General features: G+C 66.8%; 118 protein-coding genes, 1 tRNA gene, 1 pseudogene and 1 other annotated feature (2 of these 121 running past the window's edge). Of the genes and pseudogenes, 57 read left to right on the top strand and 63 right to left on the bottom strand.

Translation table 11 applies throughout. From position 1 onward, the window contains the following. The 4 genes from ACW173_RS05155 to ACW173_RS05140 all read right to left on the bottom strand — a co-directional run. Positions 1-483, bottom strand: partial view of a F0F1 ATP synthase subunit B family protein gene (locus ACW173_RS05155; protein ID WP_492083804.1) — the 5' portion only. Its footprint begins 51 nt before the window's first position; 483 of the gene's 534 nt are visible here — the first part of the coding sequence; its start codon is at positions 481-483; its stop codon lies beyond the left edge, outside the window. Between the two features lie 126 nt (positions 484-609). After that, positions 610-834: a F0F1 ATP synthase subunit C gene (locus tag ACW173_RS05150; protein ID WP_004615714.1), complete on the bottom strand. Its 225-nt coding sequence runs from the start codon at positions 832-834 to the stop codon at positions 610-612. A 47-nt stretch (positions 835-881) separates the two neighbouring features. Continuing rightward, positions 882-1,643 (bottom strand): F0F1 ATP synthase subunit A, encoded by a 762-nt coding sequence (locus ACW173_RS05145; RefSeq protein ID WP_492083803.1) that lies wholly within the window; start codon positions 1,641-1,643, stop codon positions 882-884. 5 nt (positions 1,644-1,648) lie between these two features. Continuing rightward, positions 1,649-2,014 (bottom strand): AtpZ/AtpI family protein, encoded by a 366-nt coding sequence (locus ACW173_RS05140; protein ID WP_492083802.1) that lies wholly within the window; start codon positions 2,012-2,014, stop codon positions 1,649-1,651. Between the two features lie 348 nt (positions 2,015-2,362). Between ACW173_RS05140 and ACW173_RS05135 the strand changes: the two genes are divergently transcribed. Together ACW173_RS05135 and ACW173_RS05130 are read left to right on the top strand one after the other, a co-directional pair. Beyond that, positions 2,363-2,752: a DUF6481 family protein gene (locus ACW173_RS05135; RefSeq protein ID WP_492083801.1), complete on the top strand. Its 390-nt coding sequence runs from the start codon at positions 2,363-2,365 to the stop codon at positions 2,750-2,752. Positions 2,753-2,819: 67 nt separating this feature from the next. Further along, positions 2,820-3,599, top strand: a complete 780-nt coding sequence (locus tag ACW173_RS05130) for a TSUP family transporter (RefSeq protein ID WP_492083800.1) — start codon at positions 2,820-2,822, stop codon at positions 3,597-3,599. Here the strand turns inward: ACW173_RS05130 and smc are convergent. The 4 genes from smc to ACW173_RS05110 all read right to left on the bottom strand — a co-directional run bounded on the left by smc (position 3,596) and on the right by ACW173_RS05110 (position 8,947). Further along, positions 3,596-7,039 (bottom strand): chromosome segregation protein SMC, encoded by a 3,444-nt coding sequence (gene smc, locus ACW173_RS05125; RefSeq protein WP_492083799.1) that lies wholly within the window; start codon positions 7,037-7,039, stop codon positions 3,596-3,598. The two genes, ACW173_RS05130 and smc, sit on opposite strands and share 4 nt — an antisense overlap. Before the next feature lie 19 nt (positions 7,040-7,058). Continuing rightward, on the bottom strand, positions 7,059-7,679 hold the full coding sequence (locus ACW173_RS05120; RefSeq protein ID WP_492083798.1) for a thioredoxin domain-containing protein: 621 nt from the start codon (positions 7,677-7,679) through the stop codon (positions 7,059-7,061). Beyond that, a complete protein-coding gene (locus tag ACW173_RS05115; RefSeq protein WP_492083797.1) occupies positions 7,679-8,293 on the bottom strand; it encodes a DsbA family protein in 615 nt (204 codons plus the stop codon). The genes ACW173_RS05120 and ACW173_RS05115 overlap by 1 nt, the downstream gene beginning before the upstream one ends. 114 nt (positions 8,294-8,407) lie before the next feature. Next, on the bottom strand, positions 8,408-8,947 hold the full coding sequence (locus ACW173_RS05110; protein ID WP_492083796.1) for a DUF721 domain-containing protein: 540 nt from the start codon (positions 8,945-8,947) through the stop codon (positions 8,408-8,410). A gap of 47 nt (positions 8,948-8,994) precedes the next feature. Here ACW173_RS05110 and mutY point away from each other — a divergent pair, with 47 nt between their 5' ends. Then, a complete protein-coding gene (gene mutY / locus ACW173_RS05105; protein WP_492083795.1) occupies positions 8,995-10,059 on the top strand; it encodes an A/G-specific adenine glycosylase in 1,065 nt (354 codons plus the stop codon). Here the strand turns inward: mutY and ACW173_RS05100 are convergent. Continuing rightward, positions 10,056-11,132: a site-specific DNA-methyltransferase gene (locus tag ACW173_RS05100; protein ID WP_492083794.1), complete on the bottom strand. Its 1,077-nt coding sequence runs from the start codon at positions 11,130-11,132 to the stop codon at positions 10,056-10,058. The genes mutY and ACW173_RS05100 overlap by 4 nt on opposite strands. A gap of 138 nt (positions 11,133-11,270) precedes the next feature. Next, entirely contained in the window at positions 11,271-11,909 is a 639-nt protein-coding gene (gene rnhB, locus ACW173_RS05095) for a ribonuclease HII (RefSeq protein WP_492083793.1), read from the bottom strand. 119 nt (positions 11,910-12,028) lie between these two features. Here rnhB and ACW173_RS05090 point away from each other — a divergent pair, with 119 nt between their 5' ends. From ACW173_RS05090 to ACW173_RS05075, 4 genes are all read left to right on the top strand, one after another. Further along, positions 12,029-14,020 carry an acyltransferase family protein gene (locus tag ACW173_RS05090; RefSeq protein WP_492083792.1) on the top strand — a complete coding sequence of 664 codons (1,992 nt, stop codon included), beginning with the start codon at positions 12,029-12,031 and terminating at the stop codon, positions 14,018-14,020. After that, complete coding sequence (locus tag ACW173_RS05085) at positions 14,017-14,913, top strand: glycoside hydrolase family 16 protein (RefSeq protein WP_492083791.1); 897 nt, start codon at positions 14,017-14,019, stop codon at positions 14,911-14,913. Before ACW173_RS05090 ends, ACW173_RS05085 begins: the two co-directional genes overlap by 4 nt. 44 nt (positions 14,914-14,957) lie before the next feature. Beyond that, entirely contained in the window at positions 14,958-15,500 is a 543-nt protein-coding gene (locus ACW173_RS05080; protein WP_492083790.1) for a hypothetical protein, read from the top strand. 71 nt (positions 15,501-15,571) lie between these two features. Further along, positions 15,572-16,180, top strand: a complete 609-nt coding sequence (locus ACW173_RS05075; protein ID WP_492083789.1) for a DsbA family protein — start codon at positions 15,572-15,574, stop codon at positions 16,178-16,180. Positions 16,181-16,250: 70 nt separating this feature from the next. Here ACW173_RS05075 and ACW173_RS05070 read toward each other — a convergent pair whose 3' ends face one another. From ACW173_RS05070 to ACW173_RS05055, 4 genes are all read right to left on the bottom strand, one after another. After that, a complete protein-coding gene (locus ACW173_RS05070) occupies positions 16,251-16,937 on the bottom strand; it encodes an alpha/beta fold hydrolase (protein WP_492083788.1) in 687 nt (228 codons plus the stop codon). Next, entirely contained in the window at positions 16,934-17,263 is a 330-nt protein-coding gene (locus tag ACW173_RS05065) for an alpha/beta fold hydrolase (RefSeq protein ID WP_492083787.1), read from the bottom strand. Before ACW173_RS05065 ends, ACW173_RS05070 begins: the two co-directional genes overlap by 4 nt. Before the next feature lie 28 nt (positions 17,264-17,291). Then, positions 17,292-18,320 (bottom strand): winged helix-turn-helix domain-containing protein, encoded by a 1,029-nt coding sequence (locus ACW173_RS05060; protein ID WP_492083786.1) that lies wholly within the window; start codon positions 18,318-18,320, stop codon positions 17,292-17,294. An 86-nt stretch (positions 18,321-18,406) separates the two neighbouring features. Continuing rightward, the gene (locus ACW173_RS05055; protein ID WP_492083785.1) at positions 18,407-18,634 is read right to left on the bottom strand and encodes a hypothetical protein; all 228 of its coding nucleotides are present in this window, start codon (positions 18,632-18,634) and stop codon (positions 18,407-18,409) included. A 97-nt stretch (positions 18,635-18,731) separates the two neighbouring features. Further along, positions 18,732-18,785, top strand: a sequence feature (sul1 is cis-regulatory element that is thought to sense ions involved in sulfur or methionine metabolism; They are found in Alphaproteobacteria). A gap of 49 nt (positions 18,786-18,834) precedes the next feature. On the opposite strand from ACW173_RS05055, the gene ACW173_RS05050 reads away from it, so the two are divergent. The 10 genes from ACW173_RS05050 (at position 18,835) to ACW173_RS05005 (ending at position 29,891) form a co-directional block, all read left to right on the top strand. Further along, entirely contained in the window at positions 18,835-20,316 is a 1,482-nt protein-coding gene (locus ACW173_RS05050) for a SulP family inorganic anion transporter (RefSeq protein WP_492083784.1), read from the top strand. Between the two features lie 298 nt (positions 20,317-20,614). Beyond that, positions 20,615-20,935: an STAS domain-containing protein gene (locus ACW173_RS05045; RefSeq protein WP_492083783.1), complete on the top strand. Its 321-nt coding sequence runs from the start codon at positions 20,615-20,617 to the stop codon at positions 20,933-20,935. Then, complete coding sequence (locus ACW173_RS05040) at positions 20,932-21,297, top strand: response regulator (RefSeq protein ID WP_492083782.1); 366 nt, start codon at positions 20,932-20,934, stop codon at positions 21,295-21,297. Before ACW173_RS05045 ends, ACW173_RS05040 begins: the two co-directional genes overlap by 4 nt. Continuing rightward, positions 21,294-23,285, top strand: a complete 1,992-nt coding sequence (locus ACW173_RS05035; protein WP_492083781.1) for a chemotaxis protein CheA — start codon at positions 21,294-21,296, stop codon at positions 23,283-23,285. The genes ACW173_RS05040 and ACW173_RS05035 overlap by 4 nt, the downstream gene beginning before the upstream one ends. A 14-nt stretch (positions 23,286-23,299) precedes the next feature. Further along, a complete protein-coding gene (locus ACW173_RS05030) occupies positions 23,300-23,800 on the top strand; it encodes a chemotaxis protein CheW (RefSeq protein ID WP_492083780.1) in 501 nt (166 codons plus the stop codon). A 14-nt stretch (positions 23,801-23,814) separates the two neighbouring features. Next, positions 23,815-25,632: a methyl-accepting chemotaxis protein gene (locus ACW173_RS05025; RefSeq protein ID WP_492083779.1), complete on the top strand. Its 1,818-nt coding sequence runs from the start codon at positions 23,815-23,817 to the stop codon at positions 25,630-25,632. Positions 25,633-25,665: 33 nt separating this feature from the next. Continuing rightward, on the top strand, positions 25,666-27,363 hold the full coding sequence (locus ACW173_RS05020) for a methyl-accepting chemotaxis protein (RefSeq protein ID WP_492083778.1): 1,698 nt from the start codon (positions 25,666-25,668) through the stop codon (positions 27,361-27,363). Continuing rightward, positions 27,363-27,851, top strand: a complete 489-nt coding sequence (locus ACW173_RS05015) for a chemotaxis protein CheW (protein WP_492083777.1) — start codon at positions 27,363-27,365, stop codon at positions 27,849-27,851. The genes ACW173_RS05020 and ACW173_RS05015 overlap by 1 nt, the downstream gene beginning before the upstream one ends. A 70-nt stretch (positions 27,852-27,921) precedes the next feature. Continuing rightward, positions 27,922-28,782 carry a CheR family methyltransferase gene (locus ACW173_RS05010; protein ID WP_492083776.1) on the top strand — a complete coding sequence of 287 codons (861 nt, stop codon included), beginning with the start codon at positions 27,922-27,924 and terminating at the stop codon, positions 28,780-28,782. 8 nt (positions 28,783-28,790) lie between these two features. After that, entirely contained in the window at positions 28,791-29,891 is a 1,101-nt protein-coding gene (locus ACW173_RS05005) for a protein-glutamate methylesterase/protein-glutamine glutaminase (RefSeq protein WP_492083775.1), read from the top strand. Between the two features lie 87 nt (positions 29,892-29,978). Here ACW173_RS05005 and ACW173_RS05000 read toward each other — a convergent pair whose 3' ends face one another. Further along, entirely contained in the window at positions 29,979-31,748 is a 1,770-nt protein-coding gene (locus ACW173_RS05000; RefSeq protein ID WP_492083774.1) for a hypothetical protein, read from the bottom strand. An 82-nt stretch (positions 31,749-31,830) separates the two neighbouring features. Beyond that, positions 31,831-33,768: a hybrid sensor histidine kinase/response regulator gene (locus ACW173_RS04995; protein WP_492083773.1), complete on the bottom strand. Its 1,938-nt coding sequence runs from the start codon at positions 33,766-33,768 to the stop codon at positions 31,831-31,833. 144 nt (positions 33,769-33,912) lie between these two features. Between ACW173_RS04995 and ACW173_RS04990 the strand changes: the two genes are divergently transcribed. After that, positions 33,913-34,218 carry a DUF1244 domain-containing protein gene (locus ACW173_RS04990; RefSeq protein WP_492083772.1) on the top strand — a complete coding sequence of 102 codons (306 nt, stop codon included), beginning with the start codon at positions 33,913-33,915 and terminating at the stop codon, positions 34,216-34,218. A gap of 112 nt (positions 34,219-34,330) precedes the next feature. On the opposite strand, the gene ACW173_RS04985 is transcribed toward ACW173_RS04990, so the two are convergent. Further along, positions 34,331-34,930 carry a DUF2306 domain-containing protein gene (locus ACW173_RS04985; RefSeq protein ID WP_492083771.1) on the bottom strand — a complete coding sequence of 200 codons (600 nt, stop codon included), beginning with the start codon at positions 34,928-34,930 and terminating at the stop codon, positions 34,331-34,333. Positions 34,931-35,034: 104 nt separating this feature from the next. Between ACW173_RS04985 and ACW173_RS04980 the strand changes: the two genes are divergently transcribed. Then, a complete protein-coding gene (locus tag ACW173_RS04980; protein ID WP_492083770.1) occupies positions 35,035-35,772 on the top strand; it encodes a LytTR family DNA-binding domain-containing protein in 738 nt (245 codons plus the stop codon). 16 nt (positions 35,773-35,788) lie between these two features. Here ACW173_RS04980 and ACW173_RS04975 read toward each other — a convergent pair whose 3' ends face one another. Further along, on the bottom strand, positions 35,789-36,802 hold the full coding sequence (locus tag ACW173_RS04975; RefSeq protein ID WP_492083769.1) for a substrate-binding domain-containing protein: 1,014 nt from the start codon (positions 36,800-36,802) through the stop codon (positions 35,789-35,791). Positions 36,803-36,939: 137 nt separating this feature from the next. Here ACW173_RS04975 and ACW173_RS04970 point away from each other — a divergent pair, with 137 nt between their 5' ends. The 11 genes from ACW173_RS04970 (at position 36,940) to ACW173_RS04920 (ending at position 54,476) form a co-directional block, all read left to right on the top strand. After that, positions 36,940-38,388, top strand: coding sequence for an MFS transporter (locus tag ACW173_RS04970; protein ID WP_492085907.1), 1,449 nt, complete (start codon positions 36,940-36,942; stop codon positions 38,386-38,388). Positions 38,389-38,859: 471 nt separating this feature from the next. After that, the gene (locus ACW173_RS04965) at positions 38,860-42,222 is read left to right on the top strand and encodes a TonB-dependent receptor (protein ID WP_492083768.1); all 3,363 of its coding nucleotides are present in this window, start codon (positions 38,860-38,862) and stop codon (positions 42,220-42,222) included. Positions 42,223-42,280: 58 nt separating this feature from the next. After that, a complete protein-coding gene (locus ACW173_RS04960) occupies positions 42,281-43,834 on the top strand; it encodes a tryptophan halogenase family protein (RefSeq protein ID WP_492083767.1) in 1,554 nt (517 codons plus the stop codon). After that, positions 43,831-45,312 (top strand): tryptophan 7-halogenase, encoded by a 1,482-nt coding sequence (locus ACW173_RS04955; RefSeq protein WP_492083766.1) that lies wholly within the window; start codon positions 43,831-43,833, stop codon positions 45,310-45,312. The genes ACW173_RS04960 and ACW173_RS04955 overlap by 4 nt, the downstream gene beginning before the upstream one ends. Next, positions 45,305-46,345, top strand: a complete 1,041-nt coding sequence (locus ACW173_RS04950; protein ID WP_492083765.1) for a cupin-like domain-containing protein — start codon at positions 45,305-45,307, stop codon at positions 46,343-46,345. Before ACW173_RS04955 ends, ACW173_RS04950 begins: the two co-directional genes overlap by 8 nt. Next, complete coding sequence (locus ACW173_RS04945) at positions 46,342-47,058, top strand: DUF6445 family protein (protein WP_492083764.1); 717 nt, start codon at positions 46,342-46,344, stop codon at positions 47,056-47,058. Before ACW173_RS04950 ends, ACW173_RS04945 begins: the two co-directional genes overlap by 4 nt. Positions 47,059-47,236: 178 nt before the next feature. Then, positions 47,237-49,255 (top strand): glycoside hydrolase family 97 protein, encoded by a 2,019-nt coding sequence (locus ACW173_RS04940; protein WP_492083763.1) that lies wholly within the window; start codon positions 47,237-47,239, stop codon positions 49,253-49,255. A 147-nt stretch (positions 49,256-49,402) separates the two neighbouring features. Then, complete coding sequence (locus tag ACW173_RS04935) at positions 49,403-50,194, top strand: ABC transporter permease (protein WP_492083762.1); 792 nt, start codon at positions 49,403-49,405, stop codon at positions 50,192-50,194. 9 nt (positions 50,195-50,203) lie between these two features. Continuing rightward, positions 50,204-50,956, top strand: a complete 753-nt coding sequence (locus tag ACW173_RS04930) for an ABC transporter ATP-binding protein (protein WP_492083761.1) — start codon at positions 50,204-50,206, stop codon at positions 50,954-50,956. Next, on the top strand, positions 50,953-53,400 hold the full coding sequence (locus ACW173_RS04925; RefSeq protein WP_492083760.1) for a glycoside hydrolase family 99-like domain-containing protein: 2,448 nt from the start codon (positions 50,953-50,955) through the stop codon (positions 53,398-53,400). The genes ACW173_RS04930 and ACW173_RS04925 overlap by 4 nt, the downstream gene beginning before the upstream one ends. Beyond that, the gene (locus tag ACW173_RS04920; protein ID WP_492083759.1) at positions 53,397-54,476 is read left to right on the top strand and encodes an esterase-like activity of phytase family protein; all 1,080 of its coding nucleotides are present in this window, start codon (positions 53,397-53,399) and stop codon (positions 54,474-54,476) included. The genes ACW173_RS04925 and ACW173_RS04920 overlap by 4 nt, the downstream gene beginning before the upstream one ends. Here the strand turns inward: ACW173_RS04920 and ACW173_RS04915 are convergent. Next, on the bottom strand, positions 54,473-55,318 hold the full coding sequence (locus ACW173_RS04915) for an oxidoreductase (protein ID WP_492083758.1): 846 nt from the start codon (positions 55,316-55,318) through the stop codon (positions 54,473-54,475). The two genes, ACW173_RS04920 and ACW173_RS04915, sit on opposite strands and share 4 nt — an antisense overlap. Before the next feature lie 122 nt (positions 55,319-55,440). Here ACW173_RS04915 and ACW173_RS04910 point away from each other — a divergent pair, with 122 nt between their 5' ends. Further along, complete coding sequence (locus tag ACW173_RS04910) at positions 55,441-56,331, top strand: LysR family transcriptional regulator (RefSeq protein WP_492083757.1); 891 nt, start codon at positions 55,441-55,443, stop codon at positions 56,329-56,331. 6 nt (positions 56,332-56,337) lie between these two features. Here the strand turns inward: ACW173_RS04910 and ACW173_RS04905 are convergent, their stop codons facing one another. The 3 genes from ACW173_RS04905 to ACW173_RS04895 all read right to left on the bottom strand — a co-directional run bounded on the left by ACW173_RS04905 (position 56,338) and on the right by ACW173_RS04895 (position 59,324). Beyond that, positions 56,338-56,694: a response regulator gene (locus tag ACW173_RS04905; RefSeq protein ID WP_492083756.1), complete on the bottom strand. Its 357-nt coding sequence runs from the start codon at positions 56,692-56,694 to the stop codon at positions 56,338-56,340. After that, on the bottom strand, positions 56,691-57,806 hold the full coding sequence (locus ACW173_RS04900) for a sensor histidine kinase (RefSeq protein ID WP_492083755.1): 1,116 nt from the start codon (positions 57,804-57,806) through the stop codon (positions 56,691-56,693). The genes ACW173_RS04905 and ACW173_RS04900 overlap by 4 nt, the downstream gene beginning before the upstream one ends. A gap of 249 nt (positions 57,807-58,055) precedes the next feature. Further along, the gene (locus ACW173_RS04895; RefSeq protein ID WP_492085905.1) at positions 58,056-59,324 is read right to left on the bottom strand and encodes a dicarboxylate/amino acid:cation symporter; all 1,269 of its coding nucleotides are present in this window, start codon (positions 59,322-59,324) and stop codon (positions 58,056-58,058) included. A 99-nt stretch (positions 59,325-59,423) separates the two neighbouring features. On the opposite strand from ACW173_RS04895, the gene ACW173_RS04890 reads away from it, so the two are divergent. The 4 genes from ACW173_RS04890 to ACW173_RS04875 all read left to right on the top strand — a co-directional run bounded on the left by ACW173_RS04890 (position 59,424) and on the right by ACW173_RS04875 (position 61,203). After that, positions 59,424-59,500 (top strand) — tRNA-Arg (locus ACW173_RS04890). 286 nt (positions 59,501-59,786) lie between these two features. After that, positions 59,787-59,996: a hypothetical protein gene (locus ACW173_RS04885; RefSeq protein ID WP_492083754.1), complete on the top strand. Its 210-nt coding sequence runs from the start codon at positions 59,787-59,789 to the stop codon at positions 59,994-59,996. A gap of 45 nt (positions 59,997-60,041) precedes the next feature. Further along, positions 60,042-60,437, top strand: a complete 396-nt coding sequence (locus ACW173_RS04880; protein ID WP_492083753.1) for a hypothetical protein — start codon at positions 60,042-60,044, stop codon at positions 60,435-60,437. Between the two features lie 4 nt (positions 60,438-60,441). Beyond that, entirely contained in the window at positions 60,442-61,203 is a 762-nt protein-coding gene (locus ACW173_RS04875) for an SOS response-associated peptidase family protein (protein ID WP_492083752.1), read from the top strand. Here the strand turns inward: ACW173_RS04875 and ACW173_RS04870 are convergent. Continuing rightward, entirely contained in the window at positions 61,200-61,478 is a 279-nt protein-coding gene (locus ACW173_RS04870) for a hypothetical protein (protein ID WP_492083751.1), read from the bottom strand. The genes ACW173_RS04875 and ACW173_RS04870 overlap by 4 nt on opposite strands. Positions 61,479-61,653: 175 nt before the next feature. Here ACW173_RS04870 and ACW173_RS04865 point away from each other — a divergent pair, with 175 nt between their 5' ends. After that, on the top strand, positions 61,654-62,445 hold the full coding sequence (locus tag ACW173_RS04865) for a hypothetical protein (RefSeq protein WP_492083750.1): 792 nt from the start codon (positions 61,654-61,656) through the stop codon (positions 62,443-62,445). After that, positions 62,442-62,915, top strand: a complete 474-nt coding sequence (locus tag ACW173_RS04860; RefSeq protein ID WP_492083749.1) for a type II toxin-antitoxin system VapC family toxin — start codon at positions 62,442-62,444, stop codon at positions 62,913-62,915. Before ACW173_RS04865 ends, ACW173_RS04860 begins: the two co-directional genes overlap by 4 nt. A 142-nt stretch (positions 62,916-63,057) precedes the next feature. Here ACW173_RS04860 and ACW173_RS04855 read toward each other — a convergent pair whose 3' ends face one another. From ACW173_RS04855 to ACW173_RS04830, 6 genes are all read right to left on the bottom strand, one after another. Further along, positions 63,058-63,261 carry a hypothetical protein gene (locus ACW173_RS04855; RefSeq protein ID WP_492083748.1) on the bottom strand — a complete coding sequence of 68 codons (204 nt, stop codon included), beginning with the start codon at positions 63,259-63,261 and terminating at the stop codon, positions 63,058-63,060. 395 nt (positions 63,262-63,656) lie between these two features. After that, positions 63,657-63,908 carry a hypothetical protein gene (locus ACW173_RS04850; protein WP_492083747.1) on the bottom strand — a complete coding sequence of 84 codons (252 nt, stop codon included), beginning with the start codon at positions 63,906-63,908 and terminating at the stop codon, positions 63,657-63,659. A gap of 43 nt (positions 63,909-63,951) precedes the next feature. Then, positions 63,952-64,335 (bottom strand): tlde1 domain-containing protein, encoded by a 384-nt coding sequence (locus ACW173_RS04845; protein ID WP_492083746.1) that lies wholly within the window; start codon positions 64,333-64,335, stop codon positions 63,952-63,954. Further along, complete coding sequence (locus tag ACW173_RS04840) at positions 64,332-64,652, bottom strand: hypothetical protein (protein ID WP_492083745.1); 321 nt, start codon at positions 64,650-64,652, stop codon at positions 64,332-64,334. Before ACW173_RS04840 ends, ACW173_RS04845 begins: the two co-directional genes overlap by 4 nt. Next, the gene (locus tag ACW173_RS04835) at positions 64,649-64,999 is read right to left on the bottom strand and encodes a hypothetical protein (protein ID WP_492083744.1); all 351 of its coding nucleotides are present in this window, start codon (positions 64,997-64,999) and stop codon (positions 64,649-64,651) included. The genes ACW173_RS04840 and ACW173_RS04835 overlap by 4 nt, the downstream gene beginning before the upstream one ends. A gap of 66 nt (positions 65,000-65,065) precedes the next feature. Further along, positions 65,066-65,881: a tyrosine-type recombinase/integrase gene (locus ACW173_RS04830; protein ID WP_492083743.1), complete on the bottom strand. Its 816-nt coding sequence runs from the start codon at positions 65,879-65,881 to the stop codon at positions 65,066-65,068. 136 nt (positions 65,882-66,017) lie between these two features. Here ACW173_RS04830 and ACW173_RS04825 point away from each other — a divergent pair, with 136 nt between their 5' ends. Further along, the gene (locus ACW173_RS04825) at positions 66,018-66,203 is read left to right on the top strand and encodes a hypothetical protein (protein ID WP_492083742.1); all 186 of its coding nucleotides are present in this window, start codon (positions 66,018-66,020) and stop codon (positions 66,201-66,203) included. Positions 66,204-66,236: 33 nt separating this feature from the next. Here the strand turns inward: ACW173_RS04825 and ACW173_RS04820 are convergent, their stop codons facing one another. From ACW173_RS04820 to ACW173_RS04810, 3 genes are all read right to left on the bottom strand, one after another. Continuing rightward, positions 66,237-67,763, bottom strand: a complete 1,527-nt coding sequence (locus ACW173_RS04820) for a right-handed parallel beta-helix repeat-containing protein (RefSeq protein WP_492083741.1) — start codon at positions 67,761-67,763, stop codon at positions 66,237-66,239. Continuing rightward, positions 67,763-68,044 carry a hypothetical protein gene (locus ACW173_RS04815; protein ID WP_492083740.1) on the bottom strand — a complete coding sequence of 94 codons (282 nt, stop codon included), beginning with the start codon at positions 68,042-68,044 and terminating at the stop codon, positions 67,763-67,765. Before ACW173_RS04815 ends, ACW173_RS04820 begins: the two co-directional genes overlap by 1 nt. A 139-nt stretch (positions 68,045-68,183) precedes the next feature. After that, on the bottom strand, positions 68,184-68,423 hold the full coding sequence (locus tag ACW173_RS04810; protein ID WP_492083739.1) for a spike base protein, RCAP_Rcc01079 family: 240 nt from the start codon (positions 68,421-68,423) through the stop codon (positions 68,184-68,186). A 43-nt stretch (positions 68,424-68,466) separates the two neighbouring features. Between ACW173_RS04810 and ACW173_RS04805 the strand changes: the two genes are divergently transcribed. Continuing rightward, positions 68,467-68,670, top strand: coding sequence for a hypothetical protein (locus tag ACW173_RS04805; RefSeq protein ID WP_492083738.1), 204 nt, complete (start codon positions 68,467-68,469; stop codon positions 68,668-68,670). On the opposite strand, the gene ACW173_RS04800 is transcribed toward ACW173_RS04805, so the two are convergent. From ACW173_RS04800 to ACW173_RS04730, 15 genes are all read right to left on the bottom strand, one after another. Beyond that, positions 68,667-70,748 (bottom strand): hypothetical protein, encoded by a 2,082-nt coding sequence (locus tag ACW173_RS04800; protein ID WP_492083737.1) that lies wholly within the window; start codon positions 70,746-70,748, stop codon positions 68,667-68,669. The two genes, ACW173_RS04805 and ACW173_RS04800, sit on opposite strands and share 4 nt — an antisense overlap. 2 nt (positions 70,749-70,750) lie before the next feature. Beyond that, the gene (locus ACW173_RS04795; RefSeq protein WP_492083736.1) at positions 70,751-71,479 is read right to left on the bottom strand and encodes a hypothetical protein; all 729 of its coding nucleotides are present in this window, start codon (positions 71,477-71,479) and stop codon (positions 70,751-70,753) included. Then, positions 71,476-72,273 carry a hypothetical protein gene (locus tag ACW173_RS04790; protein ID WP_492083735.1) on the bottom strand — a complete coding sequence of 266 codons (798 nt, stop codon included), beginning with the start codon at positions 72,271-72,273 and terminating at the stop codon, positions 71,476-71,478. The genes ACW173_RS04795 and ACW173_RS04790 overlap by 4 nt, the downstream gene beginning before the upstream one ends. After that, positions 72,273-73,535, bottom strand: a complete 1,263-nt coding sequence (locus ACW173_RS04785; protein ID WP_492083734.1) for a tail fiber domain-containing protein — start codon at positions 73,533-73,535, stop codon at positions 72,273-72,275. Before ACW173_RS04785 ends, ACW173_RS04790 begins: the two co-directional genes overlap by 1 nt. Beyond that, on the bottom strand, positions 73,535-73,906 hold the full coding sequence (locus ACW173_RS04780) for a hypothetical protein (protein ID WP_492083733.1): 372 nt from the start codon (positions 73,904-73,906) through the stop codon (positions 73,535-73,537). The genes ACW173_RS04785 and ACW173_RS04780 overlap by 1 nt, the downstream gene beginning before the upstream one ends. Further along, positions 73,903-75,534 carry a hypothetical protein gene (locus tag ACW173_RS04775; protein WP_492083732.1) on the bottom strand — a complete coding sequence of 544 codons (1,632 nt, stop codon included), beginning with the start codon at positions 75,532-75,534 and terminating at the stop codon, positions 73,903-73,905. Before ACW173_RS04775 ends, ACW173_RS04780 begins: the two co-directional genes overlap by 4 nt. A gap of 212 nt (positions 75,535-75,746) precedes the next feature. After that, on the bottom strand, positions 75,747-77,258 hold the full coding sequence (locus ACW173_RS04770) for a hypothetical protein (protein ID WP_492083731.1): 1,512 nt from the start codon (positions 77,256-77,258) through the stop codon (positions 75,747-75,749). Beyond that, on the bottom strand, positions 77,258-77,509 hold the full coding sequence (locus ACW173_RS04765; protein WP_492083730.1) for a hypothetical protein: 252 nt from the start codon (positions 77,507-77,509) through the stop codon (positions 77,258-77,260). The genes ACW173_RS04770 and ACW173_RS04765 overlap by 1 nt, the downstream gene beginning before the upstream one ends. Then, the gene (locus ACW173_RS04760) at positions 77,506-78,132 is read right to left on the bottom strand and encodes a phage adaptor protein (RefSeq protein ID WP_492083729.1); all 627 of its coding nucleotides are present in this window, start codon (positions 78,130-78,132) and stop codon (positions 77,506-77,508) included. Before ACW173_RS04760 ends, ACW173_RS04765 begins: the two co-directional genes overlap by 4 nt. Next, a complete protein-coding gene (locus ACW173_RS04755; RefSeq protein WP_492083728.1) occupies positions 78,132-78,455 on the bottom strand; it encodes a hypothetical protein in 324 nt (107 codons plus the stop codon). The genes ACW173_RS04760 and ACW173_RS04755 overlap by 1 nt, the downstream gene beginning before the upstream one ends. Next, positions 78,452-78,820, bottom strand: a complete 369-nt coding sequence (locus tag ACW173_RS04750; protein WP_492083727.1) for a hypothetical protein — start codon at positions 78,818-78,820, stop codon at positions 78,452-78,454. The genes ACW173_RS04755 and ACW173_RS04750 overlap by 4 nt, the downstream gene beginning before the upstream one ends. Positions 78,821-78,874: 54 nt before the next feature. Further along, a complete protein-coding gene (locus ACW173_RS04745) occupies positions 78,875-79,852 on the bottom strand; it encodes a DUF5309 domain-containing protein (RefSeq protein ID WP_492083726.1) in 978 nt (325 codons plus the stop codon). Positions 79,853-79,856: 4 nt separating this feature from the next. Next, positions 79,857-80,828, bottom strand: coding sequence for a hypothetical protein (locus ACW173_RS04740; RefSeq protein WP_492083725.1), 972 nt, complete (start codon positions 80,826-80,828; stop codon positions 79,857-79,859). Between the two features lie 90 nt (positions 80,829-80,918). Continuing rightward, complete coding sequence (locus ACW173_RS04735) at positions 80,919-81,185, bottom strand: hypothetical protein (RefSeq protein WP_492083724.1); 267 nt, start codon at positions 81,183-81,185, stop codon at positions 80,919-80,921. After that, positions 81,182-83,221 (bottom strand): portal protein, encoded by a 2,040-nt coding sequence (locus tag ACW173_RS04730; RefSeq protein WP_492083723.1) that lies wholly within the window; start codon positions 83,219-83,221, stop codon positions 81,182-81,184. Before ACW173_RS04730 ends, ACW173_RS04735 begins: the two co-directional genes overlap by 4 nt. A gap of 144 nt (positions 83,222-83,365) precedes the next feature. On the opposite strand from ACW173_RS04730, the gene ACW173_RS04725 reads away from it, so the two are divergent. After that, positions 83,366-83,794, top strand: a complete 429-nt coding sequence (locus tag ACW173_RS04725) for a hypothetical protein (protein WP_492083722.1) — start codon at positions 83,366-83,368, stop codon at positions 83,792-83,794. A gap of 27 nt (positions 83,795-83,821) precedes the next feature. Continuing rightward, on the top strand, positions 83,822-84,586 hold the full coding sequence (locus ACW173_RS04720) for a hypothetical protein (protein ID WP_492083721.1): 765 nt from the start codon (positions 83,822-83,824) through the stop codon (positions 84,584-84,586). A gap of 100 nt (positions 84,587-84,686) precedes the next feature. Here the strand turns inward: ACW173_RS04720 and ACW173_RS04715 are convergent, their stop codons facing one another. Genes ACW173_RS04715 through ACW173_RS04670 form a run of 10 tightly spaced genes read right to left on the bottom strand, consistent with a single transcriptional unit; the run spans position 84,687 to position 91,686 of the window. Next, a complete protein-coding gene (locus tag ACW173_RS04715) occupies positions 84,687-86,231 on the bottom strand; it encodes a hypothetical protein (RefSeq protein WP_492083720.1) in 1,545 nt (514 codons plus the stop codon). Further along, complete coding sequence (locus ACW173_RS04710; protein ID WP_492083719.1) at positions 86,231-86,734, bottom strand: terminase small subunit-like protein; 504 nt, start codon at positions 86,732-86,734, stop codon at positions 86,231-86,233. The genes ACW173_RS04715 and ACW173_RS04710 overlap by 1 nt, the downstream gene beginning before the upstream one ends. Next, the gene (locus ACW173_RS04705; RefSeq protein ID WP_492083718.1) at positions 86,731-87,165 is read right to left on the bottom strand and encodes an Ntn hydrolase family protein; all 435 of its coding nucleotides are present in this window, start codon (positions 87,163-87,165) and stop codon (positions 86,731-86,733) included. Before ACW173_RS04705 ends, ACW173_RS04710 begins: the two co-directional genes overlap by 4 nt. 4 nt (positions 87,166-87,169) lie before the next feature. Further along, a complete protein-coding gene (locus ACW173_RS04700) occupies positions 87,170-87,565 on the bottom strand; it encodes a hypothetical protein (RefSeq protein ID WP_492083717.1) in 396 nt (131 codons plus the stop codon). Positions 87,566-87,616: 51 nt separating this feature from the next. Beyond that, positions 87,617-88,312, bottom strand: coding sequence for a helix-turn-helix domain-containing protein (locus tag ACW173_RS04695; RefSeq protein WP_492083716.1), 696 nt, complete (start codon positions 88,310-88,312; stop codon positions 87,617-87,619). Between the two features lie 22 nt (positions 88,313-88,334). Next, entirely contained in the window at positions 88,335-88,646 is a 312-nt protein-coding gene (locus ACW173_RS04690; RefSeq protein ID WP_492083715.1) for a hypothetical protein, read from the bottom strand. Continuing rightward, positions 88,643-89,506 (bottom strand): hypothetical protein, encoded by an 864-nt coding sequence (locus tag ACW173_RS04685; RefSeq protein WP_492083714.1) that lies wholly within the window; start codon positions 89,504-89,506, stop codon positions 88,643-88,645. Before ACW173_RS04685 ends, ACW173_RS04690 begins: the two co-directional genes overlap by 4 nt. Next, the gene (locus ACW173_RS04680) at positions 89,503-90,969 is read right to left on the bottom strand and encodes a replicative DNA helicase (RefSeq protein WP_492083713.1); all 1,467 of its coding nucleotides are present in this window, start codon (positions 90,967-90,969) and stop codon (positions 89,503-89,505) included. Before ACW173_RS04680 ends, ACW173_RS04685 begins: the two co-directional genes overlap by 4 nt. A gap of 5 nt (positions 90,970-90,974) precedes the next feature. Then, positions 90,975-91,208: a hypothetical protein gene (locus tag ACW173_RS04675; RefSeq protein WP_492083712.1), complete on the bottom strand. Its 234-nt coding sequence runs from the start codon at positions 91,206-91,208 to the stop codon at positions 90,975-90,977. Then, positions 91,195-91,686, bottom strand: a complete 492-nt coding sequence (locus tag ACW173_RS04670; protein WP_492083711.1) for a hypothetical protein — start codon at positions 91,684-91,686, stop codon at positions 91,195-91,197. The genes ACW173_RS04675 and ACW173_RS04670 overlap by 14 nt, the downstream gene beginning before the upstream one ends. Positions 91,687-91,763: 77 nt before the next feature. Here ACW173_RS04670 and ACW173_RS04665 point away from each other — a divergent pair, with 77 nt between their 5' ends. The 8 genes from ACW173_RS04665 to ACW173_RS04630 all read left to right on the top strand — a co-directional run bounded on the left by ACW173_RS04665 (position 91,764) and on the right by ACW173_RS04630 (position 96,401). Next, positions 91,764-92,042, top strand: coding sequence for a hypothetical protein (locus ACW173_RS04665; RefSeq protein WP_492083710.1), 279 nt, complete (start codon positions 91,764-91,766; stop codon positions 92,040-92,042). Then, a complete protein-coding gene (locus ACW173_RS04660; protein WP_492083709.1) occupies positions 92,032-92,346 on the top strand; it encodes a hypothetical protein in 315 nt (104 codons plus the stop codon). Before ACW173_RS04665 ends, ACW173_RS04660 begins: the two co-directional genes overlap by 11 nt. Before the next feature lie 301 nt (positions 92,347-92,647). Continuing rightward, positions 92,648-93,619, top strand: coding sequence for a helix-turn-helix domain-containing protein (locus ACW173_RS04655; protein WP_492083708.1), 972 nt, complete (start codon positions 92,648-92,650; stop codon positions 93,617-93,619). Between the two features lie 80 nt (positions 93,620-93,699). Continuing rightward, positions 93,700-94,032 (top strand): hypothetical protein, encoded by a 333-nt coding sequence (locus tag ACW173_RS04650; protein ID WP_492083707.1) that lies wholly within the window; start codon positions 93,700-93,702, stop codon positions 94,030-94,032. Next, positions 94,029-94,520, top strand: a complete 492-nt coding sequence (locus tag ACW173_RS04645; protein ID WP_492083706.1) for a hypothetical protein — start codon at positions 94,029-94,031, stop codon at positions 94,518-94,520. Before ACW173_RS04650 ends, ACW173_RS04645 begins: the two co-directional genes overlap by 4 nt. Positions 94,521-94,614: 94 nt before the next feature. Beyond that, positions 94,615-95,556 carry a hypothetical protein gene (locus ACW173_RS04640; RefSeq protein ID WP_492083705.1) on the top strand — a complete coding sequence of 314 codons (942 nt, stop codon included), beginning with the start codon at positions 94,615-94,617 and terminating at the stop codon, positions 95,554-95,556. A 106-nt stretch (positions 95,557-95,662) separates the two neighbouring features. Beyond that, a complete protein-coding gene (locus ACW173_RS04635; RefSeq protein ID WP_492083704.1) occupies positions 95,663-95,890 on the top strand; it encodes a hypothetical protein in 228 nt (75 codons plus the stop codon). Between the two features lie 271 nt (positions 95,891-96,161). After that, positions 96,162-96,401, top strand: coding sequence for a hypothetical protein (locus tag ACW173_RS04630; protein WP_492083703.1), 240 nt, complete (start codon positions 96,162-96,164; stop codon positions 96,399-96,401). Here the strand turns inward: ACW173_RS04630 and ACW173_RS04625 are convergent. After that, entirely contained in the window at positions 96,383-97,090 is a 708-nt protein-coding gene (locus tag ACW173_RS04625) for a hypothetical protein (RefSeq protein ID WP_492083702.1), read from the bottom strand. The two genes, ACW173_RS04630 and ACW173_RS04625, sit on opposite strands and share 19 nt — an antisense overlap. A 59-nt stretch (positions 97,091-97,149) precedes the next feature. On the opposite strand from ACW173_RS04625, the gene ACW173_RS04620 reads away from it, so the two are divergent. Further along, positions 97,150-97,467 (top strand): hypothetical protein, encoded by a 318-nt coding sequence (locus ACW173_RS04620; RefSeq protein ID WP_492083701.1) that lies wholly within the window; start codon positions 97,150-97,152, stop codon positions 97,465-97,467. Between the two features lie 15 nt (positions 97,468-97,482). Here ACW173_RS04620 and ACW173_RS04615 read toward each other — a convergent pair whose 3' ends face one another. Continuing rightward, the gene (locus tag ACW173_RS04615; RefSeq protein WP_492083700.1) at positions 97,483-98,166 is read right to left on the bottom strand and encodes a hypothetical protein; all 684 of its coding nucleotides are present in this window, start codon (positions 98,164-98,166) and stop codon (positions 97,483-97,485) included. 26 nt (positions 98,167-98,192) lie between these two features. Here ACW173_RS04615 and ACW173_RS04610 point away from each other — a divergent pair, with 26 nt between their 5' ends. Both ACW173_RS04610 and ACW173_RS04605 read left to right on the top strand, forming a co-directional pair. Next, entirely contained in the window at positions 98,193-98,507 is a 315-nt protein-coding gene (locus ACW173_RS04610; protein WP_492083699.1) for a hypothetical protein, read from the top strand. Positions 98,508-98,516: 9 nt separating this feature from the next. After that, a complete protein-coding gene (locus ACW173_RS04605) occupies positions 98,517-99,677 on the top strand; it encodes a tyrosine-type recombinase/integrase (protein WP_492083698.1) in 1,161 nt (386 codons plus the stop codon). A 359-nt stretch (positions 99,678-100,036) separates the two neighbouring features. On the opposite strand, the gene ACW173_RS04600 is transcribed toward ACW173_RS04605, so the two are convergent. Together ACW173_RS04600 and ACW173_RS04595 are read right to left on the bottom strand one after the other, a co-directional pair. Continuing rightward, the gene (locus ACW173_RS04600; RefSeq protein ID WP_492083697.1) at positions 100,037-100,300 is read right to left on the bottom strand and encodes a toxin-antitoxin system HicB family antitoxin; all 264 of its coding nucleotides are present in this window, start codon (positions 100,298-100,300) and stop codon (positions 100,037-100,039) included. A gap of 306 nt (positions 100,301-100,606) precedes the next feature. Then, positions 100,607-100,981: a hypothetical protein gene (locus ACW173_RS04595; RefSeq protein ID WP_492083696.1), complete on the bottom strand. Its 375-nt coding sequence runs from the start codon at positions 100,979-100,981 to the stop codon at positions 100,607-100,609. 78 nt (positions 100,982-101,059) lie between these two features. Between ACW173_RS04595 and ACW173_RS04590 the strand changes: the two genes are divergently transcribed. Beyond that, positions 101,060-101,365, top strand: coding sequence for a hypothetical protein (locus tag ACW173_RS04590; RefSeq protein WP_492083695.1), 306 nt, complete (start codon positions 101,060-101,062; stop codon positions 101,363-101,365). A gap of 313 nt (positions 101,366-101,678) precedes the next feature. Here the strand turns inward: ACW173_RS04590 and ACW173_RS04585 are convergent, their stop codons facing one another. Further along, on the bottom strand, positions 101,679-103,499 hold the full coding sequence (locus ACW173_RS04585; RefSeq protein WP_492083694.1) for an alpha/beta fold hydrolase: 1,821 nt from the start codon (positions 103,497-103,499) through the stop codon (positions 101,679-101,681). Between the two features lie 201 nt (positions 103,500-103,700). Between ACW173_RS04585 and ACW173_RS04580 the strand changes: the two genes are divergently transcribed. Continuing rightward, on the top strand, positions 103,701-105,947 hold the full coding sequence (locus ACW173_RS04580; protein WP_492083693.1) for an FG-GAP-like repeat-containing protein: 2,247 nt from the start codon (positions 103,701-103,703) through the stop codon (positions 105,945-105,947). A 117-nt stretch (positions 105,948-106,064) separates the two neighbouring features. Then, a complete protein-coding gene (locus tag ACW173_RS04575; RefSeq protein WP_492083692.1) occupies positions 106,065-108,242 on the top strand; it encodes an FG-GAP-like repeat-containing protein in 2,178 nt (725 codons plus the stop codon). A 233-nt stretch (positions 108,243-108,475) separates the two neighbouring features. Here ACW173_RS04575 and ACW173_RS04570 read toward each other — a convergent pair whose 3' ends face one another. Continuing rightward, on the bottom strand, positions 108,476-109,081 hold the full coding sequence (locus tag ACW173_RS04570; RefSeq protein ID WP_492085903.1) for a GIY-YIG nuclease family protein: 606 nt from the start codon (positions 109,079-109,081) through the stop codon (positions 108,476-108,478). Positions 109,082-109,114: 33 nt separating this feature from the next. On the opposite strand from ACW173_RS04570, the pseudogene ACW173_RS04565 reads away from it, so the two are divergent. Together ACW173_RS04565 and ACW173_RS04560 are read left to right on the top strand one after the other, a co-directional pair. Then, positions 109,115-109,267: pseudogene (locus ACW173_RS04565) on the top strand (transposase); the annotation flags it as partial. After that, on the top strand, positions 109,195-109,635 hold the 5' end (the start) of the coding sequence (locus tag ACW173_RS04560; RefSeq protein ID WP_492083691.1) for an IS3 family transposase. 672 nt of this gene lie beyond the right edge of the window; 441 of the gene's 1,113 nt are visible here — the first part of the coding sequence; the start codon lies at positions 109,195-109,197; its stop codon lies off the right edge, out of view. The pseudogene ACW173_RS04565 and the gene ACW173_RS04560, both read left to right, overlap by 73 nt.

The following is a 109,635-nucleotide window of genomic DNA, read 5'->3' as shown; positions in this document are numbered from 1 at the left end:
CTTCTGGACGATCGCGCCGGCCGTCTCTTCGGCGACCACGCGGACCTGGCTCATGGCCTGGTCGCGGGCGGCCTGGATCGAAGCCTCGGCCTCGGCCAGCTTCGCGGCCAGGACGGCCTCTTCCTTGGCCTGACGCTCGGCGGCTTCGGCCGTGGCCTTGGCCTTGGCGTCGGCGGCGGTCTTCTGAGCCTTGGCGCGAGCCTCGGCCACTTCCGCGGCGGCGGCGCGAGCCTGCACTTCGGCCTCGTCCTTCAGGCGACGGGCGTCGGCGATGTCGCCGGCGATCTTGCCGCCGCGCTCGTCGATCGCGCCGCTGACGCGGGGCAGAAGCACCTTCGACAGCACCACGTAGAGGACGGCGAAGATGAGCAGCAGCCAAACGATCTGGCCGCCCCAGTGCTCGAACTGCAGCTGCGGAAGGCCGCCGCTTTCGTGCTTGGGGGTTTCAGTCGTTTCGACCGTGCCGTGATGTTCCGTCGCCATGGGCGAGGGCGCCTCTCAGCTAGAGCGTCCGCGAGCGGACCGGAAACCGGCCCGCGTCAAGAGGACGCGAGAAAACAGAACTGGAGCGCGTCGCTTCCGTTGAAGCGCCGCGCTCCAGGGATCGGATTACGAGAACAGGATCAGGAAGGCGATGACCAGGGCGAAGATGCCCAGGGCTTCCGTCAGAGCCATGCCCAGGAACAGCATCGGGCGCTCTTGAGCGGCGGCGGTCGGGTTACGCAGAGCGCCTTGGAAGTAGTTGCCGAACATCACGCCCAGGCCAACGCCCGCGCCGATCATGCCGAGCATGGCCAGGCCAGCGCCGATGTACTTAGCTGCAGCAGCGTCCATGATAGAGACTCCTTGGAAGGGTATTTGTTGGAAAGACTAAAGGTTGATCAGTGGCTGTCGAGGTGCACGACGTCGTTGATGTAGACGCATGCGAGCACCGCGAACACGAAGGCCTGCAGGAAGGCCACCATGAACTCGAGGGCCGTCAGGGCGACGACCGAGGTCAGGGCCAGGGCCGAACCGGCCCAGCCCAGGGCGCCGAGACCGCCCAGGGCGATCACGAAGCCGGCGAAGATCTTCAGCACCACGTGGCCGCCCAGCATGTTGCCGAACAAACGAAGACCCAGGGTGATCGGACGGATCAGGAATGACAGGATCTCGATCGGCACCAGCAGGATGTACAGCACCGGGGGAACGCCCGACGGCGCGAACAGCTTGAAGAACTTGAGGCCGTTCTTGGCGAAGCCGACGGCGACCACGGTCAGGATGACCATCAGGCCCAGCGTCAGGGTCACGGCCAGCTGCGAGGTCGCGGTGAACACCAGGAACATGCCTTGGATGTTCATGAACAGCACGAAGGCGAACAGCGTGAAGACGAAGGGCATGAACTTCTTGCCCTCGTGGCCAATGATCGACTCCGCGAGCCCATCGACCAGCCCGTAGAGCATCTCGCCCACCGCCTGCAGGCGGCCCGGGATAACGGCCTTGCGCGCGGCCGCGGTGTAGAAGGCCATGACCAGCAGGGCGGCCAGCATCATCGCGGCGACCGAGTTCGTGATCGACAGGTCGATCGCGCCGAGGCCGGGAACGGTCACGGTGGGCAGTTCCACGATCTTCGTGATCTGGAACTGGTGCATCGGATCGGCCATCGGCCCTAGTCTCTCTTCTGCTTGGGGACGGTTGATCCGTCTCCCGTGTCTTCGCCAGTCTGCACTGACGCCTGCGCGCTTAGTTTCATCGCCTTGCGGACGATGGAGAATATCGCGAGTCCCAGACCGATCAGCAGACCGCCGACCATGCCCCAGGGGCTCGTGTGGACGTAGTGATCGAGCAGCCAGCCGAAGCCGAGACCCACCAATACGCCCCCGATCAAATCCGCCAGCAGACGGTAACCGTCCTGGTTGGCCTTCTCGGTCGCCGCTTTCGCGGGCTTTTCCGCCGCCTTCCGCGCCTCAAATGCATCGAGCCGAGCGTCGAGGCTCTCCAGAGCCTTGTCGTTCGGTTCGTCGGCCTTGGGCATGGGAAGCGGCAGGTCCGAAAACGCCGCGGGCGCGCCAAAACAAGGCGCTTTTCCGGCCGGCTTGATCGGCGCGGAACCTATAGACCTCGCTGCGGTGCGTCAAGGTGACCGCATCGCGGGGCAAGTTACGGGAATACTTAAGGATTTAGCCGCCGGCTTCAAGGGCGGCCAAAACTGTCCCCATTCTGGAAGGGTTAAGAGGACTACCAAAGCGCGGAACCGTCCCTATGTAGGGCGTGCTCTTTAGGCGTCACCCCCACTAGGCAAGGGGCGACGGGCCCGATGACGCATTGATTTTTGCGTAAATCTGGGCTTTAGAGCCGCCGCCTCCTAACAACACGAAGATTCATGTCGCACCTGAAGAACACCGGATTCGCCGATCGTATTTCCTCGCAGCAGGAAGCCAAGAAGGCCATGCTGGCCAAGTTCAAGGCCAAGCCGACCGTCCAGGATCCCGATTTCGACAAGCGTGAAGAGCTTCGCGCCGCCGAACTCGAAGCTGTCCGCGCCGCCCGCGCCGAAGCCAAGGAACAGGCCCGCCTCGAAGCCCTGGCTCGCCAGGAAGCCGTGATGGCCGTCAAGCGCGCCGAGCGCAAGGAACGCAAGGCCGCCGAGGCCGCCGAAATGCGCGTCCGCAAGGAAGAGAAGGCCAAGGAACGCGACGAGCTTCGCGCCCTGGGCAAGACGACCAACAGCAAGCAGTCGCGGGCCCAGCAATGGGGCCACCTGCTCGGCTAAGGCTCAAGGGGTCCTTCGGGGCCCCTTTTTCTTTGCCTGATGCGTCGAACCGGATCATGAGCCGCTCATGGTCCATCTCGACGTTCTCGCCACCCTGTTCGTGGTCGCCGCCCTCGCGGGCGCGGTCGACGCCATCGCTGGCGGCGGCGGACTGGTGACTCTGCCGGCGCTGCTGCTGGCGGGTCTTTCGCCCGTCCAGGCCCTGGGCACCAACAAGCTGCAGGGCGCGATCAGCGCGCTCTCCTCGACGACGGCCTTCGCCCGCCGCGGCCTGATCGACTGGAAGACCGCCCTGCCGGTCGCCGGCGCGGCCGCGATCGCGGGCCTGTGCGGCGCCCTCTGCGCCAGCCTGCTGTCGCCGCAGCTCTTGCGGGCCATCGTGCCCGTGCTGCTGATCGCCATCGCCCTCTATTTCGGCTTCTCGCGCGCCCTCAAGACCGAGGACGTCGCGCCGCGCCTGGCGCTGATCCCGTTCGCCTGTTTCGTCACGCCGCTGGTCGGCTTCTACGACGGGATCTTCGGGCCGGGCGCGGGGGCGTTCTATATGGTCGCGATCGTCACCCTGCTGGGCTACGGCGTCCTGAAGGCCACCGCCCACACCAAGCTGGCCAACGCCGCCAGCAACCTGGGCAGCCTTACCCTGTTCATCATCAAGGGCGCGGTCGTCTGGCCGATCGGCCTGGCCATGGCCGCCGGGGCGTTCATCGGCGCCCAGGTAGGGTCGCGCTTGGCGATGCGTTTCGGGCCCAAGCTGATCCGGCCATTGCTGGTGGTGATCTCGTGCGCCATGGCCATCAAGCTGCTGGCCGATCCCGCCAATCCCATCCGGCAAGCGATAGGCTTCTAGGCCGCGACCAGCTTCTCGGCGGTCGACAGGTCGACGCTGACCAGCTGGCTGACGCCGCGCTCGGCCATGGTCACGCCGAACAGGCGGTCCATCCGGCTCATGGTCACCGGATTGTGGGTGATGGCGATGAAGCGGGTCTGGGTGCGCCGGCGCATCTCGTCCAGCATGTTGCAGTAACGGTCTACATTGGCGTCATCGAGCGGCGCGTCGACTTCGTCCAGCACGCAGATCGGGGCCGGATTGGCCAGGAACACGCCGAAGATCAGGGCGCTGGCGGTCAGGGCCTGCTCGCCGCCGCTCATCAGGCTCATGCTGGCCATGCGCTTGCCGGGCGGGCAGGCGAAGATCTCGAGACCAGCTTCCAGCGGGTCATCGCTTTCGATCAGCTTCAGCTCGGCTTGGCCGCCGCCGAACAGCGCCTGGAAGAGCGTCTGGAAGTTGGCGTTGATCACGTCGAAAGCGGCCAGCAGGCGCTCGCGGCCCTCGGCGTTCAGCTCCTCGATGCCGGCCCGCAGCTTGGTCACCGCGCCCGAGAGATCCGCCCGTTCGATACGCATGGTCTCCAGGCGGCCGGCATATTCCTGGGTCTCTTCCTCGGCGCGCAGGTTCACCGGGCCGATGGCGTCGCGCTCGCGTTCTAGAGCGAACAGGTGGGCTTCCACGCCGGCGGCGTCCTTGGGCACGGCCACGGCCTCGCCGGCGACGTGACGGCCCAGTTCCTCGGGTTCCATGCGGGCCTGCTCGCGGATGGCCGAGGCGACCTCCGCGAAGCGCTGGCGGGCGCCGTCCAGGTGGGCGACCAGGGCGGCGCGCTTCTCGCGGGCCTCGCTGGCGGCCTGCTCGGCGGCGCGGGCGGCGCGGTCGTTGTTGAGCCGCAGCGTCTCGGCGGCTTCCAGGGCGTCGCTGGCCTTGGCGCGGCGGGCCTCGGCGGCGCCGAACTCGTCCAGCAGGGCGAGCAGCTTCTCCCCCAGCGCCGCCGGCGCCTCGCGCGCGCCTTCCAAGGCGGCGGCGGCCTTCACGCGGTCGGCGTCCAGGGACTGCGTGCGTTTGCCGGCGGTCTCGGCGCGCTTGGCCCAGTCGGCCTGGTCGCGCTCCAGGCTCTCCAGGCGACGCTGGCGGCCGGCGCGTTCGCGGGTCTCGACGTCCAGGGCGGTGCGGGCGGCGCTGGCGGCCTCGCGAGCCTGGGCCGAGGCCTGGCGGGCGGCGGCGAGTTGCGGCTGCAGGTCGCCCGAGGTCTGGGCGGCCGCGTGGGCCTGTCGGGCCTCTCCCAAGGCCGCGTCGGACTCGAGCTTCTCGGCCTCGAAGCGGGCGATGGTGTCGTCCAGCGACTGGGCGCGGGCGGCGCGCATCGCCTGCTCGCGCTCGAACTTGGCCACCTGCTCGCGGGCGCCGTTCAGCAGCCGTTCGGCGTCGGGCGGACCGCGCCGTTTGTCGCGCAGCAGCTCCTCGACCGCGCGCATGCGGTCGGCGGCGGTTTTGAGGGCGGCGGCGGTGGCCTCGGCGCGGGGAGCCATGACATCGATCTCGGCCTCGACCTCGGCCAGGCGCGTGCGCTGCTCCAGCCGCACGGCGGCGGGCTTGGGCGCGTCGGCGCGGGCCACGAAGCCGTCCCAGCGCCACAGGTCGCCGTCCTTGGACACCAGGCGCATGCCGGGCTTGAGGTCCTTTCGCAGGCGGTCCCCATCGGCGCGGGCCACGACAGCGACGTGCGAGAGGCGGGCGGCCAAAGCGGGCGGGGCCCTGACCAGCGGCGCCAGCGGCTGGGCGCCTTCCGGCCAGGTCGGAGCCGGAGCTTCGGCGCCGCCCCAATACGAGGGAGCCTTGGCGTCCAAGGCCGCGTCCAGGTCATCGCCCAACGCCGCCGCCAGGGCCGCGCCATAACCCTTGTCGGGCGAGACGCTGTCCAGGGCCGGAGCGTGGCCGCTCTTGCCGCGCGGGGCGGTCAGCTGGGCCAGGCCCCGGGCCTCGGTGCGCAGGCGGCCCAGCTGATCCTCGACATTGCGGGCCAGTTGCCGGGCCTGGGCCTCCTGCTCGGCGGCCTTCACGCGATCGTTTTCGGCCGCCTCCAGCGCCGCGCGGGCGGCGGCGAGGGCGGCTTCCGCGTTGGCGAAGCGCTGGCGAGCGTCGGCGGCGGCCGGGTCGACCTCGGGACCGATCGCGGCCCGCTCGGCCCTGGCCTGGTCGAGGGCGCGGTTGGTGCGGTTGGCGCGAGCCTCGGCTTCGGCCAGGCGCGCGGCGGCGGCGCGCCCTTGCGCCTCCTCGGCCGCGACCCGGGCGGCCAGCTGCTCGACCTGGGTCTCGGCGGCGGCGCGGGTCTCCTCGGCGGCCTTGGCGGCGGCGGCCAGCTCCGGACCCCGCTCGGGCGCGGCGGCGACCAAAGCGCGGACTTCCGAGAGCTCGGCGTCGATGCGGGCGAGCGCGGCCGCGGCGTCGTCCTTGGCCTGGCTCTCGCGAACGCGGTCGTCGTCGATGCGGGCCAGATCGTTCTTCAGCCGCTCGAACTCGGCGGCGGCGGCCTCGGCCTCACGCTCGGCGCGGTCCTTCTGGATGGCCAGCTGGCCCAGGATCGCCTGGGCGATGGCCGCCTCCTCGCGCAGGGGCGGCATGGCGGCCTCGGCCTCGGTGATGGCGACCTGGGCGGCGGCGCTGGCGCGGGCGGTTTCCTCGACGGTGCGGGCCGCCTCGGTGGCCTCGCGCTGGGTGCGCTCCAGGGTGTCGCGGGCCTCGGTCCAACGGGCATAGAGCACGGCGCCCTGCACGGCGCGGATCTCCGACGACAGGCGCTTGTACTTCTCGGCCTGGCGAGCCTCGCGCTTGAGGCGGTTCAGGGCCGTCTCCAGCTCGCGCGCCACGTCCTCCAGGCGCGAGAGATTGCTCTCGGCGGCGCGCAGGCGCAGCTCGGCCTCGTGGCGACGGGTGTGCAGCCCTGAGACCCCGGCGGCCTCTTCCAGGATGCGGCGGCGGTTCTGCGGCTTGGCGCCGATCAGCTCGCTGATCTGGCCCTGGCGAACCAGGGCCGGCGAGTTGGCCCCGGTCGAGGCGTCGGCGAACAGGAGCTGGACATCGCGGGCCCGCACCTCGCGGCCATTGATCTTGTAGGTCGAGCCGGCCCCACGATCGATGCGGCGCACGACCTCCAGCACCGGGTCGTCATTGAACTGGGCCGGCGCGGTGCGGTCGGCGTTGTCGATGGTCAAGGCCACGTCGGCGTGGTTGCGCGGCGGCCGCGCCCCGCTGCCCGCGAAGATCACGTCGTCCATGCCACCGGCCCGCATGGCCTTGGCGGAGTTGGCGCCCATCACCCAGCGCAGGGCTTCCAGCAGGTTGGACTTGCCGCAGCCGTTCGGGCCGACAATGCCCGTCAGCCCGGGCTCGATCCGGAACTCGGTCGGCTCGACGAAGGACTTGAAGCCCGAAAGGCGAAGGCGTTGGAACTGCACGAGGCGGTCCCCTCGGGCCCTAGCCCTTCGCCGCGGCGGCGAAGGCCTTGGAGAGCACGGCGAAGTCGGCGCTGTGATCGTAGGGCGCGCCGTTGACGAAGAAGGTCGGCGTGCCCTCGACGCCGTCGTCGACGCCCTTGGCGAAGCGGTCGTTGACCGCCTTCAGCGCCGCGTCGTCGCTCAGGGCCGCCTTGAACTGGTCTTCGGTCAGGCCGTACTGCTTGCCGATGGCTAGCAGGCCTTCGAACAGCTTGTCGCTGCGATAGATCTCTTCCTGCTTCTGGAAGACAGTGGTCAGCACCTCGAAGTACTTGCCGGGAATTCGCCGCGCCAGGATGAAGCCCGCCGCCGCGAACTCGACGGGCGGCGTCAGGAACTCGCGGAAGACCAGCCGCACCTTGCCGGTTTCGATATAGGCCTTGCGAATCTGGGGCTGGACGGTGGTCCACCAATGGGCGCAGTGCGGGCAGCTGGCCGAAGCGTAGACCACCAGCTGGATCGGCGCCTTGGCCGAGCCTAGCACCATCTCGCCGGGAACCGGCGGCAGTGGCGCGGCGCGCGCGGCCGAGGCGCTGGCCCCAAACACAAGACCTGGCACAGCCAGACTTGAAACGATCAGCGCGCGCCGGTCCAAGCTCATTACTTCGAGGCTTCCGCGATGGCGGCGTCCAGTTGGGCCAGGGTGGCTTCGCCGCCCTCTTCGCCGCCGACCTTCTTACCGTTGACAATGAAGGTGGGCGTGCCCTGGATCTTGTCGGCCTTCATCTGCTTCTCCAGGCGTTCGGCCGACTTGGCGGCGTTCTCGTCGCTGAGGCAGCTGTTGAACTGCTCTTCGCTCATGCCGGCCGAGCGGGCGATGATCAGCAGCTCGTCGCGGATGGCGCCGGTCTGGAAGATGGTGTTCTGGGCCTTGTACAGGGCGTCGGTCACCTGGAAGTACTTATCCTTGCCGGCGCAGCGGGCCAGCATGGCGCCAGCGTTGGCCAGGGTCGGCTCGCCGGTCAGGGCTTCGCGCGCCACGTAGTTGACCTTGCCGGTGTCGATGTACTTGGCCTTGAAGGCCGGGAAGACTTCCTCGTTCCACTTGGCGCAGTGCGGGCAGGCCACCGAGGCGTATTCGACGACCGTGACCTTGGCGTTCGGATTGCCCAGGGTCATGTCCTCGGCGGTGACCTTGGCGCCCTTGGGACCGCAGGCGGCGAGGCTGGCCGCGAGAGCGGCGACGAGGGTGACGCGGGTGATCAGCGAACGCATGAAATGGCCCTTCGGCGGTCGATTGGGAAGTTAAACGCGATTCTCGCTAGCGAGCGAAAAAGGCGCAACGGTGACTAGCGCATGAGCTTGACCAAGAAGCGCTTGTCAACCGGCTCAGCGCTCCGATTGCAGGACCCCGCGACCCAGTTTCAGCAGCGCTTGTTTCAGCTCGCCGTCCGGCTGGTCGGCCAGGCTGTCGGTCAGCTGCTTTTCCTGGGCGGCGTCCAGCGGCGGCTTGCGGCGTCGCACCTGGGAGACGGGCGCGGCGGCGGCCTTGACCGGCCCTTGGACGATGCGCAGTCGGGTGACGACGCCCTTGCCCAGCAGCATGTCGAGGCGGGCGGTGATCTGCGGGGCCTGATGCTGGATCAGCGAGGCAACCGGGCCGTCGACTCGCAGCTCCAGCGCGCCGCCTTCGCCGTTACGGCCCTTGATGATGCGGACCGGCTCCGTGCGACGCGCCAGGGTGTCGCCGACGATCTCGCGCCAGCGGGTCTGCAGGACGCCAGGGCCCTGGCCGAAGCGGGCTTCCAGATCCTTCAACAGCGGCGCCAGGTTCTTGCCGGCCGGCGGCGGGGTGCGGAACTGCGGCTTGGTGCGCTTGCGCCGCAGGATCGCGAGGGCTTCTTCCGGCGTGGGCAGGGGACGGCGCATGCGCGAAGGCTAGCACGCGACGGGCCGTTCGCGGTAGGCGAGGGAAGATGAAACCCCACCCCCTTTCTGGTCGTGACGCCATCCGCTCGGCCCTGCTGGCCTGGTACGACGCCCAGGCCCGTAACCTGGCCTGGCGTACGGGACCCGCCGACCGCCGCGCGGGCGTGCGTTCGGATCCCTACCGCGTCTGGCTGTCGGAGGTGATGCTGCAGCAGACCACCGTGCCGCACGCCACGCCGTATTTCCTGAGCTTCACCCAGCGCTGGCCGACGGTCTCGGATCTGGCGGCGACCCCGGACGGCGACCTGATGGCCGCCTGGGCGGGGCTGGGCTACTACGCCCGCGCTCGCAACCTGCTGGCCTGCGCCCGCGCGGTGGCCGACGAGCACGGCGGCGTCTTTCCGGACACCGAAGAGGGCCTGCGGGCCCTGCCGGGTGTCGGGGCCTATACCGCCGCCGCCGTGGCCGCGATCGCCTTCGATCGCACCGCCAATGTGGTCGATGGCAATGTCGAGCGGGTGATGTCGCGGCTGTTCGCCGTCGAGACCCCACTGCCGGACTCAAAGCCGGAATTGAAGGCCCTGGCCGGCGATCTCGTCACCGAGGAGCGGCCCGGCGACTGGGCCCAGGCGCTGATGGACCTGGGCGCGACGGTCTGCAGGCCCAAGGCCCCGCTGTGCGACCGCTGCCCGATCTCCACTTGGTGCGCGGCCTTCGCCACGGGCGCGCCCGAGACCTATCCCCGCAAGACCAAGAAGGCCGAGCGCCCGCGCCGCCACGGTGTCGCCTATGTCTTGGTGCGCGGCGATGACATGGCCCTTGTCCGTCGTCCGCCCAAGGGCCTGCTGGGCGGCATGCTGGGCCTGCCGACCAGCGACTGGCGCGCGACGCTATGGACCGACGCCGAAGCGATCGCCGCCGCGCCCGTCACCGCCGTCTGGCGTGACCTAGGCGCGGTCGAGCACGTCTTCACCCACTTCTCCCTGACCCTGAGGGTGTTCACCGCCCAAGGCGCCAACGACGGCGATTTCGTCTGGACGCCGCGCGAGGGGCTGGGCGCGCTGCCCAGCGTGTTCCTGAAGGCGGCCTTGGCGGGCGAGCGGCTGCTCTAGTTCATCCCCGCCCGCACCTGGGCCCGCAGGACGTCGATCGGCGCCAGGCCCGCGTCGGTCTTGAAGTGCCAGTAGGTCCAGCCGTTGCAGGCCGGGGCCGATTGCACCAGGGCGCCGATCTTGTGGATCGAGCCCGACAGGTCGCCGACCGTGATCGAGCCGTCGGGGCGGACCTTGGCGGCGTGGTTGCCCTTCGAGCAGTAGAGGGTGTCGCCCGGCGACAGCAGGCCGCTCTCGACGATGGTGCCGAACGGCACGCGCGGCTCGGCGCGCTTGCTGCCCATGACGTCCAGGTCTTCGGGCGCGATCGGCACGACCTTGGCGATGCGGGCCTTGGCGTGTTCGAGATATTCGGCCTCGCGCTCGATGCCGATGAATTTGCGGCCCAGGCGCTTGGCGGCCGCGCCCGTGGTGCCGACGCCGAAGAAAGGATCCAGGATCACGTCGCCCGGCTTGGTCGTCGACATGATCACCCGGTAGAGCAGGGCTTCCGGCTTCTGGGTCGGATGAGCCTTGGCGCCATCGGCGCCCTTGATGCGCTCCTCGCCGGTGCACAGCGGGATGGTCCAGTCCGAGCGCATCTGCACCTCGTCATTGGCCATCTTCAAGGCGTCGTAGTTGAAGGTGTAGCGCTTGGCGTTTTGGCTCTTGGAGGCCCAGATCAAGGTCTCGTGGGCGTTGGCGAAGCGGGTGCCCTTGAAGTTGGGCATCGGGTTGGACTTGCGCCAGACGATGTCGTTGAGGATCCAGAAGCCCAGGTCCTGCACGGCCACGCCAACGCGGAAGATGTTGTGATAGCTGCCGATCACCCAGATCGCGCCGTCGTCCTTCAGCACGCGGCGAGCGGCCTTCAGCCACTCGCGGGTGAACTTGTCGTAGGCGGCGAAGCTCTCGAACTGGTCCCAGTGGTCGTCGACCGCGTCGACCTTGGAATTGTCGGGACGCAGCAGGTCGCCGCCCAGTTGCAGGTTGTAGGGCGGATCGGCGAAGATCAGGTCGACCGACTTCTCCGGCAGGGCGTTCATCTGCTCGATGCAGTCGCCCAGGATGATGGTTTCCGGCCCGAACTTCATGGTCCCGCGTCCCAATAAAAGAGAACGGAATCATGAGTCTTGCTGGTAAATGCCGCGTGAGCAGACGTGGTTAGCGAGGCGTTAACTAGGGCCCGAAGCGTCCATTTGAGTCTAATCGGACTCAAAACCTGTGGGCAATCAGGCTTCTAGCGCGTCGCCCGACATCAGTTCGCCGGCAAGGGCGGCCTTCACCGGGGCCCAGCCCATGCGGTGGATCGGCGAGGGGCCCAGCTTGCGCAGGCCTTCGACGTGAATGGGGGCGTGATAGCCCTTGTGGCCTGCGAAGCCGTAGCCGGGATAGACCGCGTCCATCTCGACCATGATCCGGTCGCGGGCCTCCTTGGCCAGGATCGAGGCGGCGGCGATCGAGCACGACAGGCTGTCGCCCTTGACCACGGTCTTGATCGGGCAAGGCAGCTTGAAGGCGTAGTTGCCGTCCACGAGCGCGATGGTCGGGGTCACCGACAGGTCCTGGATGGCGCGGCACATGGCCAGGCCGGCCGCGTGCAGGATGTTGAGCCGCGCGATCTCCTCGATCGAGGCCATGCCGACGCCCCAGGCGATGGCGACGGCCTTGATCTCTTCCTCCAGGGCCGCGCGGGCCTTGGCGGTCAGCTTCTTGGAGTCATTGAGGCCCTTGGGCACGCGGTCGGGATCCAGGATCACCGCCCCGGCGCTGACCGGTCCGGCCCAGGGGCCGCGCCCGGCCTCGTCCACCCCGCAGACCGGTCCCGGTCCGCAGGCCAGTTCCAGCATCATGTCGGGTCCGGCGCGCATGGCCGCTGTTTAGGCGCGTTCGATGATCCGGAAAAGAAGTTTACGCACGTAATAATTACGCTTGACGCCACGCGCCTCCACGGTTCAGCTGATTACGAGTGTAAATCAGTGGGGCGGGCATGAGCAGCGAGCTGGGCTATCGGCGGGACATCGACGGGCTGCGGGCCGTGGCGGTGGTGGCCATCGTCATCCACCACGCCTTTCCGAGCCTGCTGCCGGGCGGCTTCATCGGGGTGGACGTCTTTTTCGTGATCTCGGGCTATCTGATCACGCGGTTGATCGCCGGCGCGCGGGACGGCGGGACCTTCTCGTGGGGCGGGTTCTATCTGCGGCGGGCGCGGCGGATCGTGCCGGCCTATGTGCTGGCGGTGCTGGTCACGGCGGCCTTGGCGGCGGTGATCGAGATGCCGCGCCTGCTGGCCATGACCGGCGCGGCGACCGCGGCGTCGGGCCTGTTCCTGGCCAATATCCTGTTCACCCAGACCGCCGGCTATTTCGCGCCGGGCGCCCAGCAGAACCCGCTGCTGCACCTGTGGTCGCTGGGCGTGGAGGAGCAGTTCTACCTGGTCTGGCCGGCCCTGATCGCGCTGCTGTCGTGGAAGCGTCTGCGCGGGGCGCGGGCGACCCTGGCGCTGGTGCTGCTGATCGCCTCGCTGGCGCTAGCCCAGGCGATGGTGGCCAACACCTGGGCGTTCTTCGGCCTGCCGACGCGGGCCTGGGAGTTCCTGGCCGGCGGGGTGCTGGCCCTGGGCCTGGTCAAGCCGCCGCAGGACCGGACCACGGCCAATCTCGCGGGTGTCATTGGCGGGCTGATGATCGCTGGCGGCCTGGCCTTGCTGAGCGAGGCCAGCGTCTTTCCGGGACTGTCGGCGGTCCCGGCCTGCCTCGGCGCGGCGCTGCTGGTCTGGAGCGGATCGGGCGCGACGCCGGGCCTGGCCGTGCTGCGCCTGTCGCCGGTGGTCGGTCTGGGGCGGATCTCCTACTCGCTGTATCTCTGGCACTGGCCGCTGCTGGTCCTGGCGGCCGATGTCGCCCAGCAGCCGCTGAGCGGGCTCCAGCGCCTGGGCCTGGTCGGCGCGGCGCTGGTCCTGGCGATCGTCAGCTGGCGGTTCGTCGAGCAGCCGTTCCGGCGCGGCCCGACCGATCGCCCCTGGCGGCGCCTGGGCCTGATGTTGCTGCCCTTGCTGGCCCCGATCGCCGTGGGCGCGCTGCTGTTCTTCAGCCACGGCCTGCCGGGCCGGCTCTCCCCCGCCGCCAAGGCCCTGGCCGACCTGGAGGAGACCGACGTCAATCCGGCCCGCGAGGCCTGTTTCGAAAACGCTCGCACGGCCAAGCCCGAGGACTGCCGCTTCGGTGCGGCCCTTGGGGTGGAGGGCGACGACGTTCTCGTCTGGGGTGACTCCCACGCCGACGCCCTGACCCCCGGCGTCGTGGCCTGGGCGGTAGCGCGCGGCTGGAGCGTCCGCGAGGTCGCGCGGGGCGGTTGCCCGCCGCTGGTCGGCGTGACGGTCCGGACGATGTACCGCTTCAAGCTGGAGTGCGAGGCGGCCGCCGATCAGGTCCTCGCTCGCATCACCGGCGACAAGCGGCTGAAGTTGCTGGTGCTGTCGGCCCGCTGGCCGCTCTACCGCGACGCGCCGCCGTACTACGACGTCAACTCGCCGCGCGTGACCATGCGGCTCGGCGGCAGGCGCACGAGCCTGGGCGCGCCGCTCGGGCGCACCCTGAGCGCCATCGCCAAACGCCGACCCGACATCCGCGTGCTGATCGTCGGTCCGTTTCCGGAGCTCACTCTGGGCGCGCCCGAGTGCCTGGGCCAGTCCGCTCAGCTGCGCCTGCCGCGGGGGCTCTGCGCCAGCGTCGCCGCGGAACCGCCGCTGTCGCGGGCCTTGCCGGCCGAGGACGCCATCCGCGCCGCGATCCAGGATCGCCGGCGCGTGGCGGCGGTCTTCCCGTCCCAGACCTTGTGCGCCAGTGGCCGGTGCCTGGCGATGATGGACGGGGAGCCGATCTATTTCGACGACGACCACCTCAGCGCGTCCGGCGCGCGGCGGCTGGTCCCGGCCTGGCTTGACGTAGGGTGGGAGGCGCTTGAGCATCCCGGGTCATGACCCTCAAAGCCCTCCTCGCCGCCATCGCCCTGCTGTCCGTCGCCGCGCCTGCCTTTGCCCAAGACGGCTGGAAGCTGGTCTGGTCCGACGAATTCGACGGTGATCGTCTGGATCCGGCCAAGTGGACCCGTGCCGCCGACTGTGGCGGTGGCGGCAATGACGAGCGCCAGTGCTACGACGTCAGTCCCGAGACGGTTTGGGTCAAGGACGGCCTGCTGCGGCTGACCACGATCAAGCGCAAGACGCGGGGCCTGGCCAATCCGTGGGCCGGTCCGACCGGGCCGATGAAGACCGGCGACTATGCCTCGGGCAAGATCCTGACCCAGGGCCTCGCCAGTTGGCGATACGGGCGGTTCGAGGCGCGGGCGCGGGTCCCCGCCGGCCAGGGCGTCTGGCCGGCGATCTGGATGATGCCCGAACTCTCGACCTATGGCGGCTGGCCCAAGTCGGGCGAGATCGATATCCTGGAGACCGTGAACCTGGGCGCGCCCTGCGAGCGCTGTGAGGGCGGCCGCGAGAACCGGATCTTCGGCACGATCCACTTCGCCGGCGACGCCGCCGGGACCCATAAGCAAGTCAGCACGGGCGCGCCGATGCCGGCTTCCGCGGACGGTTTCCACGTCTATGGGGTCGAGTGGACGCCCGAGGCGATCACCTGGTTCGTGGACGGACAACAATACGCTCAGGCCAAGGCGGCCGACTGGAAGCGCGATGACCAGGAGCCCGAAGAGAAGGGAGGCGGTCCCGCGCCGTTCGACCAGCCCTTCCACCTGATCCTGAACCTGGCCTTCGGCGGCCGTTGGCCCGAGGGCGCCAACGCCAAGGGTATCGACGAGACGGCCCTGCCGGCGACCATGGAAGTCGACTGGGTGCGGGTCAGCCAGCGTCCCTAGTGGAAACAGCCCGGGCGATCTAGAAGCGGGCCGGGGGATCTTTGATGACGCTGCTGACCAACGCCGTGCCGCTTTTGTGGTTGATCGCCTCGGCCGGGGCGTTTTTCCTGGTGTTCAAGCCGCAGTCGCGCTGGCCGGTCGTCGCCACGCCGGCGCGGGCGCTGCTGGTGTTCGTGTCGGTGTTCCTGGCCGGCGGCTCGCTGACCGCCGTGACGCGGCCAGGCGATGCGCCACCGCCCAAGCCGGCCCAGGTCGCGCGGCCCGCGAACCTGCCCGATCCGATCCTGGTCCGCGCCCATCCCGAAAGCTACCTGACCCTGGGCCGCGTCACGATCATCCGAAGCAAGACGGGCTCCGTGCTGGCCACCGGGGCGGCCACCAACACCACGGGCCTGCCGATCCGCGACCCCGAGGTCTCGTGCCTGATGCTGAGCGGCGACGTGTCGCCGGGGACCGTCTCGGCCGTGATCCGCGAGACCGTGCCGGCGGGGGGGCAGCTGATCTTCGCCGCGATCGACCTGGGCCGGGCCGATGGGCCGTGGGATCGATGGGAATGCAAGATCGTCAAGGCGCGGGTCGCCGGCTAAGCCAAGGGCGCGCGCTTGCGGCGGATGCAACGTTTCGTATGGTGGCGTTCTGTCCTGGGAGAGCTGACCTGATGCGCGGTGTGAAGTTCGCGGTGGCCACGGTGATGGCCCTGAGTCTGGCGGCGTGCGGCCAGCCCAAGACGTTTCAGGCGCTGCCGGACGACATGGAGATGGGCGATAAGAACGCCAAGATCACCGTCGTCGAATACGCCTCGGTCGGTTGTCCCATCTGCGCCCAGTGGCAGAAGGACGTCTGGCCGGCCTTCAAGGCCAAATATGTCGACACGGGCAAGGTCCGATACGTGTTCCGCGAGATGCTGGTCGGGGGGACCGAAGAGGTGACCGTGGCCGCGGGCGGCTTCCTGCTGGCGCGCTGCGCGGGCAAGGACAAGTATTTCGCCGTCAACGACGCGATCTTCGCCGCCCAGCCGGCGATCTTCTATTCGCCGCGCGAGACCCTGTCCGACATCGCCAAGTCGGTGGGCATGAGCGAGGCCCAGTTCGAAAAGTGCGTCAGCGACGAGGCCCAGATGACGGCTCTGAACACGCGGGTCCAGAACAACGCCAAGACCCACGAGGTCAACGCCACCCCGACCTTCGAGATCAACGGCCGCAAGATGGAGCCGGGCTACCACGCTCTGGCCGAGATCGACGCGGCGATCGAGAACGCTGGGAAGTAGCGGGTTTCGAGCGTTCCAGCGGCTACCGTGATCCCGTCGGCGGATACGGCGGTCTGCCTGACCAAACAGGTTAGGGCGCGAGCGGACTTGCGCGAGACAGCAGGGTCTCGATTTCCCGCGATACGATGTCCGGGTGGGAATTGAACACGTCGTGGTCGGCGCCGTCGATCTCCAGGATCCGGGCCGCCGGATGGGCGGCGCGATAACGGCCAATCTGCTCGTGCCGCCACTTAAGCTTCAAGGCCTCGTCGGCGCGCTCTTCGGGCGTCAGGTTCGGCTCGGGGCTGGGGAGGGCGAAGATGGCCAGGACCGGGATGCCGGTAACGGCGGGAAACTTCTCCATGTTCTGGCGGGTCATGAGCTTGGAGAGCGGAGCGGGCGGGCCCTCCGCCAGGCCCTTGGAGAGCAGGCGCCGCCGCTCGGCCGCCGTGCGGATGTCGGTCGCAAGATCGACCAGGTCCTTGGTCAGCACCTGGTCGTAGATTCGGGCGGCGTCTTCCTTGGAGCCGAATCGCGCCGCCTGCAGCTTGTCGCGCAGCTCCGTCAGGTCGACCTCGACATTGTAGGCGTCCGGATTGGCGTTGGCCGGCGCATAGAAGGCGTAGCCATAGGCCGCGTCCAGATAGACCAGGGCCGCGACGCGGTCGGGATAGTGGCGGGCGACGCCGCTGAGCTCCGCGCCGCCCAGCGACCAGCCGGCCAGCGTCACCTTCTGGAGCTTCAAGGCGTCCAGCACCTCGACGTCGTCGCGGGTCACAGGGTGTGGGCTTCGGGGTTCTTGGGCGGCGTGTCCGACTGGCCCAGCCCCCGCCGGGTGACGGCGAAGACCCGGTGGTGGGCCGCCAGGCGCGGAGCGAAGGCGTCGAAGTCATGCGCCGTCCGGCCGCCGCCGGAGATCAGCAGGATCGGGGATCCCTGGCCGCCATAGTCCAGCACCTCCAGCTTCACGCCGTCGCTGGTGGTGATGAAGCTGGCCTTGTGCGCGGTGGCGTCGGCCGGCGGCGGGTCCGACTGAACGGCCGCGCGGGCGATTGAACAGGGCGCCATCAGCACCGCCACGGCCAGCACGATCGAGCGCGACACGACGTCTCTCCGGATTTCCAAAGCTGTCTTAAGTCCTCCGCCGCCGCGCCCACAGCATCGCCCCGACCAGGCCGGCGGCGAACAGGGCGCCCTCCAGGGCTCCGGTCACGGCCTGGCTCAGCGGGCCGAAGCCGGGTTCGCCGAACAGGCCGCCGATCGTGGCCAGCTTCAGGCGCGAGTCCGGGAAGCTGCGAGCCAGCAGGTCCAGGCTGCCGCCCAGCAGCCGTCCGCCCAACAAAGGGATGACCAGGCCCGCGACGCCGCCGACTCCAGCGGCCGCGGCGATCCGGCGGCCGCCCGAGGTCTTGCCGGCCAGCCAGGCGCCGAGGCCGACCGCGCCGCCCAGCAGCACGCCCTCGCCGCCGCCGGTGACGCCCTGCGGCGCATGGCCCAGCAGCAAGGTGAAGGCGTCCAGGCCCAGCATCTTGACGACGGCTCCGACCAGCAGCCCACCGACCGCGCCGCCGAACGGCGCGCGCCACCAGGGGCGACCGGGCGCGAACTCGGCCAGGGCGATGCCGAACGCCACGCCCGCGCCGCCCAGCAGGGCGACCACGACGGTGACGCAGAGCAGGACCGTCAGGGCCGAGACGGCGCTGGCGCCGGCATGGGTCGCGCTGGCGAAACCATAGGCCAGGCCGCCGATCGCGCCGGCCGCCACGGCGCCCAGGGTCCCAGCGCCGCCAAGTTGCAGCACGAGTCGCCAGTCCGCCACCGGACGATCCGGGACCGGAGCGCCTTCCGCCTCGATCGGCGCGATGAACCGGTAGCCATGTTTGGGCACGGTCTGGATCAGTCGGGGCGCGCCGGCGTCGTCGTCCAGCAGCTTGCGCAGGGTCCGGACGCATTGGGTCAAGGCTTCGTCGGTGACCGGAACGCCCCGCCAGACCTCGTCCAGGAACCTTTCCTTGGTGACCAGCTTGCCCTGCTCGCGGACCAGGAGCGCCAGGGCGTCGAAATAACGGGCGTTCAGCGCCAGGACGACGCCGTCCCGCACCAGCCGGCGGTCGGCCAGGTCCAGCGTGAAGCGGTCGAAACGGTAGCTGTCCGGAGCCAAGGTCGCCTCGCAGAACCTCCGAACAGACACGGAAGCCGAAGCGGGAGACTCCCGCATAGGCGCGGGAAAGGCAATGCGGCGGGCGGTTAGGCCAGCGGTGGTTCGTCGTTCTCCGGCGAACCTTTCACCGGCTCGGCCGCCTCGATGGCGTGCTTGGCGGGTGGATCCATCACGGCGCCGAAGCCCAGCAGGACCGAGGCGAGCATCAAGCCACCCTTGGCCTTGGCGCCGAGCCCTCGGGCGAGCCAGGCGACCAGCGGCGCCAGCGCCAAGAACGCGACGACGGCGAGAAGGTATTGGACCCAGACAGCCATGGCTTCTTAGGTGGGGGCGCGTGCGGGCCGCGCCAGACCCCGCCGTCGCCCGAGGGGCTTGTCCGCTACGATCAAATCCGGCATGGGCACGACACACAACGGATCCGGCGCTGTCGGATGGCTATCCTGGGCGCCGATCCCCCGGGGAACTGGATCGGCGTTGAGCCCTGCTCGCGCCGTTCGAAGACCGACAGACGTTCATGACCTTTCTTGCCTCGATGCGTGAGCAGTGGCTCGCCAATCCGCGTCGCGACCTGCTGGCCGGCACGGTGGTCGCCCTGGCCCTGATCCCGGAGGCCCTGGCCTTCGCCTTCATCGCCGGCGTCGATCCCTCGGTGACGCTGTACGCGTCGTTCATCATCGCCATGACCATCGCCTTCGTCGGCGGCCGACCGGCGATGATCTCGGCCGCGACCGGGGCGATGTCGTTGCTGATGGGCGGGCTGGTCCGTGATCACGGGGTCGAGTTCCTGTTCGCCGCCAGCCTGCTGACCGGCGCGATCCAGGTCGTCATCGGCGTGCTGCGGCTGGGCCGCTACGTGAAGTTCGTGTCGCGCTCGGTGATGAGCGGCTTCGTCAATTCGCTGGCGATCCTGATCTTCCTGGCCCAGACGCCGCAGCTGATCGGCGCCAACTGGCAGACCTTCGCCATGGTCGGGACGGGCCTGGCGATCATCTATCTGTTCCCGCGTCTGACCAAGGCCGTGCCGTCCTCGCTGGTGGCGATCCTGGCGCTGAGCGCCCTGGCGATCGTCCTGGACCTGCCGGTGCGCGCTGTCGGCGACATGGGCCGCCTGCCGACGGTGCTACCGGGTTTCCACATTCCCGCCGTGCCTCTTACCTGGGAGACGCTGGCGATCATCGCGCCCGTTTCGCTGACGCTGGCCTTCGTGGGTCTGCTGGAATCCCTGCTGACCGCCAACCTGCTGGACGACCTGACCGACACGCCGTCGGACAAGGACCGCGAGACGCGCGGCCAGGGGATCGCCAACCTGGTCTCACCGCTGCTGGGCGGCATGGCCGGCTGCGCGCTGATCGGCCAATCGATCATCAATGTGAAGTCGGGCGGACGCGGCCGGCTGTCGACCTTTTGGGCCGGGCTTTTCCTGTTGATCCTGATCCTGGCGCTGCGCGACTGGGTCGCGCGGATCCCGATGGCCGCCCTGGTGGCGGTGATGATCATGGTGTCGTTCACCACCTTCGACTGGAACTCGGTGCTGAAGCTGCGCTCAACGCCCGTGCAGTCGACGATCGTGATGCTGGCCACCACCCTGACCGTGCTGGCCACTCACGACCTGGCCAAGGGCGTGGTGCTGGGCGTCCTGCTGAGCGTGTTGTTCTTCGCCCGCAAGGTCGGGAAGATGATCGCGGTCAACGAGGTCGACCAGGGCGACGCGGCTGCGCGCCGTTATGTCGTCGAGGGGCAGCTGTTCTTCGTGTCGGCCGAGCTGTTCGTGGCGGGTTTCGAGTTCCACGGTCATCCCGAGCGGGTCGAGATCGACATGAGCGGCGTTCGCCTGTGGGACGTGACCGGCGTCGCGGCCCTCGACAAGGTGATCTTCCGCTATCGCCGGCAAGGCGCGCGCGTGGATGTGATGGGCCTGGACGAAAGCGGCCTGGCCCTGGTCTCCCGGCTAGGCGTTCACGACAAGACGCCCGGGCGACCCGCCGCCGCGCACTAAGCCTGGTCCAGCCCCTCGGGCGCCGGGCTTGGGCGCGTTCATGCGGCCTTTTTCACGTTCGCCATCGATGCGTCATTCCGCCGCACTCGATCCGGCGAAAAGCACAACCGTCGAGGGTGTTTCCTGCTGGCGGCGGTCCCAGAGGTTCTCAAACCGCGCCTGAGCGCGCCGGGGCGGCAAATTGCCGCTCCGCCTCAGGTTGTCTCATTTACCCTAATTTAAGGCTGAAGCTCACAAAGTTTCCACAAGCGAATATTTCGCATAACGGCGATATATATTTGCGGCGGGGGCGACTGTATTGTCTGAGGTCGAAGAAGGAACGATTTCGTTCGCCGGTGAGGTAACGATTTCGAATATCGGCGATGCCCACGAGCAGATCAGTGGCTTGCTGCGCGAGCAGGATGCGGTGGTCATCAACGTCGAAGACCTGGCGGAGACTGACCTGGCATTCGTTCAACTCTTGGAATCCGCGCGTCTCAAGGCGCGCCAAACCGGGGTCGGCCTGTCGCTGAACAAGCCGGCGGGCGGCGCTCTATTGGAAGTCCTGCGGCGCGGCGGGTTCCTTGATGACGAAACCTCCGACCGCGCCAAGTTCTGGCTTCAAGGAGCTGCTCAATGACCGCCATCCTCACCGTCGATGACTCCGCCTCCATCCGCCAGGCGATCAAGATCGCCCTGAGCGGCGAGGGCTACGCCGTGACCGAGGCCGTCAACGGCCAGGACGGCCTGGACAAGGGCAGCGCCGGCGGCTTCGATCTGATCGTCACCGACCTGAACATGCCGGTCATGGACGGCCTGGCCATGATCCGCGCGCTGCGCCAGCGCCCGGCCGGCGCGGGCGTGCCGATCCTGTTCCTGACCACCGAATCCGACGCCGAGATCAAGGCGCAGGCCAAGGCGGCCGGCGCGACCGGCTGGCTGACCAAACCCTTCGACCCCGAACAGCTGGTCCGGGTCGTCAAGAAGGTCCTCGCCAAGTGAGCGGCCAGGATCCCGTCGAGATCTTCCGCCAGGAAGCCCAGGAGCTGTTCGAGGACATCGAGCAGGGCCTGCTGGACCTGGCGCACCGTCCTGGGGATCGTGATCTGGTGGACGCGGTGTTCCGCGGGCTCCACACCCTGAAGGGCTCGGGCGCCATGTTCGGCTTCGACGCCCTGGCCGCCTTCACTCACCACTGTGAAACCGCCTTCGACCGCGTCCGCAAGGGCGAGGTCGCCGCCACGACCGAGCTGGTCGGCGCCGTCCTGGCCTGCCAGGATCATATGCGCGCCCTGGCCGAGGGCCGTCCCGCCGAGCAAGCCACGGGCGACGCCCTGCTGGCCGAGCTGCACCGTGTGGTCGCCAGCGCTGGCGACCCGGCCGCCGCGACCGCCGCCGCAGTCGCGCCCGCCGCGCCGGGCCTCAACACCTGGCGCGTGACGTTCAGCCTGCCGGCCGACGCCCTGGTCAACGGCACCCGCCCCCTGCCGCTGCTGGACGAACTGCGCGAGCTGGGCGAGTGCACGGTCGTCGCGCTGACCGACGCCGTTCCCGATTTCGACGTCCTGGTCCCGACTGAGTGTCACCTGGCCTGGGACGTGACCCTGGTCACTCCTCACGGTCGCGACGCGATCGAGGACGTCTTCATCTTCGTGATCGACGACATGACCCTGGAGATCCAGGATCTGACCGCCGCGCCGCCTGAAGCCGTCGATCAGGCCGTCGCCGAGGCTGTCGTCGACGCCGCTCCGACCGCCGTCGTCTCGCAAGTCGCCGCGCCCGAGGCCGCCAACGAAGGCCGCGCGGCCAAGGCCGGCGGCGACACCGTCCGCGTCCCGGCCGAGCGCCTGGACGAGATGATGGACCGGGTCGGCGAACTGGTCATCGCTCAGTCGCGCCTCAAGCAACTGGCCGCCAGCAGCAGCGACATCGCCCTGCGCGCCGTCGCCGAGGAGATCGAACGCCTGGCCGCCGAGATGCGCGACACCATGATGGTCGTCCGCATGGTGCCGATCGCCCAGCTGTTCGGCCGCTTTCGCCGCCTGATCCACGACCTGGCCCGCGACACCGGCAAGACCATCGAGCTCTCGACCGAGGGCGAGGCCACCGAGCTGGACAAGACGGTGATCGAGCGTCTGGCCGATCCCCTGATCCACCTGATCCGTAACTCGGCCGACCACGGCCTGGAGACCCCCGAGCAGCGGCTGGCGTCTGGCAAGCCCGCGACCGGCCACATCGTGCTGGCCGCCCGCCAGTCGGGCGCCGAGGTGGTGATCACCATCACCGACGACGGCCGCGGCGTCGATCGCGCGAGGGTCCGCGCCAAGGCCGAGGAAAACGGTCTGATCCAGCCGGGTCAGGTATTGAACGACAACGAGCTGCTGCAGCTGATCTTCGCGCCGGGCTTCTCGACCGCGGCGGCGATCACCAACCTGTCGGGTCGCGGCGTCGGCATGGACGTCGTCAAGAAGACCATCGAGGGCCTGCGCGGCGCGATCGAGATCAGCAGCACGCCGGGCCATGGCTCGGTGGTGTCGCTGCGCATCCCGCTGACCCTGGCGATCATCGACGGCCTGCTCGTGCGGGTCGGTTCCAGCCGCTACGTCATCCCGCTGTCCTCGGTCGAGGAATGCGTGGAGCTGCCGGTCGAGCAGGACCTGCGTTCGGCGGGCCGCAGCCTGATCACCCTGCGCGACCAGCTGGTGCCGTTCATCCGCCTGCGCCAGATGTTCGCCACGGGCCTGGCGCCCGATCCGCACCAGAAGATCGTCGTGGTCTCCACGGGCCAGGAGCGCGTGGGCCTGGTCGTCGACCAGATCCTGGGCGACCACCAGACCGTCATCAAGCCGCTGTCGCCCTTCCACGCCGATGTCGGCGCCTTCTCGGGCGCGACGATCCTGGGCGACGGGGGCGTGGCGCTGATCCTCGACATCGGCTGCCTGGTGGCGGCCGGTCAACGCCAGGACGCGCAGTTGCGCGCCGCCAGCTGAGAGGGCTCCAGGCCATGAACACCGAACTCTCCGCCGGTCCGATCGAAGCCCTGACCTTCGACCTCCATGGCGAGACCTTCGCTCTCGAGGCCAGTCTCGTGCGCGAGGTGCTGGACCTGCTGCCCGAAACCGGCGTGCCCGGCGCGCCGGCGTTCGTCGGCGCCGTGATCAACTTCCGCGGCCGGATCATCCCGCTGATCGACCTGCGCGTGGCTTTCGACATGGACGTCCGTGAGCCGACCATCGACAGCCGCATCGTCGTCATCGAGCACGCCCTGGACGGCGAGCCGACCCTGATCGGCCTGCGCGCCGACAAGGTGCACGAGGTCACCGCCATCCACCGCGACATCACCGAAGAGGCCCCCCGCGTCGGCCTGCGATGGCGCGCGGACTTCATCCGTCTGCTGGCCCGCCGCGACGGCGACGTGATCGTCATTCCCGACCTTGCCCAAATCTTCGCGGCGCGCGGCCAGTCGACCGCCACCGTCACCCCCATCAACGTGCTGCAAGCCTGAGCCGGAATCCCACCATGCGCTTCACGATCAAACTCAAGCTCGGCCTGGCTTTCGGTCTCGTGACGCTGCTGGCCGCGGTGATGGCGCTAATGGGCGTCGCGGAACTGGCCTCGCTCAACACCGCCATCACCAAGCTGATGGATGGGCCTGTCGCGCAGGCGCGGGTCGCCAATGATCTCGTCGACGACGTCAATGCCGTCCTTCGCAACGAGAAAAACATAATCATGACCACCGAGACGGCGAAGATCGCGGACTATGACTCCAAGATCTTGGCGTATCGCGTCCGGGTCGACAGCCAGCGCCGCGAACTGCTGCCCATCGCCAGTCCGGAAATCAAAGAGCAGTTGGCCAAGATCGACGAGGTTTGGCCGCAATACGTCGCGGTTCAGGACGAAATGCGCGCCCTGGCCAAGATCAACACGCCCGAGAGCAACGCGCGAGCCGCGGACCTGTCGATGGGGCTGGGCCGCGAGCACTACGGCAAGATCGTCGAGGCGATCAACGTCATCACCAAGAGCGCGGACGAGGCGGTCAAGCGGGTCGATGCCGAGACCAACAAGCAATACGCGAACGCGCGGCTGATGCTGCTGACGGCGGCGGGCCTGATCCTGGCGATCTCGGCCGCGGCCGGTGTCTGGATCTCGCTCAACGTCTCGCGAGGCCTGTCGCGCGCCATCGGCCTGGCCAAGGCCGTGGCGATCGGCGATCTGAACAACAACGTCGAGGCCGTCAGCAATGACGAGGTCAAGGACCTCATGGACAGCCTCAACGTGATGACCGCCAATCTGCGCGAGACCGCCGAACTGGCCGACAAGGTGGCCGATGGCGATCTGACCGTCCAACCCAAGCCCCTGTCGGACAGGGATACCTTGGGTCAGGCCTTGGAGAGGATGGTCGAACGCCTGCGGGGCGTGGTCTCGGACGCCATTTCGGCTTCGGAGAACGTCTCGGCGGGCAGCCAGGAACTTTCGGCCGCCTCGGAACAGGTGAGCCAGGGCGCGACCGAACAGGCCTCGTCGGCCGAGGAGGCCTCGGCCTCGATGGAAGAGATGGCCGCCAACATCAAGCAGAATGCCGACAACGCGGCCCAGACCGAGAAGATCGCCCGCCAGTCGGCGATCGACGCGGAAACCTCGGGTCAGGCGGTGAACAAGGCCGTCGACGCCATGCAGACGATCGCCGAGAAGATCACCATCGTGCAGGAGATCGCGCGCCAGACCGACCTGCTGGCCCTGAACGCGGCGGTCGAGGCCGCGCGGGCTGGCGAGCACGGCCGCGGCTTCGCCGTCGTCGCCTCGGAAGTGCGCAAGCTGGCCGAGCGCTCGCAGACCGCCGCCGCCGAGATCAGCGCGGTGTCGTCCGACACCGTCAAGGCCGCCCAGTCGGCGGGCGAGATGCTGACCACCCTGGTGCCCAACATCCGCAAGACCGCCGAGCTGGTCTCCGAGATCAGCGCCGCCTGCCGCGAGCAGGACATCGGCGCCAGCCAGATCAACGAAGCCATCCAGCAACTGGACAAGGTCACCCAGCAGAACGCTTCGGCGTCCGAACAGATGTCGGCGACCTCCGAGGAACTGGCCGCCCAGGCCGAGGAGCTGCAGACCTCGATCGCCTATTTCCGCCTGTCGAACAGTGCTTCGACCGCGAGTCGATCGTCGGCTCCGGTCGTCCGTCTGCCGGCCCGCGCCGCCAAACCGGTCTCGAGCAAGGCCGCGAGCCGCAAGGCCGCGCCGCGCGTCGTGGCCGCCCAGCAAGCCCGCGCCAACGGCTTCGCCCTGGACCTGAGCCAGGGCGGCCCGGACGCCGACGACCGCCAATTCACCGAATACTGAGCCTCGACCCAACCGCGCCGAAGGATCCAGACCATGCGTTTTACGATTAAGTTACAGCTCGGTCTGGCCTTTGGCCTGATCATCGCCCTGCTCATCACCGCCACGCTGTTTGGCGTGAACAGCCTGTCCTCGACCAATCGCGACATGAACGCGATGGTCAATGGCCCGGCCGTGCGCCTGCAGGCCGCCCAGCAGCTCAACATTCACCTGCTGAACGTGGTTCGGTCCGAGAAGAACATGATCCTGGTCGACACCGCCGAGGAGGTGAGAGCCCTGGAGGGTTCGGTCGAGAAGGAAAAGAAGACGTTCGAAGCCCTGCTGGCCAAGGCCGAGGGCCTGGCCACCGCCGAGGGCAAGCCGAAGTGGCAGTCGCTGGGCAACGCGTTCGAGCGCCTGATCGCCGCGCATGATACGGTCTACGGCCTGGCCCTGACCAACAACGACGTAGCCGCCACCGCCGTCTCGATGGGCGAGGGCCGCAAGTCCGTCACCGAGGCCGCCGACCAGGTGGAAGAACTGGTCGAGCTGTCGCAGGCTCAACTGAACGCCGCCACCGACAAGGCCGACGCCGACTTTGGTCAGGTGCGCAACAGCCTGATCGGCCTGGCCGTGGTCTCGCTGCTGATCGCCGCCGCCGCCGCCGTCTATATCTCGACCATGGTCAGCAAGGGCCTGAACCGTGCTTCGGACGCCGTGCGCGCCGTGGCCGAGGGTGACCTGACCAAGACCATCGAGATCACCACCAAGGACGAGATCGCCGACCTGCTGGGCCATGTGAACATCATGATCGAACGCCTGCGGGGCGTGGTCTCGGACGCCATTTCGGCTTCGGAGAACGTCTCGGCGGGCAGCCAGGAACTTTCGGCCGCCTCGGAACAGGTGAGCCAGGGCGCGACCGAACAGGCCTCGTCGGCCGAGGAGGCCTCGGCCTCGATGGAAGAGATGGCCGCCAACATCAAGCAGAATGCCGACAACGCGGCCCAGACCGAGAAGATCGCCCGCCAGTCGGCGATCGACGCGGAAACCTCGGGTCAGGCGGTGAACAAGGCCGTCGACGCCATGCAGACGATCGCCGAGAAGATCACCATCGTGCAGGAGATCGCGCGCCAGACCGACCTGCTGGCCCTGAACGCGGCGGTCGAGGCCGCGCGGGCTGGCGAGCACGGCCGCGGCTTCGCCGTCGTCGCCTCGGAAGTGCGCAAGCTGGCCGAGCGCTCGCAGACCGCCGCCGCGGAGATCAGCGCGGTGTCGTCCGACACCGTCAAGGCCGCCCAGTCGGCGGGCGAGATGCTGACCACCCTGGTGCCCAACATCCGCAAGACCGCCGAGCTGGTCTCCGAGATCAGCGCCGCCTGCCGCGAGCAGGACATCGGCGCCAGCCAGATCAACGAAGCCATCCAGCAACTGGACAAGGTCACCCAGCAGAACGCTTCGGCGTCCGAACAGATGTCGGCGACCTCCGAGGAACTGGCCGCCCAGGCCGAGGAGCTGCAGACCTCGATCGCCTATTTCCGCACCAGCGCCAACGGCCACGCCGCTCCGCGTCGTCCGGCCGCCCGGCCCAGCGTCCATTCGGCGGCCAAGCGTCCGGCCAGCGCGGCCGCGCGCAAGCCCGCCGCGCCGACCCGCAATACGGTCGCCGCCCAGCAGGCCCGGGCCACCGGCTTCGCCCTGGACCTGACCAACGGCGGTCCGGACGCCGACGACGCCGACTTCCGCGAGTACGCCTGATGGCCGGAGCGTCCGACCACCAGTTCGTCACCCTGGGCCTGGGCGCGGAGGTCTTCGCGGTGTCGGTCTCGCACGTGCGCGAAATCCTGGACTACCAGGCGCCGTTCGCGATCCCGGACGGGCCCAGCTACCTGATGGGCCTGACCGACGTGCGCGGCCGAGGCACCCCGACCATCGACCTGCGCATGAAGCTGGGCCTGCCGCCCGTTCCGCCGAACGGCGCGACCCGCATTCTCGTGCTGGACGTGCCGCTGGCGGATCGCGTGCTGTCGCTTGGCCTGATCGCCGACCGCGTCATCGAGGTCGTCGCCTTCTCGGAGGGGCAGATCGAAGCCGCGCCGGACATCGGCGTGCCCTGGCGGTCGGAATACATTCAGGGCGTGGTACGGCGCGACTCTTCCACGGGAAATGGGGGGTTTGTCGTGATTTTCGACCTCGCCCGCCTACTGACCGCCCAGGACGCCGCCGTGCTCAGCCAGGCGGCCTGACGCAACTCCCGGCGACCCGAGAGAGGTTGCCCGCAAAGTACGGCGCGTAGACGCCGCGACGGAGAACCCCGTGTCGAGACGAGCCGCGGCCGCGCTTCAGGCGCCCGAAACCGAACAACTCAGCGCCCGCAATTTCCAGCGGCTGGCGACGTTCATCCAGGACTATAGCGGCATCAAGATGCCGGCCAACAAGCGCACCATGCTGGAAGGGCGCTTGCGCCGCCGCATGCGCGCCACCCGGATCGGCGACGTCAACGAGTACTGTCGCTTCCTGTTCGAGGAAGACGGCCTGGCCGCCGAGACGATCCACCTGATCGACGCGGTGACGACCAACAAGACCGAGTTCTTCCGCGAGCCGGCCCACTTCGACTTCCTGATCGCCAAGGGGCTTCCGGCCTTGGCGGCGAAGGGCAAACGCGAGATCAAGATCTGGAGCTCGGCCTGCTCGACGGGCGCCGAGCCTTACACGATCGCCATGGTCATGGACGAGTTCCGCGAAAAGCATCGCGGCGTCGACTACTCGATCCTGTGCACCGACATCTGCACCGAGGTTCTGGACCAGGCCGTCGCCGGCCGCTTCTCCGAGCAGATGATCGAGCCGGTCTCGATGGCCCGCCGTCAGCGCTACTTGATGCGCAACCGCGACGCCTCGCGCAACGAGGTGCGGATCCGCGCCGACCTGCGCGGCAAGCTCTCGTTCGCCCGGTTGAACCTGATGGACGACGCCTATCCGATCGAGAACGACCTCGACATCGTCTTCTGCCGCAACATCCTGATCTATTTCGACAAGGCCACCCAGGCAAAAGTGCTCAAGCGTCTGTGCAACCATCTGTCGCCTGGCGGGTACCTGTTCCTAGGGCATTCTGAATCGATCGTCGGCATCGACCTGCCGGTCGTCCAGATCGCCAACACCGTGTTCCAGAAGCGGTAGGAGCCTCCATGGCCGCGGCCCGGAAGATCCGAGTTCTGATCATCGACGACTCCGCCACCGTGCGGCAGACCCTGGCTTCGATCCTTTCGGAGGATCCGCAGATCGAGGTGCTGGGCGTGGCGTCGGATCCCTTCGTGGCGGCCAAGCGCATCGCCGAGGAGATCCCCGACGTCATCACCCTGGACGTCGAGATGCCGCGCATGGACGGCATCACCTTCCTGCGCAAGCTGATGGCGCAGCGACCGATCCCGGTGGTGATGTGCTCGTCCTTGACCGAAGCGGGGTCGGAGACCCTGCTACAGGCCCTGGAAGCCGGCGCTGTCGACATCATCCTCAAGCCGAAGATGGGCGTCGCCGACCACCTGCTGGAATCGAAGATCCGCATCTGCGACGCGGTGAAGGCCGCGGCCGGCGCCAAGATCGCGGGCTCCAAGCGCGTGATCCCGCAGATCGCGCGCCCGGACCATGAGCCGCAGAAGAAGCTGACCGCCGACGCCATGCTGCCGCCGCCCATAGCGACCAAGGCCATGGCGCGCACGACGGAGTCGATCATCTGCATCGGCGCCTCGACCGGAGGCACCGAGGCCTTGCGCGTGTTGCTGGAAGGCCTGCCGCCGGACTCGCCGGGCGTCGTCATCGTCCAGCACATGCCCGAGAAGTTCACCGCCTCGTTCGCCAAGCGCCTGGACAGCCTGTGCGCGGTCGAGGTGAAGGAGGCGGAGGACGGCGACACGGTCCGTCGCGGCCGGGTGCTGATCGCGCCGGGCAACAAGCACACGCTCCTGGAGCGCAGCGGGGCCCGCTACTACGTCACGGTCAAGGACGGCCCTCTGGTCTCGCGCCACCGGCCGTCGGTCGACGTGCTGTTCCGCTCGGCCACCCGCTCGGCCGGCTCGAACGCGGTCGGGGTGATCATGACTGGCATGGGCGACGACGGTGCGCGCGGCATGTCCGAGATGAAGCAGGCCGGGGCGTTCACGCTCGCGCAGGACGAGGCCACCTCGGTGGTGTTCGGGATGCCCAAGGAAGCGATCGCGCTGGGCTGCGTGGACCGCGTGGTTCCGCTGCAAAACCTGACGCTCGAGATGCTGCGGGCCGCGAGCCGGTAGGCCGGGTCCGCGAGGGTCGCAACAGATACATACGTCATTCCCGCCACGAGGGCGGAATGACGGAAGTTCGGGGCTAGAGGCGAGCGCCTAGAACAGGAGATCGTCGTCCTCGACGACTTCGGCCAACTCGGCCTCCGCCGGCGTCTCACCCAACGCGTCCGTCAGGGCGCGGTGCACCTCGCGTTCCTGGGCCATCGTGTATTGCTTGGCCAGCCTGTCGGTCAGCGGGCGCAGGGCCGAGGCGATATCGTCGGTGGCGATCTCGCCGTCGCCGGCGAGGTCCAGGAGCTGGTTGGCGGCGTCGTCCAGCACCGAGCCGATCTGCTTGTGGAAGTCGAAACGTTGGGAGGCGCGGCGCAGCATGTCGACGACCTCGGCGCCTTGGCGGGCGACGGCGTTGAGCGCGGTTTCGACGCCGTCGCCAGCCTTACCGATGCGGGTGACCGCGTCGCTCAGGACATTCGCGGCCGCGGCGGCCTTGCACGCCTCGCCATCTTGCGCGGCTTCTCGCTGGCCAAGGGCCTCGGCGGCGTTGAACAGACCTTCAAGGGCGCTGGTCGTGTGGCCGGCCGACTTTTCCAGGTGGATGGCGTGCTGGCGCAGTTCGATGGCGATGACGCCCAGCGGCTTGCCGGTCTCGCCGATGCGGCTGCACTTCAGCGTGGTGTTCAGCGCCATCATCTGCACGTCGGCGCGGATGTTCTGGATGCCGGCGATGCGTTCGGTCAGCTCGCGCGCCGAGACGGCGGCCGAACGGCTGACGTCTTCAGCGGCCTGCTCGCCCGCGGTCATGTCACCGACCAGTTCCAGGGCCTGGCCGACATTGCCTTCCAGGTTGCGCAGGAAGTTGGTCTCGGCGCCGCCAGCGTTATTCGAGCTCTGGCCCGAGGCCAGGTCGCGCAGGCGCAGCAGTTCAGTGGCGTCGGCGGCCATCCCGATAATGTTCTGACCGATACGCGAGACCTCGCGGTGGAAGTCCTCGGCCGTTGCGTTCGTCTGGGCGCCCAGCAGGCGGTGGACAAAGGCGTGGGCGCGCGCGCGCGGCTCGGCGTCCAGGGCGGCGATCTCGCGCGACTCGTCCAGGAACTTCAGGCCGGCCTGGACGTGCTCGATCCGCTGGCGGGTGATGTCGCCGATCTGCAGGGCGGCGAGGCCCGAGCCAACCTTCTTCTGGACGTCGCGCGCCAGGGTCGCGACGCTGGTGGCGACCTGGGCGATCTTGGCATGGTGGTCGGCTATGGCGCCGGCGCTGGCGGTCAGGGCGTCCGGCACGGCCGGCAGCAAGGCCACGCAGTCGCGGGCCAGCTCATGCTCGTGGGTCAGGGCGCCGCGCAGGGTGTGGTCCAGGCCCGCCAGCTCGCCCGCGAACGCGTCCAGCTGGGTGCGGCCCATATCGATGCAGTCGTAGATCTCCTGGGCGAAGATCGCGAACTCCGGCCCGGCGGCGGCGATGCCGCCCGAGGTGATCTTGATGTTGATGGCGAAGACGCGGAGATAGGCCAGGTGCTGGCGCATCTCCTCGATGCATGCGCCCAGGCGGTCGCCGAACTTGACCAGTTCGCTGACCCGCTCGCGGCGGGCGCCCAGGCTGTCGGGCAGGGACTTCAGGGACTCGGCGGCGCGGGCCAGGTCGGCGGCGGTGCTCGACACCGTCTCGGCGTCCAGATTGCCGCGCATGCTGTCCAGGCCGGCGATCAGGGCGCTGACGCCGTCGACCGCGCGCGACAGCACGTCGCCGGCTTCCAGGAAGCGACCTTCGACCACCTGACGAGCGGATTCCAGACGCTGGCTGATCCGTGCGCCCTCGCTGGACGGGGCCGTGGTCTGCGAGACCGTCGCTTCTGCTGACAAGCCCATGAAATCGCCGATTGTTTTTCTCGGCCGCCACTATCGCGCGGATGTGCGAAGGGGCGGTAAAGATCAGCGGAAAATTTAGACTCTAAGCGCTGGCCGCCGCGGCCTGGTCATGGTCGGTGCGGACCTCCATCGCCTCGCCGATGGCGGCGAACAGGGCGGCGCTGGTGATCGGCTTTTGCAAGTGGACGTCGGCCCCGGCTTCGCGGCTGGCGTGGACGTGCTCGGGCCGGGCATTGGCCGTCAGCATGATGATCGGCGCGCGCGGCGCCCCCATCGAGACCTCCAGGGCGCGGATTCGCCGGACCGCCTCCAGGCCGTCCATTACCGGCATCTGCATGTCCATCAAGACCAGGTCGGGCGGAGACAGGCCGTACATCTCGACCGCTTCGAGCCCGTTTTCGACGCAGACGATGTCGGCGACCTCGGCCAGCATCAGCTCGACGACCTTGCGGTTGGTCGGATGGTCATCGGCGACCAGGACGCGCGGCGCGCCGGAGGGGGCCGCGGCGACATCGTCGTTCTGGGACGCGGCCTGCTCGCTCGTGGCCAGTGGCAGGGCGAACCAGAAGGACGAGCCGACGTCGGGGGTGCTGTCGCAATCCAGCTCGCCGCCCATCAGCTCGATCAGCTCGCGCGAGATGGCCAGGCCCAGGCCCGTGCCGCCGAAGCGGCGGGTGAACGAGGCGTCGGCCTGTTGGAAGCGCTCGCAGATACGAGCCTTGGTGGTCTCGTCGAAGCCGATACCGGTGTCGGTGACCGCGAAGCGTGTGCGGCCCTGGTCGTCCAGGGTGACGGTCAGGGCGACCTCGCCCCGGTCGGTGAACTTGACGGCGTTGCTGAGAAGGTTGGTCAGCACCTGGCGCAGGCGGGCGCTGTCGCCGGCGACGGTCCGGTCGGCGCCGACCTCGACCGCCACGCTCATGCGCACGCCCTTCTCGTCGGCGCGCAGGGCGCACAGCGCCGCCACCGAGCGGGCCATGTCGCCCAACTCGAACGGCGCGGCCTCGATCATCATCTGGCCCGCCTCGATGCGGACCAGGTCCAGCACGTCCGACAGCAGCCGCTCTAGGCTGCGCCCAGAGGCCGAGATGATGTCGACCAGCTCGCGCGCGCGGGGATCGGTGGACACCTTCGACAGCAGGTCCGCTCCGGCGATGATGCCGTTCAGCGGCGTGCGGATCTCATGGCTCATATTGGCCAGGAAGGCGCTCTTGGCCTGGCTGGCCTGTTTGGCCTGTTCCAAGGCCGCGCCCAGGGCGTCGGTCGCGGCCTTCCGGGCGGTGATGTCCTCGCCTAGGGTGATCAGGTGGCGCGCGCCGACATCGTCGTAGGTCGCCAGGGTCTTGATCACCAGGTGGCGGGTTTCGCCGCCGATCTCGAGCGTTTCGTCCAGCACCTGCATCTCACCGCTGCGCAGGACCTCGGCCTCGACGGCGCGGGCCCGTTCGGCGCGGGCGGACAGGAGCACCTGGTCGCCGGTCCGCCCGATCGCCTCGTCGGCGACCAGGTCCAGGGCGTCCTCGGCGGCGCGGTTGATCAGGACGTAGCGGCGGTCCTCGACGTTCTTGACCGTCAGCGGCAGCGGCAGGAGCTGCAGCACGGTGCGCAGGAAGCCTTGGGTTTCCACCTCCTCGGTCACGTTGCGGGCGGTGGCGAGCAGACGGACGATGCGGCCTTGCGCGTCGTGGACCGGGGCGATGGTGGTGTCGCAATAGACCCGCGCCTTGGATGCTCCGCCCAGGAAGGCGCGGAAGCGAGCGACCGTGCCGTCGGCGGCGAGATTGAATGAGCGGTCCAGCGAGAAGCGGCTTTCCTCGGGCCACAGGGCGCGCCAGTCGGCGGCGACTCCGGAGGGTTCCCCGAACAGGGCCAGGGCTCTCTGGTTAGCGTGTTCCACGACGCCGTCGGCGCGCAGGATCCAGGCGCTGTCCTGGTTGGCTTCGAGGATGTTCAGATAGCCGTAGGCGCGGGTCGACTCGGAAGGCGCGCGGATATCGGGTTCAGATTCTGGCTGCGACATTAAGCGCCTGCGACTTCCGGACCAGCATAGGGTCATGCTTGGCTGAAAAGACCGTTAAGCGCGCCAGTCGACGGATGGGCGCCGTTGCTCCGAGGCGCGGTCGCGCTCACAGTTCCCGCTGTTTCGAATCCGGCAGGACCTAGCATGATCGACATCGACGACCGCATCGCCGCGGCGGCCTTCCGCCGGCTTGTCGAGCACCTGCGGATGCGCACTGACGCTCAGAACGTCGACCTGATGGGCCTGGCCGGCTTCTGTCGCAATTGCCTGGGCGACTGGGTGAGCGAGGCCTCGGAAGGGGCGCTGGACAAGACCGCCGGGCGCGAGGCGGTATACGGCATGCCCATGTCGGCGTGGAAGGCCAACCACCAGACGCCCGCGACGCCCGAGCAACTGGCGCGCATGGACGCCAGCGTGGCCCTGAACAAGAAACTCAGAGGGGAGGGATGAGCGGACCCAGCCGTCGTGGGATCTCAAGCGCCTCGGCCACGCCGACGGCCGTGGGGACCAGGGCGGTCGCGGCGTCGAACAAGGCTACGCCGCCGCCCCATGGCGCGGGTCTCTATCGCCCGCGCAGATAGACCTCGGCGATCGCCAGGTTCGGGACCCAGGCCAGGAACGAGATCGCGCGGTACCAGGGCAGGAACGGCAGGTCGAGCATCAGAACCAGCGGCAGGTAGAGTCGCAGGGTGACGGCCGCCAGGGTCAGGGCCCAGGAGCGGATCATCCAGCGGCGATGCTCGGTGAAGCGGCCCCGCGCCGCCGCCCGCCAGCCCAGCAGGTTCACGGCGATCCAGATCACCGCCAGGCTCCCAAAGCCCGCTGAGGCGATCGGGCCCGCATGGGAGCCGGGCGCCAGGATCAGTCCCGCCACGCCGCCGACCAGGCAGGCCAGCACATAGGTCCGGCCGATCCAGCGATGCGCTCCGGCTCGGCGCAGGACGGGCAGGAACTGCAGCGAGCCCAGCAGGAGGGCGGTGACCGCGCCGGCGACGTGGACGACCAACCAGGGCACGCCCAGCGGATTGCCCAGCGCCTCCCCCGGGGTCGTGGGCGGATGCAGCAGGTAACGGGCCGAATAGCCGGCGACGCCGATGCAGAGCAGGGCGGCCAGCAGCCAGAAGGCGCGGGTGGGCCAGGGGATCAGGGCAGGGGTGGTCAAGTCGGGTCCTCGGCGTGGTCTCGTCGAACCTCGTTGCGGCGATCGCCACGGCTCGCTAGGCCTTGCTTCGCGAACGGCGCCAGGGCTTCGCGAACGGGATCGGAATGGGCGAAGCGGTCAACAAGACACGGCGATGGGCCATCGACCTGGCGATGCTGGTCGCCATCGGCCTGCTGATGGGGTTTCTGGGTCCGTTCGCCTCCGAGCGTGTCCCCACGCTATGGCGCTATGTCTACTGGATGATCTGCATGGTCGGCGGCGGCCTTATCGGCGTCGTTCTGGACCGTCTGATGGAGAGGCGTGTTCGCTCGATCTGGCGGCGAACCTTGCTGGTCTCGACGCTGATGACGCCCCTGGTGTCACTGCATGTCATGACCACCGAGCACCTGCTTCTGGACGGTCGCTTCAATTGGACGGGTTATTGGTGGCTTCAGCGCCAGGTGCTGCCGATCTCGCTGGCGGTGATGGTGGTGCGGGCGTTGGTCTGGATCCCGAGGCCCCACAGGGTCGAGACCCGCACCGTCGTCGAACCGCCCCTGCCCGAGGCCGAAGCCGCCTTCCGCAAGCGGCTATCGGCCAGGCGGCGCGGCGCCCGGCTGATCGCTGTCGAGGCTCACGACCACTACCTGAAGGTTCACACCGACGCCGGCGAGGAATTGGTCACCCTACGTTTCGCCGACGCGCTGGACGAACTGGCCAAGGTCCATGGCTGGCGGGTCCACCGCTCGTGGTGGGTCGCCGCCGAGGCGGTCGAGGGCGTGCGCTGGCGGCGCGCGCGGGCGAGGTGCGCCTGGCTAGCGGTCTGGAAGCGCCCGTCAGCCGCACCTATGCGCCGGTGCTGAAGGACGCGGGCTGGTTCTAACCCCCGCACGACTCCCGCACGATCAGGTCGGTCGGCAGGGTCTCCGGGTCGTGGTCGCCGTCCTGGTCCAGGATGCGGGAGACCAGCAGGCGTCCGGCCTTGGAGGTGTCCTGCTTGATCGTGCTGAGCGCCGGTGTCGAGAGACGCGAGAGCAGCATGTCGTCATAGCCGACCACCGAGACGTCCTCGGGCGCGCGCAGGCCGGCGCGCCGCAGGGCCCGGATGGCGCCCAGGGCGACCAGGTCGGACGAGGCGAAGATGGCGTCGAAGGTCGCGCCGCGACGCAGCAGGCGGCTGACGGCGGCCTCGGCCGATTCCATCTCGAAATCGACCGGCAGCACCAGGGACGGCTCCGGCTCTAGGCCGCTTTCGCGCAGGGCGTCCAGATAACCTTCGCGGCGCTGGGCCGCTTCGGGGTGGGTCTCGCCCAGGAAGACGATCCGTTTGCGGCCCAGGCGCGCCAGGTGAAGCGTCGCGCGGCGGCCGCCCAGGAAGTTGTCCGAGCCGATCGAGCAGTATTTCTGGCCCGGCAGCTGGGCGCCCCAGACCACGAAGCGGGCGTCGGTGGCGGCCAGCTGGTTGAAGGCCTCGTGCAGGTCGCCCTGGCCCAGGAAGATCGTGCCGTTGGCCCGGCTGGCGGTGGCGGCCAGATAGAGGTCGTCATAGTTGGCCGGCGCGGTATGGCTGACGGTGAAGTCGCAGCCGCGATCGCGCGCGGCCTCGCCGATATTAGCCAGCAATTCCAGGAAGAACGGGTGCGACAGCGGTAGCGGCCGGCCGTGGGTGCGGGGCATGACGATGGCGATCGCCCCCTCGGCCCCGATCGGCGCGGCCGGCATATAGCGGCGGAACGAGTAGCCGCGCTCCTTCGCCAGGGCCCAGATCTTCTGTTTTGTCTTTGTACTGATCGAATGGTGATCGTTCAGCGCCCGCGAGACCGTCGAGACCGAGACGCCGGCGATCGCCGCGAGGTCTTCAAGCGTGATGTTGTTGCTGTTATCGTTGACCATCGCGCTCAAGTAATAAGAATAAGAGGCCGTAAGGCCGGGGGAAAAGGAAGCCTTTGCCAGGAGAGCCGCAAGACCTCCGAAGCGTGGTCGCGACCGCGCCGCCGAAGGCCAATCTCAGCTTCCTTCAGATCTGGAACATGTGCTGTGGCCTGTTCGGCGTGCAGATCGTGTGGGGCTTGCAGAACGTCAACACCAGCCGGATCTTCCAGACCCTGGGGGCGGACGTCAACGAACTGGCGATCCTGTGGATCGCCGCGCCGATCACGGGGCTTCTGGTGCAGCCGATCGTCGGCCATCTCAGCGACCGAACGTGGGGGCGACTGGGCCGCCGTCGGCCCTACCTGCTGTATGGCTCGATCGTGACCGCCATCGCCCTGGTGCTGATGCCCAACGCTCCGACGGTGATCACCGCGAGCCTGGCCCTGTGGCTGCTGACCGCCTCGATCAATGTCGCCATGGAACCGTTCCGGGCCTTCGTCGCCGATTCCCTGCCCAACGAGCAGCGCACGGCCGGCTTCGCCATGCAGGTGTTTTTCATCGGCGCGGGGGCGGTGTTCGCTTCGGCCCTGCCATGGCTGTTGTCGCACGGCTTTGGCGTTTCGAGCCAGGCCGCGCCGGGCGTCCTGCCGCGGTCCGTGCATGCGGCCTTCTATGTCGGGGCCGCCGGCCTGATGGTCGCGGTGCTGTGGACCGTGTTCAGCACCACCGAGACCCCGCCCGAGCGTCTGGCTTCCGGCGCGCCGGCCGTCGCGGCTCGCACACCGTCGCCGGCGACGATCGTCTGGATGCGTAACAGCGGCCTGCTGTGGATGGCGGGCGCGGCGATCGTGGCCCTGTGCGCCTTCCTCGGCCGCTGGGGGCGTGAGATCTATGTGCTGGCGATCCTGGGTCTGATTTTCGGCGCGGCTCAATTGGCGACCAGCTGGCAGCGTGATCGGGGTCGCACGTCCGTTGGTCTCCTCGAAGTGGTCGAGGATATCGTCCATATGCCGCGGGTGCTCAAGCGCCTGGCGGTGGTCCAGTTCTTCACCTGGTTTGGCCTGTTCGCCCTGTGGATCTACGCCACTCCGGCCGTGACCGCGCGTCACTACGGCGCCGTGGACACCGCCTCGGCCGCCTACAACACCGGCGCGGACTGGGTGGGGGTGCTCTTCGCGGGCTACAACGGCGTGGCGGCCATCGCGGCCCTGGCGCTGCCGTTGCTGGCCAGACGGGTCGGACGTCCCGCCAGCCACGCCATCTGTCTGACCCTGGGCGCGGCGGGTTTCGCCGGCTTCGTGCTGATCGACGATCCGGTGCTGCTGTGGATCCCGATCGTCGGTATCGGCCTGGCGTGGGCGTCGATCATGTCGGCTCCCTACGCCATGCTCTCCAGCGCCGTGCCGCCGGGCAAGATGGGCGTCTATATGGGCATCCACAATCTGTTCCTGGTGATCCCCCAAATGGTCGCCGCCACCGTACTTGGGCCGCTGGTGGCCCGCGTGCTGGGCGGCCAGGCGATCCTGGCCCTGGCCCTGGCCGGCGGCGCCTTCGCCATCGCGGCCGTCATGGCCCTGACCATTCGCGACCACGCGGAGCGCGGCTGACCCTCTTCGCCCGTCGGCGGACTCTGGCCTGCCTGATTTTGCGAAACGCCCCGTCATCGAACCTCACTATCCACCCAACGCAAAAATTGCGCAACGATTTTGCGTAACGCAGGTCGCAATGCCTTATTGGGCAACGATTTTGCGTGTCATTGCGCGGCATTTTGCGTAAATTTCCGTAACATCGCTCTTGCAAGGCGCGCAAATTGGCGCAAAAACGGCGCAACAAGAGAGCGCGGCAGTCCCCGGGATTGCCCGAAATTGCGCAAAAATTGCGTAAACCTCTCGCGGGGGAAACGGAGGAGGGAGCGGCGCCGCGGGGCGCCTGTCCGGTCGGCGGTCACGAGACGCGGCCCGGATCATCGACATCACAAGAGCAACCAACGTCGGCCCGATCGGTGGGACCGGCGTGAACCGAACACAAAACGACCCGCGGTTCAGGCGCGGGCGATCAAGACGTTAGGGAGCAGAGGGATGAGGAAGTTCGATTTCGGCCCAGGCCGGAAGTCCGTCCTGCGGGGGACTGTTTCGCTGGCGGCGCTATGCGCTCTCGGCATGGCCGGCCAAGCCTACGCGCAGGAAGCCGCCAAGAGCGATCCGGCCGACACCGTCGACGAGGTCGTCGTGGTCGGCGTGCGCAAGTCGCTGGAGACCGCGCAGAACATCAAGAAGAATTCCGACACGGTGGTCGACTCGATCACCGCGACCGACATCGGGGCGTTCCCCGACAAGTCCGTGGCCGAGGCGCTGCAGCGCGTCCCCGGCATCACCGTTTCGCGTCTGCAGTCCAGCGATGACAGTTCGCACTTCTCGGCCGAGCCGGCCAGCGTGCTGATCCGCGGCCTGACCCAGGTGCGCACCGAGTTCAACGGCCGTGACAGCTTCTCGGCCGACGCCAATCGCGGCCTGAACTTCAACGACATCTCGCCCGAGCTGATGGCGGGCGTCGACAGCTACAAGAACCAGACGGCCGAGATGATCGAGGGCGGCATCGCCGGCACGGTCAACCTGCGCACCCGCCTGCCGTTCGACAGCAAGGGCCGGGTGATCTCGCTGACGGGCAAGGCCAACTACGGCGACAAGTCCGAGAAGGTCACCTACGAGTATTCGGGCATCATCTCCGACAGCTGGGACACCAGCATCGGCCGCATCGGCCTGATGGCCAACTACGCCAACTCGCACGTCCTGACCCAGACCGAAGGCGTGGTCATGCAGCGCCTGGGCACGTTCTGCTCGGCCGGCTACCAGGACGCCAGCGGCAAGGCGATCGTCAAGTCGGACGGCACGATCGCCTGTACGGCTAATCCCTACGGTGGGTCGAGCTGGGTGTTCATCCCCGACCAGGTCAACTATTCGCAGGTCGTCTACGACCGTAAGCGCCACGGCACGGCGCTGGCCTTCCAGTACGAGAACAACGAAGGCAACGTCCGCTTCTCGGCCCAGTACAACGACAGCTACTACAAGAACGCCTGGCTCGAGCGCAGCGTGAACGTGGTGGGCTTTGGCCTGTGGGCCTCGCCGGCCTTTTCGCCGCAGACCACGGCGTTCCTCGCGCCCGCGGCGGGCACGTCCGCCTTCACCTTCGGCGCCGACGGCATGCTGACCTCGGGTGTCCTGACCCAGCCGACCGGCGATTGGGGCGGCAGCACGGCCGACAACATCGCGCGCGGCTCGGCCGTCGCCGGCCTGCCGTTCGTCAACTACTGCGGCGCCGGCGCGACCTGCGCCACCCAGCGCCAAGGCCTCTACATCGAGAACCAGGCCCGGAACTTCAACCACTCCGAGGGCACCAAGGACTTCTCGATGCATCTCGACTGGGATGTCAGCGAGAACCTGAAGACCAGCTTCGACAGCCAGTACATCAAGGCCACGACCGACAACTACGACATCCTGGTCGCCAACCGCACCATGGCCGACGCCAAGTACGAGGTGAACGGCGATGGCACGCCCAAGATCACTCTGCTGCCGGGCTCGAACGTCAACTACGCGCCGGGCGGCTTCGCCAACCCGCACAACTACTGGATCCCGTTCATCCAGGACCACTACGAGGACAACGACGCCAAGGAACTGGCCCTGCGCGCCGACGCCGAATACAGCTTCGGAGGCGGTGGCTGGCTGAACTCGCTGAAGGTGGGCGTGCGTTACGCCGACCGGAAGCAGAACGTCCGCTACTCGACCTACAACTGGTCGCCGGTGGCCGCGCCGTGGAACTGCAACGGCCCGGGCTTCAATATCGACAACACCACCCCGACGCCGTACCCGGCGGCCTGCGGTCGAACCGATACTTTCCAGGGCTACGGCGCGGGCATCTGGACCACGACCGGGCTCGGCGACTTCTACAACGGCAAGGTCTTCCCGAACGGCGACATGGTGTTCCTGAGCAAGGACACGCTGGCCGACCGCGAAGGGTTGATCAAGGCGCTGTCGGGCAAGACCACCAACTCGCCCATGCAGTGGACCCCGCTGTGCGAACGCGCCACCAACACCGAGGGCTGCTTCATTCCGCCCGAGATGCTGAAGGTGCAGGAGAAGACGCAAGCCGCCTACGCCATGCTGCGCTTCGGCGGCGACGACAAGACGATCGGCGGGTTCACCGTTCAGGGCAATGTCGGCATCCGCTTCGTGCGCACCGACGTGTCGAGTTCAGGCGGCGTCGCCTTCCCGGTCAACACCTGGTACGCGACCGCGGCCGCGATCCCGTGCTCCACGCCGCTGTCGGGCAACAACGTCACCAACATCTCGTGCTGGCTGAAGCCTGACCTGCTAGCCTTCTCCAACGGTGGCTCGTCGCTGAACGACTACGGCCAGAAGCACGACAACTGGCTGCCAAGCTTCAATGTTCGCTTCGGCTTGACCGACAAGCAGTTCGTCCGCTTCGCCGCCTCGCGCGCCCTGTCGCGTCCGGATTTCGGCCTGCTGCGCAACTATGTCGGCGTGCAGAGCCCGGCCATCAACACCGGCCCGGACTCGCCCTATGTCATCTGGAACGACCCGAACGGGCCGCACACCGCGGCCAACGTCAAGGGCTATAACTTCCAGTTCAACGCGGACTCCGGCTACGCGGCCCTCAAGCCGATCACCGCCGACCAGTTCGACATCACCTACGAGAACTACTTCACGCCCTCGAGCTCGTTCACCGCGGCGCTGTTCTACAAGAAGCTGAACGGCAGCATCGCCTACGGCGAGTTCCTGCGGGAGTTCACCAACAACGGTTCGACTCAGAACGTACTGGTGCGCGGCCCGCGCAACGGCAATGGCGGCGGCGACCTGAAGGGCTTCGAGCTGGCCTACCAGACCTTCTTCGACTTCCTGCCGGGGATCTGGAGCGGTCTGGGCGTCCAGGCCAACTGGACCCACACCAAGCAGTCGGGGATCAGCAACTCCAACCTCGCCAACCAGCCGGGCTACGCGGCGGGCGGCACCGTCGCCTTCGGCGGCGGCCTGCAGGTCAACGGCCAGGTGATGGACAGCCACCGCCTCGCGGGCATCTCCGACAACGCCTACAACATCGTGGGCCTGTACGAGAAAGGACCGATCGCGATGCGCCTGGCGTACAACTGGCGGTCCAAGTTCCTGACCAACAACCTCGACTGCTGCATCGGCATGCCGATCTACCAGAAGGCCGCCGGCTATCTGGACGGGTCGATCCGCTGGTCGGTCAACGACAAGGTCGAGGTGTCGATGGAAGCGTCGAACCTGCTCAACACCACCTCGGTGTTCCAGCAGCAGGTGTTCGGCGACAGCGGCCTGACGCCCAACGCCAAGCCGGTCGTCAAGGACACGGGCTGGATCCGCAACGATCGCCGGATCCAGTTCGGCGTCCGCGTGAAGTACTAGTCTAGAGGAACGGCGCCGCGATCACCGTCGCGGCGCCGGACCAATTCGGGGTCCGACCATGCGGACAGGCAACCAAGAAGCGGCCTTCAAGGTCGTGATCGTCGGCGGCGGAACAGCCGGGTGGATGTGCGCGGCGGGAATGTCGCGGCTTCTGGACTCGCGCGACTACGCCATCACCCTGGTCGAGTCCGACGAGATCGCGACCGTGGGCGTGGGCGAGGCGACCCTGCCGCACATCAAGACCTTCAACGACATGCTGGGCGTCGACGAGGTCGCGTTCCTGCGCGAGACCCAGGGCACGTTCAAGCTCGGCATCGAGTTCCGCGATTGGGGCACGCCGGGCGACCTCTACCACCATCCGTTCGGCACGTTCGGCGAGCCGTGGGCCGGGGTCGACTTCCAGCACCACTGGGCGCGCGCCAAGCTGGCCGGCCTCGGTCCGGCGTCGCTGCAGGCTTATTCCTACGCCGTCACCGCGGCCCGCGCGAACGCCTTCGAATTTCCGAACGAGGATCAGAAGTCCATCCGTTCGACCTATGCCTACGCCTACCATTTCGACGCCGGCCTCTACGCCGCCTACCTGCGGCGGTGGTCGGTCGCGCGCGGTGTGACCCGTGTCGAGGGCATGGTCACCGACATCGCCCAGGACGGCGAGACCGGTCAGGTCACCGCCATCACCCTGAAGTCCGGCCAGGTCGTCGTCGGCGATCTCTTCGTCGACTGCACCGGCTTCCGCTCGCTCTTGCTGGGCGGGCTGATGAAGGCCGAGTGGGAGGACTGGGCCAAGTGGCTGCCATGCGACCGCGCCCTGGCCGCGCCCTGTGGCCGGGCTGGCGACTTCAGCCCCTATACGCGCTCCACCGCCCAGGAGGGCGGCTGGATCTGGCGCATCCCGCTGCAGCACCGGACCGGCAACGGCTATGTGTTCTCCAGCGCCTTCATGGACGAAGAGCGGGCCCGCGACACGTTGCTGGCCCAGCTCGACGCCCCGGCCCAGATGGAGCCGAAGCTGCTGCGTTTTGCCGCCGGTCGCCGCAAGGATGGATGGCGCAAGAACGTCGTGGCCATGGGCCTGGCCTCGGGGTTTCTGGAGCCGCTGGAGTCGACCAGCATCTTCCTGATCCAGGCGGCGGTGGTCGACCTGATCAACCTGATGCCGACCAAGCGCACGGGCATGGACCCGCGCCTGGCGGCCGAGTTCAACCGCCTGTTCGAGATCCAGTACGACCGGGTCCGCGACTTCCTCATTCTGCATTACCGCCTGAACCAGCGGGTCGGGCAGCCGCTGTGGGACCATGTGCGGACCATGGAGATCCCGGCCAGCCTGGAAGAGAAGCTGGCCTTGTTCGAGGGGCGGGCCGGCTTGCCGGACTACAAGTACGGTCTGTTCTCGCGCGACAGCTGGCTGTCGGTGCTGGAAGGGCAGGGGCTGACGCCGCGCGCCTATGATCGTCTGGCCGAGGCTATGCCGCTGGACGTACTGGGCGCCAAGCTGGCCGACCTGAAGACCCGGATCGACAGCAATGTCGCGGCGATGAGTTCGCATGCGGACTTCATCGGCCGTTATGCGCCGGGCGCGGTCGAAGCGCCGCGAAAGGCGGCGGCCCAATGAGCGCCGCCCCGAACCACGTCGTGATCGTGGGTCGTGACGCGCCGCTGTGGCTGTCGGCCGCCGTCCTGCGCGTCGCGCTCGAGCCGGCCGGCGTGGCGGTCACGGCGGTGGAGTTGCCCAGCCGCCTGACCACCGCCAGCGTTCATGCGTCCCTGCCGACGCTGGAGGCGTTGCACAATCTCCTGGGCCTCGACGAGTCGGCGCTGATGCGCGGCGTTGGCGGGACCTTCTCGCTGGGCGGCAATTTCGTCGATCTGACCGGTCAGGCGCCGGCCTTCTTCCACGCTCACGGCGCCCATGGCGCGCCGATCGATGGCCGCGACTTCTTCCCGTTCTGGCTGAAGGCGCGGGGCCTGGGTCTCAACGCCGAGTTCGCCGACTTCTCGCTGACGGCCGCCGCCGCCAAGCACGGCCGGTTCGTGATGCCCGACGAGGAGACCGAGGTCTTTGGTCGCGCCGACTATGGCTACCACCTGCCGGCCCTGGCCTATGCCGGAACGCTGAAGAGCCTGGCAATCCGCCGGGGCGTCGAGGACCATCAGGCGCTGAACGTGTCGGTCGAGCGCCCCGAAACCGGCGACATCGCCGTCCTCGACCTTGGCGAGGATCGTCGCATCACGGGCGACATCTTCATCGACGCCACCGAAGGCCTGCTTGTCGGCGGCGCGCGGGAGGCCTGGACCTTCCCCGCCGATCGCGTGCTGACCGCCCTGGCCCCGGCCTTCCCGTCGATCCCGGCCTATGCCGAGACCCGCGCCTGGGCGCGCGGCTGGACGGCCCTGCATCCGACCCAGAACGCCACTCACCTCGTCCAGGCCTACGCATCGGATCTGTGTACGGATGATGAGGCGCTGCAAGCGGCCTCGGCGGCGTCTGGTCTGCCGATCCAGGACGCCTCGGTGCGCGTCGTCGCGCCCGGCCGCCGCCTGTCGGCCTGGGATCGTAATGTCGTCGCGATCGGCGAGGCGGCCTGCGTGTTCGACCCGCTGCATGGCGTCGACCTGCACGCGGTGCAGATGGGCCTGGTCCAGCTTCTGGCCCTGTTCCCGGCCTCCGGCGACTGGGCCCGCGAACAGGCCGCCTACAACCGCGCCATGGCCGAGCGGTACGAGCGGGTGCGCGACTTCCAGCAGTTGCACCATGCGGTCAACCGCTACGGCGCCTCGGACTTCTGGACCCGAGCGCGCCAGGTGCCGATCTCGGCCGATCTGGCGCATCGCATCGCCACCTTCCAGGCGCGCGGCGAGATCGCGCCGTTCGAGCATGACAGTTTCCAGGCCGACAGCTGGCGGGCGATGTTCGTCGGCCATGGCGTCACGCCCGACAGCCACGCCCCGATCATCGACGCGACGTCGCCCGAGCTGATGAAGCACGAGTTCCGCCGCATCCTGTCCTTCATCAAGGACCAGGTCGAACGCCAGCCGACCCACGACCTCTATCTGGAGAGCTTCTGCGGCCGGGAGCCTGTCCATGGATAGCGGCCTGGCCATCGACCCGGGCCTGAGCCTGGAAGCCCTGCCGCGCGTGGCCGCCGTCGCCGCGCCGTCGCCGGAGGCCTTCGAGCGGGTCGTCGCCGCCGAGGCCCCGGTGGTGATCAAGGGCCTGATCGACGCCTGGCCGGCCCTGGCCGCCGGCCGCTCGCCGGGGACGATGAACGCCTACCTCAAGGCCATGGACAGCGGCTTGCCGGGCCCGGTCATGGAGGCCCCGGCCAGCACCAACGGCTGGTACGCCTATGGCCCGGATCTGCGCGAGTTCAGCTTCTCCAAACGCAACGCGGGGATCAGCCAGACCCTGGACCGCATCGAGGCCCTGCTGGGCCAGAAGGACGCGCCGTTCGTGGCCATCCAGATGCTGCCGCTGGCCACCCACATGCCCGAGTTCGTGCGCCAGAACCCGATGCCGCTGGTCTCGCCCAAGGTCGCGCCGCGCCTGTGGGTCGGCGGTCCTTTGCGCACCCAGACCCACAACGACCGCGACCACAACCTGGCCTGCGTGCTCGCCGGCCGCCGTCGCTTCGTGCTGTTCCCGCCAGAGCAGGTGTCGAACCTCTATGTCGGTCCGCTGGAGAACCCGCCGCCGCTGTCGCTGGTCGATCCGGAAGCGCCGGACCTGGCCCGCTTCCCCCGCTACCGCGACGCCCATGCCGCCGCCCGCGTGGCGTGGCTTGAGCCGGGCGACGCGCTGTTCATGCCCAAGCACTGGTGGCACCACGTCACCTCGCTCGAGCCCTACAACGCCATGGTCAACTACTGGTGGGGCGATACGGCCGTTGGGCTTGAGCGAGCGGTCGACGTCTTCCAGATCGCGCTATTGGCCTTGAAGGACCTGCCGCCCGGCGAGAGGGCCTACTGGCGCGAGATGTTCGCGACCTATGTCTTCGGTGATCGCGGAGAGGCGACCGACCATATCCCCGAGGCCCTGCGCGGCGCGCTGGGCACGCTGAGCCCCGCGCAACGCTCGGCCCTGAAGCAGCAGCTGAAGATGGCCGTGCTGAGGTCGCCGACATGAGTGTCCAGGCCGCCGTCAAACCCCTGACGTTGGGACCGGCCATCAGCGTCCGCCTGCGCAAGGTCGGCGAGGAGCGGCAGCCGCTTCTGGTCGTCGACGACGTGCTGGCCGATCCGTGGGCCATGGTCGACACCGCTCGCGCCGCCGACTTCTACCGGCCGCCGCATACCAACTATCCTGGCCTCAACGCCAACCTGCCCGAAGCCTACTACCGCACCGTGGTCACCGCCCTGCGCGGTCCGATCGAGGCGGCTTTCGGGGTTTCGGCCAGCGCCGTGCTGAAGTTCTTCGGCTTCTTCGCCGTGGCCACCACGCCGGTCGAGCGCGCGACGCCGGTGCAGACGCTGCCGCACCTGGATGGGCCCGACCCCAATCGCTTGGCGATGGTCCACTACTTCTGCCAAGGCGGCTTCGGCGGCACCGGCTTCTTCCGTCACACGGCCACGGGCTTCGAGTCCGTCGACGCCGCGCGCACCGCCGCCTACGCCGCCGCGCTCCAGGCCGAACACGCGCAAGGTCGGACCGCCTTCGCCGGCGCGAACACGCCTGGCTACGACCTGATCGACGAGGTCGAGCCGGTCTTCAATCGGCTGATCGTCTATCGCGGCCACGTTCTCCACGCCGGCCTGCTGGGCCGGGGCGGCGGAGCGGCCGATCCCGCCACGGGCCGGCTGACGGCCAACGGTTTCGTCGAGGCGGTGGAGTCCGGATAACCGCCGCCTCTGGTTCAACCCTGTCTTCTGATCTTCGTCCGGCGCGGGCAATCGCGCGCGTCGCCGAGCCTGTCCTGTGTTCGGTCGGCCCGTTTATTGGGCCGATCCATGTCCTCCCCCTGCGCCTCCGGCTCCCGTCCCGCGGAGCCGGGGCGCCCTTTTCGAAAGAGACTGTTCGATGAGCTTCCGAACCCTGGCCCTGCTGGCCGCCTTGGCCTCGCCGGTGCTTGCTCAGGCCGCGGAACGGGAATGCGCCCAGTCGCCGGGCAAGGTCATCGAGGTGTGCGTCTTCACCAAGGACGGTCAGGCTTTCTACGAGGTGAGCAAGGGCGGCAAGGTCGTGCTGGCGCCGGGGGGCATGGGCCTTTCCTTCGCCGGCGAAGCGCAGGCGCGCTACACGGGGATTACCGCCGCCAAGCGGGCGGCCAGCGACACCAGCTGGGAACAGCCCTGGGGCGAGCAGCGGATCATCCGCGACAATCACAGCGAACTGACCGTCTCGCTGGCCGGCGATACGCCGCTTAACAAGAGCTTCGACGTCACGTTCCGGCTGTTCGACGATGGCCTGGGCTTCCGCTACGCCTACACCGCCATCCCGGCCGGCCAGGCCGTGGCGGTCACCGACGACCGCACCGAGTTCAAGCCCGTCGGGGCTTATGACGCCTGGTGGTACGAGGCCCTGGGCCAGGAGCGCGACGAGTACCTCTACAAGCAGACCGACGCCCGCCGCATCACCCTGGCCGAGACGCCGCTTACAATGCGCGAAAAAGGAGGCCTGCACCTGTCGTTCCATGAGGCGGCGCTGATCGACTTCCCGTCGATGCTGCTGGCCGGTAATGGCGCGGGAACCTACAAGGCCAAGCTGATGCCCTGGGCCGACGGGACCTTGGCCAAGAAGACCGGCGCCTTCACCACGCCCTGGCGCACCGTGCTGATCGGCGACACCGCCGGCGCCCTGGCCGACAGCCGCATCGAGCTGAACCTCAACGAGCCCAGCAAGCTCGCGGACACATCCTGGATCAAGCCGGGCAAGTACGTCGGCGTCTGGTGGGAGATGCATCTGCAGAAATCGACCTGGGGTAGCGGCCCGATCCATGGGGCCACGACCGAGAACACCAAGCGCTACATCGACTTCGCCGCCAAGTACGGCTTCGACGGCGTGCTGGTGGAAGGGTGGAACAAGGGCTGGGACGGCGACTGGATCGCCAACGGCGACAAGTTCAGCTTTACGCAGGCCTATCCGGACTTCGACATCAAGGCGATCACCGACTACGCCCGCGCCAAGGGCGTCAAGCTGATCGGCCACAACGAGACGGCCGGCGCGGTGCCCAACTACGAGGCCCAGCTGGAGGACGCCATGAAGCTCTACGAGAGCGTCGGCGTCAGTCAGGTGAAGACCGGTTATGTCCGGCACAGCGGCACGATCCTCGACCAGGACGGCCAGCGGCAGTGGTTCGCCGGCCAATACATGGTCCGTCACAACCTGCACGTCGCCGAGGTGGCGGCCCGCCACAGGATCTCGATCGACGCCCACGAGCCGGTCAAGGACACCGGCCTGCGCCGCACCTGGCCCAACATGCTGAGCCGCGAAGGCGCGCGTGGCCAGGAATTCAACGCCTGGGGCGACCCAACCAATCCGCCCGAGCACACGGTGATCATCCCGTTCACCCGCATGCTGGCTGGACCGATGGACTTCACGCCGGGCGTCTTCGACGTGGTGCACGGCAAGACCGAGCTGACCCGCCGCGGCCAGTCGACCATCGCCACCCAACTGGCCCTCTATGTCGTGCTCTACAGCCCGATCCACATGGCCGCCGACCTCTTGGAGAACTACGAGGCCCGTCCGGACGCCTTCCAGTTCATCCGCGACGTGCCGACCGACTGGGAGACGTCGAAGACGCTGCAGGGCCAGGTCGGCGACTATGTCGTCGTCGCCCGCCAGCAGCGCGGGGCCAAGGACTGGTTCCTGGGCGCCCTGACCGACGAGCAGCCGCGCAAGCTGAGCCAGAAGCTGGACTTCCTGGCGCCCGGCAAGCGCTACGAGGCCCAGATCTATCGCGACGGTCCGTGGGCCGACTTCCGCACCAATCCCGCCGCCCTGACGGTCGAGAAGAAGGTCGTCACCGCCAAGGATAGCCTGGACCTCGACATGGCCCCCGGCGGCGGCGCCGCCGTGCGCTTCAAGATTCTCGATTAGGGCGCTCGACTAAAGTTTTTACGCAACACTCCGGGCGCGAGTTGGCAAACCCGCGCTCGGGGACCTTCCTAGACGTTGTCGGGGGGCTCGGGGCTCTATAAGCAAGCGCCTTGTTGGTCGCCCCATGGGCGCTAAGGAAGGTACTGCATGCCGAGTCCCGTGATGGCGGCGCTCAAGGATGTGGGAGACGGCGTCCGTCTGGCCCCCCTGTGGTGGCGGCTGGGCCTGGATCAGACGGCCTCGCGGTTCCAGCGATCGATCCTGGGTCCGTTCTGGATGGCCTGCAATCTGCTGGTCGTCGCCTTCGCCCTGGCCTTCCTGGTCTCCGCCCTGATGGGCGTGGACATGTCGAAGAGTTATCCCCAGGTGGTGGCGGGCCTACTGGCGTGGTCGCTGGTTGGCACGACCATGGCCGAGGCCCAGGCGATCTTCCTCTACAACGCCGGCCTGATGCAGAGCCAACGCCTGCCGCTGAGCTTCTACGTCTTCCTGCACGCCCAGAAGTCGGCGACGAACTTCCTGTTCCAGCTGATCGCCTTTTGGGCGGTGATGCTGGTGATCGGCCGGTTCGCCGTGCCGCACTGGACGCTGATCCCGGCGGTCGCGCTGATGCTGCTGGTCGTGTGTTTCCAGGGCTTCATCATCGCCATCCCGTCGACCCGCTTCCGCGACGTGGCCTATATGATGAGCTACGTCGTCCAGCTGCTGTTCTACGTGACGCCGGTGTTCTGGATGACCGCCAACGTGACCGCCAAGCACCGCTGGGTGGTCGAGCTCAACCCCTTCGCCCACCAGGTCGAGCTGCTGCGCGCGCCGCTGACCGGCCATGCGCCGGCGGCCATCGATTGGATCTGGACCCTGGGCGCGGCGGGCGTCCTGGCCGTAATCGCCTTCGCGCTGCTGGCCATGCTGCGCAAGCGCGTGGTCTTCTGGCTGTAGGAGGCGGCGATGGCGCACCAGATCAAGCTGACGAACGTCGACCTCGACTATTTCGTATATAGCATGCGCTCCCAGTCGCTGCGCAGCGCGGTGTTCAACCTCGCGGTCGGCGGCAAGATGTACAAGGCCGCCGGCGACGTCGCCGCGGTCAAGGCGCTGCACGACATCAACCTGGAGATCAACGAGGGCGACCGCATCGCCCTGGTGGGTCACAACGGCTCGGGCAAGACGACCCTGCTCAAGGTCATCGCGGGCATCTATCACCCCACGCGCGGTGACCTGCACATCGACGGCGACATCACCTCGATGATCGCCATCGACGCCGGCATCGACGCCGAGGCCACGGGCCTGCGCAACATCCACAAGCTGGGCCTGATGCGTCGCCTGTCGCGCAAGGCCATCGACGCCCGGGTCGAGGCGATCGCCGAGTTCTCGGGCCTGGGCGACTTTCTGCACCTGCCGGTCCGCACCTATTCGGCCGGCATGCTGGCGCGCCTGATCTTCGCGGTCGCCACCGAGTTCGAGGCCGACATCCTGGTGCTGGACGAGTGGCTCAGCGCCGGCGACGCCGCCTTCGTGCAGAAGGCCGCCGACCGCATGCACCAGATGGTCGAGGACGCCAAGATCGTCGTCATCGCCACCCACGACCACGACCTGGTCCGCCGGGTCTGCAACCGCGTGTGCGAACTGCAGGCGGGCAAGATCGCCTTCCTGGGCACGACCGAGGACTGGCTCGCCTACCGCGACTCCCAAGCCGCATGAGCCGGCTGCCGCCAGGCCTGAAGCTTGGCCGCGACGTCACGGCTCGGGGTGTCGACGCCCAAGGGCGGACGATCCTGGCGGCTGGCGGCGACGCGCAGGTGCTCTGGAGCCCGACCCGCGCCGAGCGGGCCGGCCTGCGGGCGGCCAAGGCCGTGCGGATCGACGTGCGGTTGGAAGTCATCGATGGCCAGCTGGTCAGCCCGGCCCTCCATGCGGACTGGGGCGACGGCTTTTCCGAGGGCGCCCGCACGCTTCTGAAGGCCGGTCCGAACGGCTGGTTCGCGTCGTTGCCGGCCCGCAGCTGGCAGCTGAACGGCGTGCGGCTGGATCCGTCCGAAAGCGCCTGCACGTTCACGGTCGGCGAGTTCAAGGTCACGCGGATCGGCGATCTGGGCAAGGATCCGCGCGGTCTGAGGGGCGCGGTGATCCAGGCGCTGAAGCCGGTTCTGGGTCCGCTGGGTCCGCCGGTCGGCGCGGCTTGGCGGCGGGGGCGGGCGATGCTGCGGCGCTCGCGCGGGGCGGTCACGGGCGACGCCGGGCCGGTCCGGGCGACCTACACGCACGCTATCTCGGTGGCCAAGAACCTACGCAGCCCCCACTTCGCCGCCCCGATCGCCGAGCCGATCGTGCTGCCGGCCGACGCGCCGAAGGTGGTGGCGTTCTATCTGCCGCAGTTCCATCCGTTCCCGGAGAACGATCTTTGGTGGGGCAAGGGCTTCACCGAGTGGACCAACGTCGCCAAGGCCCAGCCGCAGTTCCTGGGCCACTATCAGCCGCGCCTGCCGGCGGACCTGGGCTTCTACGACCTGCGCCAGCGCGAGGTGATCGCCCAGCAGATCGACCTGGCCAAGGGCGCCGGCGTCCACGCCTTCTGCTTCCACTACTACTGGTTCGCCGGCAAACGCCTGCTGGAGCGGCCGAGCGAGCTGTTCCTGGCCGACCCGACGCTGGACCTGCCGTTCGCGCTGTGCTGGGCGAACGAGAACTGGACCCGGCGCTGGGACGGCGACGAAAGCAACGTCCTGATGGGCCAGGACCACTCGCCCGAGGACGATCGCGCCGTGTTCGAGGACATGGCCCGCTACATCCGCGACCCGCGCTACCTGAAGGTGGGCGGCAAGCCGGTGCTGGTGCTGTATCGGCCCGAGATCCTGCCGGAGTCCAAGGCGACCACCGACCGCTGGCGCGAACAGGCGCGGGCCATGGGGCTGGGCGAGCTGCATCTGCTGTGCACTACGGCGTTCGGCTTCGAGGACCACGCGTCGCACGGCTTCGACGGGATCATCGACTTCCCGCCGCACGCCATCGTCGAGGGCGAGATCACCCGGTCGGTGACGCCGTTACACCCGGACTTCACTGGCAAGGTGTTCGACTATCCGACGGTCGTGCGGCGCAAGCTGGATGAACTGTCGACCGCCCCGGACGCCTTCGTGCCGGGCGTCATGCCGGGCTGGGACAACCAGGCCCGCAAGCCGTGGGCCGGCCACGCCTTTCACAACGCGGATCCGGAGAGCTACCTGGCCTGGCTGTCGGGGGCGTTGAAGCACGCCGAGGCCAGGCATCCGAAGGGCGAGGGCCTGGTCTTCGTCAACGCCTGGAACGAATGGGGCGAGGGGGCCTATCTAGAGCCCGACCGGTGGTTCGGCCACGGCTATCTACACGCCACCCGCACGGCCTTGGGGGCCTATGTTCCGCGCCTGACCAACGCCCATCCGCTGGTGGCGCGGGCTCAATCGGCGTTCGAGAAGCGCGCCGACGCCGTCGTGCTGCTGCACCTTTTCTATCCGGACCTGATCGACTGGTTCGCCCAACGCCTGGCCGTCACGGCCGGCGACCTGGACCTGATGATCACCGTGCCCGAGCGCTGGAGCGAGGCTGATCTGGTCCGCGTCCAGGCGGCCTTCCCGGCCGCGCACCTGGCCATCGCCGAGAACCGCGGCCGCGACATCAGGCCGTTCGTCGAGGCCCTGCGCCGGGCGCGCGCCCTGGGTTACTCGACCTTCTGCAAGCTGCACTCCAAGCGCTCGCCGCACTTGGCCAACGGCGACGAATGGAGGGCGGAGCTGTTCGACGGCCTGCTGGGCGGCGAGGCGCTGAACCAGGCCCCGCGCGCCTTCGCCCAGGATCCGAAGCTGGGTCTTCTGGCGTCATCCAAGGCCCGCATGCATATCGGCGATCCGGACGTGATGGCCAACAATGCGGCCGGCGTCGAGCGCCTGTCGGCCCGCATGGGTCTGAAGCCCACGCCCGATATGCCGTTCGCGGCCGGCTCGATGTTCTGGGGACGAACCGAAGCCTTCGCGCCGCTGTCGGATTTGCCGGACGCCGAGATCGGGTTCGAGCCCGAGCTGGGCCGCATCGACGGGACCACGGCCCACGCGATCGAGCGCCTGACCGGCGCGATCGTCGCCCGCGCCGGCTATCGTGCGAGCTTCGATCTGTGAAGGCGCTGGCCCTGGCCCTGCTGCTGGCGACCCCGGTCGCCGCGGCCGAGCGGGTGTCGCTGCTCAAGACCTGCGAGACGCCGAAGGGGATCGCGTTCCAGGGCGGCGGCTATGGCGGGATCTCGGGGATCGACCATGATCCGCGCACGGGACGATGGGCCTTCATCAGCGACGACAAGTCCGAACGCGGACCCTCCCACGCCTTCCTGGGTCGTCTCGACGTGCGGCCGGGCAAGCCGTGTGGTCCGATTCTGGAGACGATGGTCTCGCTGCGCCGCGAGGACGGCCAGACCTTCCCTGATCGCAAGGCCGGGGCCGAGGCCGCCGACGGGGAGTCGATCCGCTTCGACCCGCGAAGCCACGATCTGGTCTGGGCCACGGAAGGCGACTTCGACCACGGCTATCCGCCATCGGTGCGGCGCATGAAGGTCGACGGTACGCCGGTCGCGCGGCTGGTCGTGCCCGAGGCCCTGACCTTCCACGACGGCGGCAAGACCGGCGCGCGCGAGAACGCCACGACAGAAGGCATGAGTTGGTCCGCTAACGGACGGTCCTTGTGGCTGTCGATGGAATGGCCGCTGGCTCAGGACGGCCCGATCCCCTCGGTGGCCGATGGCGGGCTGACGCGCCTGACGCGGCTCGATCGCGCGGGCAAGGTGTTGGCCCAGTACGCCTATCGCGTCGATCCGGTGCAGGCCGCCTCGCCGGTCGGCGTCGGCGATAACGGGGTCAGCGAGATCTTGGCCTTGGACACGCACCGCCTGCTGGTGCTGGAGCGCTCGGGGATCAAGGGCGCGGATGGTCGCTACAGCTACCACATCCGCCTGTACGTGGCCGATCTGGCCAAGGCCCAGGACGTGGCGAAGGTCGAGAGCCTCGCGGCCACGCCCGTGCAAGCGGTCGAGAAGCGGCTGCTGCTGAACTTCGACAGCCTTGGCGTCCGGATCGACAATCTGGAAGCCATGGCGTGGGGCCCCCGCCTCAAGGGCGGCGCCCGCACGCTCGTTCTGGCTTCGGACGACAACTACGACGCCAACCAGATCAATCAGATCCTGGTGCTGCGGGTCGTTCCTTAGGCGGCCGCGTCTTCGGCCGGGAAGTCCGTCGAGACAGCCACGTCGCGCCAGTCCTTGAGCAGCGCCAGATGCGCGGCCGCCACGGCCTCGGTCGCCGCCGCCGTATCGCTGCCCAGCGGCAGGCGGACGGGCGGGTTCGGAGCGTCGACGAAGTCGATCAGCACCTGGGCCAGGCGTTGGGGATCGCCGGGCTGATTGTGGCTCACCGCCGCTGCGTGGCCCCGCACGGCGCCGGCCGTCGCGTCATAGTCGGCGATGCTGGCGGGGCTGACGCTCAGCGAAGTCGCGTCCAGGAAGTCGGTGCGGAAATAGCCGGGCTCGACGGCCGTCGCGAAGATACCCAGCGGGGCCAGTTCGGCGGCCAGGGCCTCGGTCAGGCCCTCGACCGCGAACTTGGTCGAGCAGTAAACCCCGAAGCCCGGACCCGAGCGCAGGCCGCCCACCGAGGAAAGGTTCAGGATCCGGCCCGAACGCTGGCGGCGCATGTGCGGCAGCACGGCGCGGGTCACGGCCAGCAGGCCGAAGACGTTGGTGCGGTACAGGGCCTCGACCTCGGCGCCCGTGGCCTCTTCGACCGCGCCCAGCAGGCCATAGCCGGCGTTGTTGACCAGGATGTCGATGCGGCCGAAGCGTTCGACGGCGGTCTTGGCGGCGGCGTGGGCCTGGGTCTCGTCGGTGACATCCAGGGCGACGGCCAGGAGGTTCGGATGCTGGCCCAGGCGCTCGGTGACCGAGGCGGGGTTGCGGGCGGTGGCGACGACGGCGTCGCCGGCGGCCAGGGCCTTCTGAGCGATCAGGGCGCCAAAGCCGCGCGAGGCGCCGGTGATGAACCATGTACGCATGTCTCGTTTCCTTCCGATTGGCCGTGGCGGGGAGCGTCGCGGCGACGGAGGAATATCTAGACCTCGGCTTTAGATGAGATAATCATGGCATTTCTCCGAAAGTCAGTGAGTTGATCTCATCAATGCGTCCCGTTGCGCCCGCCGACCTGGCCAGCTTCCTGGCCATCGCTCGCCACAAGAGCTTCCGACGGGCCGCCGACGAGCTGGGCTGCACGCCTTCGGCGCTCAGCCACGCCCTGCGCGGCATCGAGGAGCGGCTGGATCTGCGCCTGGTCAATCGCACCACCCGCAGCGTCGCCCTGACCGAGGCCGGCGAGCGGCTGTTCGAGCGGGTGTCGCCGGCCTTCCGCGACATTGACGACGCCCTGGACGACCTCAACAACTTCCGCGGCCAGCCGATGGGCACGCTGCGTTTCAACGCTCCCCGCGGCGCGGTCGAGCTGGTGCTGCTGCCGGCGGTGACCCGCTTCATGGCCCAGCAGCCCGGCGTGAAGGTCGAGATCGTCGCCGACTCGGCCCTGGTCGACATGGTGGCCGAGGGCTGCGACGCCGGCATCCGTTTCGGCGAGACCATCGCCCAGGATATGGTCGCCGTGCCGATCGGCGGCCGCCAGCGCACCGCCATTGTCGCCGCGCCGGCCTTCTTCGAAAGGTACCCCAACCCGACCACGCCCGAGCAGCTGAAGGAAATCCCCTGCATCCGCTTCCGCTTCGCCAGCGGTCGTTTCTATCACTGGGAGTTCGAGCGCGGCGGCATCGAGTTGAACATCGAGGTCGACGGGCCGCTGACTCTGAACGACCACGACCTGACGATCCGCGCGGCCCTGGACGGGCTAGGCGTAACCTTCGCCTTCGAGGAGCAGGTGGCCGACCTGATCGCGGCCGGCAAGCTGGTGCGGGTGCTGGAGGACTGGTGCCCTTACTACAGCGGCTTCTACCTCTACTATCCCAGCCGCCGCCGCGCGCCCGCGCCGTTGCGGGCTTTCATCGACTTCATCCGCGAAGGCGGGTGAGGAAGGTTATTCGGGCTGGAACTTGTCGACGGCCTTGCGCAGCGCGCCGACATTGATCGGCTTGGCCAGGACCTCGATGCTCTCGAAGCCCTTGCGCGGCAGGTCGCCATAGCCTGTGGCGAACACGAACGGCACGCCGCGCTCGCGCAGTTCCTCGGCGACCGGAAACACCATCTCGCCACCGATATTGACGTCCAGCACCGCGCCGTCCGGCGTCTGTTCGCCGCTGTCCAGCCAGGCCAGGGCTTCGCCAACGGCGCCGAAAGAACCGGCGACCTCGCAGCCCAGGTCGCCGAGCATGTCCTCGACCATCATGGCCACCAGGGCTTCGTCCTCGACGATCATCACCTTGCTGGCCTTCATGCGGCGAGACTCATCCGCTGCGACAGCGGGGCGCGGAGGCTGTAGACCACGCCCTGCGGCGTGAAGTCGAGACTGGCCTTGCCTCCGAGGTCGCGCGCCAAGCCCCGCTCGATCATCTGGGTCCCGAAGCCCTTGCGCCCGGGGTGGCCCGACAGCTCCGGACCGCCGATCTCGCGCCAAGTCAGGGACAGCATCGGGGGCGTGGCGGCGTCGTCGACGGTCCAGCGGATCACCACCCGGCCTTCCAGCGTTGTGAGCGCGCCGTGCTTGGCCGCATTCACCGCGAGCTCGTGCAGGGTCATGTGCACCGACACCGAGGTCTCGGCGCTGAAGGTCAGGGCCGGGCCGATGATGTCGAAGCGCTCGGCGAGGTCGGGGCTGAACGGGGCCAGGGCCTTTTCCAGGATCTCGTGCAGTTCGGCGCGGCCCCAGGCGCGGCGGGTCAGGAGCTCGTGCGCCCGCGACAAGGCCAGGATCCGGTTCTCGAAGGTCTCGGCGAAGGCTTCCGGGTTGGGTGTCGAGCGCAAGGTTTGACGCGAGATCGACTGGACAATGGCCAGGGTGTTCTTCACCCGGTGATCCAGCTCCTGCAGCAGGAACGTGCCATGATGGCGCGCGTCGACCAGGCTGTCGTGCAGCCGACCGCTCTCCAGGGCCGAGGCCGTGGCGCGGGCGATCACCTGTAGCTTCCTGACGATCTCGGGGGAGGGGACGTGCTCCTGGGCCCAATACGCGCCGATGGCGGCGACCGGATCCTCCAGTCGCACTGGCGTCATCATCAGGCTTTTGACGAAGGTCGGGCGATAGGCGTCGTGCGGGATACGATCGTCCAGATAGATGTCGGGGATGATCACGGTCTGGCGGTTCAGCATCGCCCAGCCGGAGATACAAGCGGTCAGGGGGAAGCGCTTGCCCTTCCACAGCGGGCCGATCGCATCCTCGTCGAAATACCAGCACTGGCTATTGTCGCGCAGCACGAAGGCGATGCCGTCGGCGCCGGAGACCTTCCGCGCGGCCTTGCGGACGACCTCGGCCACTTCGCTGATGGTGCGAGTCGCTGAGAGGGCCTCGATCGTTTCGATGAGCGTCAGCAGGTCCGTTTCCGGTGTCACGACGTCGTCTTTGGAGGCAAGGTCCAGCATCGGTTGAGCATCGCACTTCGGTTGTATCCGGAATCCTAACACGCGGGCAGCGCCGGACAAGCGGAGCCGCCACGGCGCGGTGTGATCGTTTGCACATGCGTCAAGGTTGAGGTTCTAGCGCCTCGTGGTCGGGCGACCACGAATATTGCGCGGCGCGCGCGAGACCTCCGCTGAATCAACGTTCTGGCGAGATATGGCGCGATTGCCAGCGCGCCGCGCCTAGGTGGCGGGGAGCTCGGCGGGTTCGGTTTCGCCGCGCAGGACGCGCGACAACCTGTCGCGGTCCAGGGCGCCTTCCCAACGGGCGACGACCAGGGTGGCCACGCCATTTCCGACCAGGTTGGTCAAGGCGCGGCACTCGCTCATGAACCGATCGACGCCGACCAGCACGGCCAGGGCCGCGATCGGGATATCGGGCACGACCGCGAGAGTCGCGGCCAGGGTGATGAAGCCCGCGCCGGTAACGCCCGAAGCCCCCTTCGAGGTCAGCATGGCCACCCCCAGCAGCGCCAGCTCCTGGCCCAAGGTGATGTGGGTGTTGGTCGCCTGGGCCAGAAACAGGGTGGCCAGGGTCATGTAGATGTTGGTGCCGTCCAGGTTGAAGCTGTAGCCAGTAGGGATGACCAGGCCAACGACCGAGCGCCGCGCGCCGGCGTTCTCCAGCTTCTCCATCATCTGCGGCAGCACCGACTCCGACGAACTGGTGCCGAGCACGATCAGCAGCTCCTCGCGGATATAGGCCAGGAAACGCAGGATCGAGAAGCCGCTGGCCCAGGCGATCGTCCCCAGCACCACCAGCACGAACAGCAGCGAGGTGATGTAGAAGGTCGCCACCAGCGCGCCCAACTGCATCAGCGCCCCGATCCCGTACTTGCCGATCGTGAAGCCCATGGCCCCGAACGCGCCCAGCGGCGCCAGGCGGACGACCACGTGGATGACGCCGAAGAACAGCTTGGCCGCGTCCTCCAGCACGTTGGCGACCTTGTCGCCGAAATCGCCCAGCCGGGTGCAGGCGAAACCCGTCAGGATGGCGATCAGCAGCACCTGCAACAGATTGCCCTCGGAGAAGGCGCTGAAGAAGGTGTCGGGGATCAGGTGCAGCAGGTAGGCGACCAGGCCCTCGCCGTGCTTGGCCTTCTCGACATAGCCGGCGGCGATCGACGGGTCGAGCGTGGCCGGGTCGATGTTGAAGCCGTCGCCGGGCCTTAGGGTGCGCCCGACCACCAGGCCCAGGATCAGGGCCAAGGTCGACACGACCTCGAAATAGAGCAGCGCTTTGACGCCGACCCGGCCGAACGCCTTGATGTCGCCCATCCGCGCGATGCCGCCGGCCACGGTGCAGAAGATCACCGGCGCGATCACCAGCTTGATCAGCTTGATGAACGCGTCACCAAGCGGCTTCATCGCCACCCCGATCCTGGGCCACAGCGCCCCGACCAGTATGCCCAGCGCGATGGCGATCAGGACCTGGACATAGATCGATTTCAGATGCCGCACCGCGTTCGTCCCCGGGGCTTCGCCCAAGCTATTTGGCGGGGTTCGCATGCCCGCCATCTTGCGCTATTGACCCTGACCCGCGCGCCGCGTGGCCCAGTAGCTCAGCAGGATAGAGCAGCGCTTTCCTAAAGCGAAGGTCGGGGGTTCGAGTCCCTCCTGGGCCGCCAATTTTATCTAATAAAAACAAATACTTATGTCGATTTTTGGGGGCGCTCTGGTTGACCCAAAATCGGAACAAAACCGGTCAAATCGGGTAGTTCGGGACTCGAATCCCCGGAATAGTCCCGGATAATGTTCGCGTCCTGTTCGCCCCGGAGACATCACATGTCCGTTCAACGCTCGGGACAGAGCGCGACGACGCACGCCAGTTCTGCGCCTCCCCCGACCTTGGGGGACCTCGCTCCCGCCCGCCAACGCCTGGAGATCGGATGTTGCAAATGCGGACGCCGCGAGTTGCTCGAAACCGCCAAGGCCGTCGGTATGTTTGGCGTCCATGCCACCTATGCCCAGATCAAGCGCGTGGCGACCTGCTCGAAGTGCGGGGCGAGCGGCAAGGACGGCGACATCTGGGCCCGCCCCTCCGTCGAGGACTACTACAATCGCCGTGGCATGACCTCGACCGCTCTCCAGGGCGAGACGAAGGGCCTGCCTGGTTCGGTCTAGGCGCCGCGCCTGCCCGCCGATAGCTTCGCGACCATGGAGACCAACATGACCGTCACCTCCGAGCCCTTCTCCTGGCAGATCGTGGACCAAGCCACGAATGAGGCCCGCCGCTTCTACGAAGACGGGGCGGCGCTGATCGCCACCGGCACGCGCGCACCTCACGGCTTCTGGAATAAGCACCCCTTGGTCGCCGAGGCCCTCGAGACGTCGACGGCCGACGGCGCAACCGTTCGGATCTTCCTCACTGGCCTGGACATGCCCGACGCAGAGGACACCACGCGCCCCGATCGCCCCGCCGACATGACGCTGACAGGCGAATGGAAGACCGACCTCGGGTTTTGGTCCGCTCATCCGGCCGTCGAGCACGCCGAGGTGCAGCAGCTGATCGGCGACGACTCGGCCGGCGATTGCTGGTCGGCCTCGCTCTGGCTCAAAGCCTGACCGGATGTGCAACCTCTACAGCATGCGGAGAGGCCAGGCCGAGGTTCTGGCCTTCATCGAGGCGATCGACGGGGTCGGCAACTTGCCGCCGCTGCCGGGCATCTTCCCTGACTACCCGGCCCCGATCGTCCGCCACGCCGCCGACGGCGCCGGAAAGGAGCTGGTCATGGCTCGTTGGGGCATGCCCTCGCCGTTCTTTGCCCGCCGGAAGGCCGCCGAGGACCGCGCCGAGAAGCTGCGCCTCAAGGGGCAGGTGATTGACGAGGCGGCGTTCGAGGAGTTGCTGAAGAAGGAGCCCGACGCAGGCACGACCAATATCCGGCAGCCGAAGTTCTGGACGCAATGGCTTGGCCCGGAGCATCGCTGCCTGGTCCCGATGACCTCGTTCGCCGAGCCCAACCAAGTCTGGGGGAAGGCCGGCGAGAACGTCTGGTTCGCCCTCGGAGAGGATCGCCCGCTCGCCTTCTTCGCCGGCATAGAGACCCGGCAGCACACCTGCGTTCGCAAGATGAAGACCGGCTTCGAGACTTGCGACGTCTTCGCCTTCTTCACGACCGAAGCGAACGGCGTCGTCGCCCCGGTCCATTCGAAGGCCATGCCGGTGATCCTGACGACGGCCGAGGAGCGCGGCGTCTGGATGCGGGCGCCGTGGGACGAAGCCAAGGCCCTCCAACGCCCCTTGCCTGACGACCAGCTGATAATCGTGAGCCGCGGCATGGGCCAGAAGCAGGATCCGCCGAAGGAAGCTGAAGCGACCCTGCTCTAGGCCTTCAGCTCCAGGTCAAAGTACGGCTCGCCGCGCTCTCCGGCCTCTGCGCGGTTGAGCACCTGGTCCTGGTAATCGCGCGAGACGTTCGTCCGGACACCGCGATAGCGGATGCCGAGCAGGATGTTCGTGCAGGTGATTGGGCTGCCGTGGGGAATACGGCAGAAGCTATCGGCCGAGAGCATGACGGCGCCGGGCAGAAGGCTATCGTCGCCCTTCTCCGCCGCCTCAGCGGCCATGATCGCGAACAGGTGGTCGATGTCTTCGAGGGTCATGGCGCGGCGATACGCGAGTCGAGCCGAACCCGCCGGAAGTTACTTCCCGGAATCCACTGATATCGTTCGAGCCCCTTACCCCTGGAGGGGCGATCTGGTTTCAGCCCAGCTTGAGTTCATCGCCTGCGCATCGGCGTTAGCAATATGTTACGATGTTCTGTAGGGAACTCGGCGCATGTCTAGCACGGTGACGTTTGTCGTTGATCTTGACGCTGCGGGCGCCCCGCCAGCGACAGACAGCGTGCGCCAGCTCCTTGCGCTGCTTGAGGGCCTTCAAGAGCAGGACAAGAAGCTAGACTGGCGGCTGACATCGATCTCGACGAATTCGCCACTACGCGCGCAGGTGAGCGCCTTTGACGACGAGGGCGCTCCTGTTGCCGATGCCCTTGCCAAAGGTACTGCAGCCGCAGCCTTCAGCGTCCTTGATGCCACGAATGACAATGATCGTGACCGGGTTGTCGCGCGCCTGACCGACGAAAGTCGCAAGCGGCTCCGCCTTCTAATCGCGCCCCTACGGGAAAGCGGAGGGGTGATCAAGATAGAGATCGATGGCCACTCAGAGCGAGTGATCACGAGCGCGGACGCCCGAGCGACGATCGCCGCAATCGCGCCTAGTCCGCGGAAGCGGCGACCGGAACTTGGCTCGATCGAAGGGCAGATCCTGACCGCGACCACGTACTATGGCTCGCCAGCGCTCAAGTTGAGCGCCTTCCTGACAGGCGATGAAATAACCTGCGTGTTCAGCAAGGACGCTATTGATCAAATCGGCTCCGAACATTCGCTCGCCGAAGTATGGGGCGGCAAGCGCGTGGCTGTTTTTGGCAAGATTAACTACGATACGTCTGGTCGCGTGACACTGATCCAAGCCGATGATCTTCGTGTTATCGGCAGCCCGCCGCGATCATTCTCTGATCTGTCGCGAACCGGAACTGCGTTCTCAGATGATGACTGGGGCGAGGTCCATTGACTGAACGTCACTACTGGGACACGACCACGTGGATCGGCCTATACAATGAGCCGCCCGGCCCGCCAGCTGGCCCATGCCGAACACTTTGGACAGCCGTGGAGAAGGGCTCGGTTGAGCTCCTTTTCTCCGCGATCACCATATCTGAGGTCCTGGTGAAGCCTGCCGATGGATCGCCCAGGCCCTGGGATGATCCGCACGCTTTCGACGAGATCTTTGATCACCAGCGCCTGATTATGGTCCAGGTGGACCGCTCCATCGCTGAGCGCACCCGCTCCCTTAGGCGGTCATTCGCCCTTAAGACGCCAGACGCCATCCACCTCGCCTGCGCCATTCACTACAACGTCGATCAGCTGATCAGTCAGGATGCAGCGCTTTTGAAGGGCCACGGCACATGGTTCCGACGCGACGGCAAGCCGTTGAGCATCCTGACGCCAACTGAAGCAATCGGCGGCCCACTCTTCGCCCCCTAGATCCCAGCCCCACCCTAGCTAGGTGGGGCTTTTCATTTGGGCCTGGCCGTCGGATGGTCAGGCGGGTTCCCAGGCGCGTGCGTCGTTGTCCCGTCTGCGGCGGCGCGGCCTCTCGCGGTTGAAGCCTGGGCAACGGCCGGCCCTAGAGCCAGACGACCTCGATCGCGGCGGGATCGTCGGGGTTTCCATGCCAGTGCGGGTTGTTGGCCAGGCCGCCATAGATGACGTGTTCCCGGCGGGCCGGTTGAGGATCCTGTTTGAAGTGGCCGTCGTCAGCGGTCGTGACGACCGGCATGTCCAGTGGCAGCTTCTCCAGCTCGGCGATGAGTTGGGCGACGGTGATCATGGGCCCACCATAGCAAATCGGCCCGCCGGAGCGAACCGCGGGGCTTTCCTTCGTCATCGCGCCGTCGGTGGCTGTGGGCGCCAAGGTCGAACCCATAGCGCGCCGGCCGCCACCCCGAGAACGCACGCCGTGCCAATCATCCATGGCTTCGGACGCGGGCCTAGAAGGCTCAGGCAGAAGAACAGCCCGACGGTGACGAGGCCGGAGACGAAAACGGTAGCGACGATGCTCAGCACCAACTTTTCGCCGCGCGTCAGCGGTGTCTCGGATGGGTTGTTGGCCATGCGTCCCTCTCGGAGGACCACCATAACAAGAAAGGCCCCGCTGGACGAACCGGCGAGGCCTCGTTGTAGCTCTAGCCATAAGGCGAGCGGTCAAGCGTCAGGCGAGTCGCGTCAGGTGCCGCCCGGCGGTGCGGTGGGTTCGGTGGGCGGTATAGTTTTGGCGGGAGCCGGGTCGCAGATGATCCGGAACGATCCGGTTACGCCCGCGCCCAGAGCGCCGCTATACTCGCGGTGGCAGCCCTCGAGATTGGTCAAAACCTTCTCGCCGACACCACCGGGTTGGAGGGCGGCGTCCAGGCTCGAACAGGCCGGCAGCGACAGACACGCGAGTGCTGCACTCGCAGAGACGATGGCGCGCTTCATGGGAAGCCTCCATTCCAGGATGCCCGGTACCGCCGGGCGCGGTTCATGCGACGACGACAAGTTCATGGTCGCCGGACTTCCAGATCTGCTCGCGGATGGTGCGCGGCAGGATGATGCAGCCCCTGGAGGCCGTGCCTGGCGCCCGGATGCTGTCCCCATGAATGCGGAAGGCAGAGCGGCCGGTGCGCTGCTCGACATCGTCACCGGGCCTGGCGTCAACCGCGTCCAGCGGCAGGGCATAGGGCCCGACGTTCTGGCTGTTGTAGGGGGTGCCGATCTTGTAGCGGCCGGCCGGGATCGGCCCGATACCAGCCATGCCCTCCAGGGCGGGATTGTTCTTGCCTCGGCCATTGCCGCTGTAGCCGCGCGAGATGAGCCGTCCAGCGCGGTAGAGCTCGCCGGCCGATTGGTCCCAGGTCCAGGTCATGCGATCCCCTCCGGACGGTCAGCAGCACGCGCGGTCCTCCCTGGCGCTTGCCGGTGCAGGTTCACCAGCATGACGAAGGAGACCCACGCCAAACCCAGGAGGAGCAGGGTCTCGCGCTCTGTGGCATGGACGCCCGTCCGCACGATCGAGAGGGCGATGACGCCGCAGATCACCGATAGGACCAGTATCGATGCCCAGACCACGCCGGGCGCGCTGCACCAACTGGCGAAGGACGGCTTGAGCATGTAGGCGCGGATCGCCAGCCATCCGCTCGCCAAGCTGGCGGCCACGACCGCGACGAGATCCATCGTGGTCATTGCGGTTCTCCCGCCTTGTCGACCGCGCTCTCGGCCCAGCGCAGGGCCTTCGGAAAAAGGAGCGGCAGCAGTTCCCAGCCAAAGACGCCAAAGGCGAAAGACATCAGGCCGGCGTCGCGCAACGAGGCCCACGGGATCAGCGTCACGACCCGATCGGCAAAGACGTGGGTCAGGATCAGGCCCGACAGCACGGCGCAGACGACGTTCAGGCCAAGCCAGTTTAGATCCTTGCGGGTCAGCTGGCCGCCGGAGCGGGTCTTGATCGCGAACAGGTAGAGGCCGTAAAGGCCCGCCCCTGCCGCGGCCATGCCGTACCGCGCGAGCAGGTCGGAATCTTTCCAGGGCAATGGGCCCTCCCTTGGTGCGTTCCGGATTGAATGTGGAGCCGTCGCGGGCGGCGCGGGTTGCGCGGCCTAGCACTGGTCTTGCTGGTGGATCAGATTGAAGCGGTCGGCGACGGCGCGACCGGCGTTGAGGCTGTGAGCGTAGGTCTCGAGGAATATGCTCGACGACTTCCACCCGCCCGCGTCCATGGCGACGCGCACGCTCACCCCGGCGTTCAAGGCGTTGGTGGCGAAGGCGTGACGCCCCACGGTGTGCGAGGACTTGTACTGCAGGCCAGCCCTGGCGCAGACCGCCTTAATCCGCTCGTTGACCGAGAACCGGCTGCGATAGCGGAACACCCTCTCGCCTTCGACCAGGCCCAGGTCGCGGATCCGCTCGACGAGGTGGTCGGGCAGATAGCGCAGGCTCATGGTGTCGGTCTTCGTCTTGACCAACAATGCCGTGCGCTGGCGAAGGTCGACATGCTCGCCGAGCAGGGCGACAGCCTCGCTCACACGCGCGCCGCATAAATTCATCAGCAAGACCAGGGCGGCCAGATGCGGAAGCCCGTCGGCGTCGCACTGGTCGATGAACGTCTCCAGCCAGCGCCGGCCGGCGGGAACCGTCTTGCGTGTCTTCGGCGCCGGGAACAGTCGAATCCTAGCGGGCATACGCCAGCCGAGTTCATGCGCGTGGTAGAGCACCGCGCGAGCCGGCGTGATGACGTGCCTATTGCGGGTCGACGGCAGAGCGTTGGGGTACATCTCCAACGCCGCGGCGCGGACCGTGAGCGGCGTGATGGTTGAGACCTCCTCTGTGCCAAACCGCTCGATCAAGCGCTGAAGGTAACGGGCCTCGCCGCCATGCTGGACGTAGGACTCGGCGGCTTCCTGGAAGGTGTGCATTTCCGGCACTCCGTGGTCGAACACGAAGGTTGGAGCGCAAGTTATGGGCCATAAACCGCCCCAACTATGCGATCGATAGATGGCGCCGTCTATTTACGGTTTACCGCTAGGATGCCGCCCTAACTCGGAGAGCGACATGGGCCGTCCCGCCCTCAACATGATCCGCACGCACATCAGTTTCAGGTCGGAAACCCTGGAACGGCTTGACGCGCTGGTTGGCGAGAAGGGCCGAGCCGCCTTCGTCCGCAAGGCCACCGAACAGCTTCTCGATGCTGTCGAAGAGGCCCATCGGATCGCTGCCAAGGGCAAGCCGAGGTCGTAATAAACGGCACATCTGATGTAGGGGTGGTGGGGTCTAGAGGGCGAGTTCCCGGTTGCCCCGATGGCGGACGGCCGAAAGGCCCGAGCGGCTGTTCTGGTCATTGCCCGGTCGGTCGTAGCCAGCCCAGGCAGACTTGAGGGCCGAAAGGCTCGCGATGGAACCGCCCCGCACCGTGCCCCAGGCTGCTGCGCCAGTCACGTTGTACACGTTCTGGTCGACGATGTTGCCGCCGAGGTCGCCGGTCGCATCAGACCACGAAACCAGCGTCCCGACATCAGTGTAGAACTCGTTCATCCGCAGCGTGTTGCGGCTGATCTTGCTGAGGTCGCCAGTCGTCTCATCGTTCACACCAGCGCGCAGGGCCGGCGAGGTCGAGAACCGATTATAGACCTTGTTGCCCTCGAACAGCATGTTCTTGCAGGCCTTCAAGTACAGCGCACTATTGTAGCCGCCGAGGACCGTGTTGTTGGTGACACGCCCGCCGGTCGCGTTCTTCACTACAAGTCCCTGGCCATTCGAGCTATTGCTGCCGCCCACGACCGCGTTGCTGTCGAAATGGAGGTCCGAGCACCCCGCCCCGATCACCACGCCGTGGCCGGTGATCGCAACGAAGCTGCTGTTGGTCACCTTCCCCGTAACGGCGTTTCCGGTAGCCGTTGAGGCGTCTTCGCCTAGCTGGAGGCACGTGCCAGCGAGCAGCGGCGAGAACGCGATGAAATCGGCTCCGCTGATCTGAATGTTGGAGATGCCCTTGAGGCGCGCGGGGAAGTAGCCGATGTGCGCCTTGCACTTCAGGATCTGAATATCCGACACGGTCCCGGTCTGGTTATCCAAGTTAAAGCCTGCGATTGGATAGGGGCCGATCTCGCGGATTTCGCAGCCGATGAACGAGACCTTGGAGACCGTGAAGGACCCGCTCGTCCAGGCTGACACGACGGCGCTGTTAGTCTGGCTCCCCCAGTTGCTGCTGCCCAGCACTTCGAGGCGGCAGTTCACCCAGCGCAGATTGTTGATGTTCGCCCCCAAGAACCGGATGACACCCACGGCCGACGATGACGGCAGTCTGAAGGTCAGGTTCTTGAAGTGCAGGAAGGAGCAAGCTGCGACATAGAGGCCGTAATTGCCGCTGACCGCCGTGATCACCACGTCGCCCAAGTTGCCGCTTTCAGGCGATAGATAGACGAAGTTCGCCGGGTTGGCCGTGAGCTGAAGCGCGCCCGCCCCGATGGTCAGGGTGGTGCTTGCGACCGTTTGGGACTGGTTGACCACCCAAGAGGTGCCGCTACCCGAGACGATCGTGGTCCCCGCCGTGACGCCCGAGCCCGTGACGGTGCGACCGACCGCCAGGAGCGTCCCACTCGAAACTGTCAACGTCGTACCGCTGATCGAACCCGTGACCGTGCCCAGGGGCGAGTCCTCAGCATAAGTCCCCGTGCCAATGATGATCTGATCCTGGGAGACCGCTACGCCCAGCGCCTTGACGATGGTCTTGTAGGGGTTACCGGTCGACCCATCGCCCGTGCTGTCGTTGCCCGTTGTGCGAACGTAGATCTCAGCCATCAGCGCACCTCAATGCTTTCGCCAGGCGGGATGAAGTAGGCAGCGCCTGAACCGCGCTGGACGAACAGATCGAAAGCGCCAGTGGCGTTGTTGGTCAGGCGCTGGATGCGCGCCGGGCCGCCCAACGTGAACGTTGTGTTCCCAGCCAGTGCGCCGGAAAAGACGATCTCGGCGGCGGAGCCCTCGGCCTCGCTCAGCGTGGTGGCGTGGGACGAAACGTCGATTGCCTGCGCTGTTGAAGCGTAGGCAACGTCAACCGCAACGACATAGGGTCCAGCCATTATGCAGCCCTCGATACGAGCGGTTGTTCATTGATGCGGCTACGCAGCGGAGCGCCATCGACGCGCGAGCGCAGAACATTGGCCCCCACACCCTTTCGAGGGGCGAGTCCGAGGCCCAGAGCGAGCGCGAGGGCGGTCATCAGGCGATGAAGCCGATGATGCCGGTCGCCGTTGTCCCGGTGAGGTAGACCTGGGTGAACGCGAGCGGCACGATCGCGCCGGCGGGCCAGTCCGTGAACGTTACGTCGCTTCCCTTGGCGGTCTTGACCTTCACATCGCCAGCGACCGAAACGCAGAAACCGCAGTAGTTCCCGGCGTCCGTGTCAGACGGCGCGATCGCGGCGGCGTCCGAAGGGATGAGATCGTTGCGATGGGTCATGTGATCGTCCGCGCGCTGTTATTTCAGGCCGAAATCTGGTCTGATGCAGATCTCAGACTGTTCCCGCAGCGGAGAGTGCGGATTGCGCGATCGAGGCGACCGACTGTTCATCATCGCCACCGAGGCCCTGGGCGGCCTGGTGGTGCTCGTGGGAACCGCAGCGGCACTGCTGCTCGCGCCGATCATCGGCGTTTGGGTCAATAGCGGCGTGGTCAACGTCCTCCACGCGATCGGCTTGCTGCGCTAGCGCTGGCCGACCCGAGGCGGGATGTAGCGGCCGTATTCGTCGATCCCGCTGCCATCCTCGAGCTCGATCGTCACGCTGCGTCGCGGCTGATTTCCCTCACCCGAAATGACGCCGGCGGCGGCGGCCTTAGGCGTCACATTGCGCATCGGACGAACAGCCTGGATCTCGTCCATGGCCGACAGCACATTTCGCGGGTTCTGGCGTCCCACCATGATCTCAGAGAGCGTCCGATTGACGTCGGGATCGTAGATTCCCGGCTGCCGGACCCGCTCGTACGCGCCAAGCACGGCGTTCGCCGCCTGGGTGCGGAAGGACTGACCGCCGACTCGACGCGCGCCGATCTGCGCCAGATGGTCGCCAAGGCCCATGTCCTCGGCGCCGACAGTCGCCGAGCGGATGTCCTCGGCCAGCGGCGTGGTGCGAGAGCCCGACAGGATCTCGTTGAACGACTTCTGCGCCCCAGCTTCAGCCTCGACGTCGCGCAGAAAGCGTTCGAAGGCGCCATTGTTGCCAAAGCCGGCGCGCATGCGGTCCTGGGTGATCGGGCTGTTGGCGATATCGCGGAAGGCCTTCTGCGGATTGCCGCTGCGAAACTTGTCGGCCAAGCCTCGCGCCATGCCCAGACGCTGCGCCGTGGCCTCGTCGGCCGACATCGCCCCCGTCATGTCGTCGATCATCTCGGCATCGTGCCGGCCGCCGACAATCTCGCGCCCGCGCCGAAGCGCCTGCATCTGCTTCGTCGGCCCGGCGTACGAAGCCAAGGCCTCGCCGTACTTCGGGTTCATCTGGGTCAGCTTTGACCGCAGCTCGTTGAGCGTCCCGAGGACCGCCCGCCCTTCTTCGTCGAGGACGAGTTTCCCCGTGGTCTTGTCCCGATAGCCTTCCAGGACGTCGTCGAGGCCGCGTTTGACGTAGTCGTAGGTCTGCATCGTCGGCGTCTGGATATGCGTCACGTCCCCGGCTTCGTTGAACGCGAACCCCAGGCCTCTCGGGTCGCGCCCCTCCTCGGCCGCGATCCGCGCCGCCCTGCCATAGGCCGATTTCACGGAGGGGCGGGCTCCGAGCGCGTCGAGCGCGTCCGACTGCGGCGCCGGCCTGCTGTAGGCCTCCTCATAGAGCGGAGCCGCGGCGGTCTTCCGCGCCTTGTCGAGCGTGTCCAGGCCCTCATAGAAGCCCGCGCCGTCGTCACCGAGTTCGCGCGACGCGCTGGCCAACATGCGTTGCGGAGCCCGGGCCTGGCGTCGGGTCAGGGCCCCCTCGATCATCTCCTGACCAGGCCCAGGTACATTGGCCAAGGCACGGGTCAGGCCCTTGCCGCCGCGACCCATGCGCTCGAACGGCAACCGGATATCGTCGGCCGAGCCGGAAATCGCCTGCTCGATCTGGGGGACCCGACCCGCGAGGATCCGACCAGCCCGCGCCGCTGTGCGCGTGGCAGGCGAGGCCCGTCGGGCCGCCGCCGCGTTCACTATGTTGCCGGCGACCTTAGCCACGGCAGGGATGACAGCGCCGAGAACCGCGCCCGGCACGATGGCCTGATTGCCGGCCGAGAGACGCTCGCCCAAATTGCCTTCGCCAGAGGCAGCGCCAGCGAAGCCTCCGATGCCGCCCGCCAGCGCCGACTTGGCCGTCTGACTGTTGAACGCCCGCGCCGCAGCGCCGAAGAGGCCTTTCGCGGCAGGGGCGGAAGCTGGCGCGGCCGAGGCTCCGCCGGTAAACAGGGCCGGGGCGACTTGCGCGGCCAGGCCGAGCCCGTTGACGCCCGCCGCCGCGACCGGATGGCGTCCTTCGAAGTCTTCGGCGCCAGCCTTCGACCGCGTGCGGGCGCCAGACCACGCTTCCGGAAACGATTTGGCCTTGCCCGTGATCAGGTCAGAGCCGGCTTGTAGGCCATCGGCGAGTTCATCGAAGCCCGGGATGGAGCGATTGAAGGCTTGGGTGGCGTTCAAGATCGTTTCGCCGACGCCGCGCTTGCGGGTCGTTTCCCACTCCTGAGCGCCGGCCAGCGCAGCCTCGCGCGTCGCCGCCTCGATCGTGACGGTGCGACCGCTGGGCGTCTGAATCTTGAACACCGGCATCGTCAGTGCTCCTCCAGGATCCGATAGGCGCCGGGAGCCGCCTTGCGCGGTGCGTTGGCGGTCGGCGAGCCCTTGGGCGCGGCCGTCGGTCGTTTCAGGTAGGGCGGCGGGAGCTTCTTGTTGGCATAGGACGAGAACCAGGCATCGAAGCTTTGACCGCGAGGATTGAGGGCCGATGGCGCTCCAAGATGCTTGGACCAGGATTGCATCGCGCTCTCGTAGGCCGACATGCGGATCGCTGCCCATTCCTGGGCGGCCAGTGCGCGGCGGTTGGCCTCAGGGCTGACATTGATGTTGATCTGCGCCTCTTTCAGGAAGGCGATGTCCTTGTCCGACAAGGGGCCGCGCAGCTTGCTCGTATCGCCGAGGGTCGCTTGGTTGGAGACTTGGCGGAAGCGCTGCAGGTTGTCCGTCTCGCGCTGGTTAGGCACGAACGGCAGGTTGCCGGCAAAGCCTCCGATCGCCTTGCCGAGGCCCGTGCGAAAGTCGCCCGCGAAGCCGGTCGGGGCTCCGTCATCGAGAAGGCGACGCGCCTCGCCGGCCGTGGCGATGATGCCGTCGGCATTGCGGACCATATCCCGAGCCTCGCTAAGGCGTTTGGCGTCATCCACCCCCATCGCGCGCTGGCGCGCCTTGTCCTGGATGCTGCCGCCACCGGCGATCTTGGATCGCTCGGCCTGATACATCGCCAGGAGTTCGTCGTCGGAGAGGTGGGAGAGATCGTTCATCATGGCAGCTTTCCACGGCGACGCAGTTCGGCGGCGATCGCGTCCAGAGTTGAGGCTGCGCTTGGCTTGGGCGCGGCGCGGGGCGCATAGGGCTGCTTGGCGCGAGCATCGTAGTAGTCGCCCTGACTGCCTCGCAAAGCTCCTTGGGCCCGCGCGGCCGCGATCTGAGCGTCGAGCAGTTCGGCGCGCTTGTCCGCGAACGGACCAAGGATGTAATCGCCCTCGCCAGTTGTCTCGTCGTAGCCGTACGGGCCGTCGGCGGTGTTGAGCACCTTTCGGCCACCTTGGGCCTGGCGGGCATCGGCGATGTCGTCCACGTCCAGGGGCACGCCGGCTTCCGCCAAGGCCTGCATATACTTACCCGCATTGAAATGGCCGGTCTCGTCCAGCGCCACCGACATGGCGCGGGCGCGGGACTCGCGGTCGGCATTGGCGCGCGCCCGGTCCTCTTCGGCTTGTTGGCGGACATTGGCGGACATGTCGGCTTCTCGGAACCCGTCCTGAAGCGCGGATACCCGACCGCCGCGACCACCCGCCAGGCCCGCGCCGGCGTCGGACAACGTCGCGCCGAGGAGCTGCATGCGCTGGGCCCCCGTCTGCCCCTCCGGACGCTGGTATTTGATCAGGCCTCCAAGATAGGAGCGGACCGGATTGGGGTTCGGCGCAGGTGCGGCGGAGGTGGATGGGGCAGCTGCAATCGCCTGTCGCGCCGATGATCCGAAGAGCCCCGGCGGAACTTCACCGGCCTGGTCATCGGCGCCCTGCTGAGCCAGCTGGCGTAGGAAATCGAGATTCATCACCCAGCCCCCAGAAGACCATAGTCGACCATCAGGGCGCCGCTCGGGTGGCGGCGAACGGCGGAAGGATCGGTGCGCGCGATGTCCTGGGCCATGTAGCCACGGCGTTTCATGCCCGGACGATCCCACTTGTACTTGAAGTCGTAGACCTTCCGGCCTTCGCCATCGTGGCCAACGTGCTCGATATCGTCCTTCAACCGGGCGTCGGAGAAGCTCACCCCCACCGCGCCAAGACCGGTGCCAAGACCGCCCGCGGCGCCCAGCAACCCGCTGATCGCGCCCATCGGATCACTGGTCTTGGTGACCGACGAGGACGTGCCGGTCGTAGACCCCGTGCCTGTCGCGCTCTGTCCCTGGAAGAGGCCGTAGTTCTGGCCGCCGTTCAGCGCCGAGATCAGTTTGAGCAGCTCGGTATCAGCGCCCAGCTTGTCACTCTCGATGTCGCGTTGAGTGTCGCCCAGGCTTCCGAGGAGACCGATATTTGCCCGTGTGTCAGAGCTTTCGGCGCTGCCCAGTTGGCCTAGCAGGCCCGCCGCCGACAGGTTCCTTCCCGCCGCGCTGTCGACGAACCCCGCATCGGCTTGTCGACGCGCCGCGTCGATCTGCGCCTGCTGCGCCGAGGCGGAATTGGATTGGCCCGCGTTGAAGGTCGAGACGCTCGCCAGGCGGTCGTTGTCGGCCATCGCGGCCGCGACAGCCCGATCATAGGCAGCCGAGCGCAAACCGCTCTCCGTCGAAGCTCGACCTAGACCCAGTTGCTGCTCGGTCAGGGATCTGGTGATCGCCGATCCCGAACCGCCGAACTTCTGGTTTCGGGCGATATCCAGCGTCTGCTGGGCCCGCGTCATGCCCGCCTGGTTATCGAAGTTGTCGAGCGTGGCCTTCACGTAGCCGTCGAGTTGCGGGTTCAGATAGCCCGACAGGTCAGTGTCGAGCAGCGTCCGCGCGGTGGCGGCGCTCGTCGGCCCAACGGTCGTGCCGGCCACGGTCGGCGCGGCGGTGTTTAGAACGCCGTTCGCGGCCGTCGCGGCCTGGCCGTACAGCGGATTGGTCGTCAGCTTCCCGGCCTGGTCGAAGGCCTGCGTCTGGAGGCTCGACGGCCCAGCCACCAGCGATTGCGCATCGGTGTTGAGCAGGTTGTCGATCTTGCCCTGGAGGCCCTGGACGGAGTTGGTCACCCATGCCGGATTGATCGGCGTCGAGGTCGAGGCGCTGTTCGTGTTCGAGCTGCTCGTCGTATTGGTTTTCGTCTTCGACGACATCAGAGCACCTTGGCGAGCGTGATTGACCAGAATTCGTAGCCGGCGGGCTTGAGCGCCCGTTCCCAACCGCGCCGCGATGCGTCGACCAGGGCCAGGTTGCACCCTTGCGCCTTCCCCCAGGCTTCGACCGCCGGTCGGATCACCGCTTCAATCTCCCCTTGGTCTCCCGAGGCCGAGAAGCACTGTATGGCCTCGATCTCCTCGTAGGATTGGCGCTCGGTGAGCATCACGGATCGCTCGCCGAACCAGACCTGCACCAGGCCTCGCGCCACCAGATCCCGGATATGATCGAAGGTATGGAGAGGCCCTAGGCCGGACTCGATGAGATCACGGCGACGGTCCATTTCCGCCAGACGGCCATCGTCGATCATCGCTGGCCCGTCGTGCGGCCCTCGAAAACCGGTGTCCCAAGGCGCAGTTCCGCAGGGCCGGAAGAGAAGTCCAGGCGATATCCCATCAACCGCGCCTGGACGTGGAGGTCGAGCTTGGATTGGCCCGGCGTGAAGACGTACGGCCCGTCCTCGTAGGTCTCGTCCTGAGGGTATTCCCGGCACAGGAAGGTGATGCTCACGGGCGCGGCCTGGACCTGGAAGTCTGGCCAGAAGCTAGTGAGCAGCAGCATCGAGCCGCGGCTGTCGAGCGCTTGGGGGCCAGCGGTCAGAAAGCCGCCGATCGCCGCGCCATCGGCCGTCCTGCCACGTTCATGCCAATAGGCTTGGCCTTGCGGCGTCACGCCGACCGGATAGCTGGCCACGCCAGCGTCGATGAACGAGGTCCGGGCGAGGAGGTGGCGAGCAGGAGAGCCGTGCTTGAGGTTCAGGCTGAGAGCCCGGCTATTTTCCTGACCATCACGTGCGTCAGGATAGAAAATCCACAGCTCCTCGAAAGCGCCCAGGGTCGAGATGACCACCTTGTCCTGTTGCGAAACCGACAGATGAGCGTCGAGTTCGCTACGGAACGGCAGCGTGACCACCGACGGAGCACCGCCCAGGCTGCAAGCTTGGAGCTGGAAATCTGGCGACAGCCACCAGGCTGTTTGGCCCTTCACGGCCATGGCGTTCGCTCCAAGCAGACCGCAGCCTGTTCCGAGCGATTCAACGCGATAAACCTCGTCCAGCGCGCCGATGTAGCTGCCCTGGAACACGCCGCTGTTGGTCCAGAGAAAGACGCCGTACCCGGCGCGTTTGGCGCCGATCAGCCGACCTCCGCCGGCGAGCACCTTTTCCCGCGCCGTCGTGTCGGTTTGGGTCGTCCAGACCGTATAGTCGTCGAGGTCGCTGTGGCGGATGCAGAGCGGATTGAAGTGGCCGGAGGTCTCCTCGTTGCAGCCCACGGCCACCACGGCGCGTTCGTCCGTCACCAATGCCGACGTGACCATCGCCGGCGCGTTGAGTATGGGCTCCGCGTTGAGCGCGATGTCATTTTCCCAGAGGAAGATCGTTCCGCCGCGCGGACAGGCCACCAGGGCTTCGCCGAGGCTGTCGAAACTCCAGGTCCGTGGAAAGGTGTCGTCGACGCTGGGAAGGCCGTAGAAGCCCGTGCCGTAGGTGCTGGTGCCGTAGCCCCGCCCGGCGGTGCCGTGGACCTTGCCTTCGGCGAACGCGCGCTGCGGCGTGATCTTCACCTCTGCGCCGCCCCCCGCCGTGACCGTCGAGGTGGCGTTCGACCCGAACGTGAAGGTGTAGGCATCATCCGTCGTCACGGTGATCGGGAACGTCCCGTTGGGCGTGATGCCGCCGATCGCCGTCGCGCCCGACACCACCACGGACTCGCCGGTCCCTAAGCCATGGCCATTGTGGTTCACCGTCACCGTGGGAGAGCCGCTGGCGACGGACAGCGGATCCAGAGGGAGCACCTTGGGGGGCAGGGCCAGCGTTGGGGTAATGTCGGTGAGGACGCCCGAACGCCAGACATAGAGCTTCTTGTGAGTGCCAAAGGCGATGTTAAGGCGGCCCTCCAGGTCGGTCCAAGTGAAGCTGTTCCGAGTGACGCCGTCCAAAGTCGACAAGGTCAGAGACTCCCAACCGCCGATGATCTCCGGACGAGGTGGGATGCCGGTGTCGCTCTGAACGAAGCGAAACTTGTCGCCGTCAATGTACCGGCCGTTCGAAGCAAAGGCGCTCTCGCCGGTGACTAGGCCAGGAGGCGTGTCGAGGGGGTATCGAGACATTCTCCCACCATGAGCCTCTCAGGCAGGTGGCGGATTGCTCCCTAGAGCGTCATGCTGGCTGGCGCCGCGATCGCACCCAAGGCTTTGCTCGCAGTGACAGTCGTTCCACCCGGCACAGAGGCCAAAGGTGTGAGCTCAACAGACGTGCTCGCGGATAGGTCGAAAATCTGTACGCGGCCGCCCTCTCCGGAAGAGCCTCCGTCTCCGCCTCGGACGGAACCTGTGCCCCCGCCAGCTCCGCCGTCGCCGCCATTGCCCCCGGTAACGTCGATCAGGCCAACAACAGGTGCACCAACCAAGAAGCGGTAGACGAGGTAGATCCAACCGCCGCCACCGCCGCCGGCGCCAGCTCCTCCGGTCTGACCTCCGAAATTGGCAGGCTCCGCGTTGCCCCCCTTGCCTCCTCGGGCCCTGATCGCTGCTGGCGTGGTCGAGGGGCCTCGTTGGATGGTCTGGGCGTAGATGGCAACCGCGCCGCCACCGGTTGGCGCTCCGCCGCCGGCCGAAGCCCCGCCGCCCGCGCCGTGGCCACTCGACCCGGTGCCGCCGCCCATGATGGCGCCAACCGAGGTGACCGCGGTCAGGACCAGCGGGGAAAAGACACCAGCATATCGGATTGGAACAGGCGACTGGCTTGCCACCGGGGTCGTCGGGAAGGCGCCATTGGCCCCGCTGTCGCCCCCCTTGCCGCCGTTGCTGCGGACGGCGGTTCCCGCCGCGCCCGGCGCTCCAGTGTTAGCGGGCGCGGCTGCGACATTGGTGCCTGCAAAGGCTCCCGTAACCAGTGAGGCGCCGCCGCTGCCCGGCGACGTACCCACGCCGTCGCCACCGTCGCCGCCGTCCCACTGGATCGCGCCGGCCGGAGCGTTGGTCAAATTGAGCACACTCTTGACGAAGATGCGCCAGCCAGCGGTCACCAGGGCGGCGCCTGCCGCTAAGGTCAGGTTGTTGTAGTACATGTCACGGGTCAGAGTGACCGGGCTCGAGATGATGACATCTCCGTCCGCCCCATCGCCAAACAGGGCCAGGTCGTTGACGACGTCATCCCAATAGGGCGTTGCGCCGTCTGTCCGCAGATATTTCCCGGCATTTCCTGGCTGCCCCGGCAAAATGCCGGCATTGGCCTCCCAGGTCATCGTTTCGATGTAGGCCTTGAGCGACATGCCGCCGATCTGCGTCGAGCGCACGTTCGCACCGTCAGACGAAACCCATGTCGCATCACCGGCCTCAAGGACGATCGCTTGAGTCCCACCGGCCGATACCGTGACGTCGCCGGTTGCCTCGTTGATGACGAAATAGTTCTTCGAGTAGTTCGGGACGATGATGGTCCCACCAGTCCCGCCGGTCACGTGGAGGATCATCTTGCGAGCTTCGGTGTCGACGCCGTTAGCCGACGTGAGGGTCTTTACCCCGCTGAGCGAGAAGGCGACGCGACCCCGAATGGCCTCGTCGACCAGCGCCAGCGCACTGCTGTTAAGAACGCCGCCCCAAGTCGTTTCGTTTTCGCCCGTGGCCTGAAGCACGAGGCCAAGCGGAGTGTAGCTGCTGGGCATCAGACAATCCCTCGGGTGTCGACCCGGCGCCAGACAGCGCCGTCGGAGAAGACTGGACACGCCTCGCCGGCGCCCAGGTCGCGGATATGGATCAGACCGCCTTCCCAGCCCCTGGCCGGTGGCAGGTCGGACACGCTGTCCAGGACCGGCAGGCGCACCGGCGCTTCCGGGTTCAGGAGCTGAAAGCGGCGATCAATGGCTCTGGCCAGGGCGATGATCGAGGGCGGCAGTGCGGCAGGAATCCAGTTCATGCAACCACGCCTCCGAAGGACGGGACCATCGTACCGCCCGCCATGGCGTCGGCCTGTTCGCGGGCGTTGATGGTGGCGAGCTGGGCGCGGAACTTGCCCTCGTACTTGGCTTCCTCTTCGGTGTTCTTGTCGAACGAGGCGGCAGAAGCCAGGGCGCCGAAGAAGTAGGCGAAGGGGTAGCGCTTCAAGAGGGTGTTGGTGTCGGTGTCGAGCACCAGGTCGGGCAGTTGGCGGGTATAGATCAGCTTTCCGGCGTAGGCCGTGTCGGGCCGAGGGCCGAAGGCCAGCTGCTCAGCTTCGCGCGAGAACACCGCTGGCCGGCCCGTCGGGCGCTGAGCGATGATCTTAAAGCGCTGCTCAATCGAGCCTGGGCGCAGTGGCGCGTCGCAATCGGTGTCGATCCATAGGCTCTTCACGGCGCGGAAGTCGGCCGGCAGGTCCACACGCTCGGCGTCGATTACCAAGTCGGCAGAGGCTTCCAAGAGCGGGATGCGCAGGTCTCGCATCATCTCGGTGTGGGCGTAGGCCACGAACACCGGGATGTTGCTGGTCCACTTGGCCAGGTTGCGCGCCGCGAAATCTGTCAGGGCCGTCTTCAGTTCGCCGTAGGTCGAGAGCGCCATCAAACAGCTCCCGGCGAGGTGCGCAGATAGGCGTAGTCAGGATCGCGGAGCTTCTGGTTCCGCTTGGCCTCGCAGTCCGGATCGTACCACCACCAGCCTTCCTCGTTCAGCCATTTGACCATGAGGATGGCGGGGATGAAGCCGACCCGGCGCAACTCGCGTGTCTTCGAGTACCCGTCGTTGTGGGTCGCCATCGCCTTGCAGCGATCGACCACAGGCGTCAGGTCTTGGACGGTGACGACATCGTGCGTGCCGTCACCATTGCTGCGCCAGTAGCGCTTGAGCCCGTCGTCGGACGCGCTGTGGAGCAGCAGATCGCTCACCCGATGATCTCGGCGTAGGAGCGATCCTCCAGGGCCTGGGCGACCGAGTTCTCGAGCACCAGCTCGGTGCCCCAGTCGTAGAAGCCGTCGTTGCCGTCGTGGACGTGCCCGTGGCCGGTCTTGGTGATCCGAACCAGGGCGTGGGCGTCGCCGGAGCGATCGGCCAGCTTCGGCGGGGCCTTGCCGGCCTTCAGCACTTGGCCAGGCTTGGCGCTCGTCGGGGACGTGGACTTGCCCCTCGACTTGGGCGGTTCAGCCGGGGGGGGCATGGTGGCGCCCACGGCAAGAGCCGGTTCGGCCACGGCCTCGGGCTCGTCGTCGAAGTTCGGCATCTCTTCGATGTTGGGGATGTCGGTATCGGGCATGTGAACCTCGAAAAGATGGGGCGGCCATGACAGCCGCCCCAGTCGTGGGAGTGGTTAGAGAAGGTCGGCGACGACGCCGTGGGCCTTCTCGTTGCCGACCTGCAGCGTCGCTTCCGTCAGGATCATGAACTTGCGGTTGTCGCCGGACTTGGCGAGTTCCTGGGTCTTGACCGGGCGGAGGGTGGCGACCTTGGCCATGGTGGGATCGACGATCAGGGCCTCGCGGACGGTGGACGAGCGGGTCAGGCCGTACGGGTGCGGCACGGTGTGCAGCTTGCCGAAGTCGCCCTCGTAGACGTCGGCGCCGGCGACGATCGTGGCCTGATTGTTGCCCTTCACGTCGACACGGATATCGGCGATGCCGGTGAAGCCTGAGAACTCGCCCTTGTGCTTGGGGCCCAGGACGATCATCGCGCCATCGACTTGGGCGCCGGCGGTGAACATCGCCTGGCAGACGGTCTTCACCTGGTCTTCGGTGAAGCTCCGGCGCGTGCCGTCGGTCGGCGCGGCGACGATGCCCGCCGAATAGCCGCCGTTGGCGCCGCCCGCGCCGCGGGAGACGTTCGAGGTCAGCCACGCGGCTAGGCCAGCAGCCTTGCGGGTGGTGGCGCCCGACTCCAGCACAGAGGCGCGCGGCTGGAGGAACGCGGCCTCCATGTCGCGGCGCATCGACAAGCCCTTGAGCATCACCTGGCGATCGTAGTCGTCCTCGCGACCAGCCGAATTGACCGCCGACTGGGTGCCGGCGACCGAACCCGTCTTGCGGAAGATCTGGCAGATGTTCTTGACGCGCGTGGTCAGGTTGCCGGCATCGACGGTGCCGACGTCGTCGCCTTCCAGCTGGGCGTTGTCGGCGTTGACCGCGTCGAGCGCTTCGGTCTGCCATTCGTGGGCGGTCGCGGTCGCCTTGACCTTGCCGAGCGTGGAGATGACGGGCGTCTTCTCCGGCTCGACCCGGTAGATGATGTTTTCCAGGTCTTCGCGGTTGCCGACACTGTTGAGCGTGGTGACGGTGTTGGTGGGTGCAGCCATGGGACTAGCCTCGCTTGGCGCGCATCAGGGCGAGGGCGTTCTCTTGGCTGGGGTCCTTGTCGAACCGGGCCTGGGCGCTCTCGATGACGCGGCGTTTCTGGGAACCTTGGGAAGGCGTGGCCGTGGGGCGAACCGCGCCGGCGCTCGTGGCCTTCACCTTGGGCGTGAGGGGTTTGACCTGCGGGGGGTTCTTGGCGACGTTGGCCTGCGCGCGGTCGTAGAGCATGGCCTTGCGAGCCAGTGTCAACTCGACGGCGCCCGCCCACTTGAGGTCCTGAGGCGTGAGCCCCTGATCCGTCAGGTACTGGACGAGTTCCGCCTTCGCGGCCTTGCCGGTCTTCGGGTCTGCGAGTTCCGGCGAGAGCTCCTTCAGCTTGCCGGCCTGTTCACGAAGGAACTGCCGGTGCTGCTCGCTCTCGGTGGCCTCGCGAAGCTGGGTGAGCCTGGAAAGCTCCTCCTGCTCCTGTTCGAACTGGACCTTGGCGGCAAACGCGCCAGCGGGGTCCTCCTGGGCCCATCTGGCCCAGTCGATCCCATCCCACTGGCTCTTGAAGACCTCGGCGGCGCGCTCCAGTTGCTTGTCGACGATGGCGACGACTTCGCCGATCGCCGATGCTTCCTTGCGCGCGGTCGCGGTCTCTTCCTTCGCCAAGGAAACCTGGCGCCCGTACTCCTCGTCCCGCGCCGCGATCACCTTCTGGAGTTCGGGCGTAGCCGTGGCGAAGAGCGCCTTTTCCTCGGCTTTCCAGAACGCAGGCGGATCGACTACCGGCTGGGCCGGCTCCTCCACCTCGTCTTCGACGTCGTCATCGCCTGCCGGATCCTCGTCCGGTGCGTCGCCTTCGTCGGCCAGCTGGTCACCGGCCACATCTTCCTGTTCCTGGTCGCCTTCCGGATCGACCTCGTCATCGTCCTCGACGGGGTCGGGCGCGGCGGCCTCCCGTGTCGTGGACAGAAGGGAGACGGCGTCGTCCATGGAGAGGGCGCCCGTCGAGGTGTCGGAGGTGCTTTGCAGGCTCATGCCGCAGAGATTGCCCCCCTCCCAATCCCGCGCGGATTGCGTCGCCTAAGTGCGATCGAGGATGCTGGCCATCTCGTCGAGGGCGGCGGCGTGATTTCCAGAGGCCACGGTGTCCAGCAGCGCCTTCCTGACCGCGTCCAGGGCCTGCACTCCGAAGTACATCGCCTCGCGAAGCTCACGCTGCGCCACGGTCGAACCGGCGATCTTTTCGAGCATGCCGGCGCGAAGTTGCTCGATGGCGCCCTCCACGACTGTCAGCTCGCCGGCGGCCTGGTGGCCACGGTTGATGGTGACTTCCCGATCTTCGATCATCCGGCTTCTCCTCCGAAGCGTACGGCGCTGCCGCCCGAACCGCCCGCGAGGTAGTCGGCCGCCTTCATCCTTGCCTCGACATCAATCTGGTAGCGCTTGAGACCGATCTCCGCCTCTAGCTGCCGGTCCTTGAAGGCGATGTCCTGGTCGATCTTGTACTTGTCCAGTTCGGCTTGCTGTTGGGCCTGGACTTGATCGGGATCGATCTTCTCGGCGCCGGGCGGGACCTGGCCGGCGGCGGCTTTCGACGGGTCGGTGAAGAACGGATCCACCGACTTCATGCCAGCGGCCATCACCAGGCGCTGGGCGGTATCGTAGACGTTCTGCATCGTGACTACTGGCCCCGCGGCCGAGCCGCCCTGGAGGCTGATCACCTTTTCCTGGGCGCCGATCACCTGTTGCAGGGCCAGAAGCTGTTGCTCGCGACCGCCGGAGCCCACGCCGATCTCGACGACCATGTCCTTGCGGCTGCCAAAGGTCGAAGGGTCCACCTCGACCCACTTACCGCGAAGTCGGACCTTCTCGGCTGCCGACGGGTGCTTGCGGGTCGACGCGTGGACCAGCAGCAGGCCATCTTTCAGGCCAGTTTCCGAGAACACTCGGGCGATCATGCGCACACGCTTCTGGGCGGCGTTGACCATGGCCATCGCGCCCTTGGCGGTGTCGTGCAGGGTGTCAGGGTTGAGGCCCTGGGCGTTGCGAACCACGCCCGAGCGCTGCTCGCCCATCACCGAGACCTGCTCCAGCGCGCCGAAGACGTCGAAATCCAGGGCACCAGCGCTGACCGAGCGCACCGCGTCGCCTGTCTTGGACCGGATCGGGGCGCCGGGGACATAGTTGAGCAGATCCGACAGCGTGAACTCGTTCGCACGATCCATCGCCACTTCGGAGCGCTGATTCATGGCGAAGTAGCCGCTGTCCAGCGCCATGCGGAGCAGTACGGTTTTGATCTTCTGGATCTCCATGACCATGTCGGCCAGGGAGCGCCCGTAGAGGCGGTGAGCGACGATGAACGGCGTCGACACGGCGAAAGGTACGTCGTCGATCCGCTCGCGCTTGAGCAACACCCCCTCGCCGTTGCCGGTCACCACACGCCACAGCTCCGGGATGCCGTCACCGTCGGCGTCAACGCGAACGATGTGCTCGACGATCTCCACCTGGTGCAGGTTGAAGGACGTGATCCCCGCGGTGGAGGCGTTGTTGTGCTCCCCGGCGTTGTCGCGGGCGGTCTCCTCGCCGGTGTCGTTGCGCACCCCGTAAGGGCTCAGCTCGGCCACCAAATCGGGGTCGTAGCCATCCTCGATCAAGGTCTGGGCGCGAGGCCGCGAGCGAGCAGCGCAGTAGGTGGTCTTCGCCAGTTCGACGGTGTCGCGGGCGACGGTGAAGTCCTCGGGCGGCCAGGCGACGACGCAGGTGCGGCCGCGCTGCTTGGACTGCCGTAGGACGAAGTCATAGGTGGGCTCGCCACCGTCTTCGGCCGGATACTCCGCCGTGATCTCAAGCTCGCCTGCCTGGTCGGCGATAGCCATTTCGAGGGCCGTCTTACCCTGGAAATGCTCTTCGGCCTCCTCGTCGTACTGCTCAGTCGAGACCTTCAGCACGCCGATCTTTGACAAGAGCGCGTCCTGGCAGTGGACGTAGATATTCCGCCAGCCCGGGTTCTCCACGAACATCACGTGGTTGACGTAGTCGGTCTCCTGGCGGGCCGCGTCGACATCCTCCTCGCCGACGGGGCGGAAGGTGGCGATGTCGTCGCCCGACGCCAGGATCTCCATCAGGTCGGGCATCAGCGTCTCGACGGCGTCCGACAGGTCGGTCGAGATGGCGGCGGAGCGGCCGGCCAGCGCGGGGACGTCGGTCATGACGCCCTTGAGGTAGTTCAGCGACCGCTCCCGGTTCTCGCTCAGCTCCTCGTCGTGCTCGAAGCCGACGGACTGGCGGCGCTCCTCGGCGACCAGGGCCAGGAAGTCGTCGTCGGTGAGCTCGGCAGGCTCCGCCACCGCGATGTCGTCGGGTTCGTCGTCATATTCGGCCATATCGCCATGGTCGGGCCGCTGGTGTTTTTGCGGATTGCGAGATTAGCAGCGCGCGTTCTCACCCGGAAAGATTGCGATTGATTGATGCCTGCCTGACAGCGTGCAAAGCTGCGCCTTGCGCTTTTCGGAGCGAGGAGATTCTAGATGACGATGGTGAGGGTTTATCGCTTCAAAGGCTTTGACGTCGTTGGTGGCTCGGCCGTGCAATCGAGGCGGCTAGCGACTAAGGAAGCCATCGAGACTTCGCCAGGACTAGAGATCATCCCGACCCCTTACTGGACTGTCGACGACACCGTCTTGGACGGTAACGGCATGACGCGCCGCATGGATGCTAACGGATCAATTGCTTACGGCGCGCTCGACGACGACGGCAACGCGTACATTGTTACTGAACAGGTCGTTGATGATCCCGAGCCCACAAGGGAAGCCTTCAAACTTTTGCCAAGCGCTACGCTAATCCATGCAGAGCAAGTGGCTACCGACTATAACCGGCATGGCAGCATGCTGGTTGGCGGAGGCCCCTTGCTACGCGGATCTGAGATCCCGCGCCTTCATGTGCCCTTGTCCGATTAGCGGCTCCCCTACCCCCAGGAGGGGTGAATGACCGTCCCCGATCTGTTCGCCGGGCCACGCGACCTCCTCGATAGTGCAGAGGGTCACATCCAGGAAATCGTCGAGACCCTGACCGGGATATTCGACCCAGAATGGGCGTCCCTCGCCTACGAGTTGGATCCGAAGACCGGAGATATGCTTGTGAAGGTCGTGTTCGGAACGCCCGTACCCATTCGACTCGCGACCCGCGTCTTCAACGTAGTCACCGAGTTGCGCTCCGCGCTCGACCACAGCGTCTACGCCGCAACCAAAGCCATCACCGGCCGGGCGGATCCCGCGAAGGCAAAATTTCCGTTCGGTGACACGGCGGCGGCGCTCGAACAGAATTTCATGGCCTATTGCGACCACGTCCCCGCTCCCGTCTTCAAAGTGATGTTCGAGGCGATTAAACCACACGAAACTGGGAATTGGCTGCTTTGGAGTCTGAACAAGCTCCGGAACGCGAAGGACCACACTCGCCTGATCGTGCCCAGTCCTGCGGCTAGGCTTATGGATACCAGCGGCGATACCTCCGGGCTCATCCTGACCAGCGGCAGCCCAGATAATGATTACGTCATCGTGCGCGCCCCCCCTCCGGTGAACCGTAAGCTCAAGATAGGCCTGCTGCTCCACGTAGCGTTTGGTGAAGTCGACGCCGTCAAAGGGCGCGATCCGGCGGGCTATCTCATCCAAGCTCATGGGGCCGTCCGAATGGCGGTCGACTTGATCGAGCACGCCACAATACGGGAACTCGATAAGCCCAGCGCCCTCTAGCGCGCCATCCGTCAATACCGCCTCCAGCTAGTCCGTCACACCAGGCGGGCTTTTTCATCCTCTTCAACCTGGCCGATCAGCAAGGCATGATCCGTTCGGCTCACGCGATCCCCCCGATGTTCACCTCGAACCGGTCGATGGCCGTGGAACGCTTGCGGGTGTGGCGGTTGGCGTTGACCACGGCGTCGCCCCGGTCGGGCGAGCGGCCCAGGCGCTTGATGATCCGCTCCTTGGGCTCGACCAGGATCCCGCGCGGCCCGACGTTGTAGAGAGGGGCGCAGAGGTCGGCCTTCAGCGCGGAGTCGGGCGGCAGCGAGATCGGCTCGGGGTTCTCGGGATCCAGGGCCTCGCGCATCCGCCACCAGTCACGGGCGCGGACGTTGTAGAACCTGAGCTGATCGTCCTTGGTCTTCTCGTCGGTACCCTCGGCGCCGTTGCAGGCGACGGTGTGGATGTCGTTGGAGATCAGGAAGTCGTAGGCCGACGAGCCGATCCCGATGATGTCGATGTGGACGGGCGCGCGGTCGCGGCGGGCGACCATCACGTGGCCGGCGGCGGCCGGGCCGTTCGGGGTCTCGGCGCCGGTGTGGACTAGCAGCTCGTCGAACCAGAACCCGTGGCGCCGCGAGACGACGGTCTCGTCATCCCCGCCGCGCGAGACGTCAACGCCCATGCTGTCCATGGGGCCCTTGGCGTCGCGCGGTTGCCACCGCGCCATGGCCGCCTCGACCCAGGCCGTGGGGATGACCTGCCAGGCGCTGTCCTTGATGCCGGCGTTGAAGTCGCCGTTCAGCATCTGGCTGCGGAGTGGTTCGGGTAGGGCCTGCAGCTGGGTCATGTAGCCGGTCCCGGTCAGATAGGGGTTGTCGCTGAGCCTGGACGGGATGAACGTCCGCGACTGCGGCGTGATGATTTCCTGCGGCGTGTAGCGGCGGCGGTCGAACTCGTACCGGCGCTCGCCGTCGACCAGCACGAAGGGTCGATCGTCCGGTAGCTCGATGTCCTTGCCCGCGATCGTCGCGAACCAGCGCAGTTCGCCAGGCTGGGCCGGGTTGGGGTGCTTGCTGTCGAGCCAGGGTCCGAAGAACGGGATGATCCATCGCCCCTCCGCCGTGGTCGGCGGGTTGAACGTCATCAGGGTGGTGCACTTCTGGCCCGGCTTCGTCGTGCGAACCCAGCCCATCAGGAACCTGACCTGGGCCTCGAGGAAGTTGGCCGCCTCGTCCAGGACCAGCAGATCCTTGGGGCGGCCCATGTACTTGGTCTCGTCGCCGGGGTGCGGAACAGAGCCGAACTCGATCTGCCTCGCGCCCAGCCGCCAGATGCGTTCCTGGCCGTTGTAGCCGTCCCGGCCGTTCAGCAGGCCGGTCAGGCGGTCGATCACGCCCGTGAGCTGCGTGCCCTCGCGTCGGAAGATGGCCGACACGGTGTGTTCCGTGACCGCGAGCCCGCACGCCAGGTCCGTCTTGCCGCCGCCGGCCGCCCCGCCATAGCCGATGATGTCGGCCTTGGAGTGATAGGCCATGGACTGAGGGCCGGGGAGGGGGCGCCAGATCGCCTTGTCTGCCGCCAGCAGCTTGGTCAGTTCGGAGCGCTCCTCCTCCGTGAGGTAGGGCAGCAGGTCGGCCACTTCGTCGGTGCGCATCAGCCTTCCTCGGCGTCTCTGCGCTGGCGAGCCGCTTCCATCAGCGCCGTGATCTTCGCCGCTGCCTGCGTGTCGCTGTACTGGATAGGCGCGTCGTCAGGCCCGCCGCCGACCAGCGCGACCTTGTCTCCATAGCGCTTCGGGTCCCACTTCGCGAGGAGCTTCAACCGGGTCTCGATCCGCAGTTTTGACCGCTGGACATGCTCGGCGTCGAAGGCCTCGTAGTCAGAGCCGTCGGGGCGCTGGCGCGTTACGTAGTCGTTCGAGGAGTCGTCGGCGATGGCCAACGTCTCCTCGGCGATAGCGTCGAAGCCGATCTCGCGTGCGCGCGCGAACCGTTGGGAAAACGCCTCACGCTCCTTACGCCAGTCGTAGACCGTGCTGCGATCTGGCATGTGCTCGCGTCGACAGATCTCGGCCAAGGGAATGCCCTTGCTGATATCGGCGACGATCTCATCTTCGATCTCGGGGGTGTGCAGGGTCGGGCGGCCAGGCGCGTTCATTGATCTCGCCTCAGAACGGTGACATCGCCGCCGGTGTAGACGTCATGCGCAATAGCGGCTCGCACTGCTGCCTCAGGCCCAGCGCCCATGAACATTGCGCCGAGTGCTTGATCGCGCCCGCTACCCATCGCGAAGTAGGGAGTGTCTAGGCGAAACTTGCCGCCAGCCTCATGAAGCTCTAACGCTCCATCCGGGTAAACGATTAGGCCGGAGTCAGAATTGTCGCCCTCTGTCTTCGCCAAAGGCGGATCAGACCGGTCGCCGCTGATCCACTCCAACCACTCACCCATGAACGCTGCGGTGCCGCAGCCGCCGCCAAGCCGTCCATCGGGGCCACGCGCGATCTTCACCACGCCATTGATGGCCGTGTAGCCTCTGCTGGTCATGGTGTCGGCCGCTAGCACACCGTCCCGATAGGCGATCGTGGTCATGGGCCTACTGCGGGATGGTGTAGGTGACCATGAAGGTGATGGCGCCGGCGGGGTTGGTGCCGCCGTTGGCCGCGACCTGGAAGTACAGCGACGTGGCCAGGTTCAGCACGGCGGCGGAGGCCAGGACGGTCAACGCGGTCGAGGCGGCGGCCTTCAGGTCGACATCAGCCACGAACTGCTGACCAGTGGTGGCCGAGCCGACGCGGGCGTTGATGTTGGTAGGCGTTCCGGTGAAGGCCGTGGTGTTGACGGCGCGGATGCCGTGGATGTGGGAGCCCAGGGGGAGATCCATGACGTCCGACGCGGTAGCGCCGGCCACCATGGTCAGGGTGATCTCCTTGGAGAATAGGATCTTGCCAGCTTTGGCCTGGCCCTGGATCTTCTGCTTAACCGAAGCCATGTGCTGGCCCTTTGGCTGGAGTGATGTCGACCATCACCTTGGGCCAGAGGGTCAGGGCGCGGATTGGCGGCGGAACTTGCAGGTCACCCGCCAGCCCTTGGCGCCGCGCTCGCACCACAGGGCGTCGGAGAACCTAGGCCACCAGCCAGCGGCGCGGCCCATCTCCATCAGGACGTTCTTGGCCAGGCTGGCGCGCTCGGCCTCCAGGGTCTGGGCGAAGGCGGTCTGGGCCTTGAGCATGACGTGGACGGTCATGGTGTCCTCGGTTCGGTCCAGCTCGACGCTGTCGCTCTCTCCGTAGAGGCCGCCTTCGGTCAGGGTCGAGACAAGGTCGCTGACGAAGGGATCCGACAGGCGTTGCGACGTAGGGGCGGCCACAGCCGTCTGGACAGGCAGCACGGCGCGGAAGCTGCTCGCGATGGCGTCCAGGGCCGCCGAGAGGACACCGTCGTCACGCCGGTCCTCGATGACCTCGATCGCGTGGCCGATGGTCGAGCGATGGCGCTGGAGCATCCGGCCGACCTGCTGCTTGTCGAGGCGGGCCTCGGTGTGGAGGAGATAGGCCACGACCTGGCGCGCGAAGGCGACGGATGGCGAACCCTTCCGCTTCCCGGCGATCTTCTCCGGGGCGATGCCGAGGTGATCGCCGACCAGCTCTGTCGCGCCGACCAGGATGTCGATCGCGCGCCTGGGCAGCGAGCCCGACGCGTCGAGGGTCTCGTCTCGCGGGAGGCTGGTGGTCGACATGTGGTTCCCCGACATTGATGGTTCAGCCACGATCGGCAGGGCGAGCTTCGTAGTGATCGGCGAGCTTGGTCGCGGCGGCGAGGAAGAGCTCAGCCATTACCGCGACAGGACGGCCGGCGGCTTGGGCAACCTCGCCGATCCTCCGCCCGCGACCGGCGCAGAGATCGAGGATCGCAACCTCCTGGTCGGTGAGCACCGCGCGGGCGGCCTTGAGATCGTCCTGGGCATGGAGCCGGCGCAAAGGGCTACGTTCGCTCTCGTTCACAGCGCGCCATTGGCGGGCGTACGACTGGGCGGCGATGGCCTGCCGCTGGCTGATTGCGGGCGTGGTCATGCGGCGCTCCTGTGGCTGAATTGCTGATCGAACTCGGCGAGGATTGCGGGCGGTGCTCGGCACCCCGGCTCCCCGGGCGGCGGTCCGAGATCAGGCGGCCAGGGCGTGCCTTCGTGGAAGAACTCGACCATCATCCGCCACCGGTCGTCGGTGATGCCCGGCACGCCATCGGACGTGGCGAGCCACTGGTCGTAGGCCTTGTCGGCCAGCCAGCGCTGCAGGCCAGGCTGGCCCATGTCGCGTTTCACGTCCTCGTCCTCGGTGACGTACCGGCGGAGGGCGGCGACGATCAGCGCCGGCAACTGCCGAGCCTTGGCCGCTTCCCAGGCGGCGTAGACCACCTCCTGGCTCTTGCCCCGACGCCGCATCAGCGGCGTGGCGACGTTCCACAGCTGGGCAAACTCGACGTCACCGGCCAACCGCAGGGCCTTGGCCTGCTTGCGCCGGACCTTCGGGCTGGCTGGCTGCCCGAACAGGCCATCCGTCTCGTCGCCATCGTCACCCTTGGGGGGGACTATAGGGGGGGTAAACTCAGGGGTTTGAGTTTTAGAAGGGGGTGTGGGGGAAACCTTTGTCTCAGGGGATGTCCCGGGACGTCCCGGCATGTCCCCATCTGTCCCGGGGACATCGAGGGACATCGGGGGACGTCCCGGGGACGCGTCGGGACGGCCGGGCGCGCGCTCGGCACGCTGGCGGCGCTTCTTCTCCGCCGCGTTCGCACGACGGGCCAGCGTGGCGGTCTCCGCCTCTGCCTGCTGCTTGGCGATGTCGGCTAGTTCCGCCTTCATGACGGCGGCCATCATTTCGACCGTCGCGCCGTTGGCGACCATGGCGTCGATCACTGCGGGGGACAGGCTCAACGGTAGCCCTCCGGATTCCAGTCGCGGATCGCCGAGCACTCCGCCTGGCAGAAGGTCAGCACTTGGCCCTGCGGCCCGTTGCTGTTCTTCGCCACGATCCAATAGAAGTGCCGCTCGACCTTCCGCAGTTTGTCGATGCGTTCGGCCTTCTTCAGCGCGTCCTCGTGCTCCATGGGCTCGCGGTAATAGTATTCCGGCCGGTAGAGCAGGATCACCAGACGAGCGTCCTCGGCGATCGCGCCGGACTGCTTGATGTGGGAGAGCTGCGGCCGGCGGTCATCGAGACCTTGCTTGTCGACCTCGCGGTTGATCTGGGCCAGCGCGACCACGGGAACGCTCAGGCGCTTGGCCATGGTGGTCAGGTCGTTCGAAATGTCGGAGATCTCGGCGGTCTTATCGCCACGGCGGTTCTGCGCCGGGCGGACCTTGCCAATGTGGTCGACGAAGATCGGGCCGGGCTTGATACCCTGGCGGCGCCACAGACGATGCTGGCGACGCGCGCCGGCCTCCATCTGGGCAACCGTCAGGCCAGGCCGGCAATCCACCTTCAGCGGCCACCGGGCGACGATCTGCTGGGCTTCTGTCAGCCGGGCCCACTGGTCGTCGGTCACGCCCTGGTTCTTCAGCGTGGCATTGAGCGTCGGGTTCGTGGTTCGGCCTGAGTAAGCGCGGGCGAAGCGGTCGAACGCCACATCGCAGGCCAGGCGGATCGCCATGGCCTCCTTGCCCATCTCCAGGCTGTAGAAGATCGTGCCGAGGCCCGCTGCGGCGTTGGCCTTGGCGACCTGGATCCCGGCCATGGTCTTGCCCATGCCGGTGTAGGCGCCCAGGACCGCCATCTCACCAGCGGTAAGCCCACCGGTCATGTTGTCGACCTCGGCCAAGCCGATCGGGAAGTCGATGCCGTGGGAGCGCGCCCGCGCTGCGTCCATGGCGTCGGCGATCATGTCGCCTGCATCCATTTCGTGGGTGACGTCGAGTTCTGCGTACCGGGCGGCTGCTGCGACGCCCTGCTCGGCAATGGAGGTCGCCTCCAGGAACGGGATCGATTGGTCGTAGGCCGCGGCGCGCGCGCCTTCAGCCGCCTCGACCAACTTTCTGCGTCCAGCGAGGTCGACCAGCACGGCGACCATGTCCTCGATGCAGGCAATCGGGGGCGCCTTGTCGACGAGGTCGAACACCAGCGTCGGCCCGCCCATTTCCATGAAGGCAGGATCGCTAGCCAGGCGCTGCATCACTAGGATGCCCACGGCGTTTCCCGCCATCGTCTGGTGCTGCTCGATCACCTCGAACATGCGCCGGTTCAGGGCATCCCCGAACAGGTCAGCGCTCAGATGCGGCAGGGTCGCGATGACCTTGGGCTCGTATAAGCACTGGCCGAGCACGGCGAACTCGGCGTCGTAGCCGAGCAAGCGCGCGTCGTGCGCGTCAGGGCGCAGGATATGCAGATTGGCCCCCGACATGCCGGCTACTGGACCTCCAGGCCCTTGATCGCCCGGCGATTGTCGAGTTCGTCTTCGGCCTGCTTCAGGCAGCGCGTCAGGAGAGCCCTCGCCGCGACCGGGTTCAGCCGGCACATGCAGGTCGTGGCGGCATGGATGATGATCGAGTAGCCCGACGCGACGTCGTTGCCGACGACCAGCTTCGCAGCGCCCTCTTCGACCATGCGGTAGGCAGCCACCAGGCGATCAGCCAAGTTCATGCGGTTCTCCTTTGGCCAACATCGTGGCGGAGGGGTGGGATTGGTTCGCCCCGGACATTTGTCCGGACTGTCGGCCGCTGTAGAGGGTGACAACTGTCACCCCCTCGCCGGCCGAAGCCGGGCTGTCGGTCACGGCGGCCCGGTCCAGAACCGGAGCCACAGCTTGCGGAGCGCGAGCACCAGGGCCCGCAGTCTCACGAAGCGCGGCCTTCCGCTCTTCAAGTTGTTCTTCAAGAGCCCTCACTTCGGCCTCTAGGCGGGCCGCGGCTTGATCTGGATGGAAGACGGCTTCGGTCACGTCGGCGCCGAACGCGGCAATCAGACCGAGCCAGTGCCGCGCGGTCGGCCAATGGCCACGACGGATGTTCTCCGCCGTCCGGACGTCGCAATCGATCATCCGGGCCAAGGTCTTGGCGTCGGCGCGCTGTCGAACGAACGAGGCCAGCCGCCCCTGCAAAAGTTGCGGATCGTCCCGCATGCAATGCGCTCCAATCGAAGTCATGAAGAACCTCGTTGGTGGTGGCGCTGGGCCGCCGCGGGACGGCGGGAGGGCTCATGAAAGACGATCGGACTTGCCGGTCCGAGCAGTACTGGGATGAAGATCTGGAGCGGTCGGGCGGTCAGGCCCGGCCGTTCTGCGTTTCGGGCCCGGGCGAGCTGCTCGCCGAAGCTATCGACCACGCCGTTGGCGCCGGCGCCTGCCGCCTGGCCGGCCGCCTGAACCCTAGCGCCCAGGCTACCTGGAACGCCGTCGCCGAGGCGAAGCGCCGCCAGGCCCAGACGGCGCTTGCCGCCTACATGCGCGCGATCGGCGGTCGCCGTCGTGGCGCCTAGGGAGACGCACGGCCAGCGCATCGAACGACTTGAGGAGGTGATCGTCCCGGTCTTGGTCGAGATCACGATGCTGAAGATCGTGCTCGATCGGCTCCTCGACTTCGACCTGCACCGTTGCGAGGACACGGGCTTCGACCCGTTCCGCTGGCTGATCGAGGAAGAACTGGCGGACGAGTCCGTCGCCGCGACGATCGAGGAAACGCGGGATTGGCTCAGGGGCCGAGCCGTCCTAGCCGCTCTCGACTTTTTGGGTCGTGTCGACGAGGACGACGCGCCCCATGGTGGGGCGGCCAACGATGACTGAATTTCTTCTGCTTTCATTTTGGCCTCGGGACGTGTGCCGTAGCGATCGCCTCGACCGAAATCATTCCCACCGGCCCTTGAACCTCCGAAAGCGCTTGCCAGTAGCGAGCAGGGATCTTGTTTCGCGCCACCCAAGCGCGCACCCGCTTCGCAGCTCGGTCTCCAACACCAAGGTGTAGTTGCCGTGCGACGGCGGCGCTCCCGCCGAGCGCAAGGACGATATCTTTGGGACGAGCCACCATATCCATACGCTACGTTTTCGTAGCGGTTCGCGTCAAGCCCCACGGATGTATGATGCAGTGATGGCAGACGATCTTGAGCGATATTCCCGTGACGCGGTCGCAGCGCGCCTGAAGAGCGCTCGGCAGGCAAAGTTCTCCAGCGCGTCAGAGCTGGCGCGCCTAATTGGGATGAAGGACGTCACTGTCCGAGCCCACGAGAACGGGCAAAACGGCCTGAGCATGGGCAAGGCAAGGAAGTACGCGACGGCCCTGGACGTCAGCGCCGAGTGGCTGCTGTACGGGACTGAACGATCTGACGACGACCTTTTGGACTATGCCAACAGCGTCGTAGCTACCGGCTTATCACCGGCCGTTCGCCGTGTTCCAGTTTGGCAGGACGCGCGCCAGGGGGCCTATCTGGAGCTACCACCACAAGAACTTTCATACGCGTCTGCATTCTTATCGCTACAAGTCCAACGTCACGAGCGCTTAAATATTAGCGCCTTCCAAGTGCAAGATTTGCATGCGTCACGCGTATATTCTCCCAAAACTTATGTGATTTCTGCTCCCCCGAATGGCGTCGACCTAAGGGAGGGAGATCACGTCGTGGTCTGCAAGATGCGAGCAAACTCTAATTTGGTTGAGACAACCGTCCGAGGCATATCCTTCAGCGATCGCGATTTCGTCCTCACGTCGCTAGACGCAAGGACGAGCACAGACGCCGTGGTCGGAACGATCCAAATTGCGGACATCGTCAAGGACTGGCGCGATGAGAGGCGCGTAATCGCGGATCAGAATACACCAGGGTTTGCGTACGCAGAGGCGATCTTCAAAGCGACATCGGCGCGGCGCCTCTCAAAACTCGCCAAAGATAGCGCCCACGAGTACCTCCCGCCGCTCCCTCAACACAACACTCAGGCCGTCGATCAGTATTTCATCTATGGCGTTGTGCTTGCAGCGTATTCTCAGCGCGAAAGATCATCATCGACCATCGCCCGCTGGAACACGAGCATGTCGATATACGAGCCCGACAAAATCGATTCGGGTGACTGACGACACCCGATCGTAGCGCTTGACGGCATCGCTACAAATTCGTAGCGTTCATCCATCGAAACCCGATGGAGCGCTTGGCCATGGCCGGCACGACGATCAATCCGAAGAGGTGTTGGGCTGAAGGCCTAGAGGCGCGGAAGGCGCGCAACCTCTACCCGGCGACTTACGAGCGTGATGTTGGTGTTGTTGCCGCCATGCTGGCCCGCAACGAGGCCCAGGCCGCCACGGCGCGCCGGACGCTCCAAGCCGCACTCAAGACCGGCGACAAGGTCGTCGTCCGCTCCCAGCGCGGGCAGCTCGACCGCTTCGACACCTATTCCCGCAATTGCCGCGAGCGCCTGTACCGCCTCGCCGCGCCCGCCGTGGCGCCTGTCGCCCAGGTGGAGCCCTTTTTCCTGCTGGCGGCTGAATGATGGTCGGCCTGGCAATTGCCCTCGCTGAGAGCCCGGCGCGGCGGCGCGTCGAGGTAGCCGGCGCCCCGCTCGCCGCTATCGTCGCCGAAGCGACCGCGTACGCGGCGAACATCGCCCCTGCTCAGGACGCTTTCGACGCGGCCGACGAAGCCTGGGTCACGAGCACCGACGCGGAACGAGACGAAGCACTCGGCGCGCGAAAGTACCAACTGGAGCGGGCCTGGTTCGACCATCTGGACCACTTCCTGTCAGTCGCGGAGCGCGCCTTGAAGCTGCCGGCGACGACGCGAGAGGCGCTGAAGGCTCAGATCACGGCCTATGCCGAGCTGCTGGACCCGATCCTTGGCGAGCAAGGCTACGACACCGCGCTGGAGCGCCTCCCCAAGGAAAGCCTCCTCACCGTCATCGACCACCTGATCAACAGACACGTCGGCGTGGTGCTCGCGCCGGACCGTGTCCGCTTGGCCGGCGACGGAGGCACTCGATAGCCGTCCACACCCGTGTTCTTTGAAAGCGACGGACGCCACGCCCTGAGAAAGTACGGCGCCCGTCTATCCGAAACCCTGATTTGGAGATCCAGATATGACCAAGGCAACTACCACGACCGAGCAACGCAACAACACTGCGGCCAGCGTTTTGCCGTCGACCGCCTCGAAGGCGATGCGAGCCGCTCAGGCTCAGGCTCAGGCGCGGTCCCTGGCCGAGCTGCTGGATGAGCGAAATCGTCTTCACGACGAGATGGATGGCCTCCCGCGTGACCTGACGGACGAGGAGGTCGACGTCTTGGTCGCATCGGACGACACAGTTTACGACGGTGAGATTTCCACCATCGACGACGTCATCGCCAAGATGGCCCTCGTTGCCGAGGACTATCGAAACGGGACGGTGCTTCCGCGCGAAGTCGAAGCGCAGCTGACGATCGACGTGACCAGCGCCCTTGCCGACGCCGCCGACTGCATGCGCAATAATCCGCCTCCGCGCGGCTTCCGCTGGGCACTGGTTCCGGCCGCCAAGAAGACGCATCGGCCGGAGGCTGGTGCAACGGCGCAGGAGGCCTGGGAGGCGGCCAAGGCCCGCTACGAAGCCGCGAACACCGCCCACGAGGCGTGCGACGACGTGGCCGACGATAAAGCCGGGTCGCCGATCTGGAATGAATGGCGGGCGGCGCTGAGCGCTTGGGAGGAACTGACGCCTCCGAGCATCGGCGACCTTGCCGACCTGCTCCGCGTCCAGATCAACACCTATTTCCTGGACTACGGCTACCAGGACGCGAACTGCCCGAACACGATCTCCGATCTCCTAGTCGACGATGGGGAGAAGGCGACGATCGCGGGGACGTATCTGAGCCTGCTTCGCCTCGCGGGTATCGACAGCCCTGCCTTGTCGGCGACCGTGTACGAGCCGTTCGACAAACCCGCCCACTACGGGTCCAGGCCGGATGAACGGATCAGGGCCTGGCGGGAACACCACGAGCGCCGCGTTGCTGACGTGACCTCGGCCGGACAACTCCTCGCAGCTGAATAGCCATCGCCGCCGCGCCGCCGGCGTATTCGTCGGCGGCGTTAGCTCCCGCCTGAGGCTCCTCAGCAGGCCCCACAATCAGCTTTCCGACCACCGAGGAAAGAATCGCATGTCTACCACCCATCTCGAAATGGCCGAGGGCTTGCAGGCGCTGATGCCAATTCGCGAGCCAATAGAGGCTGCGATCCATCACGCCCGCATGGCGGCCGAGAACAGGAAGACGGCAAGGTCAGATCCCAGTCGGTCAGAGCTTTGGACCGACGTTGCCGCCATCCATTCGTGCGCCTCGGAGATCCAATTGTCCCGCTTGCCCAACGCTGAAGGGCCGGGCGAATGAAGTGCTCCGATTGTAAATTCTGGGCGCGGGTGGACGATGGCGAGGAACACTCGCCCGCCGCCTACGGTCAGTGCCGCCGGCACGCCCCGACGCCGACGTTCGAGGCCATGGTCTTCGCCGCCCGAGCGCTTGAGTACGGACCGCAAGAGGCGGGCTCTCACCCGATCGACGTCGGCAACTGGACCTCGCATTGCACGCTCTGGCCGGTAACGAGGATGTCTCAGTTCTGCGGTGATTTCGTTCCCGCCAAGAGCCGCGTGGGGTTCGTCTGATGGACGGCCCGACGCCCGAACAGCGCATCGAGCGCGAGGTCGAGTTCCTGGCCGGCGTTTACACCGAGGCGCGCGACCTCCCGGCACAGCGCCTAGCAGAACTCGCCGACCAACACCGCGAAGCCGCACAGGGCTGCCTCGACGCTGCGTTGATGGTCGAAGGGGCGGCGCGACTGACGTTTCTCCGCCTAGGCGGAGAACACGCGACCCGCGCGCAGATTTACGAGGCGGCGTCGTGAGCGGCCTTACTGTCGATCGCTCCAGTTCCTTTAAGCCGGTTCCAACTAACGGCCCCGGCAAATGGCCACATGCGACACTGACGCTCAGCCTCCAGTGCGACCTCATTTACGATATCGGCCATCTCGCGGCGCATCTCGTGGAGCTTTTCAGCGGCGACGCTAAAAAACTCAAGTTTATCTCCCCCTTCGCCAGCAGCGATCTCCGCCAATGCGGACTCAGTAGCCGCGAGCAAGCTTCGCGTTGCGAGGACATGATCAATTGCGACTGGCAGCTCCAGCTGGAAGATATCGATCTCTTCTATTGCGCGGAGGGCGTAATCACCAACTCGCCAGGCCTGCCTGAAGCGAGCGTAAGCGGCCGGGTCTTTGGCCTCGTTCAATGCGGCCAACCAATTCTTAACCACAGTCTCGCAGCCATGGATGGTTGCGGTTGCCGCTCGCAAGCGTCCTTCGAGCATCCTAAGCTCTGCCGCACGGGCTTCTCTGATACCTCTTTCGGATTGCCATCCTGCAACCGCAAATCCGGACAGGATCGCAGTTACGGAACCGATCGCCTGAACCCAGTCGGCTGCCTTGTCGCCGCTGAAAATTTTCCACGCGCCGAGATATACGCCGCTGGGCGTCAGCATCACGCCGACGAACAATGCGCAGCAGCACCAAATAAGAACGTTACCCCATCGCATACGCACGACGCTCTCACGATTCCCGTTCTCCGTGCAGCGAAGCTTAGCGTCCGGAACAGCGCTCCATGACCGATCCCCGCATCAAGCGCCCCTGCCCGTTCTGCGACGAGGCCGTGCACCTCCGGGTTCATAGCGAGTCCTGCCCGTTCCCCATCGTTGAAGGCAACGACACGGTGAAGGGCGAGGACGGCTTCGACCTGGAGAACTACGTCGATGGCGTGTCGTGCGAGGTCTGTAGCGCCCTGGTGCCGCTGGTCGTCTGGAACCGCGAGATTTCTGGCGAGGAGTACGCGATCCGGCGCTCCTTCGACCCGGCTGACGACGGCGGCTGTGGCTGTGGCCACGACAGACATGAGCGAGTTGTCGCGCTGGAGGCCGCGTAGGTGGCCGACATCATCTCACCATGCAGACCGCAGGGGCGCTACTTCCGCAGACGAGAAGTCGTAGTGCTCGACCAGGTCCAAAGCCTTTTGACGCAGCTGGTCCGCGAATGCGCGGAGGATATCGGCGCACACGCCCGCTTTTTTTCGAAGATCTTCAGGACTGACCTCCGAATCGAGGCGCGCAGCGGCCAGCTCATCAGCTACGCCGATGGCACCCGCCAAGATGCCGCTGACGTGCGACATCTGCACAATACCAATTGGATCGCCCATCGTGTGCGCTGGAAAGGCACTAATAGCCGCATCGGCAGCGCGTATTGCAGCCGGGTTCTGGACAACAGCGGTGTCGAGGACGTCGCCCAGCAAGTCCGCTACGCCTTCAAGCCGTTCGAAGGCAACAATCACGAGCGCTATACCCTCAAGCCGTCTTTGGCGCCTCTCGGTTCGGCTCGCCCTCTGCCGCTGCCATTCGGGAACAATAATCGCTATTCCGAGTGCGAGCAGGCTCCCGAGCGCTTGCGCCCAGCCTGCCGCCTCTTCCGACCACAACCGTCGAGCGACTGTCGGAAGATTTCGCCAATTGGCCAGCACGCTGATCGTCAGAGGCATGGCGAAGGCATAGGCGCATGCGATTATCCAGCCCCAAGGGATTTTGTCGCTGCGCTCTTGCGCAGCGTCACCTTCGTAGGATCCGCCAGCCATCTACCCCTCCCTGAACGGAGAGCAGCATGACGGTCCAGCTTGGTCCTGTCACCGAAAAGCGCTTCGTCGAGGCCTTCAGCGAGGCGGCCTTGGTCCCGGCGAAGGTCGCCGCGCGCCTCGTCGGCCTTGACACAGACACCCTCTCGGAAATGACTGACGAGGGCGTGATCAGGGCTGTCCGGAAGGGCCGCCTGCGCAGCTACACCGAACATGACCTCCGCGCTTATCTCCTCGAGGGCCCCGATGCGCCGCCGCGCGAACGAAAGCCGAAGCAAGTCGTCGCCGCGTCACGCGGTCGCGTCGTGCCGTTTTCCAAGCGCGCCGCCGCCGGCAGGCGCTAGGACGGCGCCATGAGCGTCTACAAGCCCGCCAGGAGCCGGTTCTACCAGTACGACTTCCAGTACAAGGGGAAGCGCTACACCGGCTCGACCGGCGTGGAGACGGTGCGCAAGGCCGAGGAGGTTGAGCGCAAGGTGCGCGGCGACGTCGCTCTAGGCCTTTACGACGACCAGGCGGGCATGACTCTCGACCAGGGCGCCGGGCAGTGGTGGGCCGAGGTTGGCAAGCACCTGCGGACGGCCAAGGATGTCGAGCGTCGCCTGGACATCATGATTCGCCTGCTCGGCAAGGACACGCGTCTCGTCGACCTCACCACCCGCAAGGTCTCGATCGCCATCGAGAAGAGGCGAGGGGAGACCTACCAGAAGGCTCCGGACAAGCCTGGCAAGCCGGCCAAGCGCTATCTGGTGAAGAACGCCACGGTGAACGCCGACATCGTCGGGATGCTGCGCCGGATCCTGACCCGGGCCGAGACGGTCTGGGAAGTGAAACCGATCCCCAAGATCGACTGGAAGGCCCTGTCCCTGGCGGAGCCGGAGCCGGAACTTCGCGTCTATTCGCCGGAGCAGCGCCAGGCTTGGATGGACCAATGCGACCCCGTGGCGCGGGTCGCCCTCGACATCCTGCTGACCTATGGTCTGCGCCTGAACGAGCTGTTCTTCCCGCCGTCCGCCTTCGACCCGTCCGGCCCGCGCGTCGTGATCAACAAGCGCAAGCGAGCCGCCCTGATGCTGCCGCTGCGCCAGGACCACGGACGAGACATCGCCGCGCGCGTTGGTCGGGCCCAGGCAGCCGAGCTGGAGACGATCTGGTTCGAGGAGCGGGTGATCCCGGCGGTGGGGCGGCGCGAGGAGCGGGTCGATCTGATCCCGCTTACCTACTACGGCCTTCAGGCCCGACTACGATCAGCGGCGCAGCGCGCCGGCCTGGCCATGCCGAGGATCATCCACGGCGCCCGCCATCACGCCGGCACGGTGATGCTGGCCAACAGCGGGAACCTGAAGCTGACCCAGCAGCTCCTCGGCCACGCCGATATCAAGTCAACCTTGCGGTACGCGCATGCCCTGGAGAGGGATCTTCGCCGGGCGCTGGAGGAGGGCGACGGCGCCGGGAAGTCCCGCAATAGTCCCGAACCTGGCCGGACGCGACAGCGTAAGGGCGCTGAAGAGTAACGGTTTTTTGCCTGCCGCCCTTCGCCTTCCTAAAGCGAAGGTCGGGGGTTCGAGTCCCTCCTGGGCCGCCAAAACTTCTCAATTAAAATAATGCCTTGGTGGAATCTCTCGCCCGACGGGCGAGCGGTGAAAATGGAACAAAACAGGTAAAAGTCCCGCGTGCGGGACTCGATTCCCCGCAATAGTCCCGCACCAGGTTCTGTGTACGTTCTCGATTTTCGGCGCTGAGACCCAACCGTTGGCCCGCCCAACGGGGTTCGCTTCAATGCCGCATCGCCGGGCGGGCTTTACCCACTTGCCTATCGACCGCGCCTAAGCCCAGCTTGATCGGCGACCGAAGGGCACGCTGTCTCAAGCGACTATGGCGCAGCGTCTCCGAGGAGAGTGTCGGTTTCTAAGATCGGCTCGCGATCAGGCGCGGCATCCAAAAAAGCGATCAGGTCATCGGTCGATCCGCCTCGAGCCCGCTCGGCGAAGAAGGCGGTAGTCTCGTCTCGCGCAATTTTCTCGGCGATAGCGGTGTTCACATATTGATCCAGGCTCACACCGTGAATCTGGGCGAGGCGCTCGGCGTTGGCGCGTAGACTGGGTTGGAAACGAAAGGCAAAGTTCGACTTTGTCATCGGGGACCTCTGGCCAACGATACCTGAGGTTACGATCGCCAACCAGCACGGCCAAACCCGACAGCTCAAACCTGCGCCGACGGGATGTCCTTGCAGGGTAGAACTGCCCCTGTCGCAACTGAGGCAGTCAATAATGCGACGCGGCTGCAAGGCTTCGGCGATTGCGTGGGGCAACGCGCCAAATGCAGACATTGGCCTCCATCCGGACTCCGGACCTTCAGCGCCCGGGCCAGTTCTGGCCAAGGCAGCGGGCAAGGTCCGGTTTCGGGCCCGGCCTTCATTTCCGCTTCCGACCCTGAGCGGACGTTAGCTGGATAGGCCCAATCGGGTCATTGGCACGCTATGAGGATAGAGGGCCTTTTGAACGAGATCCTCCAGCGTTTCGTCAGGCTGATGCAGGTCGCGAAACTCGCGGATTACATCGACCGCTTCCGTGAAGGCCGGTGGCGTCATCACGCCCGGACTGGTCCAGTCGGTCGGCAGGATCGGCGACGCGCGCGTCAACTCCGTGATCAGCGTGTTCAGGTGTGGGCTGAGCAATATCTCGGCGTTCAGCTCGGTCTGGAATTTGGCATTTAGGGCAATACGCAAGAGCATGCGGACGGCCCAATCGCCGGTGATTTTGACGCCGCCATCGTCAGTGAGGGTAACCTCAAAATCGGGGTTTCGATCTTCACTCATCTACTGAATGTGGCAATTGGGGTTGGGGTTCGCAATCCACCCTGGCCGGCCTTCGAAAAGGTCAGTTATCCTTCTCCGATGTTGAAACACCTCCGCGCACGCTGGCCTGAGATCGTTGTCCCCTCCGGCGAGCCGACGTGGCTGCTCTACGAATTGGACGACCAGGTAGACGCGGTCGTTCGCTCTGCCGAGGTGTTTGCAGACGGAAGCGTCGTTCGAAATAGTATCGAGATAGAAGAGCGCGACGGGAAGCCATGTCCCTCTCTCATTGATTGCTCGCTCGCCGAGGGGTTTGACGGTGTCGACGCCGAACAGATCACGTCGGAGGAGTTCGCGGCGGTCTGGGCTAGAGGCGTCGACAAGTCGTTCTGGAGCGTCCGCTGACCACCCTTCTCAGCCCATTGCTGCGTCCGCTTTCTGGCGCGGGCCGCGGGCGAGGCGCGGTCTGGGTGGCGCCAGAAGCCGACCTTGACGCACCTCCAGAAACGCGACGTTCGGTTTAGGCGCGTCGTGCTCTGGACCGCGTCAAAGCTGTCAGATTGATACGCTAGAGGTCGATCTGCTCGGAGATTTCCTTCACGTCGTCGACCTCGATGCCGAAACGCCAGAAGGCAACGACTGGCAAGCGGAACACTTGCCATAGATGGCGCTCCGGGCGCTTACCGACGGTGACGCAGGCGTCGCCGCCTCCCGCGCATCAGCGCCCTAGAGCCCGCGCGACGCGTTCGGGATGGGTCATCGCCAAGAAGCGCCCCGCGTCCAGAGCGAGCTCGAAGTTGCTGTCTGGGAGCACGTCGCGCCAATAGCGCTCGACATGCCGCGGATCATGCATCGTGTCGTGTCCGCCGATCAGGATCGACCACTGCGAGAGACCGCCCATGCGTGAGTGTTCGCCGCCGCGCGCGATCGCAACCTGCTCGTTGACATAGCCTTCGATCCTCCCCGTGGCGAACATGCGCACCGACCGCCAATAGTCTTCTGCGATACGCGGGTCGGCGGCGGCGGCCTCATCGGGCGGGCTGCCGCGCATCGACTGTCTCATGATGCGGTCCAAATGCTCCCGCGTCAGGCTGCCGGCCAGGAGGCGCGCGAAGGTCGCGATCAGTTCGGGACGGCGGAAATAGGCCTCCTTGAACGCGCCCAACGGCCCATGCCGACGGCCGTCGGCGCTCGTGGGCGGGTCAGGATTGACCAGCACCACCTTGCCCAGGCGCTTGGGCGCGCGCCGGGCCATGGCGAGCACTGCCTGGGCGCCGCCCCGGGCGACGACGTCGATCGTCGGCAGACGCAGGGCGTCCAGCAAGGTGACGACGTCCTCGGCGGCTGCGTCGAAGGGGTCGTGTTCGCCCGCGCGCAGCCCCGGAATCGGATCGCTCATTCCAAAGCCCGGACGGTCGATCGACAGAACTCGGAAACCTTCGGCCTGCAGCGCTGCCACCAGACCGGAGGGGGCCAGTCGCGACGTCATACTGGAGTGCACGATCAGGACGGGGCGTCCGCCCGCCGGACCGTAGTCACTCCACGCGATGCGCGTTCCGTCGGCCCGAGGCAGTAGTCGCAACGGTTCGGCGCGGGGATCGGAGAACCCCAACTGCCCGCGCGTCGCACCCAGCAGCGCGCCGAGCATGCTCATCGTCGACACCGTGCGCGCCAGTTCGCTGGCCGACGTCAAGCGCAACGTGGCGAAGACCTGCTCCAGATCCTTGCGCACGACCGAGACCGAAAGACCCAACGTCCGAGCGGCCTCCTCGCGCGAGGCGCCGCTGGCGACAAGAAGCGATATCGAGGCCTGCTTCTGGGTTAGTCCCCAGACATCGACCAGCAACTCGCTGTGGTCGGCGCGCGACGGCAACAGTCCGAACGCTAGGCTCGAGAGGAGCCCGACGAGTTCCGGCAACCTGCGTGCGCCCGTCCGGCGATAGACCTCCGACAGTGTCTCCCGCGCCGTGACGTGGGAGAGGTTCAACTTCGCGGCCGCCGCCTTGATCGACCCCGCCCTGATCACCGCCGACACGACCCGGATCTGCGCCCCCGTTAGGCCGAAAGCGGCGCACGCGCGCTCGATCGGCCCGGCGCGCGCGGCCAGGGTCGTCAGCACCACCACCTTGCCCGCCGGCGCTTCGGCGGTGAGCTCAGGCGGCAGATGCCACAGCGGGAAAGCCGCCGCAGCGGAGGCGTAGACAAAGATGGCCGACTCCGAACCGGTGTCGTTTTCCACCGCGACCGGGACCACGACCGGCTTGGCCGACCGCAGCGCGCGGTCGGCCAGCGCGGCGTCGATGTAGCGTTCGCCGCGCTCTTCGGAAAAAACGCGCGAGGCCATCTTAACCGCGCCATGAGCGTCCAGCACGGCCGCCGCGATGCTTTGGGCGTCCAGTAGGGGCAGGAAACGGGCCTGGGCCGCATCCGTCTCGATCAAGTTCGCCAAGGCGGCGGGCGAGGATTGGGTCGTTGCGAGGACGGCGTCCGCATCCTCCAGGACCGCCTGCAAGAACGACGGAAAGCCACCTTCAACCAAGGACTGAACCCGAAGCCGCCATCACCAACGCATGTCGCCGAGCAATCGAACCGTCACGCTCGACTGAACCTTGGAGCGGGCCAGGCCCGACGTCCAGAGAACATTGGCGGCACCCTACAAACGGCGATGTCCGCTGGCGGAGCGGTGGATTAGCTGAGGCCGCGCGCCGGCGCACGTTTCGCCGCGCCTGAGGGAAGTTCGATGGCCATCACCTTTCAAACCCAGGATCTGGCGCTCAACCTGCGCGCCGGCTTTACGACCGCGTCCGTTCACGAGATCGCCGTCGCGGACTTCAACGGAGACGGCAAGGTCGACATCGCGCTGGCCTACTTCCTCTATCCGCTGGAGGACCGGGCGGTCCCGATCCGGGTGCTCACCGGAGACGGCGCGGGCAAATTCGTCGACTCGACGACGGCGCTGTTCGGCGATCAGCCGCCCGTGACGGTGCACGGGCGCCAGATCGTGGTGGCCGACTTCAACAAGGATGGTCGCGGCGACGCCTTCTTCGCCGACCATGGCTACGACGCCGCGCCCTTCCCCGGGGCTCGCAACGCCCTCTTCCTGTCATCCAACGCCGCGGGCCTGATCAACGCCACCACCCGCCTGCCGACCTTGGCCGACTACAGCCACTCGGCCGCTGCCGGCGACGTCGATGGCGACGGCGACATCGACCTCTATGTCGGCAACTACAACGGCGGAACCGAAGAGGCGCCGTATGTCCTGCTTAACGATGGCGCCGCCAATTTCACCCTGAGCCGCGCGGGCCTGCCGGCCGACCTCGTGGCGGGCCAGTACAATTCGCCGGCCAGCCTGCTGTTCGACGCCGACGGCGACGGCGACCTCGACCTGTTGCTGACACCGAACGAAACCCAGACCCAGAGCGCTCGCCTGCTGAAGAACGACGGCAAGGGCAACTTCACGGCCCTGTCTTCGTTCGCCATGCCCAAGAACGGCGCGTCCGAAGCCGTGATCGACGCCAAGGCCGCCGACATCAACGGCGACGGCAAGCTCGATCTGGTGATGACGACGGTCGTCGATCTGTTCAAGCCCGGCACGACCCAGGTCTGGATCAACGACGGCTACGGCGGCTTCGCCAACGAGACGGCAAAGCGCCTGCCGCTCCAGACCACCGAGGACTGGTACACCCGCACGCAGCTCGTCGACATCAATGGCGACGGCTATGTCGACCTCCTCGCCTCGAACAGCCACAAGCAGGCGGTGTTCCTGAACGACGGCGCCGGCCGCTTCGTGCAACTGCCGGAAGGCTGGCTGAACATCTCGCAGTACGACCGGCTGCAGGCGGCCGATGTGAACGGCGACGGCCGCGCGGACGTGATCGCCTGGCGCGGGGTCTGGGAAGGGGCCGAACACATCACCACGCACCTCTCCGGCGACGCCGGCGTCTCGGTGAGCGGCGGCGCCGCGGCCGACACCTTGGTCGGCGACGCGCGGGCCGAGACCTTGAGCGGCCTGGCCGGAAGCGACGTGCTGTTCGGCGGCGCGGGCGACGACACGCTGAACGGCGGCGACGGGGCCGACATCCTGGTCGGCGGCGCGGGCGCGGACCGGATCGACGGCGGGGCTGACGTCGACGAGGCGCGCTATGGCGGCCTGGCGTCGGAGTACGCGATCGGCGTCACCGCGTCCGGCTGGACCGTTTCCGACGCCCGCGCCAATCCGCGCGACGGCGCCGACACCCTGATCAATGTCGAGAACCTGGTCTTCGCGGACAAGACCATCAGCTTGGGCGACGCCACGGTGGGGTTGGCGATCGCTTCGCTGCTGCGGGTCAGCGCAGCGGCGGGCGCCGGCGGAACTCTTACGGCCGATCTGACGGCCAAGATCACCGCCGGCGCCTTGAACCCGTCCGCCGCCATCGCCGAGGTGGTGAAGGCCGCCGATCAGACGACCTCGGTGGCGACGCTCAGCTATCTGTTCTTCACCGGCAAGATCCCGGGCCAAGCGGGCGTCGACTATCTTGTCTCGCCGACCGGCGCCAACGCCAACAACCTCAACAGCGTCTACTACCAGTTCTTCAATCTCGAGAACCGCTACATCAATTTCGCCGTCAATCTCGGCAAGGTCGGCGAAGGCGCCGCCAAGTTCTCGGCCGACTACGGAGCGCTCACGCTCTTCGACGCCACCAAGAAAGCTTACGCGGCGATCTTCGGCGGAACGCCCACCGACGCGAAGGTCCACCTTCTTATCGACTCTCGCGTGGACTACTTCGCCAGCTACGGCGGGGACGGCCCGAACGGCTTAGGGACCAAGGCCGCGATGGTCGGCTGGTTGTTGGCCGAGGCGGAGAAGGCGGATGTCGGCGTCATGGCGAGATCCAACGCCGCCTGGCTGACCGACTTGGCCGACGGCGCCGCCCCTTTCGCAATCGACGTCCTTGATCCGGCCAAGGGCTACTACAAGGCGGACTTCATCTTCGGAGGCGGATGAAGATCGCCACGGCGCGCCCGCGAAGTGGATCCATGAACGCAGCGCTCAACGCCACCCTCGTTCGCAAGGCTATGCGCGCCGTGACCCTACAATCGGCGATGCGCGCGCGCGCTGGGCATGGAATTGAGCGGCGACGGAGTCGACCTCCGGCTCACCGTGGAGATTACCTTGCCCGTCACGCTCAGCACGCAAAAGCCACCGGTTTCGACCGCCTATTACAAGGTGGAGCAGTTCGGCCTTCAGACGGTGTCCATCCGGGAAGACTATGGGGTCTACTACTATCCGACCGCCGCCGATCGCCACGAACCGGGCATCTTCACCGCCAACATGACCTACAGCGCCGTTGGCGATTTCAACGGCGATGGCTTTCAGGACGCGATCGTCAGTTGGTCGGTCTATCCTCATACGGTGCCGCATCAAACCGCGATCCGGCCAGCGATCTACCTCAATGACCAGCATGGCGGTCTTCGGCTGGCCACCGCCGCCGAGGTGGAGACGATCCCGATCGTGACCAAAGGCCAAAGGTTCGCTGTCGGCGACCTCAACGGCGACGGGATCGACGACATCGTTCAGGCCAGCGAAGGGCTAAACCAGCGCAACGCCGACGGGACTTACACGACGAAATACGATCCGATCGTCATGTTGCTGTCGGCGCCTGGCGGAAAGCTGCTGAATGGCACGGCCAAGATCCAGGGCCAGGAGACCGGCGGCCCGGCGGCGGGATATGGCGTGGGACACGAGATCTCGCTCGGCGACGTCGACGGTGACGGCGACCTTGATCTGTTCAGCGGCAAGATCCTGTTCCTCAATGACGGCAAGGCTAACTTCGCGAACGCCGCCAATGCGCTCCCGAGCCAGGTGCGTCCCACGAACACGATCCTCACCGCATCGGCGATGGGTGATTTTGACGCCGACGGTAAGGCCGATATCTTCGCCGCATACTTGGACGGGACCCAGTACATAGCCCTATCGCGGTGGAACGGGGCCGCGAGCGGGTGGCAGGTCGCAGCCGGTCCGTCGCCGCTGTTCGGCGCCAACACCAAGCCCAACGACGCCGCCGTCGCCGACGTCAATGGCGATGGCTTGCTTGATATAATCGTGGGGGTGACGCGCGCGGAGCCCTACTATCAGGGCGCGGCTCTGCAGGTCCTGGTCAATAAGGGCCAGGGAAAGTTCGCCGACGAGACAGCCGCGCGCATTGACAACGCGCCGCGGGACAAGTGGCACGGCGAAGGCCAACTGGACATGGTTGATATCGACGGCGACGGCGACGTCGATCTCATCCACAGCACGGACTGGACTTACGACAGCTCGGGCAAGATCGTGGGCGGTGGCGTGGCGGTGGCGGTCAACGACGGCAAGGGCGTCTTCACCTGGCTCCCGCAAACCGTGTTCGCCGACATCAAAGGCTTCCAGTTGACCGGCTTCGAAAGCGCCGAACCCTTCCAGCAGCGCGACTTCCTGGCGCGCCTTTTCCCGATCGATATCGACAAATCTGGCGGCGTCGATTTCATCGGGACGGTCCAGACGCCCTTCAACCGCTGGCCCACCACAGAGCCGGCGGAGCTTACCGCCTACACGGTCATCAACACGGCCCCGGCGCCGGGCATGTCCCTGCCCGAGCTTAGCCAGGCGACACGCTTGCTCCTGCGAACGATCGATCCAGTGATGACCTCAGCCCTGTCGTCAAAGGTGGGCGCCGGGACCCTGACGGTCCAGGCTGCTGTCGGCGAGATCGTCGCGAAGGCCGACGCGACCACCTCCGTCGCCTCGATGAGCTACCAGTTTTTCACAGGCAAGATACCCGGCCAGGCGGGCGTCGACTATCTGGTGTCGTCCACCGGCCCGAACGCCAACAATCTCAACAGCGCCTACTACCAGAGCTTCAATCTGGAGAACCGCTATATCAACTTCGCGGTCAACTTAGGCAAGGTCGGCGAGGGCAGCGCGAAGTTCTCCGCCGATTATGGCGACCTGTCGCTGTTTGACGCCACCCGGAAAGCCTACGCCGCCATCTTCGGCGCGACGCCGACCGACGCGAAGGTGCACGCCCTGATCGATGCGCGAGTTGACTACTTCGTCAGCTATGGCGGCGATGGCCCGAGCGGACAAGGGACCAAGGCGGCGATGGTCGGCTGGTTGCTGGCCGAGGCGGTGAAGGCCGACGTTGGCGTCATGGCCAAGTCCAATGACGCCTGGCTGACTGACCTGGCCGACGGCGCGGCGCCGTTCGCGATCGACATCCTTGATCCGGCCAAGGGCTACTACAGGGCCGACTTCATATTCGGCGCATAGACGGGGCTGCCGCGCCATTCTTAGCCGCCTCCGGCTCCGGGGGCGGCGACGCGCCAGAAGCGGTCCTTGGACTATCTCCAGGAACTGGACGTTCCGGGGCCCTGCTCAGCGCAGCTGATAACGAACCCGCCGGATCTGGTCCTTGATGTACTGTTCGAGGTCCTCGCGCCGCGTCAGCGCACGACGGATCTTTGCTCGCCTCCCCCAGACAAGTTTGCGATCGCGTTGATCAGTTATCCTTCGTCCTCAGCCTCGACGGCAACGGATGCTGCTCCGCCAAGCGCTTCGTAGCGCCGCTCGGCAAGCCACTGGAGCCGTTTCGATTGCGCAAGTAGTACTCGTCTCAGCCCGCCCTGCACCTTCCGTTCCGAGATCACTTGCGCGAGCCTTGAGATGATCTGAGACCGACGAGCAATTCGAAAGTCAGGATGGGATCTGAGTTCGAAAACCCGATCTGAAACGATCCGTCCCCGAAGAGATGGCGGCGCGACCACGGCGAGATCGCCCGGAGGTGGATCCTTCTCGTTGAGAATGGCTTTGAATCGCGAGCCCTCAACGGCCGCCTGGGTGATGCGGCGTTCAAGGGCGTCGAGGTGAAGCCGAGCGTCCTTGTTTGATTTGTCAAAGCCCTGGAACTCTGGAAGCGGCCAGACCTCGATCTCATAGACCTCGAAGGGGTCGAGTACCGACATCGCCACGGCGTCGGTGCGCTGGTTGGTCAGATGGCGTCGAATACGCGTGCGTAGTCGCTCGTTCGTCTGACCAACATAGATAGGCTCGCCGTCGTAGTCGAAGAATGCGTAGACGCTGACGTGACCCCCTGAAACTCCTCCAGAAATAACTAGAGTCCGCCCCAGGAAAGGGACGGACGAATGAAGCGATCACGGTTCACGGAAGAACAGATCATCGGAATCCTGCGCGAGCAGGAGGCGGGCGTGCCGGTGGCGGACCTGTGCCGCAAGCATGGGCTCAGCTCGCCGACCTTCTACAAGTGGAAGGCCAAGTATGGCGGGCTGGACGTGTCGGAGGCGCGGCGGCTCAAGGCGCTGGAAGACGAGAACGCCAAGCTCAAGCGGATGCTGGCCGAGGCGATGCTCGACAACGTCGCGCTGAAGGATCTGCTGGGAAAAAAGTGGTGACGCCCGCCGCGCATCGGGAGGCCGCCGCCTATCTGGGGTCGGCCTACGAGATGAGCGAGCGGCGGGCGTGCCGGGTTCTGGGCGTGGATCGGACGAGCGTGCGCTACGCGGCCACGCGGACCGACGACGGCGTGCTGCGCGAGCGGCTGAAGGCCCTGGCCCAGGAACGCCGCCGGTTCGGCTATCGCCGGCTGCACGTGCTGCTCAAACGCGAGGGCCATGTCGTCAACAAGAAGCGGATCCAGCGGCTCTAT

It is taken from the genome of Caulobacter sp. ALps2, assembly GCF_058681635.1.
This window is presented reverse-complemented; position numbering and strand designations above follow the sequence as displayed.

Coding starts and splice junctions, on each gene's coding strand:
- ACW173_RS04950 (WP_492083765.1), top strand. CDS start 45,305: ATGGATAGCGGCCTGGCCATCGACCCGGGCCTGAGCCTGGAAGCCCTG.
- ACW173_RS04730 (WP_492083723.1), bottom strand. CDS start 83,221: ATGGCCGAATATGACGACGAACCCGACGACATCGCGGTGGCGGAGCCT.
- ACW173_RS04690 (WP_492083715.1), bottom strand. CDS start 88,646: ATGACCACGCCCGCAATCAGCCAGCGGCAGGCCATCGCCGCCCAGTCG.
- ACW173_RS04970 (WP_492085907.1), top strand. CDS start 36,940: ATGTGCTGTGGCCTGTTCGGCGTGCAGATCGTGTGGGGCTTGCAGAAC.
- ACW173_RS05080 (WP_492083790.1), top strand. CDS start 14,958: ATGACGCTGCTGACCAACGCCGTGCCGCTTTTGTGGTTGATCGCCTCG.
- ACW173_RS04615 (WP_492083700.1), bottom strand. CDS start 98,166: ATGGCTGGCGGATCCTACGAAGGTGACGCTGCGCAAGAGCGCAGCGAC.
- ACW173_RS04785 (WP_492083734.1), bottom strand. CDS start 73,535: ATGTCGTCGAAGACGAAAACCAATACGACGAGCAGCTCGAACACGAAC.
- ACW173_RS04740 (WP_492083725.1), bottom strand. CDS start 80,828: ATGGACGACGCCGTCTCCCTTCTGTCCACGACACGGGAGGCCGCCGCG.
- ACW173_RS04965 (WP_492083768.1), top strand. CDS start 38,860: ATGAGGAAGTTCGATTTCGGCCCAGGCCGGAAGTCCGTCCTGCGGGGG.
- ACW173_RS04995 (WP_492083773.1), bottom strand. CDS start 33,768: ATGTCGCAGCCAGAATCTGAACCCGATATCCGCGCGCCTTCCGAGTCG.
- ACW173_RS04960 (WP_492083767.1), top strand. CDS start 42,281: ATGCGGACAGGCAACCAAGAAGCGGCCTTCAAGGTCGTGATCGTCGGC.
- ACW173_RS05090 (WP_492083792.1), top strand. CDS start 12,029: ATGAGCAGCGAGCTGGGCTATCGGCGGGACATCGACGGGCTGCGGGCC.
- ACW173_RS04665 (WP_492083710.1), top strand. CDS start 91,764: ATGAAAGACGATCGGACTTGCCGGTCCGAGCAGTACTGGGATGAAGAT.
- ACW173_RS04980 (WP_492083770.1), top strand. CDS start 35,035: ATGGGCGAAGCGGTCAACAAGACACGGCGATGGGCCATCGACCTGGCG.
- ACW173_RS04675 (WP_492083712.1), bottom strand. CDS start 91,208: ATGAACTTGGCTGATCGCCTGGTGGCTGCCTACCGCATGGTCGAAGAG.
- ACW173_RS05050 (WP_492083784.1), top strand. CDS start 18,835: ATGACCTTTCTTGCCTCGATGCGTGAGCAGTGGCTCGCCAATCCGCGT.
- ACW173_RS04580 (WP_492083693.1), top strand. CDS start 103,701: ATGGCCATCACCTTTCAAACCCAGGATCTGGCGCTCAACCTGCGCGCC.
- ACW173_RS04765 (WP_492083730.1), bottom strand. CDS start 77,509: ATGAACTGGATTCCTGCCGCACTGCCGCCCTCGATCATCGCCCTGGCC.
- rnhB (WP_492083793.1), bottom strand. CDS start 11,909: ATGCGCGCCGGACCCGACATGATGCTGGAACTGGCCTGCGGACCGGGA.
- ACW173_RS05015 (WP_492083777.1), top strand. CDS start 27,363: ATGGCCGGAGCGTCCGACCACCAGTTCGTCACCCTGGGCCTGGGCGCG.
- ACW173_RS05030 (WP_492083780.1), top strand. CDS start 23,300: ATGAACACCGAACTCTCCGCCGGTCCGATCGAAGCCCTGACCTTCGAC.
- ACW173_RS04915 (WP_492083758.1), bottom strand. CDS start 55,318: ATGCGTACATGGTTCATCACCGGCGCCTCGCGCGGCTTTGGCGCCCTG.
- ACW173_RS04620 (WP_492083701.1), top strand. CDS start 97,150: ATGACCGATCCCCGCATCAAGCGCCCCTGCCCGTTCTGCGACGAGGCC.
- ACW173_RS04795 (WP_492083736.1), bottom strand. CDS start 71,479: ATGATGAACGATCTCTCCCACCTCTCCGACGACGAACTCCTGGCGATG.
- ACW173_RS04655 (WP_492083708.1), top strand. CDS start 92,648: ATGGCAGACGATCTTGAGCGATATTCCCGTGACGCGGTCGCAGCGCGC.
- ACW173_RS04735 (WP_492083724.1), bottom strand. CDS start 81,185: ATGATCGAAGATCGGGAAGTCACCATCAACCGTGGCCACCAGGCCGCC.
- ACW173_RS04745 (WP_492083726.1), bottom strand. CDS start 79,852: ATGGCTGCACCCACCAACACCGTCACCACGCTCAACAGTGTCGGCAAC.
- ACW173_RS05055 (WP_492083785.1), bottom strand. CDS start 18,634: ATGGCTGTCTGGGTCCAATACCTTCTCGCCGTCGTCGCGTTCTTGGCG.
- ACW173_RS04820 (WP_492083741.1), bottom strand. CDS start 67,763: ATGGCTGAGATCTACGTTCGCACAACGGGCAACGACAGCACGGGCGAT.
- ACW173_RS04670 (WP_492083711.1), bottom strand. CDS start 91,686: ATGCGGGACGATCCGCAACTTTTGCAGGGGCGGCTGGCCTCGTTCGTT.
- ACW173_RS04720 (WP_492083721.1), top strand. CDS start 83,822: ATGACCGTCCCCGATCTGTTCGCCGGGCCACGCGACCTCCTCGATAGT.
- ACW173_RS04935 (WP_492083762.1), top strand. CDS start 49,403: ATGCCGAGTCCCGTGATGGCGGCGCTCAAGGATGTGGGAGACGGCGTC.
- ACW173_RS04945 (WP_492083764.1), top strand. CDS start 46,342: ATGAGTGTCCAGGCCGCCGTCAAACCCCTGACGTTGGGACCGGCCATC.
- ACW173_RS05150 (WP_004615714.1), bottom strand. CDS start 834: ATGGACGCTGCTGCAGCTAAGTACATCGGCGCTGGCCTGGCCATGCTC.
- ACW173_RS04825 (WP_492083742.1), top strand. CDS start 66,018: ATGGGCCGTCCCGCCCTCAACATGATCCGCACGCACATCAGTTTCAGG.
- ACW173_RS04635 (WP_492083704.1), top strand. CDS start 95,663: ATGTCTACCACCCATCTCGAAATGGCCGAGGGCTTGCAGGCGCTGATG.
- ACW173_RS04710 (WP_492083719.1), bottom strand. CDS start 86,734: ATGAACGCGCCTGGCCGCCCGACCCTGCACACCCCCGAGATCGAAGAT.
- ACW173_RS05040 (WP_492083782.1), top strand. CDS start 20,932: ATGACCGCCATCCTCACCGTCGATGACTCCGCCTCCATCCGCCAGGCG.
- ACW173_RS04760 (WP_492083729.1), bottom strand. CDS start 78,132: ATGGCGCTCTCGACCTACGGCGAACTGAAGACGGCCCTGACAGATTTC.
- ACW173_RS05085 (WP_492083791.1), top strand. CDS start 14,017: ATGACCCTCAAAGCCCTCCTCGCCGCCATCGCCCTGCTGTCCGTCGCC.
- ACW173_RS04840 (WP_492083745.1), bottom strand. CDS start 64,652: ATGACCACGATGGATCTCGTCGCGGTCGTGGCCGCCAGCTTGGCGAGC.
- ACW173_RS04905 (WP_492083756.1), bottom strand. CDS start 56,694: ATGAAGGCCAGCAAGGTGATGATCGTCGAGGACGAAGCCCTGGTGGCC.
- ACW173_RS04925 (WP_492083760.1), top strand. CDS start 50,953: ATGAGCCGGCTGCCGCCAGGCCTGAAGCTTGGCCGCGACGTCACGGCT.
- ACW173_RS04880 (WP_492083753.1), top strand. CDS start 60,042: ATGACCGTCACCTCCGAGCCCTTCTCCTGGCAGATCGTGGACCAAGCC.
- ACW173_RS04910 (WP_492083757.1), top strand. CDS start 55,441: ATGCGTCCCGTTGCGCCCGCCGACCTGGCCAGCTTCCTGGCCATCGCT.
- ACW173_RS04975 (WP_492083769.1), bottom strand. CDS start 36,802: ATGGTCAACGATAACAGCAACAACATCACGCTTGAAGACCTCGCGGCG.
- ACW173_RS04575 (WP_492083692.1), top strand. CDS start 106,065: ATGGAATTGAGCGGCGACGGAGTCGACCTCCGGCTCACCGTGGAGATT.
- ACW173_RS05100 (WP_492083794.1), bottom strand. CDS start 11,132: ATGAAGTTCGGGCCGGAAACCATCATCCTGGGCGACTGCATCGAGCAG.
- ACW173_RS04770 (WP_492083731.1), bottom strand. CDS start 77,258: ATGCCCAGCAGCTACACTCCGCTTGGCCTCGTGCTTCAGGCCACGGGC.
- ACW173_RS04640 (WP_492083705.1), top strand. CDS start 94,615: ATGACCAAGGCAACTACCACGACCGAGCAACGCAACAACACTGCGGCC.
- ACW173_RS04645 (WP_492083706.1), top strand. CDS start 94,029: ATGATGGTCGGCCTGGCAATTGCCCTCGCTGAGAGCCCGGCGCGGCGG.
- ACW173_RS04805 (WP_492083738.1), top strand. CDS start 68,467: ATGCAGATCTCAGACTGTTCCCGCAGCGGAGAGTGCGGATTGCGCGAT.
- ACW173_RS04855 (WP_492083748.1), bottom strand. CDS start 63,261: ATGATCACCGTCGCCCAACTCATCGCCGAGCTGGAGAAGCTGCCACTG.
- ACW173_RS05130 (WP_492083800.1), top strand. CDS start 2,820: ATGGTCCATCTCGACGTTCTCGCCACCCTGTTCGTGGTCGCCGCCCTC.
- ACW173_RS04595 (WP_492083696.1), bottom strand. CDS start 100,981: ATGAGTGAAGATCGAAACCCCGATTTTGAGGTTACCCTCACTGACGAT.
- ACW173_RS04865 (WP_492083750.1), top strand. CDS start 61,654: ATGTCTAGCACGGTGACGTTTGTCGTTGATCTTGACGCTGCGGGCGCC.
- ACW173_RS04650 (WP_492083707.1), top strand. CDS start 93,700: ATGGCCGGCACGACGATCAATCCGAAGAGGTGTTGGGCTGAAGGCCTA.
- ACW173_RS05020 (WP_492083778.1), top strand. CDS start 25,666: ATGCGTTTTACGATTAAGTTACAGCTCGGTCTGGCCTTTGGCCTGATC.
- ACW173_RS04700 (WP_492083717.1), bottom strand. CDS start 87,565: ATGGCTTCGGTTAAGCAGAAGATCCAGGGCCAGGCCAAAGCTGGCAAG.
- ACW173_RS04830 (WP_492083743.1), bottom strand. CDS start 65,881: ATGCACACCTTCCAGGAAGCCGCCGAGTCCTACGTCCAGCATGGCGGC.
- ACW173_RS05120 (WP_492083798.1), bottom strand. CDS start 7,679: ATGAGCTTGGACCGGCGCGCGCTGATCGTTTCAAGTCTGGCTGTGCCA.
- ACW173_RS04725 (WP_492083722.1), top strand. CDS start 83,366: ATGACGATGGTGAGGGTTTATCGCTTCAAAGGCTTTGACGTCGTTGGT.
- mutY (WP_492083795.1), top strand. CDS start 8,995: ATGAAACCCCACCCCCTTTCTGGTCGTGACGCCATCCGCTCGGCCCTG.
- ACW173_RS04850 (WP_492083747.1), bottom strand. CDS start 63,908: ATGAAGCGCGCCATCGTCTCTGCGAGTGCAGCACTCGCGTGTCTGTCG.
- ACW173_RS04790 (WP_492083735.1), bottom strand. CDS start 72,273: ATGAATCTCGATTTCCTACGCCAGCTGGCTCAGCAGGGCGCCGATGAC.
- ACW173_RS04750 (WP_492083727.1), bottom strand. CDS start 78,820: ATGCCCGATACCGACATCCCCAACATCGAAGAGATGCCGAACTTCGAC.
- ACW173_RS04705 (WP_492083718.1), bottom strand. CDS start 87,165: ATGACCACGATCGCCTATCGGGACGGTGTGCTAGCGGCCGACACCATG.
- ACW173_RS04930 (WP_492083761.1), top strand. CDS start 50,204: ATGGCGCACCAGATCAAGCTGACGAACGTCGACCTCGACTATTTCGTA.
- ACW173_RS04875 (WP_492083752.1), top strand. CDS start 60,442: ATGTGCAACCTCTACAGCATGCGGAGAGGCCAGGCCGAGGTTCTGGCC.
- ACW173_RS04780 (WP_492083733.1), bottom strand. CDS start 73,906: ATGATCGACGATGGCCGTCTGGCGGAAATGGACCGTCGCCGTGATCTC.
- ACW173_RS04845 (WP_492083746.1), bottom strand. CDS start 64,335: ATGACCTGGACCTGGGACCAATCGGCCGGCGAGCTCTACCGCGCTGGA.
- ACW173_RS04810 (WP_492083739.1), bottom strand. CDS start 68,423: ATGACCCATCGCAACGATCTCATCCCTTCGGACGCCGCCGCGATCGCG.
- ACW173_RS04610 (WP_492083699.1), top strand. CDS start 98,193: ATGACGGTCCAGCTTGGTCCTGTCACCGAAAAGCGCTTCGTCGAGGCC.
- ACW173_RS04815 (WP_492083740.1), bottom strand. CDS start 68,044: ATGGCTGGACCCTATGTCGTTGCGGTTGACGTTGCCTACGCTTCAACA.
- ACW173_RS04600 (WP_492083697.1), bottom strand. CDS start 100,300: ATGACAAAGTCGAACTTTGCCTTTCGTTTCCAACCCAGTCTACGCGCC.
- ACW173_RS04870 (WP_492083751.1), bottom strand. CDS start 61,478: ATGACCCTCGAAGACATCGACCACCTGTTCGCGATCATGGCCGCTGAG.
- ACW173_RS05005 (WP_492083775.1), top strand. CDS start 28,791: ATGGCCGCGGCCCGGAAGATCCGAGTTCTGATCATCGACGACTCCGCC.
- ACW173_RS05075 (WP_492083789.1), top strand. CDS start 15,572: ATGCGCGGTGTGAAGTTCGCGGTGGCCACGGTGATGGCCCTGAGTCTG.
- ACW173_RS05115 (WP_492083797.1), bottom strand. CDS start 8,293: ATGCGTTCGCTGATCACCCGCGTCACCCTCGTCGCCGCTCTCGCGGCC.
- ACW173_RS05145 (WP_492083803.1), bottom strand. CDS start 1,643: ATGGCCGATCCGATGCACCAGTTCCAGATCACGAAGATCGTGGAACTG.
- ACW173_RS04990 (WP_492083772.1), top strand. CDS start 33,913: ATGATCGACATCGACGACCGCATCGCCGCGGCGGCCTTCCGCCGGCTT.
- ACW173_RS04955 (WP_492083766.1), top strand. CDS start 43,831: ATGAGCGCCGCCCCGAACCACGTCGTGATCGTGGGTCGTGACGCGCCG.
- ACW173_RS05000 (WP_492083774.1), bottom strand. CDS start 31,748: ATGGGCTTGTCAGCAGAAGCGACGGTCTCGCAGACCACGGCCCCGTCC.
- ACW173_RS04680 (WP_492083713.1), bottom strand. CDS start 90,969: ATGTCGGGGGCCAATCTGCATATCCTGCGCCCTGACGCGCACGACGCG.
- ACW173_RS05110 (WP_492083796.1), bottom strand. CDS start 8,947: ATGCGCCGTCCCCTGCCCACGCCGGAAGAAGCCCTCGCGATCCTGCGG.
- ACW173_RS04590 (WP_492083695.1), top strand. CDS start 101,060: ATGTTGAAACACCTCCGCGCACGCTGGCCTGAGATCGTTGTCCCCTCC.
- ACW173_RS05135 (WP_492083801.1), top strand. CDS start 2,363: ATGTCGCACCTGAAGAACACCGGATTCGCCGATCGTATTTCCTCGCAG.
- ACW173_RS05025 (WP_492083779.1), top strand. CDS start 23,815: ATGCGCTTCACGATCAAACTCAAGCTCGGCCTGGCTTTCGGTCTCGTG.
- ACW173_RS04715 (WP_492083720.1), bottom strand. CDS start 86,231: ATGCGCACCGACGAAGTGGCCGACCTGCTGCCCTACCTCACGGAGGAG.
- ACW173_RS04630 (WP_492083703.1), top strand. CDS start 96,162: ATGGACGGCCCGACGCCCGAACAGCGCATCGAGCGCGAGGTCGAGTTC.
- ACW173_RS05140 (WP_492083802.1), bottom strand. CDS start 2,014: ATGCCCAAGGCCGACGAACCGAACGACAAGGCTCTGGAGAGCCTCGAC.
- ACW173_RS04605 (WP_492083698.1), top strand. CDS start 98,517: ATGAGCGTCTACAAGCCCGCCAGGAGCCGGTTCTACCAGTACGACTTC.
- ACW173_RS04800 (WP_492083737.1), bottom strand. CDS start 70,748: ATGCCGGTGTTCAAGATTCAGACGCCCAGCGGTCGCACCGTCACGATC.
- ACW173_RS04695 (WP_492083716.1), bottom strand. CDS start 88,312: ATGTCGACCACCAGCCTCCCGCGAGACGAGACCCTCGACGCGTCGGGC.
- ACW173_RS04940 (WP_492083763.1), top strand. CDS start 47,237: ATGAGCTTCCGAACCCTGGCCCTGCTGGCCGCCTTGGCCTCGCCGGTG.